We start from the raw sequence: 115,343 nt of genomic DNA, 5'->3' as shown, positions 1-115,343 counted from the left end.
ACTTCATACTACTGTTAGAATGCTTTTACGTGGAAAATGGACATAGCTGGAAAAACGTCGAGTTGAAGTTAATTAAAAACTTAACAAGATGGCATATAATTTGGGTAGGGATTGGGTATCAAGCTCAATTTTAGCAGGACGGATGAGTATGGCACTTTCATATTTGCAGGATGGAGATCATACGTTAGAGAGAAAATTTGTTGGAATGATAAATTAGTTTATTTTTGGATGCGAAATCACCTGAACCTTATTGCAGGGCGATACAATAATCGATTATAACAGCCCCAGGTTGTTCCCCTTTTAACTATCACATCTTAGTATACATACTGTATTTCGCAGGCTGCTACAGTAATGTTGTACAATTATCCAGAATCCATAGCTGTCACTAAATCTCCGACGATGCGCTATTGACGCAGGGGCCGGTTGTGGCTGTACCTATTTGTCAGTGGCGTATTGCGGACCGCATCCAACAGTTTTAATCATTAAATAACAATCAATTCTTAAACCTCAAGTGAAATCTTATGAAAATGAAAAAGATGTTCTTTTCCTTACTGGCGTTGGGTGCAGTATCCTTTGCGCATGCGCAGGATTGCAGCAAGTACATATACTTCAAGGACAATGCGCGTATAGAGAGTGTTGTATATGATGGCAACGGCAAGGAAATCCGCAAAGAAGTACAAGAGATCAGTGGTGTAGAGGATAAGGGAGGTGAGCGCATTGCGAATATCACGACGACCAAAAGCGGCAATGAGGGCAACAGTAGCTCTAAGGGTGTGGTGAAGTGTAATGGTGGTAATTTGTATTTTGATCTGACGGTTGGTTTACCCAAACAGGATGTGAACAATCCGGCGATCGAGAGTAACACCAAAACCTCTTACCTGACTTATCCTGCTGATCCTAAGATTGGTCAGACGCTGGAGTCTTCTCTAGATTTCAATCTGAATGGTACTACGAAAGGTAAGTCTATGAAGGTGAATTTCAAGGTAGAAGACCGCAAAGTATCCGGTAAGGAGAAGGTGTCTACGCCGATAGGTAGCTGGGAGAGTTTCAAGATCACTTACGTATTGAATGTGAAATTTAAGGTAGTTGGTATTAATATTCCGATGAAACTTGACATTACGGAGTGGTTTGTGCCTGGTTACGGTATTGTGAAGTCAGAGGCCTATTTAAAGGGCAAGCTGACGGAGAGAAGTGTCATTACTGCTATCAAATAGGAAGCAGTATGTTTAATAGCGGAAAAGGATGGCACGATGTGCTATCCTTTTTTTATTATAGTGTCTTGTTGACACTATAATAAAAAACATCCACACTAAGTGTAAGTGATACACGATCATTTTATTTCTGATGCGATGTTTTTTCAGCAGTACTTTGCGCCAATAAATGCAAAGCGGGAGGCCATTGAATTAGCGCAGGCACAATCGTTAACTTTGCCATCAGTATGGGTTTGGCGGCATATTTAGCGCATCAATTTCTTACATATCAATGACACGAAGGTTGCAGGGTTTGCATTACAATTTTGATTATATTCGATAGGTAAACCTGATCCTCAAAATATCTATCTACTCTCCCCGGAAAATCTGAAACCCTAAAAAGATAGATGTACGAGTAACCAAAATCTGTTTAATCATGAAAAAACTATCTGGTATTCTAATCATTGTTGCCCTGTTTGCCGCCGCGTGTAGTAAAGATCAAAAGCCACCCGTAGATGATAATCAAAATCCTTCCAGTGAGACTTCTAACCCAATAGCCCAACGTACCTGCGGAAGTATGGAAGTATTGCAACGTCAATTGCAGGAAGATCCATCTTTGCGTCAAAGAATGGAATCCATTGAACAGGCTACACAAAGACTTGTCCAAGGAAATCAGATGGGCAAGCTGTTACCCAATGGTATCATTGAAATTCCTGTTGTGATTAACATTTTATATGCTAATGCGACTCAGAACATTTCTGATGCGCAGATACAAACCCAGATCGATGTACTGAACGCAGATTTCAGTGGTACTAATCCGGAGACACCTCCCGGTATATTTGCAAACGCGAAGTGTAGTACCAATATCCGTTTCCGTTTAAAAAGCGTAGTGCGTAAATCTACTACTACTACCAGCTGGGGAACTAACGACGCTATGAAGCGCGCTACTTCTGGCGGTATCAACCCTACTTCACCTGATTCCGTACTGAACATCTGGGTTTGTAACCTGGGTGGTGGTGTACTGGGATATGCTCAGTTCCCTGGTGGCGCTGCTGCTACTGACGGTGTGGTAATCACTTTCTCTGGCTTTGGTACTATTGGTACTGCTGCTGCACCGTTCCACAAAGGCCGTACGGCTACACACGAGATAGGACACTGGTTAAACCTGCGTCATATTTGGGGTGATGCTAATTGCGGTAATGACTTTGTTGGCGATACTCCTTTGCATAATGCTGCTAACTTCGGTTGTCCTACCTATCCTCACAGAAGCACCTGTACAGGTACCCCTATCGAGCAGACCATGAACTATATGGACTACTCTGATGATGCTTGTTTATATATGTTTACTTGCGGACAGAGAGACAGGATGATGGCAACCTTTGCTGTTGGTGGCGGTCGTAACGGTTTTGCTCAACCGTGATGCTGCGTCGTAACTAGCGCATTTTAATAGTTATAATTTCCGGGGAGAGTTTTTAGAAGAGGAGAAGCTACGATCAACACTTTTGCAGGTTTATGTGTTATTATACATCCCTGCAAAAGTGTTTTTTATTACTATGCTGGTGATGATCTGCCTTACGGCAGATTTTTTTTGCGTATATGATTGGGATATATTACCTTATGATATCCGCCAATTCGTAAATAGAAAAAAGATGTCATGTTACTCCGCCACCAACTGTCGCTAAGGCAAATATTCCGGCTGACCTGGAAGGTAGATCTGTTGATATTGCTATGCTGTACGGCGGCGTATCTGATGGACACTTACCTGATCCAGGGCCATATTTCGATCCCCAGTAGTATTTCGGCGGTACTTGGTACTGCTATTGCGTTTTTCATCGGTTTCAACAATAACCAGGCGTATGGTCGTTGGTGGGAGGCCAGGATCATCTGGGGGGGCTTGGTGAATGATTCGCGGTCGTGGGCGCGTTCGTTGCTGCATTATGTGGATACTTCTGACGATGCGAAGGCTGCTGATATTGTGGAGCGGATGATCTACCGGCATATTGCATTTCTTTATGCATTAAAAGCCGGCTTAAGGCGGAATGGCGACCGTTATTACACCCGTTACCTGACTGAAGGGGAGCTATCGGAAGTGGATGATCAGGCGAACACACCGAATGCGATCCTGGATCTGCAGGCGCGTGATTTGCAGGAGCTGAGTAAGCGGCATGCGATTGACGGGTTCAGGTTCCGGGATATCAGTGATCTGCTGGTGAAGTTGTGTGATGGGATGGGAAAATCGGAGCGGATCAACAATACGGTATTTCCTCCCAGCTATATTTTCTTTACCCGTGTCTTTATCTGGTTTTATGTGATTATGAATACGCTGATGATGACGGAGACGGTAGACTACTGGGCGATCCTTTTTGGGTGGGCCTTTGGTTTTGTCTTTCATGTTACGCACCAGAATGGGGTAAGCATTATGAATCCTTTTGAGGAGAACCAGACGTCTATTCCTTTGGACAGTATCACCCGAACTATTGAGATCAACCTGATGGAGATGATGGGTGAGGCGGATATTCCTGCTCCTGTGGCACCTTCTGCCAATGGTATTTACATCACCTGATATATGCGACGGTTATACGATCTGCATGAGGTAATCGAACAGGTTGACCTCGGTAGGTAGTTGCAGTTTTTTCCGGAGGCGATAGCGGCTGACTTCTACGCCGCGAACGGAGATATTCAGCAGCTGTGCGATCTCTTTGGAGGAAAGGTTCATTCGCAGATAGGCGCATAACTTCAGGTCGGTAGCGCTTAGTTGTGGGAAGCGGGCTTTCAGTACGGAGAGGAAGTTGCTATGTACCTGGTCGAAGTGGATGGCAAACTGATCCCAGTCGTTATCGTTTTTTTCTGCATCATTGAGCAGGTGTAATACTTTACGGAGGTCGGTGGCGGTAGCGGGGTTATTGGTGCCTGTACCTGGTTTTTGTTTATGCCATTTGATCAATTCTTCTTTTATAGCTGACAATAATTTGCCCCGTTGGACGAGGTGCATGGTCACTGTGGCCAATTCCTTATTCTTAAAATCTACTTCTGTTGCCAGTTTTTCATTCTGCAATGAGACCATTGCTTTTTCATTACGATCCAGTTCGAGTTGGTGGAGGTAGGTGAGTCGTTTCTGTTCTTCTTCGAACTGTTGTTGCTGGCGGCGGAAGCGTTCGCGTTGCCAGCGTACTATCCACCATGCCAGTCCGCCAGCCAGTGCGAGGTATGCGGCGATGGCCCACCATGTCTGGTACCAGGCGGGGGCGACAATAAACGTATAGGCGACGGGGGAGGAGGCTACCCCCAGGTTGTTACGAGCTTTGACCAGGAAGGTATATCTCCCCATGGGCAGGTTGGTATAGTCTTTTTCGCGTTTGCTACTCCATTCTGACCAGTCGCTATCGAAGCCTATGAGGCGGTAGCTATAGGTGATATTATCCAGCTGTTCGAACAGGTTGGAGGAGAAGGCGAATCGGAATGAGTTCTGGTGATTATCGAGCCGTGGTGTCGTTCTTCCCTGTGTAAAGTAGCCGCCGAAGATGACGCTGTCTTTGGGGCCTACGGTATGTACTTCGCTGAGTATTACCCGCAGGCGTTGTGCTGATTGCTGGTATTTCTGATAGTTGAGGTGGATGGCGCCTCTTTCTGAGCCGATGAAAATATTTTCTGCATTAAAAGGATAGATATGTTCGAAGCCGGTTACGACTTTGGCGGTCAGTTCGGGGAAGTATAAGAGGGAATAGGGTTTGTTGCCTTGTGGCCGGGAGTAGTCGGCGACGCCTACTGTTTTATTCTGTACGAACCAGATATTGCCGCTGGGATCTTCCTGCAGGTAGCGGAAATAGGGTGGGCCGGTCACATCTGACAGCAGGCTGGAGGCGACGAATTTATTCCTGGATTCGTCGAACTCGTACAGGCCTTTTTCGGTGGCGACCATGACCCTGTTTTTGATATGGTATACGAAGTTGCCCAATGTGGAGGGCAGTCCATTTTTATCTGTATATAGTGTGGCCTTCAGGGATGTATGATCTGGCGCCAGCACCAGTTTGAAGACACCGCGGTAGGGATGTGATGTCCAGATGACGTTGTTATTGTCTAATGCGATGAAGCGCAGAGATTCGATGAGTCCATTGATCCTTGACCCTTCGATGAAGCGATTGTCTTTATACTGGAGGGTGTATAGTCCGGTATAGGTACCGGTGATGATCTCGGTCGCCGGGTAGAAAGTGGACAATGGGAGGAAGCGCCAGGTGCCTACGGCACTGGATATGGATTGGGCGCTGCGGGGGTTGACCACGTAGGTACCATATTCGTGTCCGAGCAGTAGTTGTTTATTGAGTTCGGTGAGGTTCCATACCTGGCCTTCGGTATTGGCGACTAATGAGAAGTCGCCTTTTGAGTAGCTCAGGTCTTCCTGTGTCATATTGAGCGGAACGCTATAGAGGCCGTTGGAGGTGCCGATGTACAAGTGTTGATCGTGGATACGGATGGTATAGCTGCTATTGGGATTATGTTTATCCGGCAGTATGTATTTGACGGCGCTGTTATAGGCGACGAAGTCGATACCATTTTCCATTCCGATCCAGAGGTTCTGTGCGGCATCGGCGAATATGCTGAGTATGTTGTTTTTCTGCAGGCCATCGAGCATGGTAAAGCGTTGGATGATCTTACCGTTATGATCCATGACGATGCAACCGCCGGAGGTGGTACCTATTGCGAGCAGTTGTTCGTTGATGTTTACGGCCTTGTATATACGATCTGCTGCGAGGAGGGCATCGGCTTCTGTTTGTTTGCGGGTGATCTTACCATCGTGTAGAAGGTACATACCTGTTTTCATGGTAGTGATCAGGACGGTATCATTTCCGTAGGGGAGTATAGCGGTGATCTGGTTGCCATTGCTGAAAAAGTTGCTGATAGGCTGCCAGATGCCATCATTGAACTGGAGGAGTCCATGAGAGCGGTCTTGAGCGAAGAGGCGGCCACCGGCACTGGCGAGGAAGTTCCATTCGCGAATGGGTTTGAAGACGCGGATATTATTCCCTTTATATTGGAAGATGCGGTCGTTGGATTGAAAGTAGACTTCGTCGCGGAGGATAACGACATTCCATACATCTGCGAATTCGCGGAATTGTGATGGGATGAGATGTTTGAGCGAGTGGTAGCGGAGTATACCTGACTGATCGGGGAAGAAGTAGCCGAATTCGTCTTGTCCGCCGACATAGATCTTGCCATCGGTATCGATGCGTAGTGAGCGCACGATGGTTTTGTTGGGCAGGGTATAGACCTTCCAGTATCCACCATCGAAAGAGATGAGGCCTTCGTTGTTGGCGAAATAAAGTATCCCGTTTTTATCCTGCTGCGTATCCCAGGTCTGGGCACCGCCACGAAACTCTTTTTTGCTATAGTTTACGATAGCGGGCAAGCCGATGGTATTTTGCGCGATGGCAAACGTGGAATAAAAAAAACTGCATATTAGCAGATACAGCAACTTGCGCATATGTGTCTCTCGCTTCAAATGTAATAAAAAGACTGTAAGAGTTCATTATATCTAACGCGCGGTGATTATAGATTCCGTTAAAAAAGCGCTATTTTGTTAGACATCAATTATGTGTTATGCAATATAACCGTCGAAATTTCCTGCAAACGTTAGCACTGGCGGGGGCTTCGCTGCCGCTAAAAGGATTAGCCTATTCTGCTTTGGCGGCACCCAAATGGGAGGTCCATTGTTTCAGCAAACCTTTTCAATGGATGGACTATGATATGCTGGCGGAGACATTTGCGGCGGCGGGGTTAGATGGGATCGATTATTCGATACGACCGGAGGGGCATATATTGCCGGAGCGGGTATTGGAGGATCTGCCGAAAGCGGCGGCGGCGGCGCGGAAGCGCGGACTAAAGCTATTGCTGATGACTACTGCTATCGCGGATGCAACGGAGCGATATACGGTACCTATTTTAAGAGCGGCGGCGGAGCAAGGTATCCGTTATTACCGGACGGCCTGGTTTGATTACGACCAGGGGATGCCGTTGCCAGCGTCGATACAGCGGCATAGCGTTCAGTTGCAGCGATTAGCTGCGATCAACCAACAGTATGGCATACAGGCTTCGTATCAAAATCATGCGGGTATGAAGATCGGTGCGGCGGTGTGGGATCTGTACGAGATGATCAAAACGGTAGATCCGGCATGGGTGGGTGTACAATATGATATCCGGCATGCTACGGTGGAGGGTGCCAACAGCTGGCCGTTGGGCTTGCAGCTTATTGCGTCGCGTATCAATACGATTGTGATCAAGGATACGCGTTGGGTGCGGCAGGGCAGCAAGTATGTGTTGGAGAATATGCCGTTAGGAGAGGGGATGGTTGACTATGTGTCGTACTTCAAGTGGGTAAAGCGGCTGGGTATACATGTGCCTGTCAGTCTTCACCTGGAATATGACTTACTGAGTAAGCAGGAAGCCGCTCTTCCGGTGAAGGAAAAGCAGCAGATCGTACTTGGCAAGCTAAAAAAAGATGTGGATACGTTACGTCTGATGCTGGCGGACGTATAGGCTGCATTTAACTATTGATGCTATCTGATATTTGGTGAACGATCGGGGTGAGTTCGCCTCGAAGTGGTGTTTGTATCATTTGTTTGGCATCTTCGGGTGATAGTCCGAGTCCGAGTACAAACATCAGTTTGGTGACACCTGCTTCGAAGGTCATATCGTGGCCGCTTACGACGCCTATTTCGAGTAGTTGTTGGCTGGTTTCGTATTTGCCGAGGTCTACGGAGCCACCATCGCACTGGGTGATGTTCACCATTAATACGCCTTTGTCGATGGCTTTTTTGAGGCATTCGATAAACCAGGGTTGTGTGTTGGTGTTACCGCTGCCGAAGGTTTCGAGTATCACTCCTTTGAGGCCGGGTACACCGAGTGTAGCTTCTACGGCTTTGCGGGATATTCCCGGGAATATTTTCAATACGGTTACATTATCATCCAGGTTCTTATGCACTTTTAGCGGCAGTTCCGGCATAGGTAATACAAATTGTCGTTTGTATTTGATATCTATACCGGCCTCTGCCAGTGGTGGATAATTCATGGAATAGAATGCCTCGAATTTTTCTGCGTTATATTTTTTGCTGCGGTTACCGCGGAAGAGGGAGAAGTCGAAATAGATACTTACTTCGGGTACGCTTGCTTCGCCTTGAATGCGGGTAGAAGCTATCTCCATGGCGGTGATGATATTTTCTTTGGCATCGGTGCGGATCTTTCCGATGGGGAGTTGGGACCCGGTGAGGATGACTGGTTTGCTGAGGTTCTCTAGCATGAAGCTGAGTGCAGAAGCTGTGAATGCCATGGTATCTGATCCATGCAGGATGACGAAGCCATCGTATCGATCGTATCGGTCTTCGATGATACCTGCGATCTCGACCCATGTATCGGGATGCATATCAGAGGAGTCCATGGGGGGATTGAAAGTGTAGACATAGAAATCGATCCCCATCCGGTATAGTTCCGGTAAATTGTTCCTGATCTCGTTGAATCCGATTGGGCGTAATGCTTTCGTCTTCTCATCGTAGATCATGCCCACTGTCCCCCCGGTGTAAATTATAAGTATCTTAGTCATTCTTAAACAGCAACTTGCGTGCAAAGGTATCCACTAAACGGTTAGGGAATTTTGAATAATTTCCGCGCATTACTGTTAGTAACGGTAGCTACATCCTCTATTTTTAGATTTTTTACATCTGCTATCTTTTCTCCTACCAGCGTGAGGTAGGCGCTTTCGTTTCGTTTGCCGCGATAGGGCACTGGCGCCAGGTAGGGTGCATCGGTTTCGAGTACGATATGATCTAGGCTGATCTGTTCGATCAGTTTGTCGAGGCCAGCTTTTTTGAATGTTACGACGCCGCCGATGCCCAGGTAAAATCCCAGGTCGATGATCTCGAGGGCATCTTCGAGGGTGCCGGAGAAGCAATGGAATACGCCGGTGAGCCGGCCATCCTGCAGGGCTTTTACATCGTCGATACATTCTCGGGTGGAGGAGCGGCTGTGGATGACCACAGGCAGTTTGTATTGTGCGGACATTTTGAGTTGTTCGCGGAAAGCGAGGTGTTGTTGTTCGCGGAAGGTGGTATCCCAGTAGAAGTCGAGCCCTATTTCGCCTACTGCCCAGAAGTGTCTTTTAGCCAGCCAGTCTGCTACGGTAGCCAGTTCGCTGGCTACATTTTCTTTTACATAACAAGGATGTAATCCCATCATGGGGAGGCATTGACCCGGGAAGCGTTGTTCCAGGGCGAGCATTCCATTTATGGAGGTGCTGTCGATATTGGGCATCAGCAAGGTATTGACGCCTGCGGACAGTGCTCTTTCGACCATTATTTCCCGGTCGGCTTCAAATTCTTCGCTATAGAGGTGTGTATGTGTATCGATCCAGGTGCTCATATCCATCCGATAGTTAATGAAGATTTATTTTGCAGTAAGACTTATTTTAATAAATTTGTAAAAATCCTAATATTTCCATTCAATCACTGTACAAAAGTACAGCCTGAAGAACCTAAAAGAAAATAACTATACCATGAAAAGCTATTTTTGTTTCAATCGCATCCTTGCGGTGGTAATATTTATCGTGGCGCTCGCCACTATCTTTTTTGCCTGCAGTAAAGACAGCAAGAACAATAAAGACAATGCTCCTTCCAATGATCGGGACAACAAGGCGATAGCGGCGGCCGGCCATGAGGCCAGTGCCAGTGCGTTGTATGACGATCTTTTTGAGGTAGCCTTACAGATAGGGCAGAGTGAGAATGTGAACAACGGGCGGTTACATGGAGAAGGGGTGTCTTATGCTAGGCTGGGGAATTGTTTTCAGCCGACGATCAGCCCAGCGGAGCCATTCAAATGGCCGAAGACGATCGTACTGGATTTCAAGACCGGTTGTGCGGACCAGGGTGGTCGTATCCGTACTGGGAAGGTGAACATTGTGCTCTCTGACTTCTTCTTGAAGAAAGGTGCTACGGCCAAGATTATGTTGGAGAACTATACGGTGAACGGTATTTCCGTACAAGGTACCAAAACGATCACCAACCAGAGCGAAGGTAGTGGTTTAAAATACAGCACTGCTGTTGAAGGCGGTGTTATTAAACTGGATACGGTGAGCCTGGGGTATACTGCTGCGAGGACGGTGACACAGACGGAGGGGGCCAATACGCCGCTGGATGTGCTGGATGATGCTTACAGCATTACGGGTACTACTACCTTGAAATATCCGGGAGGGGCGACGGTAGTAACGACTACGAACGCGGTGGTAAAGCGGGTAGATTGTGCGTGGCCCAGCAAGGGTATTGCTACGCTCCAATTTGACGGTGTGCAGGCGAAGCTGGATTATGGCACGGGTATCTGTGACGACTTAGCGACCATCACGCTGGATGGTAAGAGCAAAGAGGTGAAACTGCCCAGATAACTAAGCAGGCAAGCAATCCACTATAAGAGGGCTGGTCAGATATCCTGGCTAGCCCTTACTATTTATGGGTATGTTTAGTACGGGATCGCATTCATGGCATATTTCTCTTTCCTGCCAAATTCCAGTATCCTGGGGAGTGCGTAGGACATTCTGTCCCAGGCTTTTTCGCTATCGTGGAATACGATGATAGATCCAGGTTTTGTTTTGAATACGACATTCTGTACGCACTGTTCGCCGGTGATAGTGGTGTCAAAATCGGCGCTCAGCACGTCCCACATTATTATTTTGGCATCTTGTATTTTGGATTTCAGGCTTTTGATCTGGAAGGGGGTGATCCTGCCATAAGGTGGTCGGAAGAGGTTGGAATTGATATACTGGCGGGCTTCCAGTATGTTGGCAATATATTTATCGGTGCCTGTTTTCCAGCCATTGAGGTGGTTATGTGTATGGTTGCCGACGGCATGCCCTTCTTCCAGTATGCGTTGGTAGATGTCAGGGTAGGCGACTACGTTCTTGCCTATACAAAAAAAGGTGGCTTTGGCCTCGTATTTCTTTAGCTGTTCGAGTACGAAGGGAGTAGCTGTAGGATGCGGTCCATCGTCGAAGGTGAGATATATGGTGTGATTTGCCGGAGAGAGGTTCCAGGTGCAGCTTTTATATATCGCCTTGACTATTGCCGGTGTTTTGGTCAAATAAAACATGGATGTCGTTTAAGTGAAGGTAAAGTTATAACGTTTTCCCGACGCTACGGTTCGATGAATGGGATTGTTAGTATGCTGGGCGTCGGGATCAATATAAAACTATACATTATATTTGCTGCCTATGGCACATGACAAAGTAAGAGTACGCTTTGCGCCCAGTCCTACGGGAGGGCTGCACCTGGGTGGTGTACGTACGGTATTATTCAACTATTTATTTGCGAAGCAGCACAAAGGAGATTTTGTGTTGCGGATAGAAGATACAGACCAGACCCGCTATGTACCCGGGGCAGAGGAATATATTATTGAATGTTTGCGTTGGTGTGGGTTGAATGCGGATGAGGGCCCTCATGTGGGTGGACCTTTTGCACCTTATCGCCAGAGTGAGCGGAAGGCGTCGTATCGTCAATATGCGGAGCAGCTGGTCCAGCAGGGCGATGCTTATTATGCTTTTGAAACACCGGAGGAGCTGGACGCGATGCGGGAGCGCCTGAAATCGGCAGAGAATCCTTCTCCTCAGTATAATCATATTACGCGGCAGCATATGCGCAATTCGCTGACGATGCCAGATGCGGACGTACAGGAGTTGCTGGCGAAGAATACGCCTCATGTGATCCGTATCAAGATGCCTTCGGATGAGACGGTGAGTTTTACGGATATGGTGCGTGGCGAAGTGCAGTTTAACACGGGTACGGTAGATGACAAAGTGCTGCTGAAAGCGGACGGTATGCCGACCTATCACCTTGCGGTAGTGGTGGATGACTACCTGATGAAGATATCGCATGCTTTCCGGGGCGAGGAATGGCTGCCATCGGCGCCGGTGCATATTATGCTCTGGAAGCAGCTGGGATGGCTGGAGTACATGCCTCAGTGGGCGCATTTGCCGCTGATATTAAAACCGGATGGTAATGGTAAGTTGAGTAAACGTGATGGAGACCGTTTAGGTTTTCCGGTGTATGCGATGAACTGGCAAGACGCAAAAACCGGAGACCTGACGCAGGGCTTCCGGGAACGTGGTTATCTGCCGGAGGCATTTGTGAACATGCTGGCGATGCTGGGATGGAATGATGGTAGCGGCCAGGAAATATTTTCGCTGGAGGAGCTGGTATCTAAGTTCTCCATAGAGCGTGTACATAAGTCTGGTGCGAAGTTCGACATTGAGAAAGCGCGTTGGTTCAACCATCAATATATCCAGCAGGCTGCGGACAGCAGGTTAGCGGCGCTCTTTATGCCGGTGCTAGCAGAGAAGGGGGTGACGGCGACGCCTGATTATGTAACGACTGTAGCGGGGCTTGTAAAGGACCGTTGTCATTATGTAAATGAGATCTGGGATCACGGCTTTTTCTTCTTCGGCAAGCCGGAGAGTTATGATATTGCGGCGGTGAAGCCTAAATGGAATGATGACAAGCAGCAGTTCTTCCTGGACTGGGCGGGTCAGCTGGAGGGTCAGGCGGACTTTAGTTTCGCAGGGCTGGAGGAGAGTTTCAAGGCATTGGCAGCGGCCAAAAACATCAAGATGGGAGAGTTACAGCTACCTTTCCGCATTATGCTTTGCGGGGGTAAGTTTGGGCCGGCGGTATTCCAGATTGCGGCAACGCTTGGAAAAGAGGAGACCATTTCCCGTATACAACAGGGTTTGGCGGCTATCAATGCATAAGATAACTACTGAAATAAAAAGAGAAGGGAGCGGTGATGACCGCTCCCTTCTCTTTTTATGTTAATCTTTTTATTTATCCTTTGGCGGCCTCTTTTGCCCAGGTGTCCTTGAGGGTAACGGTCCTGTTGAACACTACTTTATCGGCAGTGGTATCGGGATCGACGGTGAAGTAGCCTTTGCGTAGGAACTGGAAACGGTCGCCTGGTTTGGCTTCCAGCAGTCCGGGCTCTATATAGGCTTCGGAGATGACCTGCAGGGAGTTAGGGTTGATAAAGGATTTGAAGTCTTCTTCTTCGCTGCCTGGAGTTTCTGTTGTGAACAGGCGATCGTAGAGGCGTACTTCTGCTTTAGCGGCGTGGGCGGCGCTTACCCAGTGGATGGTACCTTTTACGTTGATACCGCTGGTATCTGCTCCGCTTTTGCTTTCGGGGATGTAAGTACAGTAGATGGTGCTTATTTCTCCATTTTCGTCTTTATCGAAGCCTTCACATTTAATGATATACGCATTTTTGAGGCGTACCATGAGGCCGGGTCCGAGGCGGAAGAATTTCTTGGGAGGGTTCTCCATGAAGTCTTCCCGTTCTACGTAGAGGGTTTGGCTGAACGGCAGCATGCGATGGCCGGCGTTGGGATCTTCCGGGTTGTTGTCGGCCTGGGTGTATTCTACCAGGTCGGCGGGAAAGTTGGAGAGGACTAGTTTTACCGGATCGAGGACGGCCATTACGCGATTAGCTGTTTTGTTGAGTTCTTCCCGGATGCAGAATTCGAGGAGGCTCATGTCGATGAGGTTATCGCGTTTTTGTACGCCTATTTTTTCGCAGAGCATACGGATGCTGGCAGCGGTGTATCCGCGGCGGCGCAGTCCGCTGATGGTAGGCATACGAGGATCATCCCAGCCACGTACGTGGCCTTCGGACACCAATTGTTTGAGTTTACGTTTACTCATTACAGTGTATCCGAGGTTGAAGCGGGAGAATTCGTATTGGCGGGAGGGGAAGATTTCCAGTTTTTCGATGAACCAGTCATACAGTTCCCGGTGCGGTATGAATTCGAGGGTACAGAGGGAGTGGGTGATCTGTTCGATGCTATCGCTTTGTCCGTGGGCAAAGTCGTACATGGGATAGATGCACCATTTGTCGCCGGTACGGTGGTGGTGTGCATGTTTGATCCGGTAGATGATGGGATCGCGCATGTGCATATTGATAGCGGCCATATCTATTCTGGCGCGCAGTACTTTTTCTCCATCTTTGAATTCGCCGTTGCGCATGCGGGTGAAGAGGTCGAGGTTTTCTTCTATAGTGCGATTGCGGAACGGGCTGTCTTTTCCGGGTTCGGTGGGGGTGCCTTTAAGAGCAGCGATCTGTTCTGATGACAGGTCATCGACGTAAGCTAATCCTTTTTGGATGAGTGTTACGGCGAATGCGTACAGTTGGTCGAAATAGTCGGAGGCATACAGTTCCTGGGCCCATTGGAAGCCCAGCCAACTGATGTCGGCCTTTATGGAGTCTACGTATTCAGTATCTTCTGTTACGGGGTTGGTGTCATCAAAGCGCAGGTTGGTCTGGCCGCCATATTTCTTTGCGAGGTCGAAATTGAGGCAGATGGATTTAGCATGGCCGATGTGCAGATAGCCGTTAGGTTCGGGGGGGAATCGGGTCAGGATGCGTCCTCCGTGTTTGCCGTTGGCTATATCTTCCTCTACAATTTGTTCGATAAAATTGAGAGATCGTTCTTCACTCATAATATTTACAGTTTACAGGACGGCAAATATAACTAAAATAGTCTACGAAGGAGTGGCGGGGCGGGGAGGCGTTGTGTATGAGAGGAACGGTGGGGAGGGTGTGGGCAGATGGTGGTGTGGGAGGAGGAAGGAAGCGAGGCATGGTAGAAGGAAGGATGCGAGGGGAGGAGTGGGGAGTGCTAACATGTATGCTGTGAGCGGTGATGCGGTATGGCGCAAAAAAATCATACATTTACAACCTTAAGTAAAACAGGTATGGTCAACCCGACAAAACGCCCGTTGAGGGTACTAGTAGCCAAAGTAGGATTGGACGGACATGACCGGGGAGCGAAGGTAATAGCCGCTGCTCTGCGGGATGCAGGTATGGAAGTAATATACACCGGGCTCCGGCAGACGCCGGAAATGGTCGTGAATGCGGCCTTGCAGGAGGACGTGGATGCCATCGGTATCAGTATCCTGTCTGGTGCTCATATGACCGTTTTCCCCAAGATCATTGCCTTGATGAAAGAGAAAGGTATGGATGATGTACTGCTGACCGGTGGCGGTATTATTCCTGATATGGACATGCAGGAGCTCCAGGCGATGGGGGTAGGAAAGTTGTTCCCACCGGGCACCAATACCCAGGAGATATCTGCTTACATTGCGGATTGGGTGGCTGCTCACCGTAATTTCTGATAATTATAAATTCCCGTTGAAACTTTATTCCACGTTGATCGTCTTACCAGTGGAAACGCATTATCCGACGGTATAATCAACAACACTATGAAAAAAATTTTCGCACTGTACGCCGCCTGCCTGTTATTGGCATGCCTGCCAGCTATTGCCCAACAAGATAGTAGCCGTAGCACTTCCCATTATGAAGCTCCTTCCAGGTATAAAAGCCGTACCTATCTGACCTGGGGTGGTGACGGAGCGATCTTATCTTTTGCCCAGATGAAATCTAACGGCAATCATGTACGTAACATTCCCCGATTCTCTGCCTTTCTGCATATAGGCGTGAATATCAACCACAACTTCTCGAATAATTTCGGAATTTTTACCGGGGTAAGTCTGAAAAACATCGGTTTGATCAATGATGCTACGGACTCTTTGCGACTGAAGCGGAGAGTGTATACCTTAGGTATTCCCATTGGTTTTAAGATCGGTAACCTGCGCCGTTATGGGCTTTTCTTTTTTGCCGGCGGCGCCTATGACCTGGCACTCAATTACAAAGAGAAACAATTTGTAAATGGTCATAAGGAGCGCAAGTACAACCAGTGGTTCAGCGACCGCACGCCTATCCTGATGCCATCTGTATTTGCAGGATTGCGTGCCAGCCCGGGATTTGGTCTTAAAGTACAATATTATCCCACCAACTTCTTCAACCAGGATTATTCGAAAGCTAATGTGAAGCCTTACGAGGGGCTGGATGCCAAGTTATTTTTTGTAACGCTCAGTTATGACTTTGCACGGATCAATATGAAGCATGGTAAACAGCGGGGTTACCAGGATTATTTTTAGCGGAGGGCCCGCAACGCATAATGCCTTAACTTAGTCGATACAATAAATGACACGTATCATGTATCAGACTTTGCAAACCCAATTGACAGACCATACGCTTATCATTACCATTAACAGGCCGGATAAGATGAATGCTTTGAACCGGCAGGTAATGGCAGATCTTGCGCTTGCTATCGATGAAGTATATACGAAACCGGCTATACGCAGTGCGATCATTACTGGTTCGGGAGAAAAGGCATTTGTAGCGGGAGCTGATATTGCTGAGTTCCTGACGCTGTCTACCCAGGAGGGTGCTGACCTGGCCAAACGCGGGCAGGTAATTTTCCAACGGATAGAGGATTGTCCGAAACCTATTATTGCGGCGGTGAATGGCTTTGCGCTTGGGGGTGGTTGTGAGCTGGCGATGGCCTGCCACTTCCGTGTAGCGAGTGCGAATGCCAAATTCGGTCAGCCGGAGGTAAAACTGGGATTGATACCTGGTTATGGTGGTACACAGCGGCTGACACAGTTGATCGGAAAGGGGAAAGCGCTGGAGTTGATGATGACGGCTGATATGATCGGTGCAGAGGAGGCTCATCAGCTGGGATTGGTCAATCATGTGGTGGGTAAGGAGGAATTAATGCCGAAGGTGATGGAGATCTTACAGAAGATACACGGAAAGGCGCCGTTGGCCATTGCGAAGGTGATCAAATGTACTAATGCAGCGATCGACAAAGACCTGGACGGTTATGAGACGGAGATGAACGAGTTTGCTGCTTGTTTTGCGACGAAGGATTTGCAGGAGGGAGCAGCGGCATTTGTAGAAAAAAGAGAGCCTAAATTTAAAGGAGAATAGGCCTGTAACGGGCATAGAGGCAGCACAGCCTTACAGTACCACAGATGGGACGGCCAGTCCGGAATTGGAAATTGTCCGTTGGTTACGTAGGTTTGTGCCTCAAAAATAAGCATATGGAATTCAGAATAGAGAAAGACACGATGGGAGAGGTAAAGGTACCGGTAGATGCCTATTATGGTGCCCAGACACAACGCTCCATCGACAATTTCAAGATTGCGCAGGATATCAACCGGATGCCTAAAGAGATCATCCGTGCTTTTGCCTATCTGAAGAAGGCGGCGGCGCTGACCAACCAGGAAGCGGGTGTACTGCCGGCAGAGAAGGCGCAACTGATCGGCCAGGCGTGTGATGAGATACTGGCAGGTAAACTGGATGATCAGTTCCCGCTGGTAGTGTGGCAGACAGGTTCCGGTACACAATCTAATATGAACGTAAATGAAGTGGTGGCTTACCGTGCACATGTGATCAATGGTGGTCAGCTGACTGACAAAGACAAGGTGATCCATCCTAATGATGATGTGAACAAGTCACAATCTTCCAATGATACTTTCCCAACAGCGATGCACATTGCTGCTTACAAGATGCTGGTAGAGGTGACCATTCCCGGTATCAAAAAGCTGCGTGATACTCTGGCAGAGAAGTCCAAGGCTTTTATGCATATTGTGAAGATCGGCCGTACCCACTTTATGGATGCGACGCCGCTTACTGTAGGTCAGGAGATCAGTGGTTATGTATCTCAGCTGGACCATGGTCTGAAGGCTATTCAGAACAGTCTTCCACACTTGAGCGAACTGGCACTGGGCGGTACTGCAGTAGGTACTGGTATCAACACCCCTAAAGGTTATGCCGTTAACGTTGCTAAACAGATTGCTGACCTGACTGGTTTGCCTTTTGTGACTGCGGAGAATAAATTCGAAGCGTTGGCTGCACATGATGCTATCGTAGAGGCTCATGGTGCATTGAAAACCGTGGCGGTGAGCCTGATGAAGATCGCCAACGACATCCGTATGCTGAGTTCGGGTCCCCGTTCTGGTATCGGGGAGTTATTCATCCCTGATAATGAGCCAGGTTCCAGTATCATGCCAGGTAAAGTGAACCCCACCCAGTGTGAGGCGCTGACTATGATCGCTGCCCAGGTAATGGGGAACGATGTAGCTATCGGTATCGGTGGTGCTACCGGTCATTTCGAGCTGAACGTGTTCAAGCCGGTGATGATCTACAACTTTCTGCATTCTGCCCGCCTGATCGGCGACGGTTGTGTCAGCTTTAATGATAAATGTGCGGTAGGTATTGCCCCGATAGAAGAAAATATCAAAAAGCACGTTGACAACTCCCTGATGCTGGTTACTGCGCTGAATACCAGGATCGGTTATTACAAAGCAGCAGAGATCGCGCAGACCGCTCACAAAGAAGGTACTACGCTGAAAGAAACTGCAGTGAAACTCGGTTATGTGACACCTGAACAGTTTGACGAGTGGGTAATACCAGGAGATATGGTGGGAGAATTGAAATAAGCGATTACTATTCAACGAATAAGAAAAGGGGAAAAGACATGATCTTTTCCCCTTTTTTATTTACGCGGCAGATTAATATAATTAGTGCCAGAGTACCATAATGATGGTACGAAGGCTCATCAGGATCACCAGTATACCGACCATGATCATCAGGGGTTTACGTTTGATCTTTCTTACCAACAGGGCTGCGAATGGAGAGGCGATGACGCCACCGATCACCAGTCCGATGATTACCTGCCAGCTGTTGATCCCTACGAATATCAGAAATGTGATGGAACTGGCGGCGGAGATAAAGAACTCAGCTGCATTTACGGAGCCGATCGTATAGTGTACGGTGCGTCCTTTACTCAGCAAAGTGGAGGTAACAATAGGTCCCCAGCCACCGCCGCCGATGGCGTCCATGAATCCACCGAAGAAAGCCAGTGGTCCCAGGCGTTTGGTTTTACTTTTAGGTTTATTTTTCTGCAGTCCTTTGCGGATGACGATGACACCCAATATCATGAGGTAAGCGCTCATGAAAGGTTTGATGACGTCTCCATCTATTTTTTCGGAAAGGAGATATGCCCCTATAATGGCACCAGTCATACCAGGGATGAGCAGATAAAGGAACAATTTCTTATTAACGTTACCGAAACGAAAGTGTGCGATGCCGGAGGCACCCGTAGTAAATACTTCTGCTACGTGTACACTGGCGCTGGTGACAGCGGGTGGTATACCCAGGCCGAGCAATAAGGAAGAGGAAGTAGCACCATAAGCCATTCCTAGAGCGCCGTCTACCATTTGAGCGGCGAGTCCGACGAGGATATAGAACAACAGCTGTTCTGTGAACAACGATTGTACAAAGCCGTACACATGTGTTTGGGTTTCAACGGGTACGCTATAATAATAGGTTACCCAAAGGCCGGCTATTGTGGCGGCAACAAGCAGGCTTATCAGTATCCAGATGGCAGGTTTACGCTTATTTTCCTCATTTACAAGATCTATCAACACCTCCTGCGTCTCTAAAGTGGCCCTTTTTTGTTCGACTTTGTCTATCACCTCGTTATGGGACATGTGCTAAGTTTATAACCCTATTAAAATTATAGACTAAAGATAGTAGTAATTCTTCAGCATCCAAAAAAAGAAGGCATATTTTATTATTTGGGGGAGCGGCAAGTAGTGGTGGGCTGGAGGGGGGACTGTGAGGGCACGGCGAGGTGGGGGAGTATGGGGGAAGGGGCATTGGCGCGGGGGCGGGAGGCGATTATTAGGAGGAGGTGAGGACGGCAAGAGAGGGAGGCTGTGGGGAAGGGAGAATAGAGGTATAAGGGGTGAAGGGCGTTGGAGATGTGGGACCTGGAGAAAGAAATGCCAAGAGGGTATGAAAGCAGGGCAAGTCACAAGTGGGATTACAGGCAAAAGAAGCTGGAACAATTACCAGAAAGACGTCGCAATGGCAGAGATTGGTTTAATTTTCCCTATTGCGTAATATTTTTTCCTTTATTGATCTACCCAAGAACAGCATAGCGGCCAGCTTTGCATTTCTAAAGAAAAATAGTCATGAAAGGAACGCTACTCTCGCTTTGTCTGTTGCTGCTACAAATATTTGCAATGGCACAAAGCGGCAGCATTAAGGGAACGGTCTTTACCGCAGACCATAAGCCCGCAGGATATGTAACCATAGGTCTTAAAGGCAGCCATGCCGGCGCCATCACCGATGAACAAGGTCAATATAAATTCGAAAAGGTAAAAGCAGGTAATTATATACTCAAGATCAGCGCTGTAGGTGTACAATCCACGGAACAGGCTATACAACTCAGCGCTGGTGAAACTCTCCAGGTACCGGATATCGTTCTCCAGGAATCTGCATCTGAATTGCAGGAGGTTGTGGTGAACGGTTTGAAAAAAGGGTATAAAGCCGAAAATGTATCTCCTACTTTACGTATCAAAACGCCTTTATTGGAGATCCCTCAAAACATCCAGGTAGTAAATAGTAAACTCCTGGCTGATCAGCAGGTATTTGACATGCTTGAGGGAGTGACCCGCAACGTCAGTGGTGTGACCCGTGGGGAGCACTGGGACAACTATGCGTTGATCTATACTCGTGGTACACAGATCCCCGCCCTTCGCGATGGTATGAATGTGAGCATGCCCTGGGGGCCGCTGACGGAGGATATGTCTTTTGTAGACCGCGTTGAATTTATCAAAGGTCCGGCTGGTTTTATGCTGGCGAATGCTGAACCTGGGGGTATGTACAACGTAGTGACCAAAAAACCTACCGGCATTAACCGCAGAGAGGTGACATTTACTGCCGGAAGTTTTGATACCTACAGGGCCACTGCAGATGTAGACGGTAAAGTAGACAGCAAAGGTAAACTGCTGTATCGTCTTAATGTGATGGGACAGAAGAAGGGCTCATTCGTTCCTTATGATTTCAATGACCGTGTTTCCGTAGCGCCTGTATTAAAATACAACTTTACCGACCATACTTCGTTGACATTGGAATATGACTATCAGTTCAGTCGTATGCGGGCACCAGGTGCAGCCTATCAATATTCCGCCAAAGGGTTTAAAGATGTTCCCAGGAACTGGACTACTGCCAGTCCGGATATCGACCCAACCAATATTAACGATCATCGTGTATTGCTGGCATTCAATCACTCTTTCAACAGTAAATGGAGCCTGACCACTCAATTGGCTTATTTTAACTACAGGCAGGTCGGTACAAGCCTTTGGCCACGTACCATTGACGAAGCGGGTAATATGCAACGCGGCATTACCATCTGGGATGCACTTGGTAAAAATGCATTCGGACAGGTGTTTGTCAACGGTGATGTACGGACAGGTGCTGTAACACATCGTATCCTGGCGGGAGTAGACCTTGGTATTAAGGACTATTGGGCCGATTTCTCTCAGAATGCGCCTTTAGACGCTACTGCCAGCTTTAATATCTATCACCCGAATCATGCCATTGCCCATAGCAGCATCCCGGTATTTGACCGTTCTATACCCATCACCGAAAGGACAGGTATATATGTTGTATCACAGAAGTATGCGTCTTTGTATGTTCAGGACGAGCTCCAGTTCTTTCATGATAAATTGCGGTTGACATTAGCAGGCAGGTATACTGTGTCTACGGATGCCAACGATGCCGGCAGTTCTTCTACTGATGACAAGAAGTTCACTCCCCGGGTAGGTCTAAGTGCTTCACTGGATAAGCAGACTTCTGTATATGCAGTATTTGATCAGGCATTTGTTCCGCAACCAGGCCGTGATCGTGCTGGAAATCGCTTCAAACCGGTAACTGGCAACAGTTATGAAGTTGGTTTCAAACGCGATTGGTTTGGCGGCAGATGGAATAGTACTGTAGCACTTTATCATTATACCAAAAACAACGTACTTACTGGTGATCCCAACGATCCCAACCACATTTATTCTATACAAATCGGCGGTATTCGTGCCAATGGTGTCGAGGTAGATGTAAAGGGAGAACTCGCCAAAGGGCTGGACCTAATGCTGAACTACGCTTATGCCGATTCCCGCATCGCGAAGGATACTGCTAATTCCAAAACTATTGGTAACATAACACCCGGCGTTACCCGGCATGTAACCAATGCCTGGTTATCTTACCGTTTACCCACCGGCCGTCTGAAAGGTTTTGGCGTGTCACTGGGCTATCAATACCAGATAGGCCGTTATGCATGGTATGTATTTGATGGATCTGAGCAACAAATTCCTGATTATTTCAGGTTGGATGGTAGCATCTCCTGGCAAAATAAAAAATACAGTATAGCCCTGAATATCAACAACATACTGAATGATTATCTGTTCTCCGGGGCTCCATATGCCTTTGGCAGTACGAAAGCTTTCTATTGGGTATCTGAAGCACCACGCAATTTCCGTGTCAGCGTAGGATATAGATTTTAGTAGATGTCATTGTTAGTTATAAAACAGAAGGCCGGTCGTGACGACCGGCCTTCTGTTTTATAAAGGTGGACGGGAGATATACAAATGATATACCCTAACTAAGGAAAAGGTGGACGGGAGATATGTAGGATAGTCATGTAAACTGAAGGTCAGCCTACTCAGCATTAGATAATATTTCCATAATTTTTATTTCCGGCAGTTAATGCTTAACTTGTAACTGGAAAACCTGATGAAACCATTGTTATCCCCGCTCTAATTCTCGCCTTTATTATTCCATGCAGCTTTTATCTATTCCATGTTATTTATCGGAATATTCTATTGTTCAACAATAACCAGAATCAAATTACTATGAAACAAAAGGGATTTTTAATCGACATGGATGGCGTGATCTACAAGGGAAGTGAGCCTATTCCCGGTGCTGTAGAGTTTATTAATGGCCTTAGAGAGAAGGGAATCCCTTTCCTTTTCCTTACCAATAACAGCCAGCGTACCAGTCGTGATGTGAGCTACAAGCTAAAGAAGATGGGATTTCATGTGAATGAACATGACATCTTTACCTGCGGTACCGCTACTGCCAGGTATTTGGCCAGTAAAAAGAGCCATGGTACTGCCTATGTGATCGGAGAGGGGGGATTACTTACAGAGCTTTATAATGCAGGCTATTCGATCGTGGATGATCAGCCGGACTATGTGATCATAGGAGAAGGGCGTACTATTATGCTGGAATCCGTAGATAAAGCGATCAATATGATCATGAACGGCGCGAAACTGATTGCTACCAACCTGGATCCGAACTGTCCGGTAGGTAATGGTAAATACAGGGCCGGTTGTGGTGCCCTGGTGGCGATGCTTGAATTTGCCACGGGTATCAAAGCCTTCAGTGTGGGAAAGCCTAGTCCTATTATGATGCGGATGGCCAGAAAGGAACTGCAGCTAACGACCGATGAAACGGTCATGATCGGCGATACCATGGGCACGGATATACTGGGTGCGGGCTCTATGGGATTCACGACTGTACTGACCCTTTCCGGTGTGACGCAGGAGAAAGACCTGGCACATTTTGGCTACTCCCCTGATTTTATCATCAAGTCTGTAAATGACCTGCTGAACGAGGACCTGTTTATGCAGGTAATGAACAGTAAAATGGAGGTTGCTTATCAGACCTCCTTATAAAGCGAGACATCTATAATCAACAATAAAGGCTCCCGGAGATATCCATCTGTAATGGTACTCCGGGAGTTAAAGGGGATCAGGGGATAGTATTATTTCGCTAGTAGTCCTTCCAGGGTGAAAGCAGCATAATATAAGCCACCGATGGTAGGACCAGCCGCATATTGTATATACCTGTTGTTGAATATATTGGATGCACCTACTTTAATGGTGCCTTTTATCTTGGGAATGCGATAGGTCACCTGCGCATCGACTACGCTGTATGCGGGTACAACACCATTTGCCAAAGGGCTTTCCCACAGGAAGGTGTCCTGCCAGCGCCATACAATATTAGCGCCGAAATTTTTCAGTAGCTCCCGGTTACCGATAGATATATTGGTCACCCATTTAGGTGTATTGAATGCCGTCACAAATACATCCTTTTCTTTATTGTTGACGATGTTATTGTAGTTCAGGTTGCCCGAGATCGTAAACTTCTTATAGAAGTTATAGGTTACTCCCAGGGAAGAACCATAGTTATGATAGTCGTTTTTGGCATTGGTGAATACCCTATAACGCGTTTGTTTGGATCGGGCAAGCATATCCAATACAGCGGCATCTGATCCTACTTTTCCACTGGAGGGTACTGCCACCTCCACTTGTCCAAGGAATCCGTCATAGATATTGTAGTAGGCATCAAAATCCACTACCAGCTTATTGTCCAGCAGGGCACTGCGATAACCTATTTCAAAGGAGTTGATCTTTTCTGGGCGGGTAGGTGACAGATTGGTAATAGACAAGATAGCTTTATTTTTCAGCGCCGCGTCATTCTTATTCATGCCATTGGCTACCTCTTTATTGACTGCTGCATTAAAATCATTGATAGAGCCCAGGGTATAGGAGTTATCCAGGTATCCCAGTCCTTCGTTGATAAAATCGAGCCCACCCACTCTTCTTACGTTTCCATTGTTTACAAAGGACAATGCTTCAAACAGTGCGGGGAAACGGAAACCATTCTGATAGGAAGCACGGAAGTTGTGTTTCTCTGCCAGCGTATATACTACTGCTAACCGGGGGTTGACCTTGGGCTGAAATTCAAGGTTCTGATCAAAGCGGAGAGAGCCGGTGAGTTTCAGTTTTTCGTCGAAGAAGGTCTTAGTGGCCTGTGCGAAAAAACCATATTTCGTATAGTATACATTGTTACCACCAGGTTGTGTCCGTTCTGCCAGGGGGCGTTTGAAGTCGACGAAGTTATTACCGTCCGGTATCACCTGGTAAACGCGGAGGTCTGCCCCTACCAACAGGTTGAAAGCTTTGATCTTTTGAGTGAGATCCCATTGTCCGTCGAGATTGTACATACGGCTCTTTTGTGAAAGCCAGGCGCCACCGGTAGCAGGAGCACCAGGTATTACGGAGCCGATGTCCCAGTTGTTGACGCCTATGATCGTTTTCTTCAGGGCGTCAAAAGCAGGGGTACCGGGCTGTACGCGGCCGGCATCTGCTGCATAGCGGGCAATCTTCATGGCGGCGGCCAGGTCTACATTACCACCTGACTTATCGATCTGATCCTGCAGGCTAGTCTTGAAGCGGGCCCCCCATTGATCATTTGTACCGTTATTCAGGTCGAGGTTGTCTGCCAATGGTTTGAGGTTATAGGAATCACCCGTATTTTCAATAGATACGTAAGCTCTTGCGAAATAGCTGGGGCCTTTCAATTCGACTTTATGATTCATGACGGTCACGCCGTCCAGCTGTATCTTATTACCCCGTTGAAATACACCATCCATACGTCCATAGCGGAAAGCGTATGACAGTTCTGCTTTTTCACTGATCCGGTAGTGTAAAGCCAGGTCAGCTTTCAGGTTCTCCACTTTAGGATTGATCAGGTCTTTTTCCCAGTACCCGGTGCGGCGTACATTGAATGTCTGGTTTTTGCCTTTATAGAGTACGCTTACCGGTACGTTGTTGTTGTTCTCATCGCCATAACGATTCCAGGCATCATACGCGGGATTATTGTCTCCACTGAGCTCCGGGAAGGCCGGGTTTGCCGAAGTAAGATTATAAGGGTTTTGATCTGTTTTGGTATTGGAAAGCCAGTCAGTACCTCTCATGTAACTCGCATTGATCTTGAAGGCGAACTTGTTATGAAAAGCTTTAGCATAGCGGATGGCAGTTTCTGTCAGGACGCTGGGATTGTAATCGGTACCATCGACATGATTGACGCCTACCTTCTGATATACACTTAGTCCCTGGTATAAAAAGGGGCTTTTAGTGATTAGGTTGGCCATCCCATTAATTGCATTCATACCATATAATGCGGAGGCGGCACCCGGGGTGATCTCAACACTAGCAATATCCAGTTCTGTAGGACCGATCGCGTTGCCAAGCGGTACTCCCAATGTGGCAGCCTGCATATCCACGCCATCTACGAGCTGCATAAAGCGGAAGTTATTGGGAATATTAAATCCACGGGTATTGGGCACTTTAAATGTTAGACTGGAGGTGGTCATCTGGACACCTTTTACATTTTCCAGTGCATCGTAGAAACTAGGTGCAGGAGACTCTTTAATGGCCCTGATATCCAGTTTTTGGATGGCTACCGGGGACTTCATAGCGGCTTCTTCCACACGGGAAGCCGTTACTACCACCTCTTTACCTAATACGGTCTGGGTCAGCAGGCCTATATTCAATTTGGAATCGATACCGTTGACCGTGTATTCCTTAGGTTCAAAGCCTACCATGGAAAAGACCAATGTAAATGGAAATTTCAGTTTGGTCTTAATGCTGAATGCTCCTTTGTTGTCCGTGGCGGTGCCGGATACTGTACCTTTAATGACCACACTCACTCCTGCAAGGGGGGCGCCTGATTCCTGGTCGTTGACAGCTCCGGATATCACGACGATATTGCTTTCCTGTGCCTGAAGGTATACTGGAAGACTTAGCAATAATAAGAGTATAAATGTCAAAGCATAGGTGAGTGCTTTCATTAAAATGTGATTTTGGTGGTTTTAATGTTAATAGTCTATAGAATTAGTGGACTAAATTAGTGTGCCTATTGCTTATTTACAAAATTTCCGAGGACTTTATTTACGGGGATTGGAGGCGGGGTGGGGGACTGGTCTTACAATGTAACTGGTTAGCAAGGGGTTGTGCAGTAATCTTTTTATAAACAGGAAGGCGTAACAGTTGGTCTGTTACGCCTTCTTGTTTACAACGAGTGTATATTTTTATGCGGTGGCATCTACTTCATTGCCCAGCCGTTGGTTACTGGCGGGTTGCAGGTGCCGGCTAAAGAAACGTTTCTGGAAAATGAGTATTGTGATCACGCCTACGGAGATAGCGGCATCTGCGATGTTAAATACAGGCCGGAAGAATATGAAGTAATCGCCACCTTTGAATGGCACCCACTTGGGGAGATAGCCTTCGTAGATAGGGAAATAGAGCATATCAACTACTTTACCATGGAGGAAGCTGCCGTATCCTCCACCTTTGGGCAGGAACTTGGCCACTTCGTAGGTGCTTTCGGAGAATATCAGTCCGTAGAACATGCTGTCGATCAGGTTACCGGCAGCTCCTGCGAGTATCAGGGAGCCGCAGATGAGCAGGCCGGTATGATATTTTTCGCGGATCAGTCTTTTCATATATACAAATCCTATCACCACCGCTACCAGGCGGAAGAGGGTGAGCAGGATCTTACCAAAATCGCCACCAAATTTGAGACCGTAGGCCATTCCTTCATTTTCTATGAAGTGTATCCGGAACCAATCAGGAAATATCATGAATTCCTGCTGCATGTACATATTGGTCTTAATCCAGAATTTCAGGGCCTGGTCTATCACCAGTATCAGCACTACAATTATTATTACGTGACGATATTTCACAATAGATTAAATTTTGTCAAAAATAATAGATTTATTTAAAGTGGCTGTAGAAAAGGGCGGCCTTATTTTACAGCGTCAGGTGCTTTTTTATTCCTGGAAATATACACGTTTTACCCGCTGAGAGATACTGGTTAGTATTTCATATGGGATGGTACCTGCCCATTGTGCGAGTTTTTTTACCGGCAGGTCTTCTCCGAATACGATCACTTCGTCGCCTTCTTCCACTCCGGGGATGTGTGTCACATCCAGCATCAGCATATCCATAGCGATGGTACCGGCGACGGGAGCCATTTTCCCTTTTACCAGCATACTTCCTTTGCCCTGGCCCAGGGAGCGGAAATATCCATCTGCATAGCCGATGCGAACGGTTGCAATCACGGCCGGTGACTGGGCTTTCCATTTGGCGCCATATCCTACGGTCTCTCCCGGCTGCAAGTGTTTCAGCTGCGCGATAGTAGTTTTGAGGGTGCTCACATTGCGCAATTGGTTCTGGATATTCTGTCCACTGTCTATGCCATACATGCCGATGCCCAGTCTGACCATATCGAGCTGGAGGTCGGGATGCCGATGTATAGCAGCGCTGTTAGCGATATGACGAATTACGGCATATCCCAGTGCTTTTTGCAGCTGGTGGCTCATTTCATAGAACAATTCCCCCTGTTGTTTGGTGAGACTGTCCAATGCCGGATCTTCACTGCCAGCCAGGTGGCTGAAGATGGATTGTACCTTTAACTGCGGGTTGTCTGTTAATATGGTAGCCAATGCCGGGATATCTTTCTGTTCGAAACCCAGGCGGTGCATACCAGTATCCAGTTTGACGTGGATAGGGAAGGCTGTTTTTCCGGCGATACGCACTTCCTCTTCGAACTGTTGGAGGATGTGCATGGAGTATATCTCCGGTTCCAGGTTCCATTGCAGGATAGCATCGAATGTGCTGGGTTCCGGGTTCATCACCATAATCGGCATAGTGATACCTGCCCGGCGCAGGTCTACTCCCTCATCTGCATAGGCTACGGTGAGGTAATCTACACCAATGAACTGCAACAGATTGGCAATTTCAAAACTGCCGCTGCCGTAGGAGAACGCCTTTACCATAGCCATCAGCTTGGTATTGGGTTTGAGCAGGGACTGGAAATATTTTACATTATGTGAGATGGCGCTGAGGTTGATTTCCAGGATGGTCTGATGCGCCTTTTGCTCCAGTAGCTTACCGATACGTTCAAATTCAAATACGCGCGCCCCTTTGAGCAGGATGGTTTCATGCTGGAAATCCTGCTGATTGAACTGTTGAATGAATTCTTCTGTGGTATTGAAGAAGCTGCTTTTCAGTCCTTCTATCTGTTGAAAGATCTTTTTCTCGCGGGAGATATTTTTGCCGATACCGATCAGGCGTTCTATTCCTTTTTTCTGCAACAGGCTGGCCACTTCGTCATAAAGGGACGCGTCGCTTTTTCCACTTTGCAGGATATCGCTCAATATGACGGTACGTGTAGGATGTTGTTGCTGCTGCTGCAGGAAGTCCAGCGCGATCGTCAATGACCCGAGATCGGAGTTATATACATCGTTGATCACAGAGCAGTTGTTGATGCCCTGTTTCAGTTCCAACCGCATGGCGATATTGCTCAATGTCAGCATACGCTGGCGGATCTCTGCCTGGTCTCTGCCGAGATATAACATCAGGGCCCAACAGTGAATGGCGTTTTCAATAGATCCTTCGTCTACGAATGGGATCTCTATCGACAAATGCTCTTCCTGTTTATAAAGCGCCTCTATGCGGGTGTGATTATCTAACTTTTCGAGGAGGGTGATACGCAGGTCGGCATCGGTCTTACGGGACCAGCTTAACAACTGTAGGTTGGTCTGGTTATCGCGTTTACCTACCTGAGTGTGGAAGTTAAGTACGCATTCGTTGAGAGCGAGGTAGTCCTTGCAGTAGATCAGTACTTCACTTTTGGTAAATAGGACCAGCTTTTCATTGATCTTCTGTCGGATATTCAGAAAGCCTTCGCTATGCGCCTCTCCGATATTAGTGAAGATACCGATGGTAGGATGGATGATCTTTTCCAGGTTCACCATTTCTCCCGGTTGCGAGATACCCGCTTCAAAAATAGCTAACTCATGTTCCGGCTTCATTTTCCAAACGGACAGCGGTACACCTATCTGGGAGTTATAGCTTTTAGGACTACGTACGATGTGATAGTCTTTCTCCAGCAGCTGGTAAAGCCATTCTTTGATGATCGTTTTACCATTGCTGCCTGTGATGCCAATAACGGGTATATGGAATTGCTGGCGGTGATAGGCTACCAGCATATGTAATGCGTGTAAGGTATCTTTTACCAGTATGATATTGGCCTTGGGGAAATGCCCTAGTTCCACGGGTTGGCTCACCAGGAAATTGCTCACACCTTTACGGTAGAGCTCTTCCATATATTGGTGGGCATTACGCCGCTCGCTAACGAGTGGAATAAAAAGGGATGTCTCCGGAAAATTCAGCTTCCTGCTGTCCAGCAAAATATGTTCTATCTCCGGGAAACCTGTTTGTTGCAGGATCTCCCCTTTCAGGATCTTGCTGATACTTTCTGCGTTGTACACTTGATATCAGATTTGTAATAAACTCTCAGTTGACATTTTATCTGTCACGTTATACCTGGTTATACATTTTCTTAATGACCATCCTTCAACTGCTCAGGTACTCCTTTTTTCTTATGGTATATAGAATACCAGATAGAGCCACCCAGGCATAGTACGATAACGATCAGGGAAACATATATGGGTAAGGTGAAGTGAAAGATCTCTGCCAACATCTTCAGTCCTATAAATACCAGCACGATAGCTATACCCTGCTGTAAGTAATCAAATTGTGTGACGGCCCCTCTCAGTAAGAAAAAGAGGGAACGAAGTCCTAATACTGCAAATATATTAGAGGTATATACCACCAATGGGTCCTGGGATATAGCAAACACGGCTGGAATGGAGTCCAGCGCAAAGATAATGTCTGTTACCGCCAGCATCACCACTACCACACTGAGGGAGGTGAAATACACCTTATTATGTTTTTTTATTACAAATCGCTCTTTGGGATCTTCATGTGTGATACGCATGTATTTACTCATAAAGCGATAAGCGATGTTTTCTTCCGGTTTGAAGTCTTCATGTTGATCCACAACGAACATTTTGATACCGGTATATACCAGGAAGGCTCCAAATACGTACAATAACCAATGGAATTCAGCGATCAGGGCGGCTCCAACAGTGATAAAGACAGCGCGGAATAGGATGGCCATGAGGATACCGATCAACAGTACCCTGGCATAACTGGTTTCTTTAATCTTGAAGAAACTGAAAATCAAGATGAAAACGAAAATATTGTCAATAGACAGGGACCATTCCATGAGGTAGGCGCTCAGGAAGCTGATGGCGGTAGCATGTCCATCTTCAAACCACATATAAACAAAGAAGGCCAGGGAAAGGCTTACCCAGAAGGCTGTCTGAAGTAGTGCTTTTTTAATGGAGATTGTGGCGGATTTTTTGCTAAGCAGCCCGAGGTCGAAGATAAGGGCCAATACTATAACAATTCCAAAGATGAGGTACGTCCACTGCGTGGGTGTCATGAAAACCTTTTAGATTAGTGAACGGCAAAGATAAGGATATTTATATGCCACGATAGCGAACTGCTGATCTACAGCAGAAAGAAATGGCCAGCAGTAAGGCTGCCGGCCAACATATAAAAAAAGATATTATTTGACGCAAGCGATTGTGGTTACTGGTATTTACGTTGGCGAACGAACTGGAATATCATTGCAAACAATAAGATCAAACCTATAGGAGCAAGGAAGCAGATAGCCTGCCATTTTGTCTTTTCCTGTTTTACTTTTTCCGGATCCAGCAGGCGCAGGGTTAGCTGTTTGTTACGGCTTTCCAGTATCCCATTATTATTAGTCAGGTATTCCAGGCAGTTCAAAAAGAATTCTTTATTAGCGAATGCGAAACCCGGGTTAAATTCATTGATCCCCATTTGCAGCGGTCCATTCTTTCGGGATACTGCATTGGCAATCACATCTCCGTCACTGATCACGATCATTTTACCATCCTGTTCAGCTTGCGCTTTGAAAGGGGCGCCGGAAACCTGCTGTACCATTTTCAGGCTGGCGTCGTCCAGCCTGTTACGGAACAAGGATATGAATTTACCTTCCAGTAATACTGCTGCAGGCAGGTTGGATTGTCGAAAATCCCGTGGGTTAGGTTGCTTTTTAACATCATCCCAGCTTACCTGTACGGGCGCACGGAGGGTACGGCTATTAGGAGAAGTTGTCAGCAACACCGTCTTGCGGATCTCCCCACCCTTAACGGTATCCATAGAACTGGTGAACCTGCTGAGCACCATATCCATATTTTTAACGATCGGATGTTGCCCGGTAGGTGTCAGCAAAGGAAAATAGGGGAAAGGGACTGGTTGTATCTGAGGACGATCTCCAGTTCTTCCCACGACCAAGGGGATGACATCACATTGCAGGTCCTGTACCAGGTCCTGGTTGATACGGACACCATATCTGAATAACAGATCTTCCAGGTCGAGTCCACGATCAAAAGCAATAAAGTTTCGTCCACCCTGCAGACTGTCTACGGAGGCGGTCAATGCATCTATATACCATATGATACGGCCGCCGTTCATGACGTACTGGTCGATCTTCAGCTTATCCTGTTCGGTAAACGTTTGAATAGGACGGTTGAATAAAATCACATCAAAATCCTGGGGAATATGGCTATTAGCCGCCAGTCCCAGGGTATCCAGGCGATAGTTGGATTGTAGGGTACTCAGGGCATCATACACTTCGGCGCCCAGCGATTCTCCGTTGCCCAGCATATACCCGATCAGCGGTTTTTCCTTTTGTTGCAGCTTTTGAATAGCGCTGGCAAACTGATATTCCAATAGTGCTTCGGAGTTACTCATTGTCTGCAGGGGATCCTGGCCTCCCTGGCTCTTTAGTAAATTGACACCGATAGTTCTTCCCTTGTAATGAAGCAATGCACCGGGGAATATCAGTTTTTCCGCATACCCTTGGCTAGACTGTTCCTGTACTTGGAGGTTAAACGGCATAATGCCCTGTGCAGCCAGCGATTCCTGAAAAGCCAGCCGGGCAGAGTCATCCAATCCTTGTCCGGGACCTTGAAAGGTGTATTGGATATGTTGTTTACCATATTCTCGGAACTCATCCAATAGCTCTTGGGTAGAACGAGCTAATTGGCGGAAGCTGGCCGGATAGTCCCCTTTCAGGAACACTTCTATCGTAACCGTACTGTCCAGCCCTTTCAGTAAAGCTTTGGTGGAAGGCGTGAGTGTATATCTATTTTCTTTTGTCAGGTCCTGACGAGTATGAAAATAGGCAGCCAGGATGTTAACAGCGATCAATAAGATCGCCACTCCCAATACCCGCTGTAAATATTTCTTTTGTTTGGTCTGCAAGGTGATCTACGTTTCTGGTTATTCAGTTATTATTCCATTTGCCGGGGGAGCTGCTTTGATCAGCTATCCCACATTCTTCGTTGTAGTGACAAACGGGTAAGGTATAGCATAAAAGCAATTAAACTGATGAAGTACACCACATCCCGGCTATCAATAACCCCGCGGCTGATGGAAGTATAATGAAATTTAATCCCTGCCATTTGTAGATAATAGTCGGCGCCACCTGTAAATACGGCGACCTTACTAAGGGCATCGAATCCATTATAGCACAGGAAGCAGGTAAATACGGCTATTAAGAAAGCGACTACCGAGTTGGCTGTCAGCGAGGACGACCATATACCAATGGCGGTAAAGACAGCCCCCAACAGGAAGAGGCCGATATATGCGCCGGTGATACCGCCATTGTCAATGTTTCCGGGAACGGTGCTCAGTCTGGATATGGCAACGTAATAGACAAGGGTAGGCAATAGGGATATCAATACGACCAGTAGCCCGGCCCAATATTTACCCATTATGACCTGCCACCAGGTCAAGGGTTTGGTACTTAGCAGCTCCATCGTACCGGTTTTGAATTCATCTGCCAGGCTACGCATCGTGATAGCTGGTATCAGCAACAGGTAAATAATAGGAGCCAATTCAAAAAGCGGGTCTAGATTTGCATACCCGTAGTCCAGCAGACTGGTATCCGGGAACACGAATAACATCAGACCATTTGCCAGTAAAAACAGCAGGATAGCTACGTATCCTGTTATACTGCTGAAAAACTGTTGTATTTCTTTCTTAAAGACGGCCAGCATGGAAAAATTAGTAAAAGCACAAATATATAAAATAACGCCATGTGCTATTAAAAACTTATACCATTGGATGTTTTCCTGGCAATGGTGAAGTAAAAAAGGGAGGAATGTAACAAGTGAAAGGCTTATCCGTCCTGCCAAAGCGAGCAGGACCAGCACGGGATAGGGCTAAAAGGACGTCGACAATTTAATGGAAGATATCTTCCTCTTCTTCTATATCTGCATTTTCAATTTCAGCTACTGATAGCTCTTCCAATCCGTTTTTACGCAGGAAGTCGTTGATGGATGCTTTGATCGCGTCTTCTACCAGAATAGAACAATGCAGATTGACAGGCGATAGGTTAAGGGCAGCTACAAAGTCCATATTGTCAATACGGGCAGCCTCTTCTATTGTTTTCCCTTTAAGCCACTCTGTTGCCAGTGATGAAGCTGCTATAGCGGCGCCGCCTCCGAAGGTCTTAAACTTAGCCGCTGTAATGACACGTGTGGTCAGGCTGACTTCTATCTGGAGGCGGATTACCTCGCCCCATTCATTGTTGCCAATCAGGCCAGTACCTACAGTATTACTCTTGCTATCCAAAGTGCCGACATTTCTGGGGTTGTTGTAATGATCTAAAACGATGTCAGAATATGTCATATACTTCTCTGTTTAGTGCCACGTTAGTTAGTATTCCTGGTCATGCTAATGATGTTCCCAGGTGATGGTATTCATATCTATTCCATCTTTAAACATTTCCCAAAGCGGACTCATGTCCCGCAGTTTTTTTACTGCAGCTGTTACCGCCTGGATGGTATAGTCTATTTCTTCTTCAGTTGTAAACCGTCCAAGGCTGAAACGCAGCGAAGCATGCGCCAGGTCATCTCCTAATCCCAAAGCCTTCAGGACATAACTTGCTTCCAGGGATGCTGATGTGCAAGCTGCACCGGAAGATACGGCAATCTCCCTGTTAAATCCCATCATCAACCCTTCTCCTTCTACATATTTAAACGACAAATTAGACACATGTGGTAAACGATGCTGTGTAGAGCCATTTACATAGGCTTCTTCCAGTTCCAGCAGTGCTTTCTCCAATTTATCACGTAAAACAGCCAGTCGCTTAGCTTCTGCTTCCATCTCTTCCATGCACAGCTCGCAGGCCTTACCCAACCCTACAATACCGGGGACATTTAATGTGCCGGAGCGCATCCCTCTTTCATGTCCGCCTCCATCCATCTGAGCCGTTACCTTCACACGGGGAGACTTACGCCTTACATACAGGGCACCTACTCCTTTAGGGCCATAGATCTTATGTGCACTTAACGCCAGCAGATCTATTCCGTCCCGGTCAACATTCACCGGTATCTTCCCTACCGCCTGTGTGGCATCCGTCATCATCAGTATACCATGTTTCTTGGCAATAGCACTGATCTCTTTGATAGGATGTACTATACCGATTTCATTATTAGCATACATAATTGCCACCAGTATAGTCTGCGGGGTAATAGCCGCCTCCAGTTCTTTCAGGTCTATTTCCCCTTCGTTGTTTACTTTCAGGTAGGTCACTGACGCGCCCTTCTTCTCCAGGTGCTTACAGGTATCCAATACCGCTTTATGTTCCGTCTCCGTAGTGATGATATGATTGCCTTTGCTGCTGTACATCTCGAACACTCCTTTCAAAGCAAGATTATCGGCCTCAGTAGCCCCGGATGTAAAAACGATCTCTTTCGGCTCTGCACCTATCAAACGAGCTACCTGCTCTCGGGCGTGATCTACAGCTTCTTCTGCCGTCCAGCCAAAAGCATGGCTTCTGCTGGCCGCATTGCCAAATATTTCTGTAAAATAAGGTAGCATTACGTCTACCACTCTCGGATCGCAGGGAGTGGTTGCGTTATAATCCAGGTATATAGGTAGTTTTGGCATATTCGCAGGATTCTGTTGTGGTCTGTAGCTAAAATCAAACCAAATTTACGACATATGTTCTATTTTTACCCGGTCGCTCCCATTGCAAATACTGATGCGCCGATAGAAGTAGTCTATACCTTTATATTCGTGATACAGAACGGTATGGTTTGCGTTTGACGTGCGTTAACAACTTTTTTACAAATACATAAAAACCAGCTCGTGCTCAAAGTTGAACATATTGGCATCGCCGTAAAATCCTTATTGACGGCTGTACCTTTGTACGAAAAATTACTCAACACCTCCTGTTATAAAAAAGAAGCAGTAGAAAGCGAACATGTGACTACCGCTTTTTTTCGGACAGGCGATACCAAGATAGAGTTATTGGAAGCTACTGCACCCTCCAGTGCGATCGCCAAATTCATCGATAAAAAAGGAGAGGGCATGCATCACATCGCCTTCGAAGTAGCAGACATACATGCAGAAATGCAGCGACTCTCGGCTGAAGGTTTTACTTTATTGCATGAACAACCTAAAGCCGGCGCTGATAATAAAATGATCTGCTTTCTGCATCCTAAAGATACAAATGGAGTACTGATAGAACTGTGCCAGGAGATCAGATGAGGAAGCAACATTAAATTTTTCTGTACGTATTTGCAAAGTTATTAGCTACCTTTGCGGCCAATTGTATTCTCGTCGTGAAAGTCTCCAAACATATAATGGTAGCGTTGCTTGTGCTGGCATGGATGTGCCAGGCATTCAGCCGTTATTGGGTGATGGCCGACTTCTACATGAATCGTGATTTTATTGCCAAAACACTTTGTATCAACCGCGACAAGCCGATGATGCATTGTAACGGGCATTGTCAATTGAAAAAACGCATGAACGACCAGGAGCGTAAAGACAATGAAAACCCGGAGCGTAAAGCGGAAAACAAAAACGAAGTATTCTATACGCAACATATTATCAATAGCATCACACCTGCCTTCATATTCATCGTCACAGCCTGTCAGCCGGGCAACGCAGGCATGCCTGTTGACCGCTCCTCCTGCATCTTCCACCCACCACTCGCATAACGCATTACACGCAACTGCACTTAGCATTCACGAATAACAATATCTCCGTACTTAAAAGTGATACTCCCTGTCCGGGAAAACTTAGTTTTCCTCCCGACAACTTATATCACCTGGCGGAAACTCGTATACGTATGCGTGTATATCCAGCTTCTACTGCTTAATCAGAACATCTTTTTCTTCCAAAGCAACGGACCAGCAGTCCATATTCGCCTGCATAATGCGAAACGGATCGCAATTGCCTGCGTCCATCCTTAAAATACTGCCTAACATCATGCAACGTATTATTACCTCCGTCTTATATACCATTATCACCCTGGCTATTTTCTCCTCCTGTAAAAAGGAATCAGCCACGCCGGCATACAATGAAAAGAAATTAGCCACTTTATCCATACAGTTCGACAATATAGTAGGGGAGAAGAACCTACAACTTAATACAGGCGTGTATACCAACGCAAGTGGTGAACAATTCTCCGTGAGCACGTTACAATATTATATTAGCAATATCAAGGTTACCACGAGCGGTGGACAAGCATACACGGTACCACAGGATAGTAGCTACTTTCTTGTATCGGAGAGCAGTGCTACCTCCCAATTTGTAAAAGTGAAAGTACCCGAAGGGGAATACGCTACACTCAGCTTTGTGTTAGGTGTCGACAGCCTGCGTAGCACAGCTAAAGTAGATAAACGTACCGGCGTACTAGACCCGGCTGGTGAAGCTGGTGGCAATATGTACTGGAGCTGGAACAGCGGTTATATTTTCTTTAAGATGGAAGGCTCCTCCGCGGTAGCGCCGGGTGATAAAAAATTCAGGTATCATATCGGCGGATTCGGCGGCTATAGTGCTCCTACCATCAATAACCTCAAAACCATCGATATACAGTTGACCGCTGCTGGTGTTGCCAAAGTCAGACAAGACCGGGAAGCCAATATCCACCTTATGGTAGATGTAATGAAAGTATTCAACGGACCGACCAATGTCAGCATCGCTCAAAACGCTACCGTAATGTTCGGCGATTTCAGCAAACTTATAGCGAATAACTATACCGCTATGTTCCGTCACGACCACACAGAAAACTAGTCCGTTCAACCCAACAATCATGATGATGAATAAATACGGGTTCATATTTTGCTGCATGCTGTCAATAACAGCATGCAGCAAAAGTGACAAAAACGATACCCCTCCACCCTTTGAGGGTTTCCGGCAACCGGCGAATTTCGCAGCAGCAGCTTACAGATTATCAGACAATAATATTACCCAGGCTGGCTTTGAGCTGGGACGTAAGCTATTTTATGAACCCAGATTCTCTAGGAACAATACCATTTCCTGTGGAGACTGCCACCTGCAAGCCGCTGCCTTCACCCATCACGGCCATGATGTAAGTCATGGTATTGACGACCGGCTGGGTACCCGTAATGCCACACCTCTAATGAACCTGGCCTGGCATACCACGTTCATGTGGGACGGTGGGGTATTCGACCTGGACCTGCAACCGATCGCCCCCATCACCAACGAGGTAGAGATGGATGAAAAAGTAGACAACGTAGTAAAAAAATTACAAGCCAGCAGTGAATATCCTGCATTATTCCAGAAAGCCTTCGGTAATAGAGACATTACAGCGGCACGTATGCTTAAAGCACTATCCCAGTTCATGGTCATGCTGGTAAGCAGTAATGCGAAATACGACAAGGTCATGCGTAAAGAAGGCGATGTATTTACAGCAGAAGAACAAAAAGGATACACGCTCTATCAACAGAAATGCAGTACCTGCCACCAGGAACCCCTATTTACAGATCAATCCTTTCGTAATAACGGCCTTAGCATTGGCCCTAACAATGACGAGGGCCGGTACCTGATCACATTGAACCCGCAGGACAAATACAAGTTTAAAGTTCCCAGCCTGCGGAACCTGGCTTACACCGCACCTTATATGCATGATGGGCGGTTGCTCACGCTCAACGGGGTCTTGGATCATTACACACAGGAAGTACAACGTACACCTAATCTGGACCCGCTGCTGCAACAACAGGCACTGCCAGGCATATCCCTCAGCGCGGAAGAACGGACACAATTACTCGCCTTCCTCAATACTTTAAATGACAGGGACTTCATTACAGACAAAAGATTTTCTCAACCTTAAGCAGCAGTAATCATGATGAAAAAGACTTACCTACTACTACTTATATTGATGGCAAACATGGCTACACCTGCCTTCGCCTGTGATATCTGCGGCTGCGGTGTAGGCAGTTATTATATAGGCATCTTACCTGAATTCAAAAAGCGCTTTATAGGCTTAAGATATCAGTACAAAACGTTACGCACACACTTAGGACCAGGTGGCAGGACATCTTATCTCACCACCGACGAACACTATCAAACAGCAGAATTATGGGGCGGCTGGAATCTGGGTAAAAGGTTCCGTATACTGGGTTTTGTTCCACTCAATTTTAACGAGCGGCAAAATCAGGATGCAACCAAATATAAAACCGGCTTGGGCGACATCGCTGTCGTAGGTTACTATCAATTGCTTAGCAAGCAGCGCTCCTTAGGCAACAACCTGCTGATACAATCCCTCTGGATAGGCGCAGGCGTAAAAGCCCCTACCGGAAAGTATGAGCCTGCCGAACAAAAACTGTCGGAAGCCATGCCCAACAACTTTCAACTCGGCACCGGTAGTGTCGACTTCACACTTAATGCCATGTACGACGTCCGACTGCAGGATTTTGGCCTGAATACCAACGTCAGCTATAAGATCAATACCGACAACCAGTACGACTATCGCTACGGCAATAAATTTACAGCCAATGTACTGGCCTACTATAAGATCAATATTGCACGCAAAGTAACCATAGCTCCTAACGTAGGCATACTGTATGAAACAGCGGCAAAAGATACAGAGCAAAAGAAGTATCCAGTTGATGTATCCGGTGGGGATCTGCTGCTGGGAACAGCAGGCATGGAAATCACTTTCTCCCGGTTTGCCGTAGGTGGCAACTTCCAGACACCACTGGCACAACAACTGGCAGGACAAAAAGTAAAGGCACAAAACAGGATGATGCTAAGTGTTTCCTATCTGTTTTAATTATTACTGCGTATTTATCGGTAGTCATATCGGCAAATACGCAGTATGCAGCTCGCATATGTTCATAAACCAACAATCACTTATATCGGATTATTCCAGGATAGTATGCAAAGGTAAAAAGCAGCTTCGCGAAGTGACTGCGATATAGGTATTTTATGTGAAATCAACATATATGCCTCTCCCCCTTGTCCCCACTGCATTTTTTTAGCATTCCCCCCCCTAAAAACGGGGCTTCAGAACGAATCTTATAATGCTATTTTTCTTTATATATTGAAAATCAATCTATTATTTCGGGCAACTTTTTTTTGATTTTAGCAATCCGAACTACTCTAATCTATCGTAAGTAACGATATTAGTACCACAGCTTAAGAAATGAATACGGAAGCAATTGAACAAAGAAGTCATTACAGCTGTTAATTCCATAAACAAAACAACCAAAGTCGCCCGATCAGCGCTAATTGTTTTCGAGAGTAAACAAAGTTCTCAATCAACATATTTGCTGTCTCTCTACGGAGTTGATAGTATAACGATAACTCTAAAGTTGGCATAGGTTATGAACACCTGCGGGTTTTTTAGCTTGCAGGTCTTTTTTTTATAGCCACTCAATTCCCCGCCATCTTACGCTAAAAAAGGTATACCTCCCTGTCCGGTCGATATACCTCTATCAGTCGATTACTGCGTTGCCCTTATGACGCAAGAACTTTCTCCATGCCCGTACTACGGCTACCTTTTATCAACAGATATGCATCCTCATACTGCTGTTGCTTTAACCACACAGCAGCTTCTGCGGCATCCGGCAAAAGAATATAAGGATGATGCACCTTGGCAAAATCTCCCCCTACCAATACCACCGCATGCCAATGATGCTGTTGTAGCAAATCCACCAATGCCTGATGCTCTTTAATGCTATCTCCTCCAAGTTCAGCCATCGCTCCCAATAACAATACTTTCTTATCTGCCTGTATCCCGGCAAAGTTCTCTACCGCTGCCCGCATACTGGATGGATTCGCATTATAGGCGTCCATTATGATCGTATTGGAGCCTTGTTTGATCACCTGCGAACGGTTGTTGGAAGGTACATATCCCGCTACCGCTTCGCTGATTTTGTCGACAGCTACTCCAAAATGTACACCTACTGCCACTGCCGCCATCACATTGGGGAAATTATATGCCCCCACCAGGTTGGTCTGTAAAGTCCCTACCGAAGACGGCTGTGTAACCCTAACCCCCAATAATGCCGTATCCGCCAGTGGAGATCCCGTAAAGTCAGCATCGGTCTCACCATAGGTAATGACCGTCGCAATACCTTTACTCATCTCTACCAGGTACGGATAGTCCCGGCATACAAATACCGTCCCTCCACTGGAGCGCAGGAAATCATATAGTTCACCCTTTGCCCTGCGTACCCCTTCCTCACTGCCAAAGCCCTCCAGGTGAGCTTTACCGATATTGGTAATAATACCATGGGTAGGCAATGCTACTTCACAGTAAGCGGCGATCTCCTTCTCATGATTAGCCCCCATTTCAATCACGGCGATCTCTATTTCAGGCCCTATTGCCAACAATGTCAGCGGCACGCCGATATGATTATTCAGATTACCTACCGTAGCCTGCGTCTTAAACCCTGCTGCCAATACTGTCCTGACCAGTTCTTTGGTGGTGGTTTTACCGTTAGTACCGGTAATGGCCAGCACCGGGATATTCAGTTGCCTGCGATGGTAGTTGGCCAATGACTGTAAGGTCTGCAATGCATCTGCTACCAGCATCATCTTATCAGGCTGTGTATAATAGGCTGCTTCATCCACGACGGCAAAAGCAGCCCCCTTTTCCAGGGCCGCCGCCGCATAGGTATTCCCGTTAAAGTTGGGTCCCTTTAATGCAAAAAAGATATCCCCTGCCTTTAACTGACGGGTATCCGTTTGTACAGACGGATGCTGACGGTAAACTTCATATAATTGATCGATAGTCACGGCTATGTTATGTTTGGTCACAAATGTAAAAATATCCGCCGTCCGGCAAATACTTTTTTCCCGGCAGCCCTTCCGCAGTCATCTATCATTTCCCCTATCTGTAAACTATACCAATCACAGCTATTAATGAAAAATCCTGGCCTTCCAGGCAACGTAACACTGCTGTCTTACGTATACGGGGCATAATCAGGCACATGGACAGAGTGCCCGCTTTCAATCAGGAGCAATGAGCCGGTTGCCAGCTTTTTTGAAGAACTATTCAATTGATATTATGAAAAAATTATTAGCCTTACTGGCCGCATCAATGCTGACGGCCCCCCTTTTTGCCCAAGACATCTATTCCTGCAGGAATGTCTCATTGTCCTTTTTTTCAGAGGCTCCCATGGAGAATATTGATGCTAAAACAGATAAGGGCGTATCTGCTATCAATCTGAAAACAGGCAACGTGTACTTCAAAGTACCGGTAAACACCTTCCAGTTTAAAAAGAAACTCATGCAGGAACATTTCAACGAAAACTACCTGGAAACCGATAAATTCCCGTCTGCAGAATTTAAAGGTAAACTCCTCAATGCACCCGACTTCTCCAAACCAGGCACTTACGAAGTAAATGTAGAAGGCACCCTCTCCCTCCACGGCGTAGATAAAACCTATCGGGAAAAAGGTACCCTCACCGTAGGAGACAAACAGATAACCCTGCATTCCGGCTTCAATGTAAAACTGGCAGACCACCAGATCAAAATACCCACACTGGTAATAAAAAATATTGCAGAAATAGTAGCCGTGAAGATCCAGGCCGCCTATGAACCCAAATAATAGTACGACCTGCAGTATAGACTCAACGATATCTTTTTAGGCCGGCGCCGGCTACCACATATTACGACAACACAACATCCCTTCATCTTAAATCAATTAAAATCCAGCGTTAAAATGACCATTCTTAGAATTGCGTTCCTTTGCCTGTTAAGCCAGTGGTGTATGGCCCAGGATGATCTGAGCAAAATGTTTGACAAAGACACTCCTAAAGAACATACACCCGTGATTGCCACCTACAAATCTACCCGCATCATCCAGGGACACTCCACCGAAATGCTGAAAAAACGTGAGCTGGACTTTCGTGTGGCACACCGGTTCGGCGACCTGGGCGGAGAATTCGGTGGCTCCAAAACCTTCTTCGGTATGGATAACTCTACCGATATACGCATCGCTTTCGAATATGGTATCACTGACAACCTGATGATAGGTGTCAGCCGCGCCAAAGGCTCCGGCGACCTCAGCCAACTTTATGAGGGAATGGCCAAATTCCGCCTCCTCCAACAAACAACAGACGATCACGTACCGGTATCCCTGGTTGTATTCGGTAATGCAGTAGTAAGCGGTATGACCTCCAGCAAAACAGTCTCCGATCCCAGTCACTTTGAACAGTTCACAGACCGTATGTCCTATACAGGACAAGTAGTCGTATCCCGCAAGTTCGGCGAACGCCTCTCCTTGTCCCTATTACCCACCTATGTACACCGTAACCGCGTCGGTTATATGGACCAAAACAGCATACTGGCCATCGGCGGCGGCGGCCGGTTCAAATTTTCCAAAAGAATGGGACTGCTGGTAGAATATTTCTACCCCTTCCGCAACCAGGAAAGCAAAGACTACTACAAAACATTGGGCAAACAATTTTATAACCCCCTGGCAGTCGGCCTGGAAATTGAAACCGGCGGTCACGTATTTCACATTAACTTTACCAACTCCACAGCAATACTGGAAAACCAATTCATACCAGAAACCACCAGTTCCTGGTTACAAGGACAGTTCCGCTGGGGATTCAATATTTCCAGAAGATTTTCATTATAAACTTGGAAAAGATCACCTGCCGCATAAAAGAAAATTCCTGGCTGGCCAAAATAGCGGCCGCCAAACTGCATAGCAAGCAGGTAGCATTGGTATTGGGAGGCACTATACACCTGTATGGCGCCTCCCGTTCCGATCTCTTATCCAATATATCCTGGCTGCGACACGAAGTATGCCATGTCAGACAATACCGCCAATACGGCCGCTGGCTCTTCCTATGGCTATATTTCGTAGAATGGTGTCGCAAAGGATACTATAACAACCACTTCGAAATTGCCGCCAGAGCCGCCGAAAATGATCCCTATATCCTCGAAGGTATCCACATCACCTAAAATCCCCATCCCTAAAGCGAGCTGGTGCTCAATAATTTAAGTGACTGCGGCCTCGTTAGCACTTTACCTAAAAATTCGTTAAAGTGCGCTACCCGCTTATATAAATTTTCAGGGACTGCACTTATTTTCCTTATTTTTACGTCAAAGGAGGTGTTCTATGGTAAAAAAAGTAACAGAAGGAATCACCATCAGCGTGGAAACATTCTATCAGCCCGATTACTCTAATCCAATCGGAAGTGAATTCATGTTTGCCTATCGCGTTACCATTGAGAACAACAATACCTTCCCTATTAAGTTATTACGCCGCCACTGGTTCATCATTGATTCTAACGGTACACACCGCGAAGTAGAAGGAGAAGGCGTAGTAGGCGTTCAGCCCTTGCTGGCCCCCGGAGAAAGCTACCAATACGTGTCTGGCTCTAACCTCCGTACCGAAATAGGGAAAATGTATGGCACCTACCAAATGGAAAACCAGCTCAATAAGAAAATGCTGGAAGTAAAGATCCCTGAATTCCATATGGTAGTACCATTTAAACTCAATTAGTAACAGCTGGTATTATCCACCCTATAGTCTTAAACTATTTAAAAAAGGCTGACGGAAAAGTAAGATACTTTCCTGTCAGCCTTTTTTATTACCTGTTCTTTTTTATTAACTAATGGCTATCTTGGCTTATACTTAGCCCCGTTGAAAATGATCATCGGGTCCTTGATCTCCAGCAGCTGTTGCAACGTTACCTGCGGATTACGATCCATATACTTCTTCACGATCTGCCACCCTACGAAATAACCGATCTTACCCGGCGCCTCTCCCGGCATCCCCTGCGTAGTAGGCCCGTCATTCAGAAAACGCGACACATGTTGCCAGTCAGAACTATACAATAACTGCTGCTGCACAAAAAATTGCCAGATCAGTTGCTCATTATCCTTACACCAGGCCAGTTGCTCCTTCGTATAACCGGTCTTAATAGTATCGGGCGTAAACGGTAATACCTTATCCAGGAAATATTGCTGCCGTCCCGCATCTACCATCTGGGCAATCAACGTCGTATTATTCGCCGCCAGCGGATAACGCTGCTGTACCAACGCCAGCATACAGTTGACAGGAATATATTCCGGAGAGAACTTACGGATCATATAAGCAGGATAATCCGGTAACATCCCATATACCGGGAAGTTTGCGCCCATATACATATCCAGCCCAATCCCCAATACACCGTCCGCAGTGATAGCTCCATAGTTACCAATCGCCGAAATAAAAGTAACTACCTCCGGTGCATGAAAGTCCGGCAGGTAATACCGGGTATATTTAAATGCCTGCGTCAACTCCTGCTCGATCGGCTCCACCTTCGCAAAATGTTTATTCACGGAATCCTGCAATAACCGCAGATCCCGGTTGGTCAACATCGTCCGTAGCTGATGCTTCACCACATCGCTGCTGTCAGAATAAGGCCCCAGGTTCACAATATGCTCCGAATACACCGGCAGGAATAAAGGATACCTTATCGACAATCGCTTCAAACCGTCCCCTACCGCATTACTGTCAATACGGAACAGCTCCTGGTCAAATCGCTGTATCTTCACGGTCATCGGTATATGACTCACGTCAGGGGCCTTTACGGTATGCCCGCATCCCGCCCCTGCCAACCACAGGAAACAGATCAACCACAGCCAGGTGTTTTTTATGGTGTAACTTTGCATCGGTTTATCAAAACTAAATAGCAGGTAAAAATATTGCATACATTGTATTAAAAAAAAGGTAAAATCAATATGAAGCGTTTTTCATTGTTATTAGCATTGTTCAGCATAGCAGTGGGGAGTATGGCACAAGGCAAGTTTGATATGACAAGATCAGTACGGCTCGGATTCAAAATAGACCCGGGTATCATGATGCTCAAACCCCAGGAAGAAGGCGTTACCCGCAACTCGTCCCGGTTCGGTGCCAGCTTTGGTATCATGGTCGACTTCATGCTCAATGAAGCAGAAACCTATGCCATCGCTACCGGCCTCCAGATCGTCACCAGCGGCGGCAAACTCAAATATGATGCAGGCAAAGGCCTCAGCAGGTACAATAGTGCCCCCGCTGAATACGACATGCGCCTCACACATATAGAGATCCCTGCTACCCTCAAACTCAAAACAACCCCTACCAGCAGCGGCGCCGCCTTCTGGGGCCAGTTCGGCACCTACCTCGGATTTCCCGTCAGAGCCAGGGCCGACGTAGTCAGCCTCAACCAGAAATGGGAAAAACAAAACCTGATCAAAGAAGTCAATCGTATCAATATCGGCCTGCTCGTAGGCGCAGGTGTAGAATACCCACTGGGCGAACGCCTCACCGGCCTCGTAGGCCTCAGCTATCAGAACGGATTCATTGACGTTACGCGCAACGCCAGATGGGGCGATGGCAAAGTTAATATGAATAGCCTATCGCTCCGGCTCGGCGTATATTTCTAATCATTTTTTAATCGACATTTTTTATCACAGATCATTTAGGACATGAAGATCGTACTGGCACAGCAGAACTATCATATCGGCAACTTCGAGGTCAATACCGCCAAGATCATCAGCGGCATTCAGGAAGCAATAGCACAGGAAGCGGACCTGGTCGTATTCTCAGAACTGAGCATATGCGGATACCCTCCCCGCGACTTCCTCGAATTTGAAGACTTTATCAATAAATGTTATGCCGCCATCGATGAGATCAAAGCATACACCGACCGTATAGCCGTATTGGTAGGAGGACCCTGCCGTAACCCGCAGAAAGAAGGTAAAGACCTCTTCAATGCCGCCTGGTTCCTCCACGAAAAAGAGGTGAAACAGGTCATCCATAAAACACTGCTGCCTACCTATGATGTATTCGATGAATATCGCTACTTCGAACCGTCCTACGAATGGAAGGTCATCCCCTTCAAAGGCAAAAAACTAGCTGTCACCATCTGTGAAGATATCTGGAACCTGGGCGACAACCCGCTCTACCGCGTCTGCCCCATGGACCTGCTTATCCTCCAGCAACCGGATGTCATGATCAACCTGTCCGCATCCCCGTTCGACTATGACCATGATGCCGACCGCCGCGAGATCATACGCTCCAACGTATTGAAGTACAAGATCCCCATGTATTACTGTAATACCGTCGGCTCACAGACTGAGATCGTATTCGATGGCGGCTCCAAAATATTCGACGCCCTGGGCAACATCGTCCGGGAACTGCCCTACTTCCAGGAAGCCATCGACGGAATAGCACTGGAACAATTGCTCATCCCTACCGTACATACACCAGCCCCTGCCTATCAGGCAATCACTCAATTGCTGCCAGAACACAATATCGCCAGCATATACGAAGCCATCGTACTGGGTATCCGTGACTATTTCCGTAAAATGGGATTTACCAAAGCGATCCTGGGCTCCAGCGGCGGCATCGACAGCGCTGTCACCCTCGCCCTCGCCTGCGAAGCCCTCGGCAAAGAAAACGTACGGGCTATTCTCATGCCGTCACCGTATTCTACCGAACACTCCGTAGATGATGCCGTCGCCTTGTCCAAAAACCTCGACAATCCCTACGATATCATCCGTATCAACAATATCTACGAAACATTCCTCCAAACACTGGATCCCTACTTCAAAGGACTCCCCTTCAACGTCGCAGAAGAAAATACCCAGTCCCGCATACGGGGCAACCTGCTGATGGCACTGTCCAACAAGTTCGGATACATCCTGCTCAACACCTCCAACAAAAGCGAGCTGTCCACCGGTTACGGTACGCTGTACGGCGATATGGCCGGCGGACTAGCCGTACTGGGCGATGTGTATAAGATGCAGGTCTACGCCCTGGCTCGGTATATCAACCGCCATAAAGAAATCATACCGGTCAATATCATCGACAAAGCACCGTCCGCCGAACTGCGCCCCAACCAAAAGGACAGCGACAGCCTGCCGGACTATACTGTACTCGATAGCATCCTCTATCAGTACATCGAACGCCGCCAGGGACCCCGCGAGATCATCGCACAGGGCTTCGATCCCGCACTCGTCACCCGCACGCTCAAAATGGTCAATACCAACGAATATAAACGTAACCAGTTCTGTCCCATCATCCGCGTCTCCTCCAAAGCATTCGGCGTAGGTAGAAGGGTACCCATCGTTGGTAAATACCTGAGCTGACAACAGCCACAGATCGTCAAAGACGAATAATGCTCGACACTTACTGCCTGCGACTTACCGCAGCAAGACTTATATTTGCCCAAATTTTATACTAGAAACAATGTTACAAGTCCCTTTTATTCGACAAAACAAGGAATTGGTACTGGAACGTCTGGCACTTAAACATTTTAAACAAGTGTCCATCGTGGAAGAAGTGCTGGCACTGGATGACAAGCGTAAAAAGTTAACGCTGGAATACGATGAAACCCAAGCCCAGGTCAACTCCGCTTCGAAAGAAATCGGACAACTGATGGCCAAAGGACAAAAAGAAGAAGCCGAACAACGCAAATCAGAAGTAACACTACTCAAACAACGCCTCGCACCCATCACAGAAGAACTGGCCGCTACCGAACAGCTGCTACACGATACATTGGTACACCTCCCCAACCTGCCCGGCCCCGCCGTACCTCCCGGAAAAACGCCGGAAGAGAACGTCGAGATCCGCAGCTGGGGCAATATACCCACCCTGCAAGCAGGCGCCGTTCCACACTGGGACCTCGCCAAAAAGTACGACCTCATCGACTTCGAACTGGGCAATAAGATCACCGGCAGCGGATTCCCCGTATACAAAAACAAGGGCGCCCGTCTCCAACGCGCACTCATCCAATACTTCCTGGATTATAATACCAACAATGGCTATACCGAGTACGCACCTCCCTATGTCGTAAACGAAACCTCCGCTTACGGCACCGGCCAGCTGCCCGACAAAGAAGGACAAATGTATTACATCACAGAAGATAAACTGTACCTCATCCCTACCGCTGAAGTACCCGTAACAAATATCTACCGCGATGAAATATTGAAAGATACCGACCTGCCCATCAAAATGACCGCACATACCCCTTGCTTCAGAAGAGAAGCAGGCTCCTACGGTAAAGATGTAAGAGGCCTGAACCGCGTCCATCAGTTCGATAAAGTAGAACTCGTACAACTCGTACATCCCGATAAATCTTACCAAGCACTGGAAGAAATGGTAGCACACGTGGAAACACTCCTGCAATCCCTCCAGCTGCCTTATCGTATCCTCAATCTCTGCGGTGGCGATATGAGCTTCACCTCCGCACAGACCTACGACTTCGAAGTATACAGCGCAGCACAGGAAAAATGGCTCGAAGTAAGCTCCGTATCCAATTTTGAAAGCTACCAGTCCAATCGCATGAAGATACGCTTCCGCGAAGCAGGTGGCAAACCCCAATTGGTACACACCCTCAACGGCAGCTCACTCGCATTGCCCCGCATCCTGGCATGCCTGCTCGAAAACAACCAGACCGCAGATGGCATCCACCTGCCCCCCGTATTACAATCCTACTTCGGTGCAGGTAAGATCAGCTAAAACTGCTCCCCATATTTTTCCCTAAAAGGCCGGCTTTTGGAGCCGGCCTTTTTTTCTTATCTAGCTCCTTCTTTCCCTCCACCTTTCCTATATCATTCCTGTATCATTCGTATAACATTCGTATAAGCATCCTATAAGCTACCCTCGCTAAAATAATCCGGATCAGTGGGTTATATGCGCGAGATTTCTTATATTGTTACCGTTACGATCACCACTCAATTTGTTCTTATGAAGAAAACAGTAGGCCAACTATTACTGCTGGCTGTCATCCTGTGGGGATGCAGCAAGGGTATATCACCCACTGACACCGCAAAAGTCAAGGAAGCCTTCGCCAAATATCCGGATGGAGAGGGTAAAAGCTTATTCCTGGAAAAATGCGGCAAGTGTCATAAGTACCAACTGCCAGAATTCCGTACGGCAGACAAATGGACGGGCATCATGGAACGAATGGCCAAAAAAGCCAAACTGACTGACACACAAAAAGCGGCCGTTACTGAATTTGTTAAAAGCAACGCCAAAGCGTCTTAACAAGGCCCGCATCATCGCATTGATCCGGATACCGGATGGCTGCCCCCAGTCAGATAGGTATCCGGATTTTTTTTATGGCACAAAAACTGTCACTTTAGCCTGAACCTGCTTAATATATGCAACAACACCTGCTTCCAAATGGGCAATACCTGATCATCCGTCCCCCCGCAATAGAGGACGCTCCCGCCCTTTTGGAATCCTTCCGCCAACAAACCCGTGAAACCGACTTCCTCCTCCTCACACCGGAAGAAGCCGCCGCCATGACCATACAGGAAGAAGAAACATTTATTCAATCCTATCTCAACCACCCCCAACACCTCCTCCTGCTGGCCGAAGTCAATGGCCAGCTCGCCGGTAGCATCTCCGTCAATCAACAGCCCTTCCGAAAACAAGCCCATATCGGCATCATGGGCATCGCCGTATCCCGCCCATACTGGAACCTCGGCATCGGCAGACGGCTCATGACCGCCATGATCCGCTGGGCCGAACAACATCCCGATATCACCCTCATCCAATTCTCTACCTCCGCCCACAACGATAAAGCCATCCACCTGTACCGCAACTTCGGCTTCCAGGAATATGGCCGCATACCCGATAATATGAAAGGGACAGATGGTACCTTTGCCCCTGTCATCCTCATGCAAAAACTCGTTAAGTAAATACCTGCCAAAATGCCTGTACAAACCTTCACCGGCAAATACTACGATAGCGCCTCCGATCGCACCGTCGACGCCACCATCGCCATTAATGCCCATGAACTGAAAATATCACTGCCCTCCCCGCAAGGCCAGCCCCGATTCGTCATATGGCACTGGAATGCCGTAAAGAACGCCGGCAGCGTACCCGGCGGATACCGCCTCCGCTATCCCGGATACCCCGAACAACACATCACCGTCGCCGATGTCGTATTCCCCGACGTAGCCGCCTACTTCCTCCAGCATGCACGTAAAAGACGCTATTCACCAGCACTCATCATAGGCTGCATACTCGCCGCATTCGCCGCCATTATCGCCGCGGTATACTTCTGGCTGATACCCTTCATCGCAGTCAAAATTGCCGACCAGGTACCCGTTTCCTACGAAGAAGACCTCGGCAACCAAAGCTATGAAGCCATCATCAAACAGTATACCCCCCAACAGGAAACCTCACAACTGCTCAACGATTTCTTCCGTACCATGGCAGTTCCCTCCCCCTATAATATCCGGATAACCGTCGTAAAAGATACCGTCGCCAACGCATTCGCCCTCCCCGGCGGACATATCATCGTCTACGACCGACTCATCCACGATATGCAACACTACGAAGAGCTGGCCGCCCTGCTCTCCCACGAATTCGCCCACATACAACTGAAACATACCACCCGCTCCATATTCCGCTCCGTAGGCTCCTACGCTTTCATCTCCATCCTCTTCGGCGACCTCTCCGGCATCGGCGCAGTAATCGTGGAAAATGCCAACAGCCTCAAAGGACTCCAGTACTCCCGCTCCCTCGAAAAAGAAGCCGACGGCTATGGCCTGCAAATACTGGAAAAACGGCAAATATCCCCCGATGGATTTATCCAGCTGTTCCAGACATTGCAAAAACAAAGCTCTTCCCAACCCACCGAATGGCTCAGCAGCCATCCCGACCTGGAAAAAAGAGCGGCCTATATCAAACAACAGGCAGCCAATAACTACAACTCCGCCGGCAATCCCGCCCTACAGGCCATCTGGACCCGGATCAAATCACAACAGCCGTAATTAAGTACCTTTAGTATCCAAAAACGAAGGAGCATGCAACGATATGACCGACAGATCCGGCTCGAAGGATTCGGAATGGCTAAACAACAACTGCTGCTGCAAAGTAGCGCATTGATAATAGGAGCAGGAGGACTGGGCGTACCCGTATTACAATACCTCTGCGCCATGGGCATCGGCAAACTGGGCATCGTAGAACATGATGACATATCCATCACCAACCTACACCGGCAAGTACTATATACCACCGCCGAACAAGGACGACCCAAACTACATACCGCCGCCGCAAAACTCCAACAACTCAATCCCGACGTACAACTCGAACTATACGATACCTATCTCGATACCGATAATGCACTGGATATCCTCGCCGCATATGATGTAATAGTCGATTGCACCGACAACTTCGGCTCCCGCTATCTCATCAACGACGCCTGCGTGATACTCAACAAACCTCTCGTCTATGGCGCCATCCAACAGTTCAATGGCCAGGTAAGCGTATTCAACCACGAAGGGAGTGCCACCTATCGCTGCCTCTTCCCCGAACCACCGGGAGCAGGAGAAGCCCCCGATTGCAATGAACTGGGCGTATTAGGCGTACTGCCAGGCATCATAGGCTGCCATATGGCCAACGAAGTCGTAAAAGTACTCTCCAAAACAGGCACCCCGCTGGCCGGACAACTCCTTTCTATCAACATACTGGATAACCAGCAACAGATATTCCGGTTCTCTCCCGTACCTGGCAATCACAACATCACCTCCCTGCAGGAAGACTATGCCCAAAGCGTATGCAATACCGGCGTACTCCAAAGCATAGAAGTAGAACAACTGCAACAATGGCTGAACAATAATACCGGCGTACAACTGATCGATGTAAGAGAAGACCACGAATGGGATATCTGCCACATCCCGCAAGCTATACACATCCCCATGCGCCAGGTAGCAGCCGTCATGCACCAATGGCAACCACAACAGCGTATAGCCGTACTATGCCATCATGGAATGCGCAGCCGTATGATAGGCCAACAACTCGTAGCCGCCGGCTTCCGCAACGTATATAATGTAGAAGGTGGCATACATGCGTGGTCCGTGAAGATCGACAACGAAATGATGCAATACTGATCCTTTCAATAGCTACTCCGAGAATGCGATACCTGCTCTATTTCCTCTATGTAAGCTGGCATTGGGGCGTCGCGCTGGCACTATTTATCGTCCGGCACGAAATAAAAGGTGAAAGAAAATACGGTATCCGTACCATCGGTACCGATAACCTCACCGGCGATATCCCTAAAGAAGATATCGAACATGTCAGCATGTACGAACCGATCAACTACTATACCGCCACCTGGCTGTTCGATCGGCTCACACCTGCCGACCGCAACACCGCCTTTATAGATATCGGCTGCGGCAAAGGCCGCGTATTGGCCATCGCCGCTGCTTATGGCTTTCCACAGGTTATCGGCATAGAGTACTCACCAAAACTCTGTCGCCTCGCCCAACCCGTCTGCGATGCACTGAAACAACGCCATCCGGGTACCCACATCTCCGTCATCCAGGCTGATGCCCGCGTGTTCGACCTCCCGGACAATATAGGCGTCATATTCCTGTTCAATCCTTTCGACGAAACCATCATGAAGATCTTCATCGAAAAAGTAATGGAAAGCCTCCGCCGGAAAAAGAGACCACTCAAAGTACTATATGCCAACCCACAGTGTAAACAACTATGGCTGGACACCGGCTTCCGTGAATCAGAGCACTTCGTAAAACTCGTCCACCTCAAAGGCGGCGTACTCGAAATATAATCACCATCCTCACCTCCCATCCACTACCGATATGCGCACACTGGACAATTTCGACGCCATCACCACCAACAGCATCCTCACCAGGGGCAGAGAAGCCTATAGCAACGGGACCGTTACAGCACTACAAGCCCTCAACGACAACGAATGGCAGGCATTCGTCAACGGCACCACTACCTATACCGTTAAGGTCATACTCCATCAACAAGAGATCATCGATGCTACCTGCGATTGCCCGGACAACAGCACTCCGTGCAAACATATCGTAGCTACCTGGTTCGCACTGCGACACCACTTTCAACGTACCCCCCGTATCCCCGCCTCCAACCCTCCGGCCACATCCCCCAGCGGCCTACTGGTAGCAGCCCGGCAGGCACTGACCACCGGGGATCTCCATACCGCCCGCCAACTCATCCACGAAGGCCTCAACAACGCCAACGCCGCCGACCGCCCAGGATTATTACACAAATGGCAACTCCTCCTCCTCGAACTAGCCTCCGCTACCAACGACCTCCCCACCGTTAGGCAATATGCTAAGCAATTCGCCTTCCACCCGACCTTCAACACCACCTGGTACCGCCGATGGAAACAAACCTACGATCCCGACACCTGGACCACCGTTATCTCCTCCCGGATCGAGGAGATCACAGCCCAGATCAACAACACGCACACACAACAAAAAGGCCAGGTATGGTCCACCCCGCATACCTGGATGCTCGAACAACTGGCACCCGTCTACATCGAAGAGCAATACTGGCACAAACTACTGGCCCTCGTACAAGAAGAAACCGACATCCAGCTCATCATGCCTTATCACCATCACCTCCTGCCACATTATCCCGCCGAACTACTGGCCATATACCTCCCCGCCCTCGAACGTATGGGCGACCGCTCCGGCAATCGCATACAGTTCATACTACTGGCAGGCATCTTCAGACAACTACTGCAATCCATGCCCGAAGCTCATTCCGAACTGATCCGCCTGCTACAACACCTCATACAGAAATACCACCGCCGCCCCGCACTGGCCAATGCATTATCCGAAGTACTGGGATCAGAAGGATAACAAATAATCAAAGGAATATTTGTTTTTAATCGAACGAATATTCGATTATCTTTGCCGGGCACATGAGACATAAAGACGACAATAAAGAAGGAACAATCCGGCAAAAAGCGATCGAAATGATCGTACAAGAAGGCTTTGATGGCCTCAGTATGCAAAAACTGGCCAGGGCCGCCAACATATCGCCCTCTACCATATACACCTACTTCGACAGCAGGGAAGACCTGGTCAATAAACTCTACCTGGGCGTCGAACAACAGTTTGAAAAAGACGCGTTGATCGGCTACAAAGACGAAATGACCTTCGAAGCCTTCCTCTGGACACAGTGGAAAAACCGCTACCGCAACATCAAAAAAGACCCGGTAGCCTACCACTTCTTCGAACAATTTCGCTACTCCCCGCTGATCCGCCACCAGGAACCGGCCATGAGCCGCTTCAAAGACGCGATGAACAAGTTCGTACAACATGCCATGGATAAAAAAGAGATCATCACCCTCCCCATGGAAATATTCTGGGCAGTCGCATACGGCGCCTTCTATATACTAATCAAATTCCACCTGGATAAAAGCAGTATGAACGACAAACCCTTCACGCTTAGCGAACAGAAAATGAAACAAACATTTGACGTAGTGATCCGCTCCCTTAAAATCTAATATTTTTTTGCCCTTAAATCGAACGAACATTCGATTAATATAAATGACTAAATAATAAGACTATGACAATTAATCACCTCAACTTCACCGTCACAAACGTAGACGCTGCCGCCCGTTTCTTCGAAACCTATTTCGAGTTCAGAAGACTCGATAAGAAACCTAATGATTCCTTGTCCATACTGGACAACGCAGACGGATTCCTCCTCGTACTTATGTCCGAAAAAATGAATGAAAACGGCAACACCGGCTATCCCGATGTATTCCATGCAGGATTTATGCTCGATAGCATGCAACAGGTCATCGACCTGCACAACAACCTGAAAGCAGGGGGTATCACATTAGACCAGGAACCACAGCGCATGCGTAAGAGCTTCGGTTTCTATTTTAACATCGATAAGATCATGATAGAAGTAGGCACCTTTAACCTGGACGCCTGATCCCTTCCGGTACCACATAAAAAACAGTACCTTGGAGTAAGTAAAAAAGATAACCTGGATAAGCACATGAAATACCTGCTACTCCCACTACTCCTGCTGCTGGTCACCACCACCAACGCCCAACAATACCTGCTGGTCGATACACACAATGATGTATTGTCCTCCCAGCTACTTACTAAAGCCGATCTCGGAAAACTACAGGCCAAAGGCAACTTCGACCTCGTAAGAGCAGCCAAAGGTGGTCTCAATGCCCAGGTATTCTCTATCTGGTGCGACGAATCCTTTGGTAAAGGGAAAGCTTTCGCCAGGGCCAACCGGGAGATCGACTCACTCTACGCCCTCATCAAACGTTATCCCAACAAGATAACACTGGTCAGGAACGCAGCAGAACTCAAACAAGCCTGTCAGCAACATCGCCTCGCCGCCCTGATAGGAGTAGAAGGCGGCCACATGATAGAAGATAGTGTCGAAAAGCTCGATAGCCTGGCCAAACGAGGCATGCGATATCTTACCCTCACCTGGAACAACAGCACCCCCTGGGCCAGCTCAGCCCGCGATGAAACAGCCCGCAAGACTACCCTCAGACAGGCTGGCCTCACCGCCAAAGGCAAAGAGATCGTTACCCGCCTGAACACCCTCGGCGTAATGGTAGACATATCCCATGTAGGAGAAGCTACCTTCTACGATGTGCTGGCAACTACAACAAAACCTGTCATCGCATCACATAGCAGCGCATACGCGATCTGCCCCAACCGGCGTAATCTCAAAGATGATCAACTCAAAGCATTGGCTAAAAACGGTGGAGTAGTGTTCGTGAATTTTTACAGCGGGTTCATCGACCCCTCCTACAATGGCAAACAACAGGCATTTATGCAGCAACATAAAGCAGAAGTAGACTCCCTGCATCGCCTGTACGGCGAATATGCCCCCATGAAATTGAATGAAATATATAAAGCAGAAGTCAACAAGTTCCGCCCCCCGCTCAGCTTGCTGATCAAACATATCGATCATATCGTCAAACTGATCGGAGCTGACCACGTAGGCATCGGCTCCGATTTTGATGGCTCAGAGTCATTCCCACTCGGACTGGACTCCGTCAGCGACTATCCTAAAATAGCGGTAGAATTGCGTAAAATAGGGTATAAAGAAGCAGATATCAGTAAGATAATGGGTGGCAACTTCCTGCGGGTATTAGCCGCTAATACAGGCAGATAAAGCCTATTGCAGCCCTTCCCACCATGGCTCGAATACCTGGGTCGTATCCTGCAGATACACAATCTGCCCTATCACCGGCGTTACCAACGACAGCGGATCCCCAGCCTTGTTCAAAGCAGTCAGCTTACTCAACGGTTCATCCCAGGAATGTTTCGCCAATACAAACTTGGAAGAATGTACCGGCAATAACCGTTTCGCCTGCAGGTCATGGGCCGCCATCAACACCTCTTCCGGCAACGTATGCACGTAGTGCCAGGCGGGGTCATACTGCCCATTCTCCAGTATAGCCAGGTCAATACGGCCAAACTGTTGCCCGATAGCAGCAAAATGTTTGTCGTACCCGCTATCTCCCCCCATATAAATAGTGAAGTCCGGCGACTGTAATACATAAGACATCCAAAGCGTATTGTTCTGGCTGAAGCCACGGCCCGACTTATGACGGGCCGGCTGCGTATAAATAATACTACCATTACCCAGGTCCACCTGCTCATGCCAGTCCTTCTCAATGATCTTCTCTTTCGGATATCCCCAATGCTCAAAATGAGCGCCTACACCTAATCCGCACACTACATACCGCACTTTCTCCCGCAACTGTATCACCGTTTCATAATCCAGGTGGTCATAGTGGTCATGAGAGATCATTAAATAGTCTACAGGCGGCAGATCAGCCACCGTATATACATCGGTACCTTCGAATGCCTTTACAGAATTAGGAATGGGAGAAGCATTTCCACTAAACACAGGGTCCATCAGGAAGGTCCTGCCATTCACCTGCATAAAATAGGAGGAATGTCCGAACCATACCAGCACATTGGTATCCGCCGGCAAATGCAGCAGATCTTCTTTCATAGTAGGAAGCTGATCCTTAGGGTAACGCCTCGGATTCGCTTTGCGGAACATAAGTTTGTAGATCTCTCCCCAGAAGGTATAACCTTCGGCAAATGTGGGAGTAGGAGAGAGGTTCTGGAACTTGCCTTTCTTAAAGTTAGGCGACTGCTCCATGCGCACCAGCCTTTCCCCCGACGGCGCTTTACCAAATTTGGGGTGTTGCATAAACGCAAATGTAACAATCCCGAATAATACCAGTAACGAAGATGTGGTGATCATAAATATTTTTCCGATGCGGCGTAGTCGTCTCATTTGCGATAATGTTATGCGTGGGCCTGTGCTTTTATAGCTGCTATCTCCAAGATAGGTTGCTTATAGCCAGTAAGCAAACCGGCATCTTTGACACAGGCCTCAGCACTTCCAGAACTATCCGCAGATAGCAAAATATCCGGATTGCATACAACCGCGAACACTTATCAGGCGGGCCTATGGGAAGGCGACGAAGTAGTGATGTTTTGGTAAACCTTTTTATCTGATCGAATAACTCAGGAGTCCCCCCGCCAGCCGATTTTCTCGCCTAAGCGGTGGACATACTGGAGATCATACCAATAGATCCCTGCAATACCAAAAACAAAAGCCTCCGCAACTCACCATATCTTGATCCGCTTACTTTCGTCCAGGAACATCCGCTCTCCGGGTCGCACATTAAACGCAGTATAAAAAGCTGATGTGTTCATCAATGGACCATTTACACGCCACATGGGTGGGGAATGGGGGTCGTTATTGATCCAGTACCGCAGGTATTCGTCTTTCATTTTCACCCGCCAGATCCTGGCTATGGAAAAGAAGAATCGCTGATCGGGCGTAAAGCCGCCGATCTTCGTCGTATCCTGCCCCTGTTTGGTCATCTTAAAAGCATCATATGCTACGGCAACCCCGCTGATATCCGCTGTATTTTCTCCCACTGTAAGCGCACCTTTTACCTGCATGCTGTCCAGTACCGTGAACGTACTGTACAGGTCAATAACCTGTTGTGTTTTGGCCTTAAACTTCTTATAGTCTTCAGGTGTCCACCAGCTTTTCACATTACCGTCTTTGTCAAATTGGGCCCCCTGATCGTCAAATGTATGCGTCATTTCATGCCCGATCACCATGCCAATACCACCATAGTTGAGCGCATCGTCAGCGTTGTTGTCAAAGTAGGGAGGTTGTAAAATACCAGCTGGGAAAACGATCTCGTTAGCGGAAGGATTGTTATAGGCAGTAACTGTCGAAGGTGTAGTGAACCACTCCGTCTTATCAACCGGCTTCCCCAGCTTGGCCAGGTTATATTGGAAATTGTTCGCAGCTGCTGATACCACATTTTCAAAATACTTATTCCGTACAATGTTTACATGGTTGTATTCGCGCCACTTGTCAGGATAACCGATCTTTTTGGTGATAGCAAATAATTTCTCCTTCGCTTTTTGTTTAGTACTGTCACTCATCCAATCCAGTTTGTCTACCCTGATAGAGAACGCCTTCTGCAGGTTATTCACCAGCTCCAGCATCCGCGTTTTGGCCGACTCCGGAAAATAGAGTTTCGTATATAATTGTCCCAAAGCCTGACCCAGATAAGTATCTACCACGTTTGACAGGACCTCGCCGCGTGTTTTTTGTACCGCCTGCCCTGTAAGCGCTTTATTATATGCAAATAATGAATTCACGAAAGGCTGGCTAAGGTAATCTGCATAATTACTGATATAAGCTCCTTTCAGGTATATTTTCCAATCCCCGAGCGGAATAGATTTGAGAAGCACATTTAATTTATCATAATAGCCTGGCTGGGCAATATCCAGCGAATCCATGGTAGCTCCCAGATGCTGGAAGAAAGCCGGCCAACCTATATTAGGTTGTTGCTTATTCAGGTCCGCCAGTGCGACTTTATGGAAATTGCCTCTTATATCCCGCAACTCAACATTGGTTTTATGGGACGAAGCGAGTTGCTGTTGGATATTGTAAACAAGTGCTGCATTTTTTTGCGCTAACGCCGCATCACTCCCGGTCAACATAAAAAGATCTGCGAGGTATTTTTTATAGGCTTGCTGTATAGCAATGGTAGAAGTGTCAGCCTTAAAGTAATAATCTCTGTCAGGCATGCCGATACCAGTTTGATAAATATGTCCCATATTCATGCTGCTGTTATCCTGGTCGGGTGAAATTTGAAAATCGATAAGGGATAAGTTTGACAGTTTAGCTTCTTCCGCTATGAAATGAAGCATATCGGGAACACTAGTGATAGCATCAACCCGCTGCAACCCATTCTTGAGTGGCTCAAAACCCCGGTGATTGATAACATTCGTATCCATTCCGGAAGCAAAGAAGTCACCGATCTTCTGTTGAAGGCTACCAGCAGGATTATCACTTTTTGATACACTGTCAAGAATACCCTGCAGCTTGAGACGTTGCAGATAGTTCATAAACCGGTAGGCTCCTACGCCAGACTGGCTCGGTGGTATTTGTGCAGTATCGTACCATTTTAAATTGACATAATTATAAAAATTATCGCCGGGCCGGATAGTAGAGTCGATTCCCTCAATAGCAATAAAAGATTGCTCGTCAGTTCGCTCTTGACAGGCAACAAAACATCCCAGGAAAAGGAGTAGTAATAGCCAGCTTTTCATATAAATTATATTAGTGGGAAATGGTATTGAATGACGAATAAAGATATTGTTTATATCTAATACTTTATCAAATAAGTCATCCCCTGGGGTATCCTGGCCATGTCACGACCGGCACTTGTAGCTATACAGGCAGGAGTTGACATGCCGGGATAAAATAATCAACACAAGTAGAACCGGGAAGATAATTTTGTTGCGTGCCATTGTCCTCACAAAACTAGGAGGGACCACAAAAGAAAAAAGCCTTCAGATGTCTCTGAAGGCTTTTAATCCGTTGGTAAATCAAGCGATTTATTTAGCGGAAAGGAAGGGATTCGAACCCTTGATACCTTGCGGTATACCCGCTTTCCAGGCGAGCCAGATCAACCACTCCTGCACCTTTCCGGTTGAAATTCTAAATTCGGGGATGCAAAGATACCATTTTAGGTTAGAAAACCAAGTTTTATCGAATATTTTTAGTCTGTAGCACCTTAAAACCCAGGTAATACCTATCTCAATAACAATGTCGAGCCCTTCAGAAACACCTTTTGCCCGTTTTCCTTATGCGTATAGGTCAGTATCCAGAAGAAAGTACCCGCCGCCTGCGGCCGCCCATTGAAAGATCCATCCCATTTACGCGTCCAGTCTGTCGTCTCAAAGATCAGCTGTCCTAAACGATTGTATACCGTAAATTTCAGATTAGTAGCCTTATAGCCGTTCAATGGATATAAGAAGTCATTCTGCCCATCCCCATTGGGCGTAAATGCCGTCGGAACGTCAATATAACAGCTGGTCACCACCTTCAGTGGGTAAATAGCCGTATCAAAACAGTGCATATCGTTTTCCGTGATCAGTTTCACCTGGTATATCTCATCCCGCGGATGCATCGGATAACGCTGCGCTGACGGTGTGAAAGTCCTGCTGATGATCCCATTCCCAAACTCCCAACGGTATCCGATGATGTTACCGGTGCTTTTATTGGTAAATGTTACCGCATCCTGCGGACACAATATGTCGGTAGACATGGTAAAGTCAGCTTTCATTGCATTGCTGAATACAATACGCGCTACCGAACTATCCTTACAGACCCCATTAGACACCACCAACTTAATTTCCTTCGGATCAAAGTTGTCATACGCCTTGATCGCTGTCTGACCGGTAGCCGTCGATTGATCGTCAAATATCCACATCCAGTTATTGGCACCGTTATTCCCATCGTGTGACAGATGTACCGTGTCCTTTTCACAATCTAGGGTAATCGTATAGGTGAAAGCAGGATTTACAGGACTTTTGGTTTCGAAAGGACGCTGGCTGCCCACAGGCGTTTCCTTCCAACATTCGCTGAGTAAAGTATTACCGTCGGTTCCCCGCTTCAAAGTCAGCATAAAACTACCAGCAGTAGGAATGGGCTTATCCAGCTTTACCGTAATCACCGTACCCAGGTTATTACCGTCACACCTGATCGTAGCGCCGGTAATACCAATAGGTAAAGTACCTATGACGGTAAAGTCGCTGCCATCCGCCGCAATAGAACTACATTGCACCGGCGCCGGCAAGGTGAACTGCAACGTATCCGGCTGACAGGTAACCGCAATAGGCCCCGTAAAAGGCACAAAGGGCTGCTCCTGCATAGTAAAAGGAATAGCGCCTCCGGCAGCGGTGGGCACTCCGCATTCACTCAATATTGTATTACCATCCGTACCAGCATTCAATACCACCTCATAATTGCCCCCGGTGATGATCCGTGTACTCAATGACAGCGTCACTTCTGTAGCGAGCCCATTCGCATCACAGTTGGCTGTAAAGCCCGTCACCGTTACAGCCTGCGGACCGTTGATTATAAAATCACTGCCGTTAGCGGCAATAGAATTACAGCGTATGGGAGCAGAAAATTGTAGTTGTATCTTATCAGGAGCACAACCCGGCTGTACCATCTTATCAAAAGGTACAGGCAACTGCTTGGGAACAGTAAAATCCATCGTTGCCATCAATGGTTGATTACAGGCATCCAGGATACTGTTGCCGTCAATGCCACCTTGCACCTTCAGCGTATAGGTTCCCTCAGGTAAGGGCCTGTCCAGCGTAACGATCACGGAGTCCATGTCAAAACCGTTGTTACAATTCACCCCAGTAGCAGATAATACCTTGGCTGCCACAGTATTAAGTGTAAACTCGCTGCCGTCTGCCGAAAGGCTCTTACACTGCATCTTCTTACTGAGTTTAACACCTATCGTATTATTGAGACAACGATAGTTAACGCTCTTAAGGTCCGGTTTCCCAGGATCGGTGATATTGGCAGTCCCACCTTTAAATTCCAGGTTATATCCACTCTGACCGGGAGAAAAATGACTGATCAACAGCAAATACTCATGCCCTAGCTGTAATACCGGCATAGAGCTGAATAGAGGTTGCCCAAGGCCGCCACAGACCCCCAGGGAACGCCCGCTGACACCTGCCCCGGTTATACCCCCTTCCCCCGACCAGTTACAGGCCACGAACAAGGAAGTATTCGTGTATACGTCATCCGGGTTCTTACCGGTGATGTCAAATAACTGCCAGTCATAATCATCCGACAATGTGGCGGGCGTTATAACAAAGCCCAGTGTGCCGGGCATAAAACAGGTGAATTTATACCAAAACGGATTTTTATCCTGGTAAGACTGATTATCATTACATGGAGGTACAGGAATGCGCCTATCTCCACACTCCGGCACGGAAGATTGATGGAAAGTCTCAGTACCACATACAGGAAACGCGGTACGAGGGTGCTGTCCAATTGTGGTGCATTGAGCGTAAACGTTACAGATGGTAGTTAACAAAAACCAACAATAAAGAATAAAAACTTTAGGCATAAGACATAGGAAACCTATTGTACAATGGGCATAAATTTAATGATTTCCATCTAGCTTTCCCCCTCCGATCGATATTTGCGCACATTATGCCGCCCACCTGCCAGATAGATACCTTAAACCCTACCACCGCTTAAAGTCTAAATCATTTATTTACAATACAATAGGCTTCAGTCCATGCTATGGGTATGGATAAATTAAATATATAACGGCTCTTATCAATCCCGCTGCAGGTCGCCCATCCCAAATACAGCAGCCTCCCGTCTTTGTATCTTCCGTACCGCCTTGTCCGCCCGCTGATATGCTGCCCGGACCTTCCAGTCAAAGTACTTCTTACCAAACAGGATACGCAGCGTATTGTCAATACGCCTGGTGATCACAATATTGCGAAAACCTAACCACCGCTCTTTCATCGTGCGAGGTAAGGCCCGGTAACTAACGGAATACCCGTCTGTAACATACTGGATGTAGTGCCAGTAACCCGAAGGAATAAACAATGTATCACCATGTTGCAGGTCACAGGACCATCCTTGTAAATACCGTAACCCCGGAAACTTATCATAGTCCGGATGCCGCAGGTCTACAATACCGTGAAAATTATAAGGAAGCCGGTATAATAACTCCGATTGATCATTTGCAAATAACCAAACCCGCTTTACCCCCCGAAACTGGCTCAGAAACACATGAGACATATCAATATCATAGTGATAGCGTACGGACGACCCAGCCCCGCCAAAAAAAAGAAAAGGAAGCCAGGTGATCAGCCTGTCTGCCAGCCGTTTTACATGCAGATCCTTTTGCATCACCGGCTTCTCCAGCAGCAAGTTAAACAGGAACAAACGCATTGCGGTAGGTTCCTTTTCTATGAGATCTAGATAGGTGGAAAACTTCATTTTTTTTACCGGCGGACTACTTACTTTGTCCAGATGTGCATCCTCTTCATTATGCACCGAAACCATACTATCGCCGGCTACCTGCCGGAAATGATCATAATCCCAGGTATGCAGGGCCGCACTATCTTCCTGTATAAAATCTTTGATAATAACAGGCACCCCTGTACGTAAAAATTCGCTTTTAAACTTTTGTTTGTCGTACCCACGGATAGATTCAATCTGTCGTAAATGCATGTTCGTTTTATTTGCTTTTTCATATAAGGTTTGCACACATTGATTTAATACCTAACTACGCCGGCAACCCTGTAACTATAATATCCCTTTGCCGGGCAGCAAGCTACCTGGCAAAGGGATCTGCACAATCATCAACAAATTGTCAGTATACCTTCAGTATTATCTTATCCCTCCATAAATCTAAGATTTGGCATGCTCAATAAGGGCAGCGCCTGCCTCTCCTGTCTTGCCAGCTAATCCATAGAGGAAAAGTGTATAAATATGTCCGGGCTGCAGCTGTATCCTGTCAAGATCCCGCTGCAGTCCGGGTAACAATTCCTGCGTATGTACCAATCGTACCTGGAAGCTATATCTTGCATCCAGCGTTATAAAAGGGCCCAGGGAAAATGCCTGTAGCTGCTCACCGGAAAGTATCGCACCTCCTGCGCTGCCATAGTCTACCGTGCTGAATAGAACACTGTCTTTCCCATCCCGTATAGCACGAAGGCTTACTGCTGGTACATCAGGTGCCAGGTGTACAAAACGCAATTTTACCTTGCCGGCTGCCGGCGCTTCTAGGTTATCATAGAACAGGATCAATGTGTCCTGATCAAATGCTGTCTTCTTGCGGGCCGCAAATACTGTGTGATAGTAATCCGGGATAGGCCCGTTAGGCCCTCCGTTAGCATTGAATGCCGCCTGGTTACCAAACTGACGGGATACTTTGTAGCTGGTACCTGCACCTTCTGTAAAGTTGATCTGCACATTACCGAATACAGTAGACAGGTACGGGCTGGCGCTATTAGGCGTAACACCTGCTGCAGTAACCCGTGTCGTAAAAGTCCAGAAGTGTAGGGGAGTAGCTGTCGGACGCGCATTTACAAAACTAATATATGCATTCAGCGCAGGCCGCTCCCCGGCGTTTACATCCAGGTAATCCCCCTTATTACATCCTGCCAAAAGGATCAGACCAACAAACGAGAATAATAGGAACAGATACTTTTTCATAGTCATTCATTTTAGATCAAAACCGGGCATTTACCCGGGCAAATGGCTGTATGCCCGCACTACCGTTTTGTAAACCCACTACCGTGGGATTCCTTAAGCCAGATACTTGCGTAGCGGTATAATCACCTGACACATCAAGCAGGTTGTTGACACCTATCGTTGCCAATATGCCTTTGGTAAAGTGATAGCCCACAGCGACATCCGTCACCCAGATAGGCCGTAATCGCTGCAGGAAATAATCCGGTCGGGGAAAGTTTGCATTCAATGCAGTTGCAGTCGTCACCGCACCGAAATAAACGGTCCGTAACAGCGCATTGAACTTCCCGTGCCTATACACCCCCTGCAAGGTTATTTTCTGACCGGGTATATGCGTAGTCACCCGCGCCTTTTCACCGTCGTTAAAGATGATATATCTATAAGCTTCCAGCCCCTTGGGAGTATTGACATGCGTTACTTCATTCGTGACGAAGTTGGCCCCTGCCAGGAAAGTGAGTGAGCCTTTGTATAAGGGTAATTTATAACTACCGGTCCACTCAATACCACGGGTGCGGGTACTGAAAGAGTTATAGAAAAATTTCGCCTGCGTCGTCCCTGTCTGCAAAAGCAAGCTCCGGACTTCCGCCGGCAGGTTGTTATCCGTTGCGGAAAAGTTTCCCGTATTACCCACCCTATTGTCAATAGATACCTGGTAAGCATCAACCGACAACTCCAGGTTAGCCGCTGGCTGCGCAGTGACGCCCACCGTATATCCACGGGATCGCTCCGGTGTAAGGGAAGGAATACCCAATGCGCGGGTAGCAGCGCTTTTATTGGACGCCGTCACCTGATCTACCGCCCGGCCTTGCTGGAAGCTGGTAGAGGTTTCCGTATAATAGAACTGAGCCAGGTCAGGCGCCCTGAAACCGGTGTTAAAAGCCCCTCTTATATTCAGCCACTTCGCCAGACTATATCGCGTAGCTATCTTACCGGTAGTGACATTACCAAAGTCGGAGAAATGCTCCGCCCTCAATGCAGCAGAAACTAACCACTGCCGCGTCACATTCAGCTCCACATCCACATAACCCGCCGTAATAGCCCGGCTCACACGTACCTCGTTCTCCGGACGGAATCCGGCATGTATCTGCGAACCGGGAGAAAGACCGTTCAACGCCAGCCAGCCGGCATCAGCCAGGTAGGGAATGCCCGCCGCCGAAGTGTCCACCCGGAATATCTGGCGCAGATCCGCCTTCTGGTACGAAGCAACCTCTCCTGCCTTGATCTCATAGGTTTCTACCCGGTATTGCGCTCCGAACGCAATGTTGATCCCCTTCAATGGCTTATCTAAATACCTCGACACATCCAGGCTGGCCGTATTCTGGGAAGCATTGTAACTACCCGCATCAAAAGAAGTGGGACTTTTAAGCCCCATACTGGCATTCAGCGAATTGGAAATGATATTGGAAAAGTCATTGCGGCCATATACATTGGAAAAGTCCACCAACCAGTGCTTTACCTTCCCTTTTATACCCACAGCCAGTGATTTGTCGGTAATGATATTGTCCATCGCAGGCAAAAAACCATCCGGATAAAGCGCGGTATTATTACGCTCTGTCCACCCGGGCAACCGATACACAGCGGTGAACTGCGAATTGCGATGACTGATACCACCAAACGCATAGATCTCAGCACTTTCTTTCAAAGGCACCGCCGCATTAAAAAACAACAGCGCGTCTTTGGCCTTATTAGCCCCCCCACCACGCTGATCAAAATAATGCCGGTCCATCCCTCTGCTCCGTAATATCGCATCGTCTATTTCCTTGGTATAGATCGCATCATAATCGCGTGTATTGGCGCCTCCGCCGTAAATAGGACCATAATACAATCCGGCATCCTTTCGACCGGCTGGTAATGCCAGCGACTGGGTAGCAAACTCAGTAGTCACATTCACATATCCGCCGCCATTGCCCAGTTTGATGCCATAGTTGGCGCCGGTCCGCGTCTGTAAACCATCCCCTCTTCTACGCACACTGGCAGTGGTATTGATCCCCAGCTCACCCGTCTGCTGTTTCAGTACAATATTGATCACACCCGCTATCGCATCAGAACCGTATTGGGCGGCGGCACCGTCGCGCAATATCTCAATACGGTCTATTGCTGTTGCAGGCAATGCATTCAGATCATATCCGGTAGCCCCGTTACCCAATCCACCCCAGTTGATATTGGCACTCTTATGCCTCCGTTTACCATTCACCAGCACCAGCAGTTGGTCCACCCCCAAACCTTTTAACTGCACCAGGTTGAGCGCAGACCCGGCATCTCCGGCATTACTGCCGTTAACCGAATGAAAGGAAGGAGAAATATATTGCAGCAATTGTGTAATACTTGCCTGTGGCGCCAACTCCTGTAAAGACTTAACATCAATGACATCTACAGGTACAGGTGAATTCAATTTGGTACGCGTAGCATTTCTGGAGCCGACGATCTGTATCGCGCCCAATGCCCGGGTAGTCGCAATAAGCGTTACCTCCAGCGTCTTACGGTGACCAGGAATCAGCTCCTGGGTTTCGTATCCGAGAAAGGAAAATACCAACGTACTGTCTTTTTGTACCTGAATACGGAAAGAGCCGTCAGGAGAGGTACGAACTCCCCTGGCGGTGCCTTTTACCCACACAGCAACGCCTTCCAGAGGGGTACGGTCCCTGGTAGTAAGTACTATGCCGGTAATCGTTCTTTCCTGCGCAAATAATGGCAGCGCCTGCCATAAAACAAACCATATGAAAAGCAAGGTAGTAGTAGCGATCTTCATGCGTGTTATTTTGGTTGATGAACACCACTGAATTGATCATCTGTCAATGCCTGCAGAAAAGATTCCAGGTCATCCATATCAGTACCTGTCAGCTGCAAAGGCGCCCCTAGCGAAAGATCCCGCTTGATACCGCCGCTTACTACACGATCCGGTGAGTTATAATACTCGATCACTTCCCTTAACGTCCTGAACATGCCGTTATGCATATACGGCGCCGTTACAGCTACATTACGCAGACCCGGCACCTTGAAAAATCCCATATGTGCAGAATCCTTCGTTACACCATAACGCCCCGCATCCCTCAACTCTTTACCGTTATACAACCCAATGTTCTTAAAACGATCCGCTGTAAAGTCTTCCCCCGAATGGCAAGTACTGCAATTGGCTTTGCCAATGAATAACAAGCGCCCTCGTATAGCCGATGCAGACATCGCATTATCATCACCGTTGATATACCGGTCGTAAGGACTGTTAGCCGTCTCCAGCGTTCTCTCATAGGCCGCTATCGCCTGCAGCAACGCCTGCTCGGAGGGGTCACTGTTGAATATCTTTCTGAAAGCATTGACATACGCTGGTTCAGCATTGAGCCGGATGACTGCTTCTGCAATAGGTAAACCCATTTCATCCGGGGAGATAATAGGCTGCTTCGCTTGTTCTTCCAGGGTGGCGGCCCTGCCATCCCAGAAATAGTTCGGCCGGCCAGCCAGATTGGTAATACCAGGGGTATTACGTACCGTCAACTTCCCGTTAATACCCTGGCTGAATACTGCGGTATCCGCAAAAGCAAAACGTGGCTGATGACAGCTGGCACAACTGATCGTTCTATCAGCAGAAAGGATGGGATCGAAGAACAGCTTTTTACCTAGTTGAGCGCGTGTCGCCGGCTCTTCTTCTTGGGTAGCAGACAGCAATACTGCTAACAGCAGCAAGCCGCCTGTCAGTATCCTGTAATACATAATAGTTGGTTAGGTTACTCCTGGTATACATCCTCTCAGGGCTTAGCTACCAGCGTAATATCAAGGTCAAAATCATCATAGATCACCTTATCTCCCAGGTTATCAAAAAAGCGCTTTGAATGGAATTTGATATCATACTTGGTACGGTCTACTTTGATATTGGCCTTCGCCACCAGCTGATTATTATCCACGGTGATAGTAGCCGGGAAACTGATATCCTGGGTAATACCTTTGATCGTTAGTTTACCTTTCACATCATAGCTGTTTCCGCTACCGGGGGTTATACTCGTAGTCACAAATGCAGCCGACGGATATTTCTCCACCGCAAAGAAGTCATCCCCCTTCAGATGACCAAGCAGTTTACTGTTGCCGTCCTTATCCGTTATATCTGTCACCGTAATGCTACGTGTATCCAGCTGAAAACTGCCACTCTTCACCTTGTTGTTTTCCACGTTGAAATCGCCTTTTGATACAGCGATGTTACCACTATGCTGCCCCGTAACTTTATGCCCCGTCCATGTCAGCTGGCTATGCTGCACATCCACATGATAGGTCGCAGCCTTCCGCGCAACAGCAGTATTGACTTTAATAGGAGCCGCAGGAAGCGGATTTCCCTTCTCCGCAGAAACCTGTATAGTAAAGGCAGTGATGATCGCAAGAACACCTATAGATGCATAAGAAGCAGCGTATTTCATATAATGAGGTATTTCAGTGTTAATATTGAATGAGTATATAAATTTTCAAATAGACCTGCCAGGCCACCGGGGTGACCCGGCAGGATTTTACAACAGAGAACAAGAATATGTGAAAGACTAAAACGTATTGCTGGCAACCGCTTCACCTGCCGGTTCCGCAATCAGTTCATCAAGATCTTTATTCCATTTTTCTACATAAGCTTTGTAGTAGTCACCTGTCACCTCGCCGGTATAACCGGTATGTATCTGGCGAACCACACCGTTACGGTCTATGATAATAGTAGTAGGAAAAGCCATCATACGGTTCAACGCGGGGAATTGCTCAGATGCGACCTTCTTATCCGCAATGCCACCAAAAAGGATATCGTATTGTATATCGTATTTATCCCGGAGTTTACCCAGCGTATAACGGGCATAATCAAGGTCGTCCTTCTGCTCAAAACCTACGGCAATAGCAGCTACACCCCGATCCTTATTTTTCTTATACCAAGGCGCCAGAAAGGCGGTCTGATCGGTACAGTTCGGGCACCAGGTGCCAATGATCTCCACGATCACGACCTTTCCTTTATACTTTTCATCACTTAATGACACCGGCTTTCCGTCCAGGTCAGGCAAGGTAAAATCCAGCCTGTTGTAACCTTCCTTCAGATAAGTCAGCTTATAAGGGTCCGGCAGCGCCGCTCCGGCATTTTTATCCCCGTCAAATTTTACATTGTTGTAAATACCCAGGCTCAGCTCCCCACTGAGTACCTTGTCATCGCTGATCTTCCCTTTGATGAAGATCGGACTGGGACCAGTAAAACCCGATAACACGAACTCATCTCCCTGTACCGTCCCTTCTAACTCGCGGCTGTCACCTACTACCGACATGATTACACCAGTCAGTTTATTGCCTTGCTGCTTCAGCAAAGCAACACGGTTGGGAGAGGGCTCTTTACTGTATATTTTAAGCTCCCACTTACCGCTTATATTAAAGCGAGGGGGCACATCCTGACCGGGGGCGATGTAACGGTAACGCTTACCGTATTCCGCTACAAATGGCAGCGAACTACCCCGGAAGTTAGGCACCAGGCTTCTGTACTCTCCTGTCAATCGTCCGTCACTTTCGATATGCGCTACCAGTGCAGCATCATAAGTATTCATTTTTATGAAGAGAGAATCATCGCCAATACGTTTCACATGAAAGTCATCTCTCCGGCTGCCGTTCAACAAGGTGAATACCGCGTGCTCAGGATCTTTCCCTTTTAATTCAAAGTTGAAGGGCACTTCCGCTTCGTTAATGGTAAAAACACCTCGCCATATGCCTTCTTTGATAAATGCTTTCTTTGGCACAGCACTTATGTTGGTACTCCACAGCACAGCAGCCAGCAGGCCCGTTACGCCGGGAAATCTAAGGATCTTCATGGTTGATAATTTTTTGGTAAGAGATGGAATGTCAATAACAGATAGGTGATAGCATACAACGTAGACATGGCAATGTCATACACCTGCTGTAAACAGGCATACTAGCAGCCATACTGCTGATGCACTAAATGTTCTAGAGAAAAATGAAGTGGTAAAAGCGGGGAGTGAACCGCAGATCAGTCACAGAAACAACAATGCCCCTTGGCACAACAACTGTAGCGAAAAGTGTAATGGTGAATATTCATCTTTAGTCAATTTATGTTGCAACAGGATGCAGCCTTCCTCTCATCAATAGGGGAGCCGCACTGGCAACAGCCGAATAAATTAACTAATTAATGGTGGTTTAATTAGGTTGGTAAAACAAAGATAAAAGGCTGCTTTTTATTTACCAAATAAAAGTCCACAAATTTTATAGACTAATTAATTCTTTTGAAAAATAACAGCCTGTTGCCTCCTTTCCGGATGACATCTATGCAGTGCAATAAACATAATGGCGCAATCTGCTGCGCTTAAATCCTGACTCTCTTACTGTTACTACTGAATCTACCTATTTGGCTTTCTCGTGTCTCCAATATTTATTGATGAGCACAAATAGTAAGGTAATAAGGAGTATAACAATATTGTGCATTAATATAGCTGGCATCGGTATACTTATTTCTCATTAAATCGCGCATAACGGGATATATACAAGTTAATCAAAGTCACTGAAATATCACAACCATTCTTAAAAAAGTTAAGCTGTCAAAACATTTTCTTTTCTACCTAAATATTGTAATAGTAATTCATGTAATTGCTGGTATTGTAAAGGCTTCGGTAAATACTCATCCACCCCGCAACGGAATGCCTCCTCCGCTTCATCCGTAAATGCATTTCCCGATACAGCGATCACAGGTATATGACATAGCTCCGGCGTATTCCTTAATTCTTTTATCACCTGCTTACCGTCCTTTACCGGCATCCGGATATCCAGTATCACCAGGTGCGGCCGTACAGCACTAACCAGCTCCATACCGGTATGCCCGTCACCCGCGATCGTAACAGATACCCCTAACCCCGTCAGGAAACGCTGCATGATCGCCTGGTTCATTTCGTTATCCTCCATCAATACTACCCGTTTCCCCTCCGGCAAAGCAGCTAAGGGCGCCTTCGGCAATACCGCTGCCGGCGCCTCACCAACCATCAACGGTAAAGTCAGCAGGAAAGTAGTACCCACCGCCTCCACGCTATCCACACTGATACTACCCCCCATCGCTTCAATCAGCCGCTTCGATATCGGTAACCCCAGTCCCGTACCTCCCTGGTCATAAGCAATTTGCTTATCCGCCCGCTCAAATGGCAGAAAGATATCCGCCAATCGGTCCGCCGGTATACCGATACCTTCATCCGCAATCCGTATATACCATCGTGCCTGCTGAGTAGACGCATCTTCACCGGTAAAACAATACACATAGACCGACCGGCTACAAGGCGTAAACTTAAGCGCATTGATCATCAGGTTATTTAACACCCGGGTCAGATGCACCCGGTCTCCAATGATACAGTCCGGCACATCGTCAGCAAGCGAAATACTCACCTTCACCTGCTTATCCTTACCCGCCATCCGGTAAGTATTACCCAACGCATGCAACCAGTCCCTGATCATAAAAGGCTGCTGGCTGATATGCTCCTTATGTCCGCTCTCTATCTGCGACAGCTGCAAAGTATTGTTAAGCAACTCCTGCAATCCCAGACAATTGAAGTGCAACTTATGCAACAGGTTCATCGCATATACTGCATCGCTTTCTCCTTCATTTAACAACATATAAATAATGCCCTGCATGGCGTTCAGCGGATTACGGATCTCATGGCTCGTCTCCCGCAAAAACACACTCTTCTCCCGGTTAGCCCGGTCTGCCATATCCTTGGCCGCTTGTAATGCCTGGTTTTGCTCCGTCAGAGCACGGGTACGTGCCTGCACCGTTGCCTCCAGCTGGTGATTATTGATAGCAAGCCGGTCATTCGCCTCCTGCAACTCTTCATGACTGCGTTGCAGTTTTAACAACAAGACCGACGTCCCCGTCTGGTAAAAACGAATGATCATAATATGCAACAAACACACCACCCCCATAATCAACCAGCGGAATAACTGCTGTACCTGCTCACTCAACGCCAACGGCCGGATAAGTGGATAAGTGTTGTTGTACTCCAGCAGCAATATACATAACAAAGGCAACGCGATTCCCACACTCCGCCATCGCCGCTGCTGACGCGTAAATACCAGGAAAGGCATACCCACCAACAGCAAACTGAGCAACTGTACACCACTGCCAGCCCCCAACATAGGACCATAATACAGCAACACACTACAGAATACCAGCTGTAACCCTATCTTTCCCGCCACATAAGCGCCCCGCCTGTTACCCAGGAAAACGACTGCCAGAAAACAAACACACAATAACAACGCCGGATACAATACCCATATCTCCCCGGAGATAAAATAAAATATCAACCCATATATCACAACGAGTATAGCAGTAAAAAAACTGAAAAGATTTACGATCCTGACGCTACGTGCTTCATCTTCGGCGGTCCCGGTTACTATACCGGTATTAGTAATAGTATCTAGCCATGGGGTTTTCATGTAAGGATTGTCTTATATCGTAAAAAGACCTCAGTTACAGATCAGGTTAAACGCTAAAAACTAAAATACGAAAGTTCAGTAAGGTCAGATTTGCAGCCCGGGAAAATAGGTGTAAACCCGACTCATCAAGGATAGTAATACTACACTAAAAATATCATTTTAAACTGCAATACGGCGTCAGCAAATCCTAACAAATCCGGCCATATCAACTTCTGCCGGAGCAAAACAACCGGCAACAGTCCCACCACCACAAAAAAATTGAGCCTGATAGACACCAGGCTCCTTTCAGTTATCCATTAAAAAGACACAACGTTTGAGTTGAAATCGCTCGAAGGTAACCAAGTCAATACTTGCAAATGCTAACAGATTGTTAATGCCATAAAAAACATATCCCGCCCCCTCAAAGCACCTCCCATAAACAGATCGGGCCCGATAAATATCAGGCCCGGTACACAATTAACCTTAATAATCCCACACTAATAGGAAAGATTGAACTTGCACTATAATCTCTTTGTTAGAGGAACAGCATATAGATTAAACAGCACATGACCTGCCGCAATAACCCAGCAAAAAAGAAGTAGGAATAATGATATTGAAAAGGAAAGTGTCCAATGATAAAGTTACACGCTATGGAAAGCTTATCTGTTAACTGACGGTTAACGGAAATACGATTTGAGCATTGTTTATCATTTATGATAAACATCAGCTTTTTTGAATTTGTAACTTCTAACTTTGCAGTTGTTTACGCACCGGCTGTCAGAACAAATTATTGTCCACCATTCACACCATGTCGTTATGCCGTCTGTTGAGATCCTTTCGAGAATTCAGTTCGCTTTCACCATCGCATTCCATTATATATACCCTCCTTTAAGTATAGGCCTGGGCCTATGCCTTGTCATCATGGAAGGCCTCTACCTCAAAACCGGGCTGGCGGTATATAAAGATATCACCCGCTTCTGGATCAAAGTATTCGCATTGATATTCGGAATAGGCGTCGCAACCGGCATTGTCATGGAGTTTGAATTCGGTACCAACTGGGCTACCTATTCCCACTATGTAGGCGATATTTTCGGCAGCGCCCTCGCCGCCGAAGGCATCTTCGCATTCGCCCTCGAATCCGGCTTCCTGGGTATCCTGCTCTTCGGCTGGAACCGAGTCAGCAAAGGCGTCCATTATTTCTCCACCATCATGGTCGCACTGGGTTCCATCTTCTCCGCCCTTTGGATCGTTATCGCTAATTCCTGGCAGCAAACACCTGCCGGATTCCGCATAGAAGGAGAGGGGATGCAAGCCCGCGCCGTTGTCACCGACTTCTGGGTAATGGTCTCCAACCCCTCATCCGCCGACCGGTTCTCCCATGTTATCATCGGCTCCTTCCTCGCAGGCGCATTCCTTGTCATGAGCGTAGGCGCCTGGTATATACTCAAACGGCAATTCGTTACACACGCACAGGCCATGTTCAAAGTAGGCTTGCGCGTAGCCGCCGTCGCCGCCTTATTACAACTGTTCACCGGACACCGCTCCGCCGAATATGTCAGCGAATACCAACCAGCTAAACTAGCCGCCATGGAAGGCCATTACGATAGCAGCGCCGTCGCCGACATGTACCTCATAGGATGGGTCGATCAGAAAAAAGAACGCACCGTCGGACTTAAAATACCTGGCGGACTCTCCTTCCTCACCCATGGCGACTTCAAAGCCCCCGTAAAAGGCCTCCACGCCACCCCCGTCAACGATCGCCCCAAAGCGGTCAACTTCGTATTCCAAACCTATCACCTCATGGTCACCATAGGCATGACCCTCATCGGACTTACCCTACTGGCCGCAATCCTCCTCTGGAAGAAAAAACTGTTCAACCAGCGATGGCTCATGACCGTCTTCGTATTCGCCGTACTACTCCCGCAAATCGCCAATCAAGCCGGATGGTACGCCGCCGAAGTAGGCCGCCAACCCTGGGTCGTATACGGACTGCTACGCACCTCCGATGCCCTCTCTAAAACAGTCACCGCCCAACAGGTCATTTTCTCACTCGTATTATTCACTTTGGTATACGCCTTGCTATTCGTGTTGTTCCTCTTCCTGCTGCATCGCAAAATCCAGCATGGCCCTGACGTAACCACCAACGAAGAGGAAGAAAGCGATGAATACTCCAAACGTAACATCGCTCAGATCAATTAATACTTATAGACCTTATACTGCTGCTTTATGGAAACAATTCTCGGACTGGATCTCCCCACATGGTGGTTCCTCGTGATAGGCGGACTGATCACCGGCTACGGCGTACTCGATGGCTTCGACCTGGGCGCCGGCGCTCTCCACCTGTTCTTCAACAAAGAAGAAAGCAGACGCCTCGCTCTCAACGCCATCGGCCCCGTATGGGATGGCAATGAAGTATGGCTGGTAATAGCCGGCGGCGCACTCTTCGCCGGATTCCCACTCGTATACGGTATCATCCTGTCAACCTTCTACATCCCTTTCATGCTATTCCTCGTAAGCCTCATCTTCCGGGCTATCTCCATAGAATTTCGAAGCAAAGAACCCATGCGCTGGTGGCGCAAAATGTGGGATATCAGCTATATGGTATCCAGTGTCGTAATTACCCTGCTCCTCGGACTTATACTAGGCAACCTTATACAAGGTATCCCCATCAACGCCCATCAGGAATTCACCGGCGACCTCCTTACTTTCTTCAATCCATACGCCATCCTCATCGCCGTTACCACCCTCTCCCTTTTCATGCTCCATGGCGCCATCTACCTCGTCATGAAAACCGAAAACCGCCTCTATACCAAACTCACCGTCCTGGTCAATAATTGCAGTAAATTCTTTATCCTCTGCTTTATCCTGACCTCTATGGCCACCTTAATATATATCCCGCATATGACCCACGAATTCAAACGCAACCCAGCCCTCTTCCTCCTCCCCCTGCTGGCCGTACTAACCGTGCTGAATATCAAACGGAATATTGATGGCCGCAAATATTTCATCGCCTTCATATTCTCCAGCTTCATCACCGCCATACTACTCATACTCTTCGCAATAGGACTGTACCCACGCATCATTATATCCACAACCGACCCAGCCTTTAGCATCAGTATCTATAAAGCCGCCTCCTCCGAAAAATCATTAAAGATCATGCTCCTCATCGCCTGCATAGGCACCCCGCTGGTCATCGCGTACAGCACATTCGTATTCTGGACCTTCCGGGGCAAAGTGAAATTGAACGAAATGAGCTACTAAACACCCATCCAAACGCTCAAAAACAAAAAAATAAAGCCGGAATTACCGGCTCAAACATCATATTACCACAAAAAAAAGGCCCCCGCAAGGATTTGCAGAGGCTTACCATTTAACCTATATTCTGTACTGTAGCTTCTTAAAAAAGATCTTTGTTAGACGCAGTACATCGTCGTTTTATATTAATTAGTTTATTATCAACGAGTTATTAGTAATCTTGTGGATTGATTTATATCTTAGACCAGCAAATAAGCTCAAAGTTTAATCGACACTGAAATTTTTATTATCATTTACGACTTTAACGTCATTCTAGTTTTGAAGCTGGCAGATTGAACTTAAGAATAGTCGGTCAGATAATTCCTTTACTTATAAGTAATTTTGATCTCAGGTTTTTTCTTGATGCCGGGAACTCAGCCAAAAGTTCCCCTGGTCATTTTACAAAGATACACTGACTTTAGACACCAAGGACATAATTGTATCAAAAAATGAAAAAAATTAACTAATCATTTCACAACCATGAATCGCATCGACCGTCTCACCGCTATTTTAATACAATTACAGAGTAAAAAGGTGGTTAAAGCCGCTGAGATAGCCGAACGCTTCGGTATGAGCCTGCGTACCGTCTACCGCGATGTAAAAGCCCTCCAGGAAGCAGGAGTACCCATCGGCGCCGAAGCAGGTACCGGATACTACATTGTAGAAGGATATCACCTCCCACCGGTCATGTTCAGCCAGGAAGAAGCAGCCGCCCTCCTCACCGGCGAAAAACTCATGGAACAGTTCAGCGACCACTCCGGCCAAAAACAGTTCAGCAACGCCATGCACAAGATAAGAGCTGTACTCCGCGGCAGCGAAAAAGACTTCCTCGAATCCCTGGAAGAAAATATCGCCATCCTCAAACCCATCCCACCACAACAGGAAGAATTCCCCAACCGCTTCCTCACCGATGTTCAACAAGCCCTCGGCGGACAAAAAGTCCTGCGCCTAGAATACTTCTCCCATCACAGCGCCGAAACCAACCAACGCGAAGTAGAACCCATCGGCGTATTCTACTCCGGCAACCGCTGGCACCTCATCGCCTACTGCCGCCTGCGTAAAGACTATCGCGACTTCCGCATAGATCGTATCAAAAAACTGTCCGCCACCACCACCGTATTCAAAAAATCACAACACCCTTCCCTCCAGGAATACCTTAAACAACAAGATAAAAATCCAGAACGGCCTCACCTTATCAAAGTCCGCTTCTCCCACCATATCGCCCGGTATATCAGCGAACAGAAATACTACTACGGCCTCATTGCAGAAACAAGAGAACAAGACTACATCGAAATGAGCTTCCTAACCGGCCATATCGAATACTTCGCCCGCTGGAGCCTCATGTTCGGCAACGAAATGCTCATCGTCGAATCCGACGCCCTACGCCAGCAAATGAAAGAAATGATCGCACAACTCCATGCACACTACCTCTAAATTCAACTTTTTTTAAAGGCTCCTGACATAAGGTTGTCATCAGGCGGTAAGTACTTTGTACCAACATCAAAAACAAACCGTCATGATACACAACGCCAACACCCAACATCACCTGCCAGCAGACATACGGCTGGAAACAGTAGCGCCATTCCATTTCTTCAGCCGCAGCTACCAGACCTCCTATAAAAACCTCCTCTCCCTCGTTCGGGTAGTAGCCATCGATATCTTTCAAGCTGCCGTCGCCAACGGTCTCGAAATAACCGGTCCGCAACATTGGCATTATGACGGCGCAGATGGCCATCCCAATACCATCTTCACATTGGAGATAGGCGTACCCGTAGCCGCCGTAAAACAAGTTGCCCCTCCCTACACCTGCAAAACACTACCACCCTTCCACTGCCTCGGCAAATCACTCCACGGCACCTGGCTACAACTCTCCGATGTATACACCTCCCTCATAAACAACGCTCACCAGGCCGGCCTGCAATTAAATGGACAACAAAGGGAAACATACATCCAATGCAACTTCGACAATCCCGATGCACATATCACCTACATACAGGTAGGCCTGCAAGCATAAAGATTACAAATCAAACGGCAGTTATCATACATACGGTAAATCATGAAAACATATCTCTTCTTCCCTTGGCTACTGGTGCTCATACTCCTGATGGAGAATAAACAACTGAAGCGTAAAATCCAGAGAGGTATCCCGCCTGCAACTACCAATAACTGCACCGCCGCCAAACGGCCAGTACCCACCAGGATCGTATTTATCCGCCGCCTGATGGGCCCGCCCGCCACCAACCACCCTACCAATACACCTAATACCAGCAAACTATGCAAAAGATAGACCTGCTCAAACAGTATAAAACAGCATATAGCGCTACCACACAACCACAACTCATCCATGTAGAAGAGGCAGCCTATATCTCACTACCGGGCAAAGGCGATCCCAATGGCCCTTTATTCGCCGAAAGTACCCAAGCCCTATATACTACCGCCTACAGTATCAAAATGGGCTGTAAAGCGGCTAATATGGACTTTATTGTGCCAAAATTGGAAGGCCTGTGGTGGCTGGCAGACGAAGTCGAAGTACCCGCCTCCGACCACCTCCGCGCACTCAACGTCTCCCGCGACCTCTGGCGATGGCAATTACTCATCCGGATGCCGGCATTCGTCACCACCGAAATGTTCCGGCAAGGACTGGACACCGCCATCCGCAAAAAACAACTCCCCCTGCTGTCCGCAATAGCATTCAGCACCCTCACAGAAGGCAAATGCGTGCAAATGCTCCACATAGGCCCATACGCCGACGAGCTCAGGAGTATTCAACACATGCACGATTATATAACGGAAAATAACTGGCAACAGAACGGACTACATCACGAAATATACTTGTCCGATCCGCGTAAGACGGCACCAGGAAAAATGAAAACAATTCTAAGACAACCCGTAAAGTAACATAGGGGAGGAGCGCTACTTATCAGTAGCCTCCTTATTATCCGCCAGCCCCAACAATTCAATAGCCTGGGAAGCCGCAATCTGGCTGGCATCTTTTTTATTGAAGGCCTTACCACTACAGATCAACTCACCATCCACAACAGCACCTACCGTAAATATACGCCGGCCACTATCCATCTGCTCCTCCAGTAACTCAAACTCCAGGGTCTTGCCATGTTTATTGGCCCACCCATACAGCTTGTTCTTATGGTTCATCTCTACACTTTCCAGCACTTCCAGGTCAATGTAAGGGATGATGATACGTTTGTACACAAATTGTTTGGTACGGTTATACCCTTTGTCAAGATAAACCGCCCCCACCAACGCCTCCAACGTATTACCAAAGATCTGGCTGATCTTCAGGAAACTATTGTACTTATCGTAAATGGTAAGTTTGCGTAAACCCATCTTGATCGCAATCTCATTCAATTGCTGACGATTCACGATCTTGGATCGCATCTCAGTAAGGTAACCCTCCGTCTTATAGGGATATTTCTTAAACAAATAGTCACCAATAATAGCCCCCAGGATCGCATCACCCAAATACTCCAACCGCTCGTTACTTTCCAGGAACTTCTCCTTGCTACTCCGGTGGCTTAACGCTACCTCATACAACGCGAAGTTACCAGGCCAGAAGCCAAGCAGATTGTAAAGGTCCTTATTCAGCTGACCTTTATTCGAGAATAAGCGATATAGAAACCCTGGGAGTATCTTCACACTATCAAGAAACAAATTTTTTGAAAATAACAGAGGCATTGTGCCCGCCAAATCCAAATGTATTACTTAAGGCGGCCCTAACCTCGCGCTCTTGCGCTTTGTTAAAGGTAAAGTTTAATTTGGGATCTAGCTGCGGATCATCCGTAAAATGATTGATCGTAGGGGGCACTATTCCATGCAGAATAGACATAATAGCCGCTATCGACTCCACCGCCCCGGCCGCACCCAACAGGTGACCAGTCATCGATTTGGTAGAGCTGATATTCAACCGGTAAGCATCATCGCCAAACACCTTCTGGATAGCCCGTACCTCCGCCACATCTCCCAATGGGGTAGAAGTACCATGCACGTTGATATAATCTATATCAGCACTGCTCATGTTGGCATCCTCCAGCGCCTGCCGCATTACGTTGGTAGCACCCAATCCCTCCGGATGAGGCGCCGTAATGTGATGCGCATCAGCGGTAGCACCGCCGCCAGCTAATTCTACATATATCTTAGCACCCCTGGCTACCGCATGTTCGTAAGACTCCAGTACAAACGCACCAGCGCCCTCACCCATAACAAACCCCTCACGGTCCAGGTCAAATGGCCGGGATGCCGTCTTGGGATCGTCGTTTCGCTCAGAAAGTGCCTTCATTGCATTAAATCCGCCAATACAAGCCTCATTGATCACATTCTCCGATCCACCCGTTACCATCACATCAGCCTTTCCGTAACGGATATAGTACATCGCCTCCAAAATAGCATTGGTAGCAGAAGCACAGGCTGATACAACAGAAAAGTTAGGACCTCGGAATCCATTACGGATAGAAATATGCCCCGCCGCAATATCCAATATCAAGCGAGGAATAAGGAAGGGACTAAATTTAGGGGTTCCGTCACCCTGATGAAACTCTTTCAACTCCTGGCAGAAACTGTTCATACCTCCGATACCGGACGCCCAAATAACCCCAACCCTGTCTACATTAACAGTGTTACGATCTATCTTAGCATCCTGCACCGCTTGGTCTGCAGAAATTACAGCCGTTTGGGTGAAGGGGTCCATCTTGCGGGCCTCTTTCTTGTCCAGGTAATTAGTGGGATCAAAATTCTTCAGTTCGCAAGCAAAACGGGTTTTGAACTTGGAAGCGTCAAATTGCTTGATGTAATCTGCGCCAGATACACCGTTCGTCAATCCATGCCAGTATTCTTGCACGGAATTGCCGAGCGGTGTAAGCGCGCCTAAACCTGTAACGACAACTCGTCTTGGTTGCATTAAAACAATTCTGATTAGTAGGATTATTTTACATGTTCTTCCAGGTAAGCTACAGCCTGGCCAACAGTAGTAATAGTTTCAGCTTGTTCGTCAGGAATGGAGATGTTGAATTCTTTTTCGAATTCCATAATCAGTTCTACCGTATCCAAAGAGTCAGCGCCTAAGTCATTGGTGAAGCTGGCTTCAGGAGTTACCTCGGCTTCGTCAACGCCCAATTTGTCAATGATGATCTTTTTAACTCTTGATGCAATGTCTGACATAATTTTAAGTGTTTTTGGTTTAAAACTCGACTGCAAAAATATAATTTTTATTGAATTGCCAAGAGCATGCCGGAATTTTACCAGCAACAGGCTAGTGGAAAGCTTCGCAAAGCCAGCATAGTAGGGTTTCTGACGGCATTGTTAATAATCTCGTTATAGTGCTCACTCCCGCATTCCCTTACTGCAATTTATTCAAAAAAACAATCCCCACAAACCCTACCTCCTTCTCCCCCCCAATCTCCCTCCTTCCTATATCATTCCCGTAGCATTCGTATAACATTCGTATATCATTCCTGTAAGCTAACCATATCCAACCCTATACCACCCCTATACAAAAGGTATACCCCACTTATACCCCAGCTATACCATCACTATAGCTTGCTTATACAACACTTATACAATGCTTATACAACGCTTATACAATACAATCACAACGACATAATAGACAAGTAGTTATGTTAAAAATGTCTTCCAACCCCCCATTCCCATCCGCCAGCCCCCTCCTCTTCCACCGCCATCCTCCTCTTATTTTCCATCACCTCCTCCCTTATATCCCGTTTTCACCGGGAAAATCCTCCGAAACTGCCCACCATAGCCAACTGCCCCTATTATTCCACACTTCGCCCCCCTCCAAACCAACCATTCAACAGCTTAAAATACCTTTTATCTACCCGGTTAACTTTAATTAACACTGTCAATATGCAACCAGTAAACCCATTTACTAAATTTGCCCCATATGGAAATTTACAGCGCATGGAACACCCGCAGCCCTAAATACCCGGGCCTGCAACAATCCGGCTGCCTATACGTAGTTCTATTTAGCATTCTTTTCACCTTATTGTAACTATAACGTTATCACCATCACCTGATCCAAACATGTCCAGCAGTAAAAAGATCATAAGCATCGTAACAGGAGTAGTCATACTGAGTACCATCCCCTGGTTGGGTTGCAAACCGGGTGGAGACAAGAACAAATCCGCCGACCCCGCCGGCAACGCCAAAGGCAACTCCAAAACACCGCTTATTGATGGTTATGTCGTTAAAGCAGCTTCCCTCGATGAAATAATCGAAGCCAGCGGTACCCTCCAAAGCAACGAAGAAGTAGAGATCAAACCGGAAATAAACGGCCGCATCATTGCCCTCTACTTCAAAGAAGGTACCCCCGTCACCAAAGGAACCCTCCTCGTAAAACTCTATGACGAAGACCTCCGGGCACAACTGCAAAAACTCCAGCTACAACAACAACTGGCTAAAACCACCCTCGAAAGACAGGAAAACCTGCTCAAAATAAATGGGATCAGCCGCCAGGATGTAGACGTCACCCGCAACCAGGTTAGCGCCTATGGCGCCGATATCGCCTACACCCTCACCCAGTTGCAACGTACCGAACTCAGAGCGCCCTTCAATGGCCGCCTCAGCCTCCGCAATGTCAGCGTAGGCGCCATCGTAGCCCCCACCACCGTCATCACCACCCTCCAACAGATAGATCCGCTTAAGATCGACTTCGCTATACCGGAAAAATATCGTACAACCGTCAAAGTAGGAGATGCCGTCCAATTCAAAGTTGCCGGCGACACCAGCACCTACAAAGGCAGCATCTACGTGGTAGATCCCAAAATCGATCTCACCACACGCACCATCCGCCTGCGCGCCATTATGCCCAACACAGGCAACCTGTTCCCAGGATCATTCGCCAGGGTCAATATCCGCCTCCGCGATCAACCCAATGCAATCGTCATCCCCTCCCAGGCCGTTATACCTGGCACCAGAGACAAAAAAGTGATCGTCGCCGACAGCGGTAAAGCCAAATTCATCATCGTACAGACCGGCATCAGAAACGAAAATAACGTACAGATCACCGATGGTCTCAAACCCGGCGATACCATCGCCACCAGCGGCATCCTCCAGCTTAAAGCCGGAATGCCTCTCAAATTCAATAAAGTACAGTAATACCAGCGATGGACCTCCATCCCCGTAATAAATAACTTATCATGAGTTTACCTTCGATATCCCTTAAACGGCCAGTAATGGCCATTGTGATGAATATCATTATCGTGATATTCGGCTTGGTGGGATTCAATTACCTCGGCGTTCGCGACTTCCCGGCAATTGATCCTCCTATCGTGAACGTACGCGCCTCCTACGCAGGCGCCAACTCGGATATCATCGAAACCCAAATCACAGAACCACTCGAGAAAAGTATCAACGGGATCGCCGGTATCAAAAACATATCCTCCAGCAGCAGCCAGGGTACCAGCAGCATCACCGTCGAATTCGAACTGAACGTAGACCTGGAAGCCGCCACCAACGACGTACGCGATAAAGTATCCCAGGCCCTCCGCAACCTGCCGCCGGATATCGACGCCCCCCCCGTCGTGTCTAAAGAAGATGCCAACTCAGATGCCATCATCTCCATGACAGTACAAAGCAATACCCGCAACCAACTCGAAGTAACCGAGTTCGCCAATAACGTACTACTCGAAAAATTACAGACCATACCGGGCGTAAGCTCCATCCGCATATGGGAGAGAAAAAATATGCCATGCGCATCTGGATGGACCCCGCCCGGCTCTCCGCCTACAGCCTCACACCCACCGACGTACAGGCCGCCCTCCAACGCGAAAACGTCGAACTACCCTCCGGTAAGATCGCCGGCAATGCCACCGAACTCACCGTACGCACCTTCGGCCGCCTCGACACAGAAGAAGAGTTCAATGACCTCATCATCAAAAATGTTAACGGTAGCGTTATCCACCTCCGCGATGTCGGCCAGGCCATCCTCGGACCGGAAAATGAAGAAACCATCCTCAAAGAATCCGGCATCCCCATGATCGCCCTCGCACTCAACCCACAACCAGGATCCAACTACGTCGCCATCGCCGACGAATTCTATAAACGCTACGAACAACTCAAAAAAGAATTACCCGCCGATCTCAAAACAGATATCGCGATGGATAATACCCGGTTTATTAAAAAATCTATCGAAGAAGTAGAAGAAACACTCGTAGTCGCTCTCGTACTCGTTATCCTCATCATATACCTTTTCTTCCGCGACTGGCTCATGGCCTTCCGCCCCCTCATAGATATCCCCGTATCCCTCATCGGCGCTTTCTTTATCATGTACGTATGCGGCTTCACCATCAATATCCTCACCTTGCTGGCTATCGTACTGGCCACCGGACTCGTAGTAGATGATGGTATCGTGGTAACAGAAAATATCTATAAGAAAATAGAAGCCGGTATGCCCCGCATGCGCGCCGCCAGAGAAGGCTCAGAAGAAATATTTTTCGCAGTGATCGCCACCTCCATCACCCTCGCATTCGTATTCCTACCCATCATATTCCTGCAGGGTTTCGTAGGACGACTGTTCCGGGAATTCGGTATCGTCGTCGCCGGCGCCGTGCTCATATCCGCCTTCGTATCCCTCACACTCACACCGGTACTCAACGTAAAACTGGGTAGCGACACTCATAAACACTCCTGGCTATACGAAAAAACAGAACCGTTCTTCCGCTGGATGGAAGATAGTTACAAAAGCTCCCTCTCCGCATTCATGCGCATACGATGGGTAGCAGGACTCATCATCCTCGTCTGCCTCGGCATGATCTACTTCCTCTTCCGTACCTTACAATCCGAACTGGCCCCCCTGGAAGACCGTAGCCAGTTCCGCCTGTCCATCACCGCACCCGAAGGCACCTCCTTCGACTATATGGACAACTACGTCACCCGGATCACAGACTTCCTCATCGACTCCGTCCCGGAAAAAAAGATCGTACTGTCCGTAACAGCTCCCGGATTCAGCGGCGCAGGCTCCGTCAATACCGCCTTCGCCAACGTTATGCTCTCCGAACCACACGACCGTACCCGCTCCCAAAAAGAAGTGGTTAACATGGTCAACCGTAACATGTTCAAATTCTCCGAAGGAAAAGTATTCGCCATCGAATCCCAAACCATCCAGGTAGGACGCCGCGCCGGCCTCCCGGTAGCCTTCGTACTCCAGCATATCAACTTCGACAGCCTCGCCTCCGTATTGCCCCGCTTCCTCGAAGAAGCCAACAATAGCCCGGTATTCCAAGGCGTAGACGTCGATCTAAAATTCAATAAACCCGAACTACGCATCCACATCAATCGCGAAAAAGCAAGCGAACTGGGCGTATCCATCGGCGATATCTCCTCCACCTTACAACTCGCCCTCAGTAACCTACGCTACGGCTACTTCATCCGTAATGGTAAACAATATCAGGTAATGGGACAGGTATTCCGGTCCGATCGCGACGACCCCATGGACCTGCAAAATATCTATGTCCGCAACAGCCGCGGAGAAGCCATCCAGCTGGATAACCTGGTAAGCATCAAAGAAGAAACCAGCCCGCCGGTGATCTATCACTTCAATCGCTATAAATCCGCCACCATCTCCGCCGGCCTCGCCCCTGGCAAAACCATCGGCGATGGCATCGCTGCCATGTACGGCATATTCAATAAATTGAAACAGGAAAAAGTAATAGACGACTCCTTCTATACCGCATTATCCGGCTCCTCCCGCGACTATGCAGAAAGTGGCTCCAATACCATGTTCGCATTAGTACTCGCATTGGTACTCATCTACCTCGTACTGGCAGCCCAGTTCGAAAGCTGGATAGATCCCCTCATCATCATGCTCACCGTACCACTGGCCTTCGCAGGAGCCATGCTCTCCCTCTGGATCTTCAACCAGACCTGGAACATCTTCTCCCAGATCGGCGTGATCATGCTCATAGGCCTCGTTACCAAAAACGGGATCCTTATCGTCGAATTCGCCAATCACATGCGCGACCATGGCCTGCCCAAATCAGATGCCGCCGTAGATGCCGCCGTAATGCGCCTACGCCCCATCCTGATGACAAGCCTCGCCATGGCCCTGGGCGCATTACCCATCGCATTGTCGCTGGGCGCCGCCGCCACCAGCCGTATCCCGTTAGGTATCGTAATAGTAGGAGGGATCATATTCTCCCTCATACTCACCCTATACGTGATCCCGGCCATGTACACCTTCCTGTCCAGAAGGAAACAACAACCGGAAGAGGAAGATACCACCCCCTCTCCCGAAGAAGTAGCCGCAGCCGCTCACGCCTGACAAATAATGGGATAGGAAAAAATTGGTAACCGCGATCTTACATGAAAATGAAACGAATCATCATATTTAGCTTACTCCTCCTCACCACCAGCCTCTATACAAAGGCCCAGCAACAGGTGCTTACACTGGAGCAGGCAATAGACCTCGCACTCAAGAACAACTTCGATATCAGGCTGGCAAAAAATACCGCTGATATCGCAGCTAACGACTACGCCTACGCGAACTTCGCTTTCGCCCCACGCCTTAATGGTACCGTCTCCAAAGTATGGAACCGCCAGGCCACCAAACAGGAATTTGCCAATGGCAACAAACGCGACACCAGCGGTATCAAAAGCAATAACCTGACCGCCAACATCAACCTCGCCTGGACCTTGTTCGATGGCCTCAAAATGTTCGCCACCCGACAACGACTGGAAGCAACCCGAGACCTCGGCGAGCTCACCCTCAAAAATCAACTGATCAACACCGTCGCTACCGTCATCAATAACTACTACAACATCGTACAGCAAAAACAACAACTGCACGCCATCTCCGAGCAGCTCTCCATCTCAGAAGAAAGAGTCAAACTGTCCGATGCCAAATTCCAGACCGGCCTGGGACCTAAAACAGATTGGCTCCAATCCAAAGTAGATTACAATGCCCAGAAAGCAGCATTCCTCCGGCAGCAAACCGTTATACTACAAACCAAAGCTGTACTCAATCAACTCATGGTCATAGAAGATGCCAGCGCATTGTACGATGTACAAGACTCCATTCCCGTTGCCATGGACCTCTCCTTCGGCAATGCCTTGCAAGACGCACAACATGAGAATGCCGGCCTGCGCATCGCACGGCAAAACCTGGAAATATCCCGCATCGCCCTCAAAGAGCGTAAAGGAGACCTCTTCCCTGTCATCACCTTCAACTCTGCTTATAACTTTACTCGGGTCAATTCCAACGCAGCCACCAACTCCTTCAGCCCCGTATTCAACCAGAACGGCATCTTCAACTACGGCCTCAATGCCACCATCCCCCTCTTCAATGGCATGAACGTAAGAAGACAGATCAAAGCCGCACAACTGGACATACAGGCACAACAACTGGTACTCGATAACGAATCCAGCAAAGTCAACCTCGCAGTTAACAATGCATATAAAGATTACGAATACTTCAAAACATCCCTGGGCCTCGAAGAAGAAAACCTGGAACTGGCGCGGGAAAATGCAATGGTAGCACTCGAGCGTTTCCGGCAGGGCGTATCCACTACCATAGAAGTAAAAGAAGCACAACAAAGCCTCGAAGATGCCAATTACCGGCTCATACAGGCACGCTATAATGCCAAATTAGCGGAAACAGAATTACGGAGACTAAAAGGAGAATTATTTAAATAATGATTTGTTGCTTATGAGGTATAAACGCCGCTGTTCAAATAGAATGGCGGCGTTCCCTTTTAAACGCATATCGTATCACCTACCTCCTAAAAACCATCAGGGCTGACAGCCAGCTCTTCGCCTACCGTCAGCCCTTCATATATAAAACAGGTGTATGTCCTAATTACCGGGAATGTCTTCTCTTTTCCGGGCCTGCTGATACCGCGCAAACGCATCCTTGATATACAACATCAGGTCATAATCCGTCGCAGATTGCAAAAACTGATAACCAGGCCGGGTCCTTAAAATGAACGTATCCAGTTCTCCTCCCTCCAACTTCGTCATCCGCTGTATCAACTCCGGAGAATAACGATAGTCAATGAATTTCTCCTTCTCCCAATACTCCAGCTGCTCCCTGAAATTCTCCTTCCGTTTACGTGCCCTGCTCGGCACCAGGTAACTCAACGCCGTGATCGGATTCGCAGGAAGTGTCTTTAAGACATCCATCGCACCAGGCCGCTTATAGTTGAAATACTTACCATACTCCTCCCGCGTAGCCAAAGAGTCACGATGATAGTTCCGGCCACGCACAAATACCTCCTGCAATCCAAATACCCGCTTCACCAGGTCTATATTCAGACTCGCAGACATAGCCGGCGTAACAATAAGTTTACTATAATAACTCAACATGGAAAATTCCAACGTATCACCAGGCATCGACTCAATATAATAACGGCCAGTCTCATTACTTAAGGTACCCGTCATCGTCCGCCTGTTGATAATCGTAACCGCAGGCAAACCAGTTTTAGTGTCCTGGTCAGCTACCATACCAGAAACCCTCACCTGCGCAGTGGCTGATTGCAGATCAAGAAAAAGTATAAACAGTATCGCTCCTATATATCCCGACAGTCGGAGGTTAATCTTTGGCATCACTCAAATATAAAATTCACACTTCAAATAAAAAGTTAAAGTTACATATTTAAAACGCAATTATCTGGCCAGAACTCAATACTGTAGGCACTCTCTCACAACGCACCCCGCAAAACACCGTACCACAAGTACTTTCAGACAATCCTACCGCTATGAAAATAAGTAGCAGATTAGCTTTGAACGGCAAATAAATGTAATTTTTTAAACAATCATGGTATATTCGTCTGTAGTTTACATTTACCTGCGTCATAATATATGCCCGATAAAATCATTTTTGCCACACAACGCTACCAGTACCTGAAAGACAAGATACTCATCGCCAGTTCCCCGTATTGGGAAAATGGTGCAACAGAAATCCTGGACTTCCCTGATGGCGAACACTACCACCGCATCCTCAGCGATGTAAGTAAAAAAGAAGTCGTGTTGATAGGTGGCACCATCGACGATAAAGAAACAATGGAACTATTCGACCTTGCTCATGGCTGCGTACAGCAAGGTGCACTGGGTTTACATATCGTGATCCCCTACTTCGGATATTCTACCATGGAAAGAGCCGTAAAACCCGGAGAGATCGTAAAAGCCAAAACCCGGGCCCTGCTATTCTCCGCACTTCCCGCCACCGCCACCGGCAACCGGGTGATCATGATAGACCTCCATGTCGATGGCATCACTTACTATTTCGAAAGTGGTATACGCCCCGTACATCTTTACGCCAAAGACATCGTACGTGAAGCCGCCACCTCGCTATCTGACGGCGCCCCTTTCGTATTAGCCAGCACCGACGCCGGTAGGGCCAAATGGGTAGAATCACTCGCCAACGACCTCCATGTACCTGCCGCATTCGTCTTCAAAAAAAGACTTTCCGGTGAAGAAACCAGCATCACCGCTATCAGCGCAGATGTACAGGATAAACTGGTCATCATCTACGACGATATGATACGCACAGGTGGCTCACTGCTGCACGCCGCACAGGCATACCTTGATGCCGGCGCACGGGAAATATCCGTCATCACCACACATGGTATCTTCGCCGGCGGCGGCTTCGAACGCATCCGCCAAAGCGGCCTCATACGTAAAGTAGTGTGTACCGATACCCATCCCAATGTGCTGAATATACACGATCCGATGCTGGAAGTAAAATCAGTCGACACCCTGATCACCAGTTTTATCGGAATTTAAATAACTGAAGACCATATCGTTGCAGCGCCATCTCAATCCCTACCTCCACAACTGACCATTGGCAAGGTGTTTGTAGTACCCACCCACGAGGAGCGGGCAGCAGAGCAGATTTGCCAATACCATATCTTGAAAACGATCAACAATGTAGCATGTATACTCTTCGTATAATCGAATACGGTAGTTGTGATTACCAGGATATGGTGTCCATGAGAGATAATGTACTACGCCGTCCGCTGGGGCTTACATTCACCCAGAAGCAATTACAACAAGAGATCAATGATGTACTGATCGGCTGTTTCAATACAGCGGCAGATAAATCAGAGCTGATAGGTTGCTGTATATTGACACCAGTTGATGAAAATACCGTGCAGCTGCGGCAAATGGCGGTCACGCCAACACTTCAGCAAAAAGGTATCGGTAGCAAACTGCTTGCTTTCGCAGAAGACCAGGCCAGAAACAATGGTTTTCACACCCTGATGATGCATGCCAAAAAACCGGTGGTATCCTTTTACCAACATCAAGGCTACATCGTAACGGGCGATGAATTCGATGAAGCGGGGGTGCCTCACGTTAAAATGTCTAAAACACTACAGGAGCCTGAATAATACGCTTTTTTTCAGCGGCTCGTTCCAATACGATCCGCCACTGTCAACACTTTTGCGAACTTATAGTCTGATAGTGCGTAAATAAACAGGCATACAGGCTCATGGTAGCGGCCTTTTCGATTGTATTATATTGACTAAACAGTCAATATAATATACGCAGCTATGAATATTATTAACTGCTCAAAAAATTTTAAAACCAAATCTTCAGTCATAATGAGAAGCCATGTACTTACCTGGTTAGGGGTGTGCTGTGCTTTATACTGTACTACCGTCAGCAATAAAGCATTCGCCAGTACTGACTATTCCCTGCACTTGCCATCTTTACATGATGCACCGGTCGGCCTTAACGCCGAAACGGCATCCTACGCTGCATTCTTTCAGCAAAAGGATACTACCGTAAAACCAGGTACCCCCACACCCGTTGTGGTAAAACCTGCCAGCAAGGATACCAGTACTAAACCGCAGCAATCTACCCAACCGGCTATACAACCCACAACTACACCTGTAGTGATCACACCGGCCAAAAAAGATACCGGCACCAAACCTGCCGATACCACCAAGCCAGCTAGTCAACCGACTGCAGCACCGGTAACTATCACGCCAGCCAAAAAGGATACCAGCGCCAAACCAGCAGATACCACAAAACCTGCCGGCCAACCCGCTGCAACACCAGTAACCATCACGCCTGGTAAAAAAGATACCACCGGCCAACCTGCACAAGATCCCTCCCGGCCTAAATCCCAAACGGACAGCACTTCCACCGCTAAACCGGATTCTACCGCCGCCAGACCTAAACAGGATACCGGACTGATATTACCGCCCGACTCCGCTACCCTCCGCAAAGAAATAGGTAAATTCACCCTCCGCGGTACCGTATTAGACGCCAACAACTCGCCTATCCCCGGTGCCACCGTGCAGAATAAAACCACCAAACAGGGCATTCAGGCCGATACCGCCGGTAACTTCTCCATCAAAGCAGGCGTAAACGATACCCTGCTCGTTGCCGCACCGACTTTCGGAGAACAAGCCATCCCCGTAAAAGACAGGGAACCAGTCAAAGTCAACCTGACAGCAACAAATGCCACCAAAAAACAATTGAATGAAGTGGTCGTAACCGCCTTGGGTATTCAGAAAAATACCCGCTCCGTAGGTTATGCCATCTCCGATATCAGAGGCTCCGCAGTACAGGAAGCCAAAGAAGTCAACTTCGTCAACGCCCTCTCCGGTAAAGTACCTGGCTTACAGGTAAATACCAACACAGGATCCATGGGTGGCTCCTCTAAAGTAACAATACGTGGTACCAAATCCATCCTCGGCGACAACAACGCATTCATCGTAGTAGATGGCGTACCCATCATCAACAACTCCACCAACACCTTCGATCAGCAACGTGGCGGCGGTGGCTATGACTTTGGTAGTCCCCTACAAGACCTCAACCCGGAAGACATGGAGAATATCTCCGTACTCAAAGGTGCAGGCGCTACCGCACTCTACGGTAGCCGCGGTTCCAATGGCGTACTCCTGATCACCACCAAAAAAAGACCGGAATCCGAAAAAGGCCTGGGCATTACCTACAGCCTCAACGCTCAAATGGACCAGGTATACGTACTGCCTAAATACCAAAACGGCTATGGTGGCGGCTCCAACGGTAAATTTGATACCCTATATTATAATCAGCACCCCGAAGGCTTCCTGAACGAACAAAGCGCAACCTACGATGATAACAATGGCAAAGGCCGTTACGACCTCATGCCACAATATTACTCCGATGAATCATGGGGCCCTAAACTGGATGGCAGACAAGTACGCCACTACTGGTCTTGGGACAAGAATAAAAACAACCCCTATTTCGGTCAGACCGCTCCCTGGTCTCCTCAACCCAATAACGTAAAAGATTTCTATAGAACCGGTTTTACACTCACCAATAATATCTCCTTAAGCGGTAGCAACGAAAAAGGTGCATTCCGCTTGTCATATGGTAATATGAAACAGGAGTTCGTTATCTCCAATGCAGAACTGACCCGTAACAACCTCTCCGTTAATGGTAACTATCAGTTACATAAAAAACTGACCGCCGTAGCTTCCGTTAACTATAGCATCCTCAAAGCAAATGCCCGTCCCGGTACCGGCTTTACCGGTCCCAACCCCGCATTACAGTTCTCCATGTTCGGCCAACGCCAGCTGGATGACGAAATGCAACGCCGCTTTGCTTATCCTGATGGCTCCCAGATCACCTGGAACCGTAAATCCTGGAACGATCCTGCTGTCAACTTCCACAATGGCTCCTACTGGAACCGTTACCGCGACTACGAAACAGACTCCCGCACCCGCCTCTTCGGATACGGTGGCCTGGACTATGAAGTGACCGACTGGTTAAACCTCAGCGGCCGCGTATTCATGGATCAGTACAACACCCTCGAAGAAGAACGCAACGCGAAAGACTACCTCGTAGGTTCTTACATAAAACGTGTACGCGACAGCCGTGAACTGAACTACCAGTTTACAGCCAACATTAATAAAAAATTCAGCGAAGCTTTCAGCCTCAACGCAACAGTAGGTGGCAACGTAATGCACCGTAAATGGTCTACCACTGGCGGCAGCACCGTAGGCGGCCTGATCGTTCCTAACGTATACAACCTGGCCAACTCCGTACAAACGGCACTGCCTATCGATGAATACTTCGAAAAACAGATCAACTCCGTCTTCGCAACAGCCACCCTCGGATATCGCGACATGCTGTTCCTCGAACTGACCGGCCGTAACGATAAAAGCTCCACACTTAACGATAGCTATTTCTATCCATCCGCAAGCGGTTCCTTCGTATTCTCCGAACTGCTGAAAGACTGGAAATGGCTCGAATTCGGTAAAATACGCGCCAGTATTGCTGCCGTAGGTAGTGATACCGATCCTTACCGCCAGTTCGATACATATAGCATCCTGCCGCCGTTCACAACCAACCCGATCTTACAGCCGCTGACAATAAAGAATAATCCGAATCTGAAACCAGAGCGTACAAAAGAATATGAAATAGGTACCGAACTGAAGTTCCTGGACAACCGTATCGGCGTAGATGTAACCTACTATAACCGTACAACTACCGACCAGATCCTCACCCTGTCATTGCCCTCTTCTACCGGCTATACAACCGCTGTAGTAAATGGAGGTAGCGTACGCAACCAGGGCTTTGAATTCGGCCTCAACCTGAATCCGATCCGCCTTAAAAACGGCTTCCGTTGGGATATCAATGGTAACCTCGCCATCAACCGCAACAAATTGCTGAATATGGACATTCCTCAATTTGGTGAGTCCTTGTCTCAACAGATCCTGGCCACTGACCGCCGTACCGCTAAAGTTTCCATCGCAGCCATCACCGGCTCAGGACTGGGAGCCATCATGGGTACCGACTATGTATATGATGGCAGCGGCAATCGCGTAGTAGACCAGAACGGTTTCTACAAAGTAAGCGCACCTCACATCATCGGTAATGTGAACCCTGATTTCTTCGGTGGTGTTACCAACAGCTTTACCTATAAAGGGGTCTATCTCTCCGCCCTGGTAGACTTCCAGAAAGGTGGCGATTTCTTCTCCTATACGAACCTGTACGGTAAAAAGTCAGGTATGTTTGCCGAAACAGCCGAAAATGGTATCCGTGAGAATGGGATCATCGTACCCGGCGTAACAGAAGATGGTAAGCCTAACGAAAAACGTATCACCGCTAAAGACCACTTTAACCAAAATGGTGGTAACGTAATCAGCAAAGCCGACCTCTACGACGCCAGCTATATCTACCTCCGTGAAGTGAAACTGGGATACAACCTGCCAGATGCCTGGTTCAAACGGATAGGCGCACAGAACGCCCGTATCTCACTATACGGCCGTAACCTCTGGTTGATTAAATCTAACGCCCCCAATGTGGACCCTTCCAACATTACCAACTCCTCCTCCAATATTCAGGGAGTAGAAGGTGGCGCGTTACCTTCCCTGCGCTCTTACGGGGTGAACCTAAATATTTCATTCTAAATGATCAGCAGCCACAGCGACTGTGGCTGCTGTCCTAAATATTTGTAAAGATGAGAAAAGCGTTTTTTCGATTAGGTATACTGCTCCTGGCCTCCGGTCTGATCATGACCGGCTGTAAGAAGCTGGATACCATGAATACGGACCCGACCAAACCGACCACCGCACCAGAATCCTATCTGCTGACCGGCGCACAGAAAAGCGCTATGGACATCCTGTACAACGGATTACAGAATGGCTACATAGGTATGCACTTCGCACAATACTGGTCCGGTAACAGCCGTACAAATGACAGCCGCTACCTGGTCGATGAGATCAACAACAACAACCTCTGGACAGCTTTATATACCAACTCGTTGAGAAGCCTGGACCAGATCATCGCCCAGAACAAAAACGGGCAGCAGACCAACCCATTGGCCGCTCCCAATCAGATCGCCATCGCTCATATTCTCAAAGCCTGGATCTACCAGTTCCTCGTAGACACCTACGGCAACGTACCCTACCAGGCTGCCGGTAAAGGTACCGACGGTATCCGCCCGGCTTACGATGATGCTAAAACCATCTACAACGCCCTGCTCGATACCCTCCAGAACCAGATAGCCAAACTGGATGAAACACAACCCTCCTATCCTTCCGGCGACGTCATCTTCAAAGGCAACATCGCCGCCTGGAAAAAACTGGGACACTCCCTGATGCTCAGACTCGCTATTCGTATGGTAGATGTCGACGCAGCCAAAGCACGCAGCATCATAGAAGCCCATTACCAGCAGGCAATGTCCAGCAATACAGACAACGCCGTATTCGCCTATGTGAATATAGCGCCCAACAAATACCCGCAGAACGACTCTGAACGTGAAATCAATGACTTCTTCGTGAGCAGCTCACTGGTAGATTATATGAAAAGCGTCGATGACCCACGCCTGGCCGTATATGCCCGCCCTTCCAAAGCCGGCGCTGCACTACGTGGCATGCCTTATGGAGCATCCGACGCCAACACAGCACGCCTCCCAGCAGACAATTACTCCTACCCAGGTACTAAAATATATGCACCCGATGCCGCAGGGATATTGATGACCTATCCGGAAGTCGAGTTCATTTTAGCAGAGGCAGCCGCCCGCGGTTTCAACACCGGCGTGGACGCAGCCACCCACTATAATAAAGGAGTTACCGCCTCACTGGCATACTGGGGCATCACCGACGAGGCCAAAGTATCTGCCTACCTCACCAAAGTACCTTACAACGGAGGCAATTGGAAAAATGTGATCGGTAGCCAGAAATGGCTGGCCCTGTATCCCCAAGGGTTTCAGGGATGGGCCGAAAGACTCCGCCTGGATATTAAAAAACCAGATGGTACCGCCCTGTTCACCGCCCCCCTGGATCCTGTACTGGACCCTAATGTAAAAGCACCGGAGTTCGTACCGTTCCGCCTTACTTACCCTACGGGTGAGCAACAGCAGAATAAAGAGAACTATGACAAAGCCGCTGCTGCCATAGGCGGAGACACCAAAGGCACCAAATTGTGGTGGGATAAACAATAAAGACTTTTTGCTATATGCGCTTCTCAACTTGGGCCAGCCTTTTCAGGCTGGCCTTTTTGCTATTAAACCTTTTTCCCGTAAAACTGTCCAATAATCACAAAATGAATGCATATGAAAAACAGCACTCGTATCCTGATAGTGACGGTCAGCTTATTATGCATACTTTCAGTTTCCAGCACCTTCGCCTCCTCCAGGAGTTACAGCAACACCAGCACAACTAGTATAGCTACCTCGATGGTCACACCAGCAGGTTACTATTTCCATGGGCGCTGCCGTCCCGTCTATCGTGCATACTACGGACCGGCCTATTACTACCGGCCCTACTATTATCCACAATATTACAGGCCTTATTACGGCCCCCGCGGGCATGTCCACATCTCCGTACACCTTTAGTACAATTCAAACACTCCCGATATTTGTCTTGTCCACTATAGGCCGTTTTACGTCCCCTATAGTGGACTTCATCTACCATAGACCCACCCTCATATTTTAGCAATTCAGCTCCTTTTTCACTATTTTCACCGTCTTAACGAAGTCTTTCGTTAAAATGCCACCTGAAGACTATTAACCGCGGACTAAAAAAGGAGAAAAGATGATAAGAAAGTTCCTATTGTCATTGATGATCATATGCCTGATCGGCTTGCCGATACGCGCACAACAAAAGCTACAGCAGAAATATCAGCACTGGTATACCTATTTTGGCAATTTCAAACTCAGCGATCGCTGGTCTATCCCCTTTGATGTACAAGTACGTATCAGGGATGGCTTTACCGATAAAGGCCAGATCCTCACACGGGGAGGGCTCCAGTACGCCGCCAACAAAAGGAATAGTTTCTTACTGGGATATGCCTACGTCACTACTTATGCAGATGTACCAGATGTATACCTGCCCGAACACCGGATCTTTCAGCAATACATATATCAGCATCCTGCCGGTAAAGCATCTATGAGTCACCGTTTCCGGCTGGAACAACGCTGGGTCGCCCAACAAACCAGCAGACCAGGTGCCCCTACCGAAAGAGATTGGCAATACGGCAACCGGGTACGGTACTTCCACCGCACCATCATTCCCGTTCAAAAACACACCCAATCCACCAAATTTTACGTCGCCCTACAGAACGAAATATTCCTGAACCTGTGGAACAACCAGATCAACGACAAATTCATTGACCAGAACCGTCTGCTGCTCACACCGGGCTATTTACTGAATGCCGCGCTAAAACTGGAAATCGGCTACATGAATCAATTCCTCCAGACCGCCGCCGGCAGCCAGACCATGAATCACATCCTGCATTTCGCAGTCTTCCATAATTTTTAAAGTAACGGTAAAAGGGGAGAGGCTTGGGTTAACCGATCTTCTCCTTCACTAACTCAGTAAAATGCTGTTTGGCATGTTCTGTCTCAAAAGCACTGACCGGAATTAGGAAGAATGACTTTTTATCCCTGTAGAGGTAAAAGAAGAGCCTTGTTTCTACAACCTGGCTAAAACTGGTCCAGGGTATCTGACGCTGATGTTCGCGGATACGGGTGGAAATGGACATGCCCTCATCAGAGAAGACCAGGTGGATATTATCTTTGAAAGTAGTGGCTTTGTTATAAGTGGAGATAGGCAATAAGTACCAGAAGACCCAGGCAATGACGAATATCATGGCAACGATGCCAATTAGTGCCCCCATAGTGACTACCCGGAAGAGATGCCCTGCCAGGGTAGCGATCAGCAGTATAATAAGGGTGTTACGGAATACTTTCACTTCCCCTCTATTCAGGAAATGATAGCGTAGTGCATTCACAACATCCTCCTTGTTATAGCTAAACTCTAAATGCATGCAGGCCCAGCGGACAGTTTAATTATCTGTTGGAAATAGATAATGTGCTTTCTGCGTCATCTCTTGTGGTGACGGGAGCATATTTCTTATTTGTGGATAATACGCGCTTGCAATTCTCCAGATCTAACTCACTTAAGCCCGGGAAATTCTTCTTGATGAACTGAAAATACTGCTGTAAAGTCTTGGCTTCCACCTTAAAAGGAAACACTATTTCTTTACCACTATTCTTCAGGAATTCATTACTATTGATCTTGTTCTCGTTTTGCAGATACCACTTATAGAGATCTACAATAGCATTTTCAAGTTCCTGTTCATCAACCCGTTGGGTCTCTCGAGGTAACATCCAGACGTATTCCTCTACTTTACCCGGTTTGGGATGCTGGTTCTGATTCTTGTCCTTGTCTTTTTCCCCGTTCTTTTTTTCCTCCCATTTGCTGGCGTATGCTGATGCGGCTGCGGCTGTAAGAACCAACAACAATAACAACAGCTTTTTCATATGAGGCAAATATTAGGCATTAAAAATACTAAATGAAAATTATAAATCCTAATGACCCCGGGCGCCAGGACATACATTAAACTAATTCACATGTATTAACAAGGAAAGATGATGCTACTGAGTTCTTTTTTTGTTCTTTATTTGTTTTTTTAATTTCTGAAGTATGCAATCAGCTTTTATTAATTGGAGTAGTGGTAAAGATGCCTGCTACGCCCTCTGGCAGCTACAGCAGTCCCGGCAATATGACATTGGCTGCCTGTTTACAGTATTGAATGCCACACATCAACGTATTTCCATGCATGGTGTCCGGGCAGCTTTGCTCGACAGGCAGGCAGAGCAAATAGGAATCCCACTTAAAAAGGCCTGGCTGGAAGAACATGCCGGTATGGAGGCTTACGACGAACTCATGCAGTGTCACTTGGCCGAACTATCAGCCCAAGGGATGCAACACGCCGTATTCGGGGATATTTTTCTGGAGGACTTGAAACGATACCGGGAAACGCAATTGGCCAAGATAGGTATGCAGGGTATTTTCCCTTTATGGCAACAGAACACCACGGAATTAGTGAAAAGGTTCGTAGCTGATGGCTTCAAGGCAATAATTGTCTGCGTGAATGCCAAACACCTGGACGCCAGCTTTGCCGGCCGGGTTATTGACGAGACCTTTCTACGCGACCTTCCTCCCGGAGTAGATCCTTGTGGCGAAAACGGAGAATTCCACTCCTTTGTCTTTGATGGCCCGTTATTTCGGCAACCCGTACCCTTTCAGTTGGGAGAAACTGTTGAACGTACCTACACCCCCGCTCCCAAAGATGACAATTGTTACCAGGAAGAAGAAACCCTAAACTGGGATACCCGCTTCTTTTTCAAGGACTTAATTGAATTATAGCCTAAAAAACAAAAGCAATGGACGAACCATTGCTTTCGAGAGTCATTTACGTGCATGATGAATCACGCGTGTAGGAATATTTGGTTTTTCATAGGACAGTAACCATAATAAAATTAATACAATAACAAATATAATAAAAATATATCATTAAGAAAATTATTTATTGGATAAGAGCTGTGAAACGGGCATTTAGCAGCGATAGGAGAGAGGTACTACTATAAGGCGGACAGCATATCCGCTAGATACATACACGGGCAGCGATCTTTGTAAGCAAAAAATATCACAAAACTATCAACTTATCTAGCGAGTATTTTAATGCTAATTTTTATATAGTCGTCGTGTGGAAAAGGCAGTAGTTATAGAAGAAGTGTTGCTCTGACAATAAGTCAACCGGTGTGAGTAGTAAAACAGGCGTACTTGTATGGTTTAGAGAAATAGTAAGGGCGCCTAGAAAAGCGCCCTCAATTTGTTACTATCCTATGAAAACCCTATTTGAATACAAAGATAAGGGCGTGTTATTTTTCTTTGAAATTTTAAGGGCACAATAACAAATCATTAACAATGAACTCCTCTGTGGTAGCCGACTTTCAGGGAAATGTTAAACGAAAAATGGGAGCTGTTTACAAATGACAGCTCCCATTTTCCCATATTTTTTGCCACTTCATCAACTACATCCCATACTATTACCACAGTTGAGACATTTGTAGCAAGTGCCCGACCGTACGGTGATATGTCCACAGGTATTACAGGCAGGCGCATCGCTTTGCATGCTACGCATATAATCCTGGGTATTGCTTTCGTGACTACCGGACATTGCCACAGCAGCCTGTTTTACCGGCTTAGCAACAAAATTGTTACCCACCACTGTAATCCTGACATTGGATAATTCTGTAGTTCCCTGATCCGGCTCCTCGTGCTTTTGCTCTCCTCCCATATCATCCGGTGTATCCAATATATGTACCAGGTCAGTGCGTCCCAGGTATTCATATCCTAATACACGGAAGATATAATCGATCAATGAGGTAGCGGACTTAATATTGGGATGGTCTACCATACCTGCCGGTTCAAAACGTGTAAACACAAATTTGTCTACAAATTCTTCCAACGGGACACCATATTGTAAACCTACGGAGACGGCTATAGCAAAACAGTTCATAAGGCTCCGCAAAGTAGAACCTTCTTTTGCAAGATCTATAAAGATCTCACCTAGTGTACCATCATTGTAATCCCCCGTCCGCAGAAATATGGCCTGTCCTCCGACCTTGGCTTTCTGGGTAAAGCCGCGTCTCTTCGCAGGCAGGCTTTTCCTCTCTACTATACGGGATAACGCGCGCTTCAAAGTTGTATCCGGGCTGGCCATCATCCGTTTGTTGATCTCACCCAGCAACTCATCTATTGTGAGCTGATCGAGATCTATGATCTGGGTAGCAGTTGCAGGTGCTTCTGTACTAGCAATGAGCTTTTTCTTTTTATCACTTTTATTACTGAGCGGCTGACTTAGTTTTGATCCGTCCCGGTAAAGTGCACAGGCTTTAAGGCCGAGTTCCCAGCTCAGTTTATAGGAATCTGCTATTTCCTCTACGACCGCTTCGTTAGGCAGATTGATCGTTTTGGAGATCGCCCCCGAAATAAACGGCTGGGCTGCTGCCATCATACGGATATGCCCGTGCGGGTGAATGTAACGTTCTCCCTTTTTACCACACTTATTTGCACAATCGAATACAGGTAAATGTTCCGCCTTCAGATAAGGCGCTCCTTCAACCGTCATCGTGCCACAAATAAAGTCATTTGCAGCCTCCATCTGCTCTTCCGTAAAGCCCAGTTCGTGTAGCAGGCTGAATTCCAGGTTGTAATACTGCTCCGGCTGGAAACCCAGGCGTTGCAAACACTCTTCCCCCAGCGTATAGACGTTAAAGACAAACGAAATATCGAAAGAAGAGATGACTGCTGCATCCAGTTTTTTCATTTCATCCGCTATAAAACCTTTTTCACTCAGGGTCTGATGATTGATATAAGGAGCACCGGCGAAGGAGCCACTTCCCTTTGCATAATCAACAATCGCCGTGATCTCATTCGGCTTGTATCCTAAATTCTTTAATGCAGAAGGAATGGACTGATTAATGATCTTAAAATATCCGCCGCCGCTTAATTTTTTGAATTTCACTAACGCGAAGTCCGGCTCTACTCCGGTGGTGTCACAGTCCATTACCAGGCCGATAGTACCAGTGGGAGCAATAACTGTTGCCTGAGCATTGCGATAGCCATATTCCTCTCCCAGCTTTACCGCATCATCCCATGCCTTAGTAGCCGCTTTAAGCAGATAATCAGGGCAGAACCGGGCATTAATACCCATTGGCTTTATTTCTATCCCTTCATAGGCATCTATGGCATCATATGCCGCCGCCCGATGATTCCGCATTACGCGAAGCATATCCTTCCTATTTTCTTCGTATCGGGGAAAAGCGCCCAGGTGAGCCGCCATTTCCGCAGAAGTCTTATAGGCCACGCCTGTCATGATAGCGGTGATTGCTCCGGCGATACCACGAGCTTCCTCACTATCATAAGCAATACCGCTTACCATCAGCATAGAGCCCAGATTGGCATATCCTAATCCCAGCGTACGGTATTCGTAACTGAGCTGGGCGACTTCTTTTGATGGGAACTGGGCCATAAGCACCGAAATCTCAAGTACAACGGTCCATAGGCGGACGGTGTATTCAAAACCACTCACATCGAACTGGTTATTACTTTCATCAAAAAAACGGCGAAGGTTTACAGAAGCAAGGTTACAAGCTGTATTATCCAAAAACATGTATTCTGAACAGGGATTGGAAGCATTGATACGTCCTCCCTGCGGGCAGGTATGCCATTCGTTGATAGTAGTATCATATTGAGTACCCGGATCAGCACAGCGCCAGGCAGCATAAGCAATTTGCTCCCATAGATCCTTTGCCTTGACGGTCTTTATTGGTTTTCCGGTAGAACGTGCGGTTAGCTCCCAATCCTCGTTGTTTTCCAACCTGTGAAAGAATGCATTGGGTATCCGGACTGAATTGTTGGAGTTTTGTCCGGAGACGGTACGATAGGCCTCTCCTTCGTAATCGGATGAATATCCGGCAGCTATAAGGGCGGCTACCTTTTTTTCTTCTTCTACTTTCCAATTAATAAATGATTCTATCTCCGGGTGATCTAGATCCAGGCATACCATTTTGGCGGCTCTGCGGGTAGTACCTCCCGATTTAATAGCAGCTGCTGCCCGATCTCCTATCTTAAGGAAGCTCATTAGTCCACTGGAGGTGCCTCCGCCACTTAGTTGCTCCCCCTCTCCCCGGATAGCAGAATAGTTCGTACCTACTCCTGAACCGTATTTGAAAATACGTGCCTCCCTTACCCAAAGGTCCATGATGCCACCATCATTAACGAGATCATCGTTCACATTGAGGATAAAACAAGCGTGGGGCTGGGGACGCTCATAAGCAGAAGTTGACTTTTGCAATTGTTCCGTGGCCGGATCAATGAAATAATGCCCCTGAGGGGAACCTGCAATTCCATAACTTTCATAAAGGCCAGTGTTGAACCACTGGGGAGAATTAGGGACACAAGCCTGATTAAGCATACAGTAGGCTAATTCGTCATAGAATATCTGTGCATCCTGCGGAGCTGCAAAGTAATTATGGCGCTCCCCCCATACCCGCCAGCAGTTTGCCATACGATGCACTACCTCTTTTACGGAGGTTTCTCTACCAATGGTCCCATCGGGTTGGGGAACACCCGCCTTGCGAAAATATTTCTGGGCTAGTATATCTGTCGCAATCTGCGACCACGCTTTGGGCACTTCCACATTATTCATTTCAAATACGACGTCGCCGCCAGGATTTCGGATCACTGATGAGCGAAGTTCATACTCAAATAGCTCATATGGACTTACATTTTCCTTCGTAAAATGACGCCGGAAAGTAAGTCCGCCTTTATTGACTTGATTTTTCATGCCCAAGATTTTTTATGAGGATTAGGAATAGACTAAAACATTCAACATTGCGGGTGTTGCTAAAGTAGCCTTTTATACCAGCTGCGGCTTATTTTTATTATGCACAGCTTGTGGATAATAGGAGACGTTGGCTGTCCCTCCCCAGTAACAATTTTTACACCATTTTTTTCAACTTTGTAACCTTTTTAAGCGTTAGTGGTTTTAAGAGGTAGAGTATGGCCCGAAGCTTGCTGTAGAGAGGGGTTTAAAAGTGTCCTGGGAGGGCGTTGGGTCGAATAAAGAATGCATTATATGCATATTTATTTAACAATGTGACTTATTTCCGAAAAATTTATACATTTGCGACAACCGGAACAATGCTATCTTAATGTCCAATAAAATATACAATTCATTTTTAGAAAGAAAGGCAAAAGGTATAAAGTCATTTGCAGTTCTGATTGATCCGGATAAGGTGACCCCTGCTGGCGTGATTGAGCTGGCGGAGAAGTGTACTGCTGCAAATGTTGACTATATTTTTTTAGGAGGAAGCCTCGTGATCACTCAACATCTCGATGAATGTGTACAACAGCTTAAAAGCAGTTGTGACATTCCCGTGGTATTATTCCCCGGGAGTCCTTCACAGGTATCTCGTTTCGCAGACGCGTTGTTATACTTGTCCGTTATTTCAGGCAGAAATCCGGAATTACTTATTGGACAACATGTGGTGTCTGCTGCTGCAGTCAAGAAAAGTGGTCTGGAAGTGATATCGACAGGTTATATGGTAGTCGACGGCGGCGCCCCGACTACTGTATCTTATATCAGCAATACCACGCCTATTCCGGCAGATAAGGACGATATTGCGATGTGTACTGCCATGGCCGGAGAGATGCTGGGAATGAAGGTAATTTACATGGATGCTGGCAGCGGCGCCCGAAAACCAATTACGGAGAGTATGATCAGCCGAGTGTCCAGCCAAGTAAGTGCCCCCGTAATCGTTGGTGGCGGCATCAGAGACGCAGAAAAGGCTTACTTAAATTGTAAAGCAGGAGCTGACATTATAGTAGTAGGCAATGCTATTGAAAAAGATCTTTCTCTTATAAAAGAGGTCGCAGATGCTGTTCACACAGCACCTGTAAATGTGTAAGTTACACAGTTAATACTATGTAGCTGACACAATAATACTTACCAGTCGGGAGATGGACAACCATTTTATTCCGGCAGGTGTTTAATATTCAACCAAAATGTAAACCGCCAGCTTATTGAAGACCCAAATGATCAACCAGGATATCTCCTGCCCCAAAAGGCAGTTCATACCGGCTCAGGTTTATGCTAACAGGCAAAACATCAAATTACATCATACAATATAACAGATTATCCTATAAGGATTTACAGGCTTGATATGCTTATAATCATGTCAGAAAGATGACGTGACGACTACTGGAATAAGGGATGAATGAGGCTGGAGAGGAGAAAGAGAAGAAAGGAAAAAGTAATGCAATCAGCAGACAGTCCGTATAAAATAGCGCTGTTTTTTTAAAGAAGCTTTTTATAATTTGTAATATATCGTTCCATAGTTTATTCTCATAAGCAACATAAAACCCAAAGGCTGCCCTTTCCAGGGCGGCCCTTTTTATTTTAAAGTACTTTAATTGATATTAAACAACATAATAACAATCTAATATGCAGGAAATCACCAATCCGTCTATATCAGGGCAATGGTATTGACAGATCGGTGGTATCCTCTTTGTTTAAAGGCTCATCATTTCTTTGAATTTCACAGCTTGCCGGCGACTCACCTCAATCTTTTCTCCCCCACGCATTTCCAGCAACAACCCACCATTAAAATAAGTATCGATCTTTTCGATCATTCTCAGATTAACGATATGCTTACGGTTAGCTCGGAAAAAAGTCCGCTCGTCTAATCGCTCTTCAAGCGCGTTGAGTGACTTGAGTATCAATGGCTTATTATTCTCAAAGTATACCCTGGCATAATTACCCACACTCTCAAAAAGCCTGATTTCCTGTAATTTAACAAACCAGCAACGATCTCCATCCTTTACAAACACCTGGTCATTTTCAGACAGTGTGGTACGAATGATACCAGCAGCTGCCTGTCGTTCTTTTTCTTCCTGCTGATGTAATTTATGGATAGCATCCGCAAGGCGTTTAGGTTCTACAGGTTTAAGCAGATAATCAAGAGCGTTGTATTCAAATGCCTTGAGGGCATATTCGTCATATGCGGTCGTAAAGATCACTTGCGGCACCTTTTCCAGTTCCGCTAACAATTCAAAACCCGTTTTATCCGGCATTTGTATGTCGAGAAACAGCAGGTCAGGATGTAAGGTTTCTATTTTTTCCAGCCCATCCTTAGCGTTTACTGCTTCTCCTACTACTACAATTTCCGGGTGCTCGGCCAATAACTTCTTCAGTTCGCTTCTGGCCAGGCGTTCATCATCAATGATCAATGCTTTTTTCATTGTCAACTATAAGGTTTGGTTGATGAGTATATATTTGGACTTTACATAAATCGACCGGTAAGCAATCCATCTAAATCAAAGGCATCACTACTTTGGCGGCTACCATTTCCGTGTCTTTGTTATGGATCTCGAAAGATGCCTTATGGCCAAACAACACATTCAAGCGCTGGCGGGTACTTTGCAGACCAAATCCATGCTCTCCTACTTCTTCCAGCATCTGTCCGGTATTTTCTATTTGTATCTCGTGTAATACCCCTAATACATGGGAGCTGATATGAATAGTCCCGCCATTAACAGAACGTGAGATCCCATGTTTTATCGCATTTTCCACCAGTGTCTGCAACATCATAGGCGGTACTGGCAGTTCCAGCGTATCCGGATCAATATCGTATGTGACGTGCAGACGCTCTTCGAATCGGATGTTCTCCAGTGCAAGGTAATCTTTTACAATATTCAGCTCGTGCTCAAGTGGTACTGTTTCCCCCTTTTCTACCTGCATGGAGTTCCGTAGTATATTAGACAATTCTGTAATTGCAGCCCTTGCTCGTTGCGGATTTTCGTCTACTAACGCCCGTATACTGTTGAGTGCGTTAAAGATAAAATGCGGATTCATTTGCGCCTTGATCGTCTTCAATTCCAGTTCTTTTACTGTACTTTCCAGTTTCAATTGATCTACCTGGGCTTTACGGTTACGATCGACATAGTGCCAGATAAAGTAAATGAGCCACCATACCACCATGAGTAATGAGGTACCCAACAATTCCAATACGGTTGTTTCACTGGAAAGCGCCTTTTTTTGGGACGGATACCGGAAAAGATTAGTCACCACTAACACGCCAAACCTGATAATGACCCCCGAGCTAATGACGCATATGAAAAACAACCATACCTGTTTTTCGAAACTATAACTAAGCCAATTGTAGCGCTTGAGGATATTTCTAAAAAGGTGGGTGGATAGTATACCGAATGTAATGAATATTAACAGGTTAAATATTTCAATATATCGTATGATTCCAAAAGTGGAGAAGAAATTGTAGATAGTCATCAGAAAATATGCCATCCATCCCAAACCCTGACACCACCAATATTTTGATACCTGTTTAAACATCTATCTAAAATTAGGAAACTAAGCTGAATGTCAAAAATACCATATGCCGGTACCGGGCTAAAAGTAATTGTTATCAATGGTATATAAGCAGGAGCAACGGAGGTTGAGGCCCAAAATAGTCCCTTTATAGCTGAAAAACGAAGCAAGAAGCTGGTCTGGGCACAGTGGCTACCGGCCTATTTGCCGATGATCCGGGGATATTTACAACATGTATCTATTTTTAAAGTGTAAGGAGTTATGGGCACAACATTTGCCTATTTTCCAGTATTTTTGCTCATTAAAACCCTGAGCCAAAGTATGAATATTATGCCGGGTCAGCTGCTGGGACAGATCGAATATCCAGCAGATCTACGCAAGTTAAGTAAAGAGCAACTCCACCAGGTCTCTGAGGAGCTGCGTCAGTATATCATAGATGTGGTAAGTGTACATGGCGGACACTTTGCTGCCAGTCTGGGTGTAGTGGAGTTATCTGTAGCACTGCATTACGTGTTTAACACACCGTATGACCAGCTGGTATGGGACGTAGGGCATCAGGCATATGGCCATAAGATCCTGACTGGACGCCGCGAAGTATTTCATACCAACCGGAAGTACAAGGGCATCAGCGGATTTCCCAAAAGGGACGAAAGCGAATACGATACTTTTGGAGTAGGACATTCGTCTACTTCTATTTCTGCAGCGTTGGGTATGGCAATGGCTTCTCATTACAAAGGAGAATTTGACCGTCAGCACATCGCTGTTATCGGTGATGGTGCAATGACAGCGGGGATGGCATTCGAAGCCATGAACCATGCTGGTGTTGCCAATGCTAACGTCCTGATCATTTTGAACGACAACTGCATGTCCATTGATCCTAATGTGGGCGCGCTGAAGGAATACCTGACCGATATTACCACTTCTCCTACTTACAACAAACTGAGAGATGACGTTTGGAATTTGCTTGGCAAATTGCCAGTAGGTAAGAGGTTTACGAGGGAAATGGCGTCTAAACTTGAAGCCAGCCTGAAAGGTATGGTCTCCAGCAGCAGTAACCTTTTTGAATCGTTAAATCTCCGCTATTTTGGTCCTATCGACGGGCACAACATCATCAAATTAGTAGATACCTTACAGGATCTGAAAGATATCCCTGGTCCGAAGCTATTGCATATTGTCACAACAAAAGGGAAAGGATATGCCCTGGCGGAAAAAGACCAAACGACCTGGCATGCGCCAGGTTTGTTTGACAAGATCACTGGTGAGATCTTTAAAAAGGTGGTGGAAATGCCACAACCTCCCAAATACCAGGATGTGTTTGGTCATACCATCATTGAACTTGCGAAGGAAAATGATAAGATCATGGGGATCACGCCGGCTATGCCATCCGGTTCTTCCCTGAAGTTCATGATGGAACAAATGCCGGAACGCGCTTTTGATGTTGGCATTTGTGAACAACATGCCGTTACCCTTTCTGCGGGATTGGCGACTCAAGGTATGCGCGTATACTGTAATGTCTATTCTTCTTTCATGCAAAGAGCATATGACCAGGCAGTACACGACGTAGCGATACAAGGGTTACCGGTAATATTCTGCCTTGACCGGGCGGGATTGGTAGGAGAGGATGGCCCTACCCATCACGGCGCTTATGACATTGCCTACTTACGTTGTATCCCGAATATGGTGATCAGCTCTCCTATGAATGAGGAGGAGTTACGTAACCTGATGTATACCGCTCAATTACCTTCCAACCAGTCACCTTTCGTGATACGTTACCCTAGAGGGCAGGGAGTTATGCCTAACTGGAGGCAGCCATTCCGGGAAATTAAGATAGGTACCGGACGTAAACTCAGGGATGGTAATGATATCGCCATTCTTTCGCTGGGACATCCGGGTAATTTTGTAACAGAAGCACTTAAAGAACTCTTGGCAGATGGGCTGCAACCGGCTCATTATGACATGCGTTTTGTGAAGCCGCTGGATACAGTAATGCTACATGAGGTATTCAGTAAGTTTGATAAGGTGATAACGATTGAGGACGCCTCTATTCAAGGTGGATTTGGCAGTGCAATACTCGAGTTCATGGCGATGAATGGTTACAAGGCAGATGTACAAATGCTGGGTATCCCGGATAGGATCATCGAGCATGGTAAACCGGAAGAACTGCACCGTGAATGTGGATACGACGCTGCAAGCATTGCCAATACAGTACGTACCATGTTAAAAAGTAAGATCAGCGTAACCGTATAAAGCTACTTATTCTGGAATTTTTATAAAAGCCTGAGACGTATCCTGTCTCAGGCTTTTATATTGACTGTACAATATCAAATGGCTACATTTGTCAAATGGCTGAACTGTATCTGCAATTACGCATCACCGCTGTCATAGCCGAAGCACCTGACACTTTCACCTATCATCTCGAAAATACCGAGGGTATGCCTGTATTGTACGAAGCCGGCCAGTTCCTGACCTTCCTGATCACACTTCACAATACCGAATATCGCCGCTCCTATTCTTTCAGTTCCACCCCGGGCATTGACGATCATTTGTCGGTAACGATCCGGAAAAAGGAAAATGGTGAAATATCCCGATATATACTTAGCAGCTGGCATGTAGGCATGATCGTCACCGCGCTAATGCCAACAGGTCGTTTCACCCCAGTACAGCCAGGTGCGCAACCAAGAGATATCTTTCTGCTCGGTGCTGGCAGCGGGATCACCCCGCTATTTTCCTTACTGAAACATATCCTGTATTTTGAGCCATTAAGCAGGGTTGTATTGGTATATAGTAACAGTACCCGGGAGCGTACCATTTTCTATCGTCAGCTGGAGACGTTGGCGGTAACCTTCGCAGCTCGTTTGCATATTATCCACTTGTTCAGCAGCGAAGAAGATCATGCTATCAATCATCCAAGACGTCTGAATAATATCCTACTGGAACCGCTTGTAAAAAGAGAGTTAAAGTATGACCTTACTGCGGCTCATTTTTTCGTGTGCGGTCCCCCTGATTACATGCGCATGATCCTCCTGACACTTCGTTTTATGGGATTTCAGGATGAACAATTGCACAAGGAAAACTTTGTTGTAAATACGGATGTACTTATTGCCAGGACTGTAATTCCACAGGACACCACAGAAAAATCCGTTCAATTGAGATTACATGATCAGGTATTCCAAATTCCGATGCCCGGCAATAAACCAATCCTGGATAGTGCACTGTCACAAGGTGTTGCGCTACCTTACAGCTGTAAAGGAGGTGTTTGCGGCTCCTGTACCGCCCGTTGCACCACTGGCAAAGTGTGGATGTCTGTAAATGAAGTATTGACTGATAAAGAACTGGCTGAGGGCTTTATATTAACTTGTGTAGGATATCCGGTAAGCGAAGAAATAACAATTGAATTGTAAAATATTCTAATGTAGATAGAGTTATACAACAAGCCTCTGGGGCTTTTTTTGTCACTTACAACTTTAACCCTTATATTTTATGGAAAATGCAGTAATGCGTTATCCCCTTATTAAGATCGTATGTACCTGTGTAATATTTACCGTCTTGTGGATACCTGCCCATCTATGGTTAGTTGATCTGCTAACAGCACATCCATTAACGCCCTTCAAACAACATCTTTTATTAGTTAGCGGTGTTCTTAGTTTCTTCGTACTAGGAGCGTTGTTCTTTTTTGCATTACGTCGTAACTACCGTGCTAGTCAACATGCACAATTATTCCACAATCATCCTATCCCTATGTGGATATACGATAAACAAACATTGCGTTTTCTATCTGTCAATAAAGCATCAATTATCCGATATGGCTATACGGAAAGTGAGTTTCTGTCTATGACATTAAAGGACATCCGGGAACCTGCCGAAGTTAAAAAACTACTGGAAGACGTTGCATCAAATTGTAATGGTAATACCTCCTATCGTGGTACCTGGTTGCATCAGAGTAAGGACGGTGCTACCTTTCATGTAGAAATTTACAGTCATCCCTGTACTTATTTTGGCAAAAATGCCCGTATTGTTACCGCCCGTGATGTAGATGCACAGGTAAAAGCCAGTAAGGCCGCTCATGAAATGAGCCTGCGTTATGAGCTATTGGCGAATGCCACTCACGATGCCATCTTCGATTGGGATATGCATGGTAATACGATCCACTGGAATCATGGTCTCCACAGTCTCTTTGGCTACGGTACTGCAGAGCAGATGCAACAAATAGAATGGTGGCGTGAAAAAATACATCCGGAAGATAAAGACCATATTACAGCAGTATGCCTGCAGCTTGCCAGCGGCGCATTAACATATGCTAGAGATGAGTATCGTTTCCTTTGCGCAGACGGGACTTATAAATATGTATTGGAGAAGGCTTATCTTATTTGTGAGCAAGGCCTACCTGCGCGTATCATCGGTATTATACAGGATATAGATCAGCAGGTAAGACAGGCACAGCAGATCAGTATGTTATCATTAGTCGCCAGTAAGACCAGTAATGCGATTCTGATCACAAACACACAAGGTGACGTCGAATGGATCAATGATGGATTCACGCTTCAATTTGGATTCACCCTGGAGGACATTAAAAAAGTGCATCCGCTCAGGCTTTTGCTGCACCAGGAAGACACTGCAACTATACAATTCATCAAGGATAAAATAAAAGAAAAAGTATCTTTTTCTGCAGAAGTCATTTGCCAAGACAAACATGGCACTCCCTATTGGGTAAATGCGGCTGTTACCCCGGTGTTAAACGACCAGTATGGGATAGCGCGGTTTGTAGTTATTATTTCTGATATCACAGAGAAAAAGCAGTTCATACAGCAATTACAGGAGCAGAATAAGGCGTTACGTGATATTGCCTGGATCAACAGTCATGAAATACGACGACCAGTGGTATCTATATTGAGTATAGCGCAGCTATTGAATGAACAAAATGAAGATCCTGATATGAATCGCAAGCTGATAGATTGGTTACATAAATCGACCATACAGCTGGATGAGATCATACACAAGATAGAGCATAAGGTAAAGGAAATGCAGGAATAGGGTCGTCGTTGCAATTACTTCCCGGCAGTATACTGGTTTTATACCACCGGGAAGCTGGCGGTATTACAAAATAAATCCGTTGAATTCACCTTTAAGTTCATCATAAAGTTTATGGAATGTCTCCATGCGATCATGTAATCCATCATAATCCTCTACCGGGCGGTCATTGTGTACTAGTAATGGTTTGTCTCCACCCAGAATTTTCCGGGAGGATTGCTTCAGATCATGAAACATTTCATCTGCCACTTCCAGCTGCCGGATGAAGCGGTTCTGAAAATGTTCTACGTGTATCAGTTTTTCCTGATCACCCTGTTGGGTTACCAATTCTTCTAACCTGCTGCGCATTTCTTTCACATCTCTCCTTACCTTATCGACTTCACCTTTCCAGGTATCGATTTGTTGCTGCAGGTTGGTAATCTGTGTTGGAATTTCCATAAACGTATGGATTTAAGCAGTTAAATGATAAGGTTTACTATATCTTCTCCAATATGTTTTATCTGCTATTTATTAGGAACGATCTTATAACCGGTATGTTATTCTGATCGTTATCCTAAGTTACGATCTTTTTCATATCCAAGCATATATGTGTATTGATCAGCTCAGCAGTGTGGGAAAGGCATCTATTGCTTCAGAAATACCCCCGGCTCCTGTCTTGCGAGCCTGTAGTACATGGCGCAATTCACCTGTATAACCTAACAATGCGGGTTCTGCACCACCTACTACCACCCCTTTAAACCCCAGATCATAGAGGGAGCGATCGTTCATAGTATCTCCAGCTACTAATATCTTATCTTCCGGATATCCAAGTTGTTGTATCAGTTGATGTAATGTATGTCCTTTATTTACCCCCTTAGGCAATACATCCAGGTATTTGCCTGCAGACTGGATGAAGTCGCAGCCGAGATCAGTCACAATATGAATCGCTGCGGCTATATCAGTGTCCTGATCATAAAAAAATGAACAGCGTCTTTCCTGTGGCACTTCCTGGAACCGCAATCCCTTTACATGCTCCAAATGCTGCCGTATGATCTCCTGCCCCGGCCATTTGCCTGCAATTTCGTCCTGCAGTGGCTGTACAGGCTCCAAGGTTAATCCATGCACGATCGTAGCTCCGACATCCCCAATAATAAAATGGGGGCGAGGCATTTGTTCGTCCTCCAATAATGGCAGAATACTTTGCAGCCCCCTACCTGTCACAAATACTAATATAATATTCTTATCTGCACGGATATAGCGGTACAACTGTGTTCTATCTTCTTCACTACCTCCCAAAAAGGTACCATCCAGGTCTGTTGCCAACAACATAATACTTCAATTTTTATTTGAGACTATTGGTTATTTTAAGAAGCCATAGCTGCACCGTTACCATTATTATTCCGTATGAATAACGTTTGTGTTGGTAAGGCAAAAGCGATTCCTGCTTGTCTAAATGCATCAAACAATGCCAGATTAATGGCTTGCTGGTTATCCATATATTTATTGTAATCACCTGTTAATACAAAATAAACTACCTCATAGGTAAGCTGAGAACTATCAAAGCTTAGGAAGTGCGCTCGGTCGAACTGCAGGTCCGGATTGCCGTTAATGATCCCTTTTACGATGGCTGGTATTTGTTCCAGCTTCTCTTTAGGAGTCTGGTAGACTACACCGAACTTAAAAACGATACGTCTCCTTTCCATTCGCTTGTAGTTATGTACCCTGGAATTGGTCAGATCTGTATTAGAAAATACCAGCTGCTCCCCACTGAGACTACGCAGACGAGTCGTTTTAATACCAATAAACTCTACCACCCCGGCTTTATCCTGTACTACAATAAAATCCCCAATTTCGAAAGGCCGATCGAAGAAGATAACAAAATAACTGAACAGGTCTCCCAGTATGGTCTGCGCTGCCAATGCGATAGCAATACCCCCTATCCCCAAGCCAGTGATGATTGTAGTTACATTAAAGCCCCAGTTATCCAACAAGAACACAATACCAAGCATCCAAATCACTCCGGAGATGATCAACATAATCCCATTTATCTGTTTGGCTTTCTCTTCCCCATTTTCCCGTCTCGAAAGATATCCGTGCAAAAGGAATCTGAGTGTCGCTGTCAGTACCTGCAACACAAAAAAAGTAGAAAGTAAAGAGACCCCAATGTGAGTGACGCGAGCAGCTTTGGGTGTTAGGTTAAGTGTTGATATTCCGATATAAAATGCGGCTATATATAATAAAGGTACTAACGAACGTTCCGCCCTTCTCACAACAAAATCATCGATATTACTATCCGTATCTCCGGCCCATTTTCTTAACCGTTTCAATAATAACTTTTTCAATATAAGTATTATGACAATACTCAATAAGAAAATACCCACAGCAATAATATATTGCTGTATAGAATTGTTCCAATACTGTTGTTGTAATACATCCTGCATAGTCATCTATATTTAACCGGTTAAACAATGATCATTGTACAGCACCATATCTTGTTTCGGGTGGAAGCGCAATAATAAGGAACATCAAAAGAAAAGACCAGCCTTATGGGCTGATCTTTTACTAAAAGAATGTTATTTTTTTTAATGCAGATAAGCATTGTACATCCATACTAGTTTCTCCTGCTCCCGGATGTAA

The 115,343-nt window shown here is 47.0% G+C and carries 93 protein-coding genes, 1 tRNA gene and 1 pseudogene (2 of these 95 running past the window's edge); 53 read left to right on the top strand and 42 right to left on the bottom strand.

What is annotated here, in order from left to right; all coding sequences use genetic code 11:
* Nucleotides 1-7: the beginning of an RNA polymerase sigma factor gene (locus tag KTO58_RS26445; RefSeq protein ID WP_095836529.1), read on the bottom strand. It extends 590 nt beyond the left edge of the window; only the first 7 of its 597 coding nucleotides appear in the window; it begins with the start codon at nucleotides 5-7; the stop codon falls past the left edge of the window.
* 514 nt (nucleotides 8-521) lie between these two features.
* On the opposite strand from KTO58_RS26445, the gene KTO58_RS26440 reads away from it, so the two are divergent.
* The 3 genes from KTO58_RS26440 (at nucleotide 522) to KTO58_RS26430 (ending at nucleotide 3,753) form a co-directional block, all read left to right on the top strand.
* On the top strand, nucleotides 522-1,214 hold the full coding sequence (locus KTO58_RS26440) for a TapB family protein (protein ID WP_095836530.1): 693 nt from the start codon (nucleotides 522-524) through the stop codon (nucleotides 1,212-1,214).
* 412 nt (nucleotides 1,215-1,626) lie between these two features.
* Nucleotides 1,627-2,610, top strand: coding sequence for a zinc metalloprotease (locus KTO58_RS26435; RefSeq protein ID WP_095836531.1), 984 nt, complete (start codon nucleotides 1,627-1,629; stop codon nucleotides 2,608-2,610).
* A 234-nt stretch (nucleotides 2,611-2,844) separates the two neighbouring features.
* Nucleotides 2,845-3,753, top strand: a complete 909-nt coding sequence (locus tag KTO58_RS26430) for a bestrophin family protein (RefSeq protein WP_095836532.1) — start codon at nucleotides 2,845-2,847, stop codon at nucleotides 3,751-3,753.
* A 12-nt stretch (nucleotides 3,754-3,765) separates the two neighbouring features.
* On the opposite strand, the gene KTO58_RS26425 is transcribed toward KTO58_RS26430, so the two are convergent.
* Complete coding sequence (locus tag KTO58_RS26425) at nucleotides 3,766-6,594, bottom strand: triple tyrosine motif-containing protein (RefSeq protein WP_198315103.1); 2,829 nt, start codon at nucleotides 6,592-6,594, stop codon at nucleotides 3,766-3,768.
* Nucleotides 6,595-6,785: 191 nt separating this feature from the next.
* Between KTO58_RS26425 and KTO58_RS26420 the strand changes: the two genes are divergently transcribed.
* Complete coding sequence (locus KTO58_RS26420; protein ID WP_095836534.1) at nucleotides 6,786-7,721, top strand: sugar phosphate isomerase/epimerase family protein; 936 nt, start codon at nucleotides 6,786-6,788, stop codon at nucleotides 7,719-7,721.
* 7 nt (nucleotides 7,722-7,728) lie between these two features.
* Here the strand turns inward: KTO58_RS26420 and KTO58_RS26415 are convergent, their stop codons facing one another.
* Nucleotides 7,729-8,781: an asparaginase gene (locus KTO58_RS26415; protein WP_095836535.1), complete on the bottom strand. Its 1,053-nt coding sequence runs from the start codon at nucleotides 8,779-8,781 to the stop codon at nucleotides 7,729-7,731.
* A gap of 41 nt (nucleotides 8,782-8,822) precedes the next feature.
* Nucleotides 8,823-9,596: a TatD family hydrolase gene (locus KTO58_RS26410; protein ID WP_225859933.1), complete on the bottom strand. Its 774-nt coding sequence runs from the start codon at nucleotides 9,594-9,596 to the stop codon at nucleotides 8,823-8,825.
* A 133-nt stretch (nucleotides 9,597-9,729) separates the two neighbouring features.
* Between KTO58_RS26410 and KTO58_RS26405 the strand changes: the two genes are divergently transcribed.
* Nucleotides 9,730-10,611, top strand: a complete 882-nt coding sequence (locus tag KTO58_RS26405) for a hypothetical protein (RefSeq protein ID WP_095836537.1) — start codon at nucleotides 9,730-9,732, stop codon at nucleotides 10,609-10,611.
* Nucleotides 10,612-10,685: 74 nt separating this feature from the next.
* Here KTO58_RS26405 and KTO58_RS26400 read toward each other — a convergent pair whose 3' ends face one another.
* The gene (locus KTO58_RS26400; RefSeq protein WP_095836538.1) at nucleotides 10,686-11,312 is read right to left on the bottom strand and encodes a polysaccharide deacetylase family protein; all 627 of its coding nucleotides are present in this window, start codon (nucleotides 11,310-11,312) and stop codon (nucleotides 10,686-10,688) included.
* A gap of 121 nt (nucleotides 11,313-11,433) precedes the next feature.
* On the opposite strand from KTO58_RS26400, the gene gltX reads away from it, so the two are divergent.
* Nucleotides 11,434-12,966: a glutamate--tRNA ligase gene (gene gltX / locus KTO58_RS26395; RefSeq protein WP_095836539.1), complete on the top strand. Its 1,533-nt coding sequence runs from the start codon at nucleotides 11,434-11,436 to the stop codon at nucleotides 12,964-12,966.
* 73 nt (nucleotides 12,967-13,039) lie between these two features.
* Here the strand turns inward: gltX and KTO58_RS26390 are convergent, their stop codons facing one another.
* The gene (locus KTO58_RS26390; RefSeq protein ID WP_095836540.1) at nucleotides 13,040-14,707 is read right to left on the bottom strand and encodes a glutamine--tRNA ligase/YqeY domain fusion protein; all 1,668 of its coding nucleotides are present in this window, start codon (nucleotides 14,705-14,707) and stop codon (nucleotides 13,040-13,042) included.
* Nucleotides 14,700-14,939 carry a hypothetical protein gene (locus KTO58_RS26385; protein ID WP_157752723.1) on the bottom strand — a complete coding sequence of 80 codons (240 nt, stop codon included), beginning with the start codon at nucleotides 14,937-14,939 and terminating at the stop codon, nucleotides 14,700-14,702. Before KTO58_RS26385 ends, KTO58_RS26390 begins: the two co-directional genes overlap by 8 nt.
* A 23-nt stretch (nucleotides 14,940-14,962) precedes the next feature.
* On the opposite strand from KTO58_RS26385, the gene KTO58_RS26380 reads away from it, so the two are divergent.
* The 4 genes from KTO58_RS26380 to fumC all read left to right on the top strand — a co-directional run bounded on the left by KTO58_RS26380 (nucleotide 14,963) and on the right by fumC (nucleotide 18,556).
* Complete coding sequence (locus tag KTO58_RS26380; protein ID WP_095836541.1) at nucleotides 14,963-15,382, top strand: cobalamin B12-binding domain-containing protein; 420 nt, start codon at nucleotides 14,963-14,965, stop codon at nucleotides 15,380-15,382.
* 87 nt (nucleotides 15,383-15,469) lie between these two features.
* Complete coding sequence (locus KTO58_RS26375; protein WP_095836542.1) at nucleotides 15,470-16,207, top strand: outer membrane beta-barrel protein; 738 nt, start codon at nucleotides 15,470-15,472, stop codon at nucleotides 16,205-16,207.
* A 58-nt stretch (nucleotides 16,208-16,265) separates the two neighbouring features.
* Nucleotides 16,266-17,042, top strand: coding sequence for an enoyl-CoA hydratase/isomerase family protein (locus KTO58_RS26370; RefSeq protein WP_095841381.1), 777 nt, complete (start codon nucleotides 16,266-16,268; stop codon nucleotides 17,040-17,042).
* A 113-nt stretch (nucleotides 17,043-17,155) separates the two neighbouring features.
* On the top strand, nucleotides 17,156-18,556 hold the full coding sequence (gene fumC / locus KTO58_RS26365) for a class II fumarate hydratase (protein ID WP_095841382.1): 1,401 nt from the start codon (nucleotides 17,156-17,158) through the stop codon (nucleotides 18,554-18,556).
* Between the two features lie 81 nt (nucleotides 18,557-18,637).
* Here fumC and KTO58_RS26360 read toward each other — a convergent pair whose 3' ends face one another.
* On the bottom strand, nucleotides 18,638-19,609 hold the full coding sequence (locus KTO58_RS26360) for a sulfite exporter TauE/SafE family protein (RefSeq protein ID WP_095836543.1): 972 nt from the start codon (nucleotides 19,607-19,609) through the stop codon (nucleotides 18,638-18,640).
* Between the two features lie 486 nt (nucleotides 19,610-20,095).
* Here KTO58_RS26360 and KTO58_RS26355 point away from each other — a divergent pair, with 486 nt between their 5' ends.
* A complete protein-coding gene (locus KTO58_RS26355; RefSeq protein ID WP_095836544.1) occupies nucleotides 20,096-22,462 on the top strand; it encodes a TonB-dependent receptor in 2,367 nt (788 codons plus the stop codon).
* A gap of 348 nt (nucleotides 22,463-22,810) precedes the next feature.
* Nucleotides 22,811-23,635 (top strand): HAD-IIA family hydrolase, encoded by an 825-nt coding sequence (locus KTO58_RS26350; RefSeq protein ID WP_095836545.1) that lies wholly within the window; start codon nucleotides 22,811-22,813, stop codon nucleotides 23,633-23,635.
* Between the two features lie 89 nt (nucleotides 23,636-23,724).
* Here the strand turns inward: KTO58_RS26350 and KTO58_RS26345 are convergent, their stop codons facing one another.
* The 8 genes from KTO58_RS26345 to KTO58_RS26310 all read right to left on the bottom strand — a co-directional run bounded on the left by KTO58_RS26345 (nucleotide 23,725) and on the right by KTO58_RS26310 (nucleotide 35,650).
* Nucleotides 23,725-26,598 carry a TonB-dependent receptor gene (locus KTO58_RS26345; RefSeq protein ID WP_095836546.1) on the bottom strand — a complete coding sequence of 958 codons (2,874 nt, stop codon included), beginning with the start codon at nucleotides 26,596-26,598 and terminating at the stop codon, nucleotides 23,725-23,727.
* A gap of 240 nt (nucleotides 26,599-26,838) precedes the next feature.
* Nucleotides 26,839-27,492: a lipoprotein signal peptidase gene (locus KTO58_RS26340; RefSeq protein ID WP_225859932.1), complete on the bottom strand. Its 654-nt coding sequence runs from the start codon at nucleotides 27,490-27,492 to the stop codon at nucleotides 26,839-26,841.
* Between the two features lie 87 nt (nucleotides 27,493-27,579).
* On the bottom strand, nucleotides 27,580-30,084 hold the full coding sequence (locus tag KTO58_RS26335) for a bifunctional UDP-N-acetylmuramoyl-tripeptide:D-alanyl-D-alanine ligase/alanine racemase (protein ID WP_095836548.1): 2,505 nt from the start codon (nucleotides 30,082-30,084) through the stop codon (nucleotides 27,580-27,582).
* A 71-nt stretch (nucleotides 30,085-30,155) separates the two neighbouring features.
* Nucleotides 30,156-31,103: a TerC/Alx family metal homeostasis membrane protein gene (locus KTO58_RS26330; protein WP_095836549.1), complete on the bottom strand. Its 948-nt coding sequence runs from the start codon at nucleotides 31,101-31,103 to the stop codon at nucleotides 30,156-30,158.
* A 149-nt stretch (nucleotides 31,104-31,252) separates the two neighbouring features.
* Nucleotides 31,253-32,956 carry a gliding motility-associated ABC transporter substrate-binding protein GldG gene (gene gldG, locus KTO58_RS26325; protein WP_157752724.1) on the bottom strand — a complete coding sequence of 568 codons (1,704 nt, stop codon included), beginning with the start codon at nucleotides 32,954-32,956 and terminating at the stop codon, nucleotides 31,253-31,255.
* Between the two features lie 59 nt (nucleotides 32,957-33,015).
* The gene (gene gldF, locus KTO58_RS26320; RefSeq protein WP_095836551.1) at nucleotides 33,016-33,753 is read right to left on the bottom strand and encodes a gliding motility-associated ABC transporter permease subunit GldF; all 738 of its coding nucleotides are present in this window, start codon (nucleotides 33,751-33,753) and stop codon (nucleotides 33,016-33,018) included.
* 184 nt (nucleotides 33,754-33,937) lie between these two features.
* Nucleotides 33,938-34,387, bottom strand: a complete 450-nt coding sequence (locus KTO58_RS26315; protein ID WP_095836552.1) for an iron-sulfur cluster assembly scaffold protein — start codon at nucleotides 34,385-34,387, stop codon at nucleotides 33,938-33,940.
* A gap of 45 nt (nucleotides 34,388-34,432) precedes the next feature.
* Nucleotides 34,433-35,650 carry an IscS subfamily cysteine desulfurase gene (locus KTO58_RS26310; protein ID WP_095836553.1) on the bottom strand — a complete coding sequence of 406 codons (1,218 nt, stop codon included), beginning with the start codon at nucleotides 35,648-35,650 and terminating at the stop codon, nucleotides 34,433-34,435.
* A gap of 201 nt (nucleotides 35,651-35,851) precedes the next feature.
* Between KTO58_RS26310 and mce the strand changes: the two genes are divergently transcribed.
* From mce to KTO58_RS26285, 5 genes are all read left to right on the top strand, one after another.
* Nucleotides 35,852-36,253 carry a methylmalonyl-CoA epimerase gene (gene mce / locus KTO58_RS26305; RefSeq protein ID WP_095836554.1) on the top strand — a complete coding sequence of 134 codons (402 nt, stop codon included), beginning with the start codon at nucleotides 35,852-35,854 and terminating at the stop codon, nucleotides 36,251-36,253.
* A gap of 74 nt (nucleotides 36,254-36,327) precedes the next feature.
* On the top strand, nucleotides 36,328-36,705 hold the full coding sequence (locus KTO58_RS26300) for a hypothetical protein (protein ID WP_157752725.1): 378 nt from the start codon (nucleotides 36,328-36,330) through the stop codon (nucleotides 36,703-36,705).
* A gap of 217 nt (nucleotides 36,706-36,922) precedes the next feature.
* Nucleotides 36,923-37,783 (top strand): MbnP family protein, encoded by an 861-nt coding sequence (locus tag KTO58_RS26295; RefSeq protein WP_225859931.1) that lies wholly within the window; start codon nucleotides 36,923-36,925, stop codon nucleotides 37,781-37,783.
* A 55-nt stretch (nucleotides 37,784-37,838) separates the two neighbouring features.
* Nucleotides 37,839-38,843 carry a cytochrome-c peroxidase gene (locus tag KTO58_RS26290; RefSeq protein ID WP_225859930.1) on the top strand — a complete coding sequence of 335 codons (1,005 nt, stop codon included), beginning with the start codon at nucleotides 37,839-37,841 and terminating at the stop codon, nucleotides 38,841-38,843.
* 12 nt (nucleotides 38,844-38,855) lie between these two features.
* Nucleotides 38,856-39,785: a transporter gene (locus KTO58_RS26285; protein WP_095836557.1), complete on the top strand. Its 930-nt coding sequence runs from the start codon at nucleotides 38,856-38,858 to the stop codon at nucleotides 39,783-39,785.
* A 686-nt stretch (nucleotides 39,786-40,471) separates the two neighbouring features.
* Here KTO58_RS26285 and KTO58_RS26280 read toward each other — a convergent pair.
* The gene (locus KTO58_RS26280; protein ID WP_225859929.1) at nucleotides 40,472-41,776 is read right to left on the bottom strand and encodes a UDP-N-acetylmuramoyl-tripeptide--D-alanyl-D-alanine ligase; all 1,305 of its coding nucleotides are present in this window, start codon (nucleotides 41,774-41,776) and stop codon (nucleotides 40,472-40,474) included.
* A gap of 250 nt (nucleotides 41,777-42,026) precedes the next feature.
* On the opposite strand from KTO58_RS26280, the gene KTO58_RS26275 reads away from it, so the two are divergent.
* From KTO58_RS26275 to apaG, 4 genes are all read left to right on the top strand, one after another.
* Entirely contained in the window at nucleotides 42,027-42,569 is a 543-nt protein-coding gene (locus KTO58_RS26275; protein ID WP_095836558.1) for a YceI family protein, read from the top strand.
* Between the two features lie 114 nt (nucleotides 42,570-42,683).
* Nucleotides 42,684-43,604 carry a DUF5777 family beta-barrel protein gene (locus KTO58_RS26270; protein ID WP_095836559.1) on the top strand — a complete coding sequence of 307 codons (921 nt, stop codon included), beginning with the start codon at nucleotides 42,684-42,686 and terminating at the stop codon, nucleotides 43,602-43,604.
* 2 nt (nucleotides 43,605-43,606) lie between these two features.
* A complete protein-coding gene (locus KTO58_RS26265) occupies nucleotides 43,607-43,933 on the top strand; it encodes a DUF4157 domain-containing protein (RefSeq protein ID WP_095836560.1) in 327 nt (108 codons plus the stop codon).
* Nucleotides 43,934-44,090: 157 nt separating this feature from the next.
* Nucleotides 44,091-44,477: a Co2+/Mg2+ efflux facilitator ApaG/CorD gene (gene apaG / locus KTO58_RS26260; protein WP_095836561.1), complete on the top strand. Its 387-nt coding sequence runs from the start codon at nucleotides 44,091-44,093 to the stop codon at nucleotides 44,475-44,477.
* A 116-nt stretch (nucleotides 44,478-44,593) separates the two neighbouring features.
* Here the strand turns inward: apaG and gldB are convergent, their stop codons facing one another.
* A complete protein-coding gene (gldB, locus tag KTO58_RS26255) occupies nucleotides 44,594-45,631 on the bottom strand; it encodes a gliding motility lipoprotein GldB (protein WP_443092838.1) in 1,038 nt (345 codons plus the stop codon).
* A gap of 69 nt (nucleotides 45,632-45,700) precedes the next feature.
* Between gldB and KTO58_RS26250 the strand changes: the two genes are divergently transcribed.
* The 12 genes from KTO58_RS26250 (at nucleotide 45,701) to KTO58_RS26195 (ending at nucleotide 56,894) form a co-directional block, all read left to right on the top strand.
* A complete protein-coding gene (locus KTO58_RS26250; RefSeq protein WP_095836563.1) occupies nucleotides 45,701-46,384 on the top strand; it encodes a porin family protein in 684 nt (227 codons plus the stop codon).
* A gap of 42 nt (nucleotides 46,385-46,426) precedes the next feature.
* Nucleotides 46,427-48,091: an NAD+ synthase gene (locus tag KTO58_RS26245; protein ID WP_095836564.1), complete on the top strand. Its 1,665-nt coding sequence runs from the start codon at nucleotides 46,427-46,429 to the stop codon at nucleotides 48,089-48,091.
* Between the two features lie 100 nt (nucleotides 48,092-48,191).
* A complete protein-coding gene (serS, locus tag KTO58_RS26240; RefSeq protein ID WP_095836565.1) occupies nucleotides 48,192-49,463 on the top strand; it encodes a serine--tRNA ligase in 1,272 nt (423 codons plus the stop codon).
* Nucleotides 49,464-49,691: 228 nt separating this feature from the next.
* The gene (locus tag KTO58_RS26235; RefSeq protein WP_095836566.1) at nucleotides 49,692-49,991 is read left to right on the top strand and encodes a hypothetical protein; all 300 of its coding nucleotides are present in this window, start codon (nucleotides 49,692-49,694) and stop codon (nucleotides 49,989-49,991) included.
* 116 nt (nucleotides 49,992-50,107) lie between these two features.
* Nucleotides 50,108-50,650, top strand: a complete 543-nt coding sequence (locus tag KTO58_RS26230; protein ID WP_095836567.1) for a GNAT family N-acetyltransferase — start codon at nucleotides 50,108-50,110, stop codon at nucleotides 50,648-50,650.
* A 12-nt stretch (nucleotides 50,651-50,662) separates the two neighbouring features.
* On the top strand, nucleotides 50,663-51,730 hold the full coding sequence (locus KTO58_RS26225) for a M48 family metallopeptidase (RefSeq protein ID WP_095836568.1): 1,068 nt from the start codon (nucleotides 50,663-50,665) through the stop codon (nucleotides 51,728-51,730).
* Between the two features lie 33 nt (nucleotides 51,731-51,763).
* Nucleotides 51,764-52,849 (top strand): HesA/MoeB/ThiF family protein, encoded by a 1,086-nt coding sequence (locus KTO58_RS26220; protein WP_095836569.1) that lies wholly within the window; start codon nucleotides 51,764-51,766, stop codon nucleotides 52,847-52,849.
* A gap of 23 nt (nucleotides 52,850-52,872) precedes the next feature.
* A complete protein-coding gene (locus KTO58_RS26215) occupies nucleotides 52,873-53,529 on the top strand; it encodes a class I SAM-dependent methyltransferase (RefSeq protein WP_095836570.1) in 657 nt (218 codons plus the stop codon).
* Between the two features lie 31 nt (nucleotides 53,530-53,560).
* Complete coding sequence (locus KTO58_RS26210; protein WP_095836571.1) at nucleotides 53,561-54,592, top strand: SWIM zinc finger family protein; 1,032 nt, start codon at nucleotides 53,561-53,563, stop codon at nucleotides 54,590-54,592.
* Nucleotides 54,593-54,654: 62 nt separating this feature from the next.
* A complete protein-coding gene (locus KTO58_RS26205; protein WP_225859928.1) occupies nucleotides 54,655-55,242 on the top strand; it encodes a TetR/AcrR family transcriptional regulator in 588 nt (195 codons plus the stop codon).
* Between the two features lie 62 nt (nucleotides 55,243-55,304).
* Complete coding sequence (locus KTO58_RS26200; RefSeq protein ID WP_095836572.1) at nucleotides 55,305-55,679, top strand: VOC family protein; 375 nt, start codon at nucleotides 55,305-55,307, stop codon at nucleotides 55,677-55,679.
* Nucleotides 55,680-55,745: 66 nt separating this feature from the next.
* Complete coding sequence (locus KTO58_RS26195; protein WP_095836573.1) at nucleotides 55,746-56,894, top strand: dipeptidase; 1,149 nt, start codon at nucleotides 55,746-55,748, stop codon at nucleotides 56,892-56,894.
* Between the two features lie 3 nt (nucleotides 56,895-56,897).
* Here KTO58_RS26195 and KTO58_RS26190 read toward each other — a convergent pair whose 3' ends face one another.
* The 11 genes from KTO58_RS26190 to KTO58_RS26140 all read right to left on the bottom strand — a co-directional run bounded on the left by KTO58_RS26190 (nucleotide 56,898) and on the right by KTO58_RS26140 (nucleotide 73,784).
* Complete coding sequence (locus tag KTO58_RS26190) at nucleotides 56,898-58,034, bottom strand: MBL fold metallo-hydrolase (RefSeq protein WP_198315104.1); 1,137 nt, start codon at nucleotides 58,032-58,034, stop codon at nucleotides 56,898-56,900.
* Nucleotides 58,035-58,369: 335 nt separating this feature from the next.
* A complete protein-coding gene (locus KTO58_RS26185; RefSeq protein WP_095836574.1) occupies nucleotides 58,370-60,385 on the bottom strand; it encodes a M13 family metallopeptidase in 2,016 nt (671 codons plus the stop codon).
* A gap of 296 nt (nucleotides 60,386-60,681) precedes the next feature.
* Nucleotides 60,682-60,766: transfer RNA gene (locus tag KTO58_RS26180), tRNA-Ser, on the bottom strand.
* 104 nt (nucleotides 60,767-60,870) lie between these two features.
* Nucleotides 60,871-62,976: a T9SS type B sorting domain-containing protein gene (locus tag KTO58_RS26175; RefSeq protein WP_157752726.1), complete on the bottom strand. Its 2,106-nt coding sequence runs from the start codon at nucleotides 62,974-62,976 to the stop codon at nucleotides 60,871-60,873.
* A 452-nt stretch (nucleotides 62,977-63,428) separates the two neighbouring features.
* Nucleotides 63,429-64,337, bottom strand: a complete 909-nt coding sequence (locus tag KTO58_RS26170) for a cupin-like domain-containing protein (protein ID WP_095841386.1) — start codon at nucleotides 64,335-64,337, stop codon at nucleotides 63,429-63,431.
* Nucleotides 64,338-64,517: 180 nt separating this feature from the next.
* The gene (locus tag KTO58_RS26165) at nucleotides 64,518-65,324 is read right to left on the bottom strand and encodes a DUF4397 domain-containing protein (protein ID WP_157752727.1); all 807 of its coding nucleotides are present in this window, start codon (nucleotides 65,322-65,324) and stop codon (nucleotides 64,518-64,520) included.
* A gap of 16 nt (nucleotides 65,325-65,340) precedes the next feature.
* Nucleotides 65,341-68,109 (bottom strand): TonB-dependent receptor, encoded by a 2,769-nt coding sequence (locus KTO58_RS26160; RefSeq protein ID WP_095836577.1) that lies wholly within the window; start codon nucleotides 68,107-68,109, stop codon nucleotides 65,341-65,343.
* Nucleotides 68,110-68,114: 5 nt separating this feature from the next.
* Nucleotides 68,115-69,065, bottom strand: a complete 951-nt coding sequence (locus KTO58_RS26155; protein WP_095836578.1) for a cytochrome-c peroxidase — start codon at nucleotides 69,063-69,065, stop codon at nucleotides 68,115-68,117.
* A gap of 35 nt (nucleotides 69,066-69,100) precedes the next feature.
* Nucleotides 69,101-69,760: a YceI family protein gene (locus KTO58_RS26150; protein WP_095836579.1), complete on the bottom strand. Its 660-nt coding sequence runs from the start codon at nucleotides 69,758-69,760 to the stop codon at nucleotides 69,101-69,103.
* Between the two features lie 117 nt (nucleotides 69,761-69,877).
* Nucleotides 69,878-71,164 carry a peroxiredoxin family protein gene (locus KTO58_RS26145; RefSeq protein WP_095836580.1) on the bottom strand — a complete coding sequence of 429 codons (1,287 nt, stop codon included), beginning with the start codon at nucleotides 71,162-71,164 and terminating at the stop codon, nucleotides 69,878-69,880.
* A 733-nt stretch (nucleotides 71,165-71,897) separates the two neighbouring features.
* A complete protein-coding gene (locus KTO58_RS26140; protein WP_225859927.1) occupies nucleotides 71,898-73,784 on the bottom strand; it encodes a hybrid sensor histidine kinase/response regulator in 1,887 nt (628 codons plus the stop codon).
* A gap of 795 nt (nucleotides 73,785-74,579) precedes the next feature.
* On the opposite strand from KTO58_RS26140, the gene KTO58_RS26135 reads away from it, so the two are divergent.
* From KTO58_RS26135 to KTO58_RS26110, 6 genes are all read left to right on the top strand, one after another.
* Nucleotides 74,580-75,962 carry a cytochrome ubiquinol oxidase subunit I gene (locus tag KTO58_RS26135; RefSeq protein WP_095836582.1) on the top strand — a complete coding sequence of 461 codons (1,383 nt, stop codon included), beginning with the start codon at nucleotides 74,580-74,582 and terminating at the stop codon, nucleotides 75,960-75,962.
* A 27-nt stretch (nucleotides 75,963-75,989) separates the two neighbouring features.
* Entirely contained in the window at nucleotides 75,990-77,024 is a 1,035-nt protein-coding gene (cydB, locus tag KTO58_RS26130) for a cytochrome d ubiquinol oxidase subunit II (protein WP_095836583.1), read from the top strand.
* A 513-nt stretch (nucleotides 77,025-77,537) separates the two neighbouring features.
* Nucleotides 77,538-78,491, top strand: coding sequence for a helix-turn-helix transcriptional regulator (locus tag KTO58_RS26125; protein ID WP_225859926.1), 954 nt, complete (start codon nucleotides 77,538-77,540; stop codon nucleotides 78,489-78,491).
* Nucleotides 78,492-78,573: 82 nt separating this feature from the next.
* On the top strand, nucleotides 78,574-79,071 hold the full coding sequence (locus tag KTO58_RS26120; protein WP_095836585.1) for a GyrI-like domain-containing protein: 498 nt from the start codon (nucleotides 78,574-78,576) through the stop codon (nucleotides 79,069-79,071).
* 42 nt (nucleotides 79,072-79,113) lie between these two features.
* The gene (locus KTO58_RS26115) at nucleotides 79,114-79,344 is read left to right on the top strand and encodes a hypothetical protein (protein ID WP_095836586.1); all 231 of its coding nucleotides are present in this window, start codon (nucleotides 79,114-79,116) and stop codon (nucleotides 79,342-79,344) included.
* On the top strand, nucleotides 79,332-79,955 hold the full coding sequence (locus KTO58_RS26110; RefSeq protein ID WP_095836587.1) for a GyrI-like domain-containing protein: 624 nt from the start codon (nucleotides 79,332-79,334) through the stop codon (nucleotides 79,953-79,955). The genes KTO58_RS26115 and KTO58_RS26110 overlap by 13 nt, the downstream gene beginning before the upstream one ends.
* A gap of 15 nt (nucleotides 79,956-79,970) precedes the next feature.
* On the opposite strand, the gene rnc is transcribed toward KTO58_RS26110, so the two are convergent.
* From rnc to KTO58_RS26095, 3 genes are read right to left on the bottom strand one after another with little or no spacing between them, the layout of a single operon-like run.
* A complete protein-coding gene (rnc, locus tag KTO58_RS26105) occupies nucleotides 79,971-80,711 on the bottom strand; it encodes a ribonuclease III (RefSeq protein WP_225859925.1) in 741 nt (246 codons plus the stop codon).
* Nucleotides 80,712-80,715: 4 nt separating this feature from the next.
* Complete coding sequence (gene fabF / locus KTO58_RS26100) at nucleotides 80,716-81,969, bottom strand: beta-ketoacyl-ACP synthase II (RefSeq protein ID WP_095836589.1); 1,254 nt, start codon at nucleotides 81,967-81,969, stop codon at nucleotides 80,716-80,718.
* 23 nt (nucleotides 81,970-81,992) lie between these two features.
* Complete coding sequence (locus KTO58_RS26095) at nucleotides 81,993-82,229, bottom strand: acyl carrier protein (protein ID WP_012788038.1); 237 nt, start codon at nucleotides 82,227-82,229, stop codon at nucleotides 81,993-81,995.
* A gap of 876 nt (nucleotides 82,230-83,105) precedes the next feature.
* Here KTO58_RS26095 and KTO58_RS26090 point away from each other — a divergent pair.
* The 3 genes and pseudogenes from KTO58_RS26090 (at nucleotide 83,106) to KTO58_RS26080 (ending at nucleotide 88,712) form a co-directional block, all read left to right on the top strand.
* Nucleotides 83,106-84,179 (top strand): efflux RND transporter periplasmic adaptor subunit, encoded by a 1,074-nt coding sequence (locus KTO58_RS26090; RefSeq protein ID WP_095836590.1) that lies wholly within the window; start codon nucleotides 83,106-83,108, stop codon nucleotides 84,177-84,179.
* 41 nt (nucleotides 84,180-84,220) lie between these two features.
* Nucleotides 84,221-87,342 (top strand): annotated as a pseudogene (locus KTO58_RS26085) (efflux RND transporter permease subunit).
* 41 nt (nucleotides 87,343-87,383) lie between these two features.
* Complete coding sequence (locus tag KTO58_RS26080) at nucleotides 87,384-88,712, top strand: TolC family protein (RefSeq protein WP_095836591.1); 1,329 nt, start codon at nucleotides 87,384-87,386, stop codon at nucleotides 88,710-88,712.
* A 159-nt stretch (nucleotides 88,713-88,871) separates the two neighbouring features.
* Here KTO58_RS26080 and KTO58_RS26075 read toward each other — a convergent pair whose 3' ends face one another.
* Complete coding sequence (locus tag KTO58_RS26075) at nucleotides 88,872-89,621, bottom strand: carboxypeptidase-like regulatory domain-containing protein (RefSeq protein ID WP_095836592.1); 750 nt, start codon at nucleotides 89,619-89,621, stop codon at nucleotides 88,872-88,874.
* 255 nt (nucleotides 89,622-89,876) lie between these two features.
* On the opposite strand from KTO58_RS26075, the gene prs reads away from it, so the two are divergent.
* The 6 genes from prs to KTO58_RS26045 all read left to right on the top strand — a co-directional run bounded on the left by prs (nucleotide 89,877) and on the right by KTO58_RS26045 (nucleotide 98,278).
* Nucleotides 89,877-90,800, top strand: coding sequence for a ribose-phosphate diphosphokinase (prs, locus tag KTO58_RS26070; RefSeq protein ID WP_095836593.1), 924 nt, complete (start codon nucleotides 89,877-89,879; stop codon nucleotides 90,798-90,800).
* 149 nt (nucleotides 90,801-90,949) lie between these two features.
* Complete coding sequence (locus KTO58_RS26065; RefSeq protein WP_095836594.1) at nucleotides 90,950-91,405, top strand: GNAT family N-acetyltransferase; 456 nt, start codon at nucleotides 90,950-90,952, stop codon at nucleotides 91,403-91,405.
* A gap of 213 nt (nucleotides 91,406-91,618) precedes the next feature.
* Nucleotides 91,619-95,425: a SusC/RagA family TonB-linked outer membrane protein gene (locus KTO58_RS26060; protein WP_157752728.1), complete on the top strand. Its 3,807-nt coding sequence runs from the start codon at nucleotides 91,619-91,621 to the stop codon at nucleotides 95,423-95,425.
* A 50-nt stretch (nucleotides 95,426-95,475) separates the two neighbouring features.
* Nucleotides 95,476-96,960, top strand: coding sequence for a SusD/RagB family nutrient-binding outer membrane lipoprotein (locus KTO58_RS26055; RefSeq protein WP_095836596.1), 1,485 nt, complete (start codon nucleotides 95,476-95,478; stop codon nucleotides 96,958-96,960).
* Nucleotides 96,961-97,071: 111 nt separating this feature from the next.
* Nucleotides 97,072-97,353: a hypothetical protein gene (locus KTO58_RS28840; RefSeq protein ID WP_157752729.1), complete on the top strand. Its 282-nt coding sequence runs from the start codon at nucleotides 97,072-97,074 to the stop codon at nucleotides 97,351-97,353.
* A gap of 199 nt (nucleotides 97,354-97,552) precedes the next feature.
* A complete protein-coding gene (locus KTO58_RS26045) occupies nucleotides 97,553-98,278 on the top strand; it encodes a DUF2490 domain-containing protein (protein ID WP_095836598.1) in 726 nt (241 codons plus the stop codon).
* Nucleotides 98,279-98,306: 28 nt separating this feature from the next.
* Here KTO58_RS26045 and KTO58_RS26040 read toward each other — a convergent pair whose 3' ends face one another.
* Nucleotides 98,307-98,786 carry a YcxB family protein gene (locus tag KTO58_RS26040; RefSeq protein ID WP_095836599.1) on the bottom strand — a complete coding sequence of 160 codons (480 nt, stop codon included), beginning with the start codon at nucleotides 98,784-98,786 and terminating at the stop codon, nucleotides 98,307-98,309.
* 22 nt (nucleotides 98,787-98,808) lie between these two features.
* Nucleotides 98,809-99,282: a hypothetical protein gene (locus KTO58_RS26035; protein ID WP_095836600.1), complete on the bottom strand. Its 474-nt coding sequence runs from the start codon at nucleotides 99,280-99,282 to the stop codon at nucleotides 98,809-98,811.
* A gap of 163 nt (nucleotides 99,283-99,445) precedes the next feature.
* Here KTO58_RS26035 and KTO58_RS26030 point away from each other — a divergent pair, with 163 nt between their 5' ends.
* Nucleotides 99,446-100,171, top strand: coding sequence for a Dph6-related ATP pyrophosphatase (locus KTO58_RS26030; RefSeq protein ID WP_095836601.1), 726 nt, complete (start codon nucleotides 99,446-99,448; stop codon nucleotides 100,169-100,171).
* A gap of 664 nt (nucleotides 100,172-100,835) precedes the next feature.
* On the opposite strand, the gene KTO58_RS26025 is transcribed toward KTO58_RS26030, so the two are convergent.
* A complete protein-coding gene (locus tag KTO58_RS26025; protein ID WP_095836602.1) occupies nucleotides 100,836-104,159 on the bottom strand; it encodes a vitamin B12-dependent ribonucleotide reductase in 3,324 nt (1,107 codons plus the stop codon).
* A gap of 367 nt (nucleotides 104,160-104,526) precedes the next feature.
* Between KTO58_RS26025 and KTO58_RS26020 the strand changes: the two genes are divergently transcribed.
* Nucleotides 104,527-105,282 (top strand): phosphoglycerol geranylgeranyltransferase, encoded by a 756-nt coding sequence (locus KTO58_RS26020; protein ID WP_095836603.1) that lies wholly within the window; start codon nucleotides 104,527-104,529, stop codon nucleotides 105,280-105,282.
* A 604-nt stretch (nucleotides 105,283-105,886) separates the two neighbouring features.
* Here the strand turns inward: KTO58_RS26020 and KTO58_RS26015 are convergent.
* Nucleotides 105,887-106,615 (bottom strand): LytR/AlgR family response regulator transcription factor, encoded by a 729-nt coding sequence (locus tag KTO58_RS26015; RefSeq protein ID WP_095836604.1) that lies wholly within the window; start codon nucleotides 106,613-106,615, stop codon nucleotides 105,887-105,889.
* 70 nt (nucleotides 106,616-106,685) lie between these two features.
* The gene (locus KTO58_RS26010; protein ID WP_157752730.1) at nucleotides 106,686-107,450 is read right to left on the bottom strand and encodes a sensor histidine kinase; all 765 of its coding nucleotides are present in this window, start codon (nucleotides 107,448-107,450) and stop codon (nucleotides 106,686-106,688) included.
* Nucleotides 107,451-108,020: 570 nt separating this feature from the next.
* Between KTO58_RS26010 and dxs the strand changes: the two genes are divergently transcribed.
* From dxs to KTO58_RS25995, 3 genes are all read left to right on the top strand, one after another.
* Nucleotides 108,021-109,946 (top strand): 1-deoxy-D-xylulose-5-phosphate synthase, encoded by a 1,926-nt coding sequence (gene dxs / locus KTO58_RS26005; RefSeq protein WP_095841387.1) that lies wholly within the window; start codon nucleotides 108,021-108,023, stop codon nucleotides 109,944-109,946.
* A 95-nt stretch (nucleotides 109,947-110,041) separates the two neighbouring features.
* Nucleotides 110,042-111,100 carry a flavin reductase family protein gene (locus KTO58_RS26000; RefSeq protein ID WP_095836606.1) on the top strand — a complete coding sequence of 353 codons (1,059 nt, stop codon included), beginning with the start codon at nucleotides 110,042-110,044 and terminating at the stop codon, nucleotides 111,098-111,100.
* Between the two features lie 79 nt (nucleotides 111,101-111,179).
* Nucleotides 111,180-112,730: a PAS domain S-box protein gene (locus tag KTO58_RS25995; RefSeq protein WP_095836607.1), complete on the top strand. Its 1,551-nt coding sequence runs from the start codon at nucleotides 111,180-111,182 to the stop codon at nucleotides 112,728-112,730.
* A 63-nt stretch (nucleotides 112,731-112,793) separates the two neighbouring features.
* Here KTO58_RS25995 and KTO58_RS25990 read toward each other — a convergent pair whose 3' ends face one another.
* From KTO58_RS25990 to KTO58_RS25975, 4 genes are all read right to left on the bottom strand, one after another.
* Nucleotides 112,794-113,165 carry a hypothetical protein gene (locus KTO58_RS25990; RefSeq protein ID WP_095836608.1) on the bottom strand — a complete coding sequence of 124 codons (372 nt, stop codon included), beginning with the start codon at nucleotides 113,163-113,165 and terminating at the stop codon, nucleotides 112,794-112,796.
* Between the two features lie 159 nt (nucleotides 113,166-113,324).
* Nucleotides 113,325-114,035 carry an HAD-IIB family hydrolase gene (locus KTO58_RS25985; protein WP_095836609.1) on the bottom strand — a complete coding sequence of 237 codons (711 nt, stop codon included), beginning with the start codon at nucleotides 114,033-114,035 and terminating at the stop codon, nucleotides 113,325-113,327.
* Nucleotides 114,036-114,070: 35 nt separating this feature from the next.
* Entirely contained in the window at nucleotides 114,071-115,147 is a 1,077-nt protein-coding gene (locus KTO58_RS25980) for a mechanosensitive ion channel family protein (RefSeq protein WP_095841388.1), read from the bottom strand.
* 141 nt (nucleotides 115,148-115,288) lie between these two features.
* Nucleotides 115,289-115,343, bottom strand: the 3' portion of a protein-coding gene (locus tag KTO58_RS25975) for a Dps family protein (RefSeq protein ID WP_095836610.1). Its footprint extends 416 nt past the window's final position; only the last 55 of its 471 coding nucleotides appear in the window; its start codon lies beyond the right edge, outside the window; its stop codon occupies nucleotides 115,289-115,291.

The organism is Chitinophaga pendula (assembly GCF_020386615.1).
In the GTDB taxonomy this organism is placed as follows: domain Bacteria; phylum Bacteroidota; class Bacteroidia; order Chitinophagales; family Chitinophagaceae; genus Chitinophaga; species Chitinophaga pendula.
The sequence above is the reverse complement of the archived record's forward strand: the minus strand, read 5'-3'. Positions and strand labels throughout refer to the sequence as shown.

Coding starts and splice junctions, on each gene's coding strand:
- KTO58_RS26440 (WP_095836530.1), top strand. CDS start 522: ATGAAAATGAAAAAGATGTTCTTTTCCTTACTGGCGTTGGGTGCAGTA.
- KTO58_RS26435 (WP_095836531.1), top strand. CDS start 1,627: ATGAAAAAACTATCTGGTATTCTAATCATTGTTGCCCTGTTTGCCGCC.
- KTO58_RS26430 (WP_095836532.1), top strand. CDS start 2,845: ATGTTACTCCGCCACCAACTGTCGCTAAGGCAAATATTCCGGCTGACC.
- KTO58_RS26420 (WP_095836534.1), top strand. CDS start 6,786: ATGCAATATAACCGTCGAAATTTCCTGCAAACGTTAGCACTGGCGGGG.
- KTO58_RS26415 (WP_095836535.1), bottom strand. CDS start 8,781: ATGACTAAGATACTTATAATTTACACCGGGGGGACAGTGGGCATGATC.
- KTO58_RS26410 (WP_225859933.1), bottom strand. CDS start 9,596: ATGAGCACCTGGATCGATACACATACACACCTCTATAGCGAAGAATTT.
- KTO58_RS26405 (WP_095836537.1), top strand. CDS start 9,730: ATGAAAAGCTATTTTTGTTTCAATCGCATCCTTGCGGTGGTAATATTT.
- KTO58_RS26400 (WP_095836538.1), bottom strand. CDS start 11,312: ATGTTTTATTTGACCAAAACACCGGCAATAGTCAAGGCGATATATAAA.
- gltX (WP_095836539.1), top strand. CDS start 11,434: ATGGCACATGACAAAGTAAGAGTACGCTTTGCGCCCAGTCCTACGGGA.
- KTO58_RS26390 (WP_095836540.1), bottom strand. CDS start 14,707: ATGAGTGAAGAACGATCTCTCAATTTTATCGAACAAATTGTAGAGGAA.
- KTO58_RS26385 (WP_157752723.1), bottom strand. CDS start 14,939: ATGTATGATTTTTTTGCGCCATACCGCATCACCGCTCACAGCATACAT.
- KTO58_RS26380 (WP_095836541.1), top strand. CDS start 14,963: ATGGTCAACCCGACAAAACGCCCGTTGAGGGTACTAGTAGCCAAAGTA.
- KTO58_RS26375 (WP_095836542.1), top strand. CDS start 15,470: ATGAAAAAAATTTTCGCACTGTACGCCGCCTGCCTGTTATTGGCATGC.
- KTO58_RS26370 (WP_095841381.1), top strand. CDS start 16,266: ATGTATCAGACTTTGCAAACCCAATTGACAGACCATACGCTTATCATT.
- fumC (WP_095841382.1), top strand. CDS start 17,156: ATGGAATTCAGAATAGAGAAAGACACGATGGGAGAGGTAAAGGTACCG.
- KTO58_RS26360 (WP_095836543.1), bottom strand. CDS start 19,609: ATGTCCCATAACGAGGTGATAGACAAAGTCGAACAAAAAAGGGCCACT.
- KTO58_RS26355 (WP_095836544.1), top strand. CDS start 20,096: ATGAAAGGAACGCTACTCTCGCTTTGTCTGTTGCTGCTACAAATATTT.
- KTO58_RS26350 (WP_095836545.1), top strand. CDS start 22,811: ATGAAACAAAAGGGATTTTTAATCGACATGGATGGCGTGATCTACAAG.
- KTO58_RS26345 (WP_095836546.1), bottom strand. CDS start 26,598: ATGAAAGCACTCACCTATGCTTTGACATTTATACTCTTATTATTGCTA.
- KTO58_RS26330 (WP_095836549.1), bottom strand. CDS start 31,103: ATGACACCCACGCAGTGGACGTACCTCATCTTTGGAATTGTTATAGTA.
- gldF (WP_095836551.1), bottom strand. CDS start 33,753: ATGCTGGCCGTCTTTAAGAAAGAAATACAACAGTTTTTCAGCAGTATA.
- KTO58_RS26315 (WP_095836552.1), bottom strand. CDS start 34,387: ATGACATATTCTGACATCGTTTTAGATCATTACAACAACCCCAGAAAT.
- KTO58_RS26310 (WP_095836553.1), bottom strand. CDS start 35,650: ATGCCAAAACTACCTATATACCTGGATTATAACGCAACCACTCCCTGC.
- KTO58_RS26295 (WP_225859931.1), top strand. CDS start 36,923: ATGCGAAACGGATCGCAATTGCCTGCGTCCATCCTTAAAATACTGCCT.
- KTO58_RS26290 (WP_225859930.1), top strand. CDS start 37,839: ATGCTGTCAATAACAGCATGCAGCAAAAGTGACAAAAACGATACCCCT.
- KTO58_RS26285 (WP_095836557.1), top strand. CDS start 38,856: ATGATGAAAAAGACTTACCTACTACTACTTATATTGATGGCAAACATG.
- KTO58_RS26275 (WP_095836558.1), top strand. CDS start 42,027: ATGAAAAAATTATTAGCCTTACTGGCCGCATCAATGCTGACGGCCCCC.
- KTO58_RS26270 (WP_095836559.1), top strand. CDS start 42,684: ATGACCATTCTTAGAATTGCGTTCCTTTGCCTGTTAAGCCAGTGGTGT.
- apaG (WP_095836561.1), top strand. CDS start 44,091: ATGGTAAAAAAAGTAACAGAAGGAATCACCATCAGCGTGGAAACATTC.
- gldB (WP_443092838.1), bottom strand. CDS start 45,631: ATGCAAAGTTACACCATAAAAAACACCTGGCTGTGGTTGATCTGTTTC.
- KTO58_RS26250 (WP_095836563.1), top strand. CDS start 45,701: ATGAAGCGTTTTTCATTGTTATTAGCATTGTTCAGCATAGCAGTGGGG.
- KTO58_RS26245 (WP_095836564.1), top strand. CDS start 46,427: ATGAAGATCGTACTGGCACAGCAGAACTATCATATCGGCAACTTCGAG.
- serS (WP_095836565.1), top strand. CDS start 48,192: ATGTTACAAGTCCCTTTTATTCGACAAAACAAGGAATTGGTACTGGAA.
- KTO58_RS26235 (WP_095836566.1), top strand. CDS start 49,692: ATGAAGAAAACAGTAGGCCAACTATTACTGCTGGCTGTCATCCTGTGG.
- KTO58_RS26230 (WP_095836567.1), top strand. CDS start 50,108: ATGCAACAACACCTGCTTCCAAATGGGCAATACCTGATCATCCGTCCC.
- KTO58_RS26225 (WP_095836568.1), top strand. CDS start 50,663: ATGCCTGTACAAACCTTCACCGGCAAATACTACGATAGCGCCTCCGAT.
- KTO58_RS26220 (WP_095836569.1), top strand. CDS start 51,764: ATGCAACGATATGACCGACAGATCCGGCTCGAAGGATTCGGAATGGCT.
- KTO58_RS26215 (WP_095836570.1), top strand. CDS start 52,873: ATGCGATACCTGCTCTATTTCCTCTATGTAAGCTGGCATTGGGGCGTC.
- KTO58_RS26210 (WP_095836571.1), top strand. CDS start 53,561: ATGCGCACACTGGACAATTTCGACGCCATCACCACCAACAGCATCCTC.
- KTO58_RS26205 (WP_225859928.1), top strand. CDS start 54,655: ATGAGACATAAAGACGACAATAAAGAAGGAACAATCCGGCAAAAAGCG.
- KTO58_RS26200 (WP_095836572.1), top strand. CDS start 55,305: ATGACAATTAATCACCTCAACTTCACCGTCACAAACGTAGACGCTGCC.
- KTO58_RS26195 (WP_095836573.1), top strand. CDS start 55,746: ATGAAATACCTGCTACTCCCACTACTCCTGCTGCTGGTCACCACCACC.
- KTO58_RS26190 (WP_198315104.1), bottom strand. CDS start 58,034: ATGAGACGACTACGCCGCATCGGAAAAATATTTATGATCACCACATCT.
- KTO58_RS26185 (WP_095836574.1), bottom strand. CDS start 60,385: ATGAAAAGCTGGCTATTACTACTCCTTTTCCTGGGATGTTTTGTTGCC.
- KTO58_RS26175 (WP_157752726.1), bottom strand. CDS start 62,976: ATGCCCGGCACACTGGGCTTTGTTATAACGCCCGCCACATTGTCGGAT.
- KTO58_RS26170 (WP_095841386.1), bottom strand. CDS start 64,337: ATGCATTTACGACAGATTGAATCTATCCGTGGGTACGACAAACAAAAG.
- KTO58_RS26165 (WP_157752727.1), bottom strand. CDS start 65,324: ATGAAAAAGTATCTGTTCCTATTATTCTCGTTTGTTGGTCTGATCCTT.
- KTO58_RS26160 (WP_095836577.1), bottom strand. CDS start 68,109: ATGAAGATCGCTACTACTACCTTGCTTTTCATATGGTTTGTTTTATGG.
- KTO58_RS26155 (WP_095836578.1), bottom strand. CDS start 69,065: ATGTATTACAGGATACTGACAGGCGGCTTGCTGCTGTTAGCAGTATTG.
- KTO58_RS26150 (WP_095836579.1), bottom strand. CDS start 69,760: ATGAAATACGCTGCTTCTTATGCATCTATAGGTGTTCTTGCGATCATC.
- KTO58_RS26145 (WP_095836580.1), bottom strand. CDS start 71,164: ATGAAGATCCTTAGATTTCCCGGCGTAACGGGCCTGCTGGCTGCTGTG.
- KTO58_RS26140 (WP_225859927.1), bottom strand. CDS start 73,784: ATGAAAACCCCATGGCTAGATACTATTACTAATACCGGTATAGTAACC.
- KTO58_RS26135 (WP_095836582.1), top strand. CDS start 74,580: ATGCCGTCTGTTGAGATCCTTTCGAGAATTCAGTTCGCTTTCACCATC.
- cydB (WP_095836583.1), top strand. CDS start 75,990: ATGGAAACAATTCTCGGACTGGATCTCCCCACATGGTGGTTCCTCGTG.
- KTO58_RS26125 (WP_225859926.1), top strand. CDS start 77,538: ATGAATCGCATCGACCGTCTCACCGCTATTTTAATACAATTACAGAGT.
- KTO58_RS26120 (WP_095836585.1), top strand. CDS start 78,574: ATGATACACAACGCCAACACCCAACATCACCTGCCAGCAGACATACGG.
- KTO58_RS26115 (WP_095836586.1), top strand. CDS start 79,114: ATGAAAACATATCTCTTCTTCCCTTGGCTACTGGTGCTCATACTCCTG.
- KTO58_RS26110 (WP_095836587.1), top strand. CDS start 79,332: ATGCAAAAGATAGACCTGCTCAAACAGTATAAAACAGCATATAGCGCT.
- fabF (WP_095836589.1), bottom strand. CDS start 81,969: ATGCAACCAAGACGAGTTGTCGTTACAGGTTTAGGCGCGCTTACACCG.
- KTO58_RS26095 (WP_012788038.1), bottom strand. CDS start 82,229: ATGTCAGACATTGCATCAAGAGTTAAAAAGATCATCATTGACAAATTG.
- KTO58_RS26090 (WP_095836590.1), top strand. CDS start 83,106: ATGTCCAGCAGTAAAAAGATCATAAGCATCGTAACAGGAGTAGTCATA.
- KTO58_RS26080 (WP_095836591.1), top strand. CDS start 87,384: ATGAAAATGAAACGAATCATCATATTTAGCTTACTCCTCCTCACCACC.
- KTO58_RS26075 (WP_095836592.1), bottom strand. CDS start 89,621: ATGCCAAAGATTAACCTCCGACTGTCGGGATATATAGGAGCGATACTG.
- prs (WP_095836593.1), top strand. CDS start 89,877: ATGCCCGATAAAATCATTTTTGCCACACAACGCTACCAGTACCTGAAA.
- KTO58_RS26065 (WP_095836594.1), top strand. CDS start 90,950: ATGTATACTCTTCGTATAATCGAATACGGTAGTTGTGATTACCAGGAT.
- KTO58_RS26060 (WP_157752728.1), top strand. CDS start 91,619: ATGAGAAGCCATGTACTTACCTGGTTAGGGGTGTGCTGTGCTTTATAC.
- KTO58_RS26055 (WP_095836596.1), top strand. CDS start 95,476: ATGAGAAAAGCGTTTTTTCGATTAGGTATACTGCTCCTGGCCTCCGGT.
- KTO58_RS28840 (WP_157752729.1), top strand. CDS start 97,072: ATGAAAAACAGCACTCGTATCCTGATAGTGACGGTCAGCTTATTATGC.
- KTO58_RS26045 (WP_095836598.1), top strand. CDS start 97,553: ATGATAAGAAAGTTCCTATTGTCATTGATGATCATATGCCTGATCGGC.
- KTO58_RS26040 (WP_095836599.1), bottom strand. CDS start 98,786: ATGCATTTAGAGTTTAGCTATAACAAGGAGGATGTTGTGAATGCACTA.
- KTO58_RS26035 (WP_095836600.1), bottom strand. CDS start 99,282: ATGAAAAAGCTGTTGTTATTGTTGTTGGTTCTTACAGCCGCAGCCGCA.
- KTO58_RS26030 (WP_095836601.1), top strand. CDS start 99,446: ATGCAATCAGCTTTTATTAATTGGAGTAGTGGTAAAGATGCCTGCTAC.
- KTO58_RS26025 (WP_095836602.1), bottom strand. CDS start 104,159: ATGAAAAATCAAGTCAATAAAGGCGGACTTACTTTCCGGCGTCATTTT.
- KTO58_RS26020 (WP_095836603.1), top strand. CDS start 104,527: ATGTCCAATAAAATATACAATTCATTTTTAGAAAGAAAGGCAAAAGGT.
- KTO58_RS26015 (WP_095836604.1), bottom strand. CDS start 106,615: ATGAAAAAAGCATTGATCATTGATGATGAACGCCTGGCCAGAAGCGAA.
- dxs (WP_095841387.1), top strand. CDS start 108,021: ATGAATATTATGCCGGGTCAGCTGCTGGGACAGATCGAATATCCAGCA.
- KTO58_RS26000 (WP_095836606.1), top strand. CDS start 110,042: ATGGCTGAACTGTATCTGCAATTACGCATCACCGCTGTCATAGCCGAA.
- KTO58_RS25995 (WP_095836607.1), top strand. CDS start 111,180: ATGGAAAATGCAGTAATGCGTTATCCCCTTATTAAGATCGTATGTACC.
- KTO58_RS25990 (WP_095836608.1), bottom strand. CDS start 113,165: ATGGAAATTCCAACACAGATTACCAACCTGCAGCAACAAATCGATACC.
- KTO58_RS25985 (WP_095836609.1), bottom strand. CDS start 114,035: ATGTTGTTGGCAACAGACCTGGATGGTACCTTTTTGGGAGGTAGTGAA.
- KTO58_RS25980 (WP_095841388.1), bottom strand. CDS start 115,147: ATGCAGGATGTATTACAACAACAGTATTGGAACAATTCTATACAGCAA.